The sequence below is a fragment of the Apilactobacillus micheneri genome (genome assembly GCF_002993975.1).
Classification (GTDB): Bacteria; Bacillota; Bacilli; order Lactobacillales; family Lactobacillaceae; genus Apilactobacillus; species Apilactobacillus micheneri.
Genome location: NZ_POSO01000004.1, coordinates 57672 through 173014, shown reverse-complemented (window position 1 = coordinate 173014; position 115343 = coordinate 57672). Strand labels below are relative to the sequence as shown.

Sequence of the window (115343 nt, the reverse complement as noted above, 5' to 3'; positions counted from 1 at the left end):
CCACTTTGCTTGTAAGGTGAAAATGAAAATTTAGCGGCTTTTTCTTCATTTTCAGGGGCATCAATACGCTCCATTTTTTCTAATTGTTTACGACGAGCTTGTGCTCGTTTGGTTGTAGATGCTCTTACAATATTTTTCTTAACAAAATCTTCCATTTTATGAATTTTCTTTTGTTGTTTTTCAAAATTTTTAAGTTGAATTTGATAATTTTCCTGTTTTTGTTTGACGAAAGAAGAATAATCACCTTTATATGCATCTAAATGTCCATGATTTAAATCATAAACTTCGTTTACAATTTTATCCATAAAGTAGCGATCATGTGAAATGATTAATAATGCTCCTGGATATCCCTTAATGTAATTTTCTAACCAAGATATAGTTTTAACGTCAATATGATTAGTAGGTTCATCAAGAATTAATAAGTCTCTTTTTTCCAATAATAATTTAGCCATAGCTAATTGAGTTTGTTGACCACCAGATAATTCATTAATCTTTTTATTATATGAGTCTTTTTTAAAACCAAATCCCGCAAGTACTGACCTAATCTCTGCTTCATATCCAAAGCCATTTTTGGCTAAAAAAGTTGCCTGTAATTTATCATATACTTTACTAATCTCTGCTAGCTTTTCAGGGTTATCAATGACTTTAGGATCAGCCATTTTTTGTTCATATTCGTGTATTTTTGTTTCTAATTCACGTAGCTCTTTAAAAACAGATTCCATTTCTTCTATAATAGTTCTTTTTGACCTTAAGCCAGTATTTTGGGCCAAATACCCAATTGTTAAGCCATTTTTAGTTGTAACGTTTCCTTCATCAATCGATTCTTTACCTAAAATCATCTTTACTAATGTTGATTTACCAGCACCGTTACGACCAACTAAGCCAACTTTACCATTTTCTGGAATGCTCATATTTACATTTGTGAAAAGATCTTCTCCACCAAAACGTTTTGTTAACTTATTAGCTTGTAAAATAATCAAACTATTCACCTCCTGTAAGTGATTATAAATATAACAATACTAGTCATTTTAGCACATAACGTATATATTATTAAAATTATACAACTATAAAAGATTGAAAAGTATTTCACAATCAATATTTTTGTGTTAAAATTATAGTTCGTTATGTGTAAAACTCAAGAGGAGGCAATGGACATGAAAATTCCTAGGGCAACAGCAAAAAGATTGCCTATGTATTATCGATATCTTAGTGGATTGCATGGTGCGAAAGTTAAGCGTATTTCTTCAAGTACTTTTGCCGATGCAGTTCAAGTTGATTCAGCAACAATTAGAAGAGATCTTTCTTATTTCGGTGCCCTTGGTAAACGTGGCTATGGATACGATGTTGATGACTTATTAGATTTCTTTAAAAAGATTTTAAATCAAGATCATTTAACAAATGCAGCATTGGTAGGATTAGGTAACTTAGGCCAAGCATTATTGCATTTTAATTTTCACAAAGATAGTAATGTGAGAATTTCTGCAGCATTTGATATTCATGATAATATGATTAATACTGTTCAAAGTGGTGTACCAGTATATGATGTTAATGATCTTGAAAAACAATTAAGTGAACAACAAATTGAAGTTGTTATTTTAACAGTTCCAACAGGAGTAGCTCAAAAAATTTGTGATCAAGCGATTGCTGGTGGAGCTAAGGGAATTATGAATTTCACTTCTAAAAGATTGTCAGCTCCTAAAAATGTCAGAGTACAAAACGTAGATTTAACAAATGAATTACAGACACTTATTTACTTTATTGAACATTATGATAATTAAAAATAAATACTAATTTCTAAGTACTTTCATAAATTATGAAGGTACTTTTTTATTAAGCATCTTTCTTGCATTTAATCATAAAAAATAATATATTAATAATTGTAATTAGCACTCTTTTATATTAAGTGCTAACGGTTATTAAATGTTAATTGGAGGGATAGTAACAATGTTAAAACCATTAGGTGATCGTGTTGTTATTGAAACACAAAATGAAGAAGAAAAGACGGTTGGTGGCATTGTTTTAGCTAATAATGCTAAAGAAAAACCACAAACTGGAAAAGTTATTGCTGTTGGATCTGGACGTATTCTAGATAATGGCAAAACATTAGAACCATCTGTTAAAGCTGGAGATAAAGTACTATTTGATAAATATTCTGGAACTTCAGTTGACTATAATGGTGAATCTTACTTAATTTTGCATGATAAGGACATTGTTGCGATTATTGATTAATAAAAATGAATTATTAAAAATTTAATGAGGTGAAGTATTTATGGCTAAAGAAGTAAAATTTTCTGAAGATGCTAGAAATTCAATGCTAAGAGGTGTTGATAAATTAGCCAATACTGTAAAAACAACTTTAGGACCAAAGGGTCGTAATGTTGTTTTGGAAGAATCAGCTGGTAATCCTAACATTACTAATGATGGTGTAACCATTGCTAAATCAATTGATTTACAAAATCATTTTGAAAACATGGGAGCTAAATTAGTTTCTGAAGTTGCTTCAAAGACTGATGATATTGCTGGTGATGGTACTACTACTGCTACTGTTTTAACTCAAGCAATTGTTAATGAAGGGATGAAGAACGTTACTGCTGGTGCTAATCCAGTTGGCATTCGTCGTGGAATTGAAAAAGCTACTAAGGTTGCTGTAGATAAGTTACATAGCATGTCACATGAAGTTAAAAATAAGAATGATATTGCTCAAATTGCTTCAATTTCTGCAGATAACCCTGAAGTTGGTAATCTAATTGCTGATGCTATGGAAAAAGTAGGTAATGATGGAGTTATTACTGTTGAAGATTCTCGTGGTGTTAACACTACTATGGATGTTGTTGAAGGAATGCAATTTGATCGCGGATACATGTCTCAATATATGGTTACTGATAACGAAAAAATGGAAGCTGATTTAGATAATCCATATATTTTAGTAACTGATAAAAAGATTAATAACATTCAAGAAATCTTACCGGTATTACAAGCAGTTGTTGAACAAGGTCGTTCATTATTGATTATTGCTGATGATATTGGTGGTGAAGCTTTGCCAACACTTGTATTAAACAAGATGCGTGGAACATTTAACGTTGTTGCCGTTAAAGCTCCTGGTTTTGGTGATCGTAGAAAAGATCAACTACAAGATATTGCTACTTTAACTGGTGCAACACTTCTAACTGATGACTTAGGGATTAATTTAAAAGATGTGAAAATTGATCAATTAGGTCAATCAAATAAGGTGAACGTCACTAAGGACAATACAACCATTGTCCAAGGTTCTGGTGACAAAGACCAAATTGCTAAACGTGTAACTGAAATTAAAAACCAAATGGATGCTACTACATCTGATTTTGATCGTGATAAATTAAGAGAACGTCTAGCTAAGTTGGCTGGTGGAGTTGCAGTAATCCGTGTAGGAGCTGCTACTGAAACTGAACTAAAAGAACGTAAATACAGAATTGAAGATGCTCTAAATTCCACTAGAGCTGCTGTTGAAGAAGGTTTTGTCCCTGGTGGTGGAACTGCATTTATCAATGTTTTAAGAGATATCAGTTCTATTGAAGCTGACGGTGATGAACAAACTGGTGTTAATATTGTTTTGAGTGCATTGGAAGCTCCAGTAAGACAAATTGCTCATAATGCTGGTGTTGATGGTTCAGTTGTTGTTGAACACCTAAAAGATAAAGATAAGGGTGTAGGATATAACGCAGCAACTGGTAAATATGAGGATATGATTAAGGCTGGGGTTGTTGATCCAACCAAAGTATCTAGATCAGCATTACAAAATGCAGCCTCGGTTTCTGCATTGTTGTTAACTACAGAAGCAGTAGTTGCTGATATGCCTAGCGAAAATGATGGTGGTAATAATACACCACAACCAGGTATGGGCGGCATGATGTAGTCATTTAATATAATATAAACAAAAAAGGATTCCTTTTGGAATCCTTTTTTGTTTATCAAACTTGTTTTTGATTGTGCATATTTGTATAATTTAGTTAATATAAATTTAATTGAAAGGAAAACGATTAATGTTAAAACTTGAAATAATCGTTTGCTTATTTGCGACTTTAATAATTTCAGCTGTTCTAACTCCATTTATTAGGAAATTAGCTTTTAGATGGGGAGCTCTTGATGATCCAAATAAACGAAGGATGAATAAAATTCCTATGCCCACTTTGGGTGGTTTAGCAATCTTTGCATCGTATACATTTTCGACAACTATTTTGTTAAGAAAACAGATGCCCACACATCAGCTATATGGAATGCTTGCTGGTGAAGCGATAATAATATTAACTGGTGTTATCGATGATATATGGGTCCTTAAACCTCGTCAAAAAGTTTTGGGCATAAGTTTAGCATCCATAGTGGTTTTCTTTTTAGGTAGCGTTCAGATGAACACAGTAACATTACCATTTATCGGAACTTTTGGTCTAGGTTGGTTTAGTTTACCAATTACTTGGATTTGGATTTTAGCCATTACGAATGCTGTTAATTTAATTGATGGGCTTGATGGATTAGCCACTGGAGTATCGGCAATTGCACTAACTACCATGGGAATTACAGGGATGTTTTTCTTAAATGTAGGTAATACATATGTATCTATTATGATATTTGCACTAGTTGCATCTTGTTTAGGCTTTTTACCATATAACTTTTTTCCTGCAAGAATTTATTTGGGAGATACGGGATCATTATTTATTGGCTTTATGATTTCTATATTCTCTTTAAATGGTTTGAAAAATGCTACCTTTATTACCGTAATCATCCCAGTTATTATTTTAGGGGTGCCAATTACTGATACCATTTATGCTATTTTAAGAAGGTTATTAAATAAACAAGCTATTTCACATGCTGATAAAAAGCATTTACACCATCGTTTAATGCAAATTGGTTTAACTCATCGTCAAACGGTTTTAGTTATTTATGGAATTGCTTTAATCTTTTCATTTATTTCATTACTATATCCAATTTCAACAATGTGGGGTTCTATTCTACTTACAATTGCTACACTATTAGGACTTGAATTATTTGTGGAATCTATTGATTTAGCTGGTAAAGGTAGGCAACCATTGTTAAACGCAATTAAGAAAATTGTAAAAGAAAATACTAGTAAAAGTAATCACTAAAAAAGATTGATTCTGTTTAAGAATCAATCTTTTTTATTATCTTTATATGGATCAAAATCTACTTCAAAATATTTTTCATCACCGTCAACCATACTAACGCGATTATTTAATAAATTAACGATATCTTGTTTAAAAGCTTCAATATAATGATTATCGATAGCTACAATGACTGAAACTTTATCAGTATATTGAGTATCAATAATATTAATATCATTTTCATTTAAATGATATTGCAATTGATCAAATAATTTATAATCTACATTAATTGTAATTTCAGTTTGTAAAACTTTTTCAATTACTCCGACGCTTTCAATTGCCTTAGTGGTTGCATTACTATAAGCGCGAATCAATCCACCCGCACCTAGTTTAATTCCACCAAAATATCTTGTAACAACGGCAACTGTATTATGAATACCAATCATTTTAATTGCATCTAAAATAGGGACTCCAGCTGTACCAGATGGTTCTCCATTATCACTAGCACGTTGAATATGATCATCCTGCCCAATTACGTATGCATAGCAATTATGGGTGGCTTTTTTATTTTCTAACTTGATGCTTTCAATAAAATTATTTGCTTCTTCTTCATTTTGAACTCTTGCAATATTGCAAATAAATCTTGATTTTTTATATCAATTTCATTTGATCCTTTTGTTTTTATTGTTAAATAATTTTTTTGCATTTTTAAAGAACCTCTTATATTAATTTTTTTATTTTTGCGTATTTATTAAGTATGATTAAAAATTTAGTGGAATTATATGGAAGACAAATTGATGAAACAGTGATTGATTCTAAATTATTGAAATCTAGTTTAATAAAAAGATATTTTCCAATTGAAGTACATAATAACCATATTCATTGTAAACGATGTGGACAAGATAGCAATAAAATAAATGCTGAATTACCCAATGATAATTATTATTGTCCAATTTGTATAAATCTAGGTAGAGTAACTTTCAAAAAACGATTATGTTATCTAGATGAACCTAATAATTTTAAAAAATCAAATCCGATATTAACATGGGAAGGTCAATTAACCAATTTACAAAAAGACTGTTCTAGAGATATTATTGAAGTTTTTAACCAAAACAAGAAACACTTATTATGGGCAGTCACTGGTGCTGGAAAAACTGAAATGTTATTTAAAGGGATTGAAGAAGCGATTAAACAAAATAAACGTATTTGTATCGCTTCACCAAGAGTTGATGTTTGTAACGAGTTATTTCCGAGAATTAAGGCTGCTTTTAAAAATACTGATATGATTTTATTACATGGACGTCAAGATGAAGAATACCGATATACTCAAATTACGGTATGTACAACCCATCAATTATTGAGATTCTATCGTGCTTTTGATGTGCTAATTATTGATGAAGTGGATTCATTTCCATATGTATCAGATGCAGGGTTACATTTTGCAGCTCAAAATGCATGTAAAATTAATTCTAGTTTATTATATCTAACTGCGACTCCATCCGAAGATTTAATCAAATTAGTTAAATATAATGAACTAAATATTAGTTATTTACCATTACGTTTTCACCAACATCTATTACCCGAAATTAATAATAAATTAATAGGAAATTGGCGTTTAAGGATTAATAAACAAAAACTACCGTTTAAACTTTTAAGTTTAATTAATAATAAAATAAACAGTAACCAGAGATTTTTATTATTTGTGCCACGAGTTAAGGATTTAAAGCCTTTGTCTGATTTGCTAAAAATGAAATTTAATCCTCAACTATGGGAAACTGTCCATTCAACTGATGATAAACGAATAGAAAAAGTGCAAAAGATGCGTGATGAAAAAGTATTATTTTTGATTACTACCACGATTTTAGAGCGAGGGGTTACCTTTCCTGGAATTGATGTAATTGTTTTGGGTGCTGAAGATAATATTTTTTCAACTTCTGCTTTAGTTCAAATTGCAGGAAGAGTAGGGAGAAAAAAGGATCGTCCTTTTGGTGAAGTTACATTTTTAATAAACTATTATACAAAAACTATAAAAAAGGCAGTTAAACAAATCAAATATATGAATAAACTAGGACAGAAGTTATTATGAAAAATAAGTGCTTGTGGTGTAACAAATCTATAAACAATGAATTAACATTATCTTTCATTCTTAGTTTTAAAAGCTATCAAGAACAATCTTTATGTAATGAATGTTTGCATTTATTTAAAGCCATTAATAATGATTTATGTTGTCATATGTGTGGAAGAAGTGGAACGTTTAATTCCAATAAATGTTCTGATTGTTTAAGATGGCAAAAAATAGGAGATTCTTTAATTAACCATTCTTTTTTTCAATACAATGATGTAATGAAAGATTATATGCAAAAATATAAATTTAATGGTGATTATCGATTAAGAAAAATGTTTTGTAAATATTTTGAACAATATTTAAATTCTGATATGATAATTATCCCAGTTCCTGTTAGTGATAAAACATTTAATCAAAGAGGTTTTAATCAAGTAGAAGGATTCTTAGAAAATGTTGAATATTTAAATGCTTTATTGGTTAATGAAGATAAGCAAACACAATCGCATTTAAATCGTAAAGACAGAATTAGTACAAAGCAACCTTTTAAGTTAAAGCATTCAATGAAAAATAATATTTTTAATAGAAATATTATTATAGTTGATGATATTTATACTACAGGAACTACAATGCGACATGCAGGTAAATTATTGATTGATAACGGGGCTAAAAACGTTCAAGGATTAACCTTAGCAAGATGATTTATTTGTTATGTTACTTTTAGGTTATAAAACATAAAACTATTTTTAAAAGTGGTAATAAAATGTTAAGATAATATAGTATATATTAATTAAAATCGGATTAAATTAAACAAAATTAAAAACGAAAGGGAATTTATTAATGCCTAATATTTTAAAAAAATGGGTTGAAAGCGATAAGCATGATATCAAACGTTTAAGTAAGTTAGCGGATAAAGTTGATAATTATGCTGATGAATATCGTAAATTAAGCGATGAAGATTTAAAAGCTAAAACTCCAGAATTTAAAAAACGTTATCAAGATGGTGAAACGCTAGATGATCTTCTTCCTGAAGCATTCGCTGTTGCAAGAGAAGGAGCTACTCGTGTTTTAGGTCTAACTCCATTCCATGTTCAAGTTATGGGTGGAATTGTGCTTCATGAAGGAAGCATTTCTGAAATGAAAACTGGTGAAGGTAAAACATTAACTGCTACTATGCCTGTATATTTAAATGCATTGGCTGGTAAGGGTGTTCATGTTATTACAGTTAACGAATACTTATCCAAGCGTGATGCTGAACAAATGGGTGAACTATATAACTGGTTAGGCTTAACAGTTGGTGTTAACTTAACTGAAATGAGTGCTGAAGAAAAACGTGAAGCATACAATGACGATATTACTTATTCTACTAATAGTGAAATCGGATTTGATTATTTACGTGATAATATGGTTGTTTACAAAGAAGATATGGTACAACGTCCATTGAACTTTGCTATTGTCGATGAAGTAGACTCTATTTTAATTGATGAAGCTAGAACCCCATTAATCATTTCTGGTCAAGCTAAAGGTTCACAAGAATTGTATATTCAAGCTGATCGTTTTGCTAAAACTTTAAAAGACAAAGATGATTTTAAGATTGATTTGGAATCAAAAACTGTTGCTTTAAAAGATCAAGGTATTGAAAAGGCTGAAAAGTACTTTAACCTAAAGAACTTATATGATACTGATAATACAGCTCTAACTCATCATTTGGATGAAGCATTACGTGCTAACTACATTATGCTTAAAGATAAGGATTATGTGGTTTCTAATGGTGAAGTATTAATCGTTGATTCATTTACTGGTCGTATTATGGAAGGTCGTCGCTTTTCTGATGGGTTACATCAAGCAATTGAAGCCAAAGAAGGCGTTGACATTCAAGAAGAAAGTAAAACTATGGCTAATATCACATACCAAAACTTATTCAGAATGTACCATAAGTTAGCTGGTATGACTGGTACTGCTAAAACAGAAGCTGATGAATTTAGAGAAATCTATAATATGGATGTTATTTCAATCCCTACCAATAAACCTGTAGCCAGAGTTGATGAACCTGATTTACTATATCCAACGCTTCAATCTAAATTCGATGCAGTTATCAGTAAAATCAAGGAATTACACAGTAAGGGACAACCAATGTTGATTGGTACCGTTGCTGTTGAAACATCAGAATATCTAGATAATAGATTAACTCAAGAAGGAATTCCACATAACGTCTTAAATGCTAAGAATCATGCTAAAGAAGCTGACATTATTTCCAACGCTGGACAAAAGAATGCAGTTACTATTGCTACCAACATGGCTGGTCGTGGTACTGATATTAAACTTGGACCGGGTGTTGTTGAACTAGGTGGATTAGCAGTTATTGGAACTGAACGTCATGAATCAAGACGTATTGATAATCAATTACGTGGTCGTTCAGGTCGTCAAGGAGACCCAGGTCTTTCACAATTCTATCTTTCATTAGAAGATGATTTAATGCGTCGTTTTGGTTCTGACCGTATTAAGAGCTTCTTAGAAAATATGAAAGTTGATGGCGAATCTGCTGTTATTAAGAGTAGATTAATTACTAAACAAGTTGAATCAGCTCAAAAGCGTGTTGAAGGTAATAATTATGACTCTAGAAAACAGGTTCTTCAATATGATGATGTTATGAGACAACAACGTAATGTTATCTATGGTGAAAGATATCAAATTATCGAAGAAAATAAATCTCTTAAATGGGTATTAATGCCAATGATTCAAAGAACCGTTAATAGAATTGTTAACTTGCATACTCAAGGAGATAAGAAAGATTGGGATTTAGATACTATTTTAGATTTTGCTATTAGTGCTTTAGTAAGTCCTGATCGCATCAGTTTAGATGATTTAGAAAATAAATCTGCTGATGAAATTAAAGACACTCTAATGAATCTTGCTAAACAAGTATATAAAGAAAAACAAGATCAATTATATGATCCTAATCAAATGCTTGAATTTGAAAAGGTTGTTATTTTAAGAGTTGTTGATTCACACTGGACTGATCATATTGATGAAATGGATCAATTGAGACAATCAGTTGGTTTAAGAGGTTATGGTCAATTGAATCCATTGGTTGAATATCAACGTGAAGGTTATCAAATGTTTGAAGAAATGATTTCAGATATCAACTATGATACAACTAGACTATTTATGAAGGCTGAAATTAGACAAAACATTGAAAGATAATTTTAAAAACGGGGATGGACTTGTATAGTTCCATTGCCGTTTTTTACATAAGGAGTAAATAATTTATGGAATTAAAAGATGCAAAAGATGAAATTAACAAAATAAAAAAAGCCATTGCTGGTTTTAGGGGGTCGCTTTGACTTAGATTCATTATCTGAAAATATTGAGATTAATGAGTCTAAAATGGCAGATCCTAATTTTTGGGATGATCCTAATAAAGCTAAAAGCTTTATTGAAGAAAACAATAAACTTAAGAAAAAGTATGACAATTTTAAGGTAATTGCTGAAGAAAGTGATGACTTAGAAATAAACTTGGAATTACTTGAAGAAGATAATGACCCTTCAATAATGGAAGAATTTGAAAATAATTTAACTAAGACTAAAAAGCATTTAGAAAATTATCGCTTAGGCATGCTGTTAAATGGTAAATATGATGGCAATAATGCTATCTTAGAAATTCATCCAGGTGCTGGTGGAACTGAATCTCACGATTGGGGAATGATGTTACTTCGCATGTACACCAGATGGGCTGAACAACATGAATTCAAATTAGAGACTTTGAATTATCAGGTTGGTGAAGTAGCTGGAATTGATAGTGCGACGTTATTAATTTCTGGTGAAAATGCATATGGATATTTGAAATCAGAAAAAGGTGTGCATCGATTGGTTAGAATTTCTCCATTTGACTCAGCAGGTCGTCGTCACACATCATTTGCCTCAGTTGATGTAATGCCAGAATTAGATGATTCAGTAAACATTGATATTAATCCTGCTGATTTAAGGGTAGACGTTTTTAGAGCCAGTGGAGCTGGTGGTCAACATGTTAACAAAACTTCATCTGCGGTTCGAATTACCCATGAACCTACTGGGATTGTAGTTGCTAGTCAAGCTCAACGTTCACAGCTACAAAATAGGGAAACTGCAATGAATATGTTAAAGTCCAAGTTATATGAATTAGAAGAAGAAAAGAAGGCTGAGCAAAAAGCTCAACTAGAAGGTGAACAAAAAGAAATTGGATGGGGTTCACAAATTCGTTCTTATGTTTTTCATCCATATTCGATGGTAAAAGACCATCGTACAGGCTATGAAACTGCTAAAGTACAAGATGTTATGGATGGAAAATTAGACAAATTTATTAATTCGTATTTACAATGGAAATTAAGCAAGCAGAACCCAGATTAACTTAGGAGACAAGCAAATGGATTATTTATTAACATTATCTATAATTTTTATTCAACCAGTTCTTTGGCTGGGCATAATTAAAGTTCTTTTAAACAATAAAAAAAGACTTTCACGTGAAAGAAATTCTTTTAATACTGCTATTTATCAAAATAATTTTGAATTAAAACATTTTTTACTAGGATTTTTACTTTTCGGTATTTTTGGATCTATTTTATCAATTTTAGTTGGTACATTTATTTCTGTTCCATGGATTATTTTGTATGAAGTACTACTATTATTAAATATTGTGTTGATTCCTTATAGATTATTTCCGATTATAATAGCTGGAATAACAACTTTAATTACAATGATTCCTAGTATATTTGATTATATTAATGACAACTTTGATTCTTCAATTGATTTATCAATGACTGCCAATCAAAACATATTATTTCTAATTAGTTTAATCATTTTAATATCCGGTTTATTTTGGAGACACTTTGTTGGCCGTTATAATACCCCTGAAATATCGAAAAATAAACGTGGAAACCGTGTAGCTGGATATCTTTTAAATGAAATGACAGTTTTTCCATTACTCGTTTTAATTCCTGGTGACCAATTGCAAAAAGCAATTTCATTTTGGCCTACTTTCATGGTAGGACATCAATCGTTTAGTTTATTTTTATTACCAGTACTTTTAAGTGCAAAAATGAAAATATTCAAGAATGTTCCTTTAAAGATTACAAAAAAGATTGGTAATTCAATCATTAAATTAGGTATTTTTGGATTTATATTAACAATTGTCAGCTATTTCTTCCCAATTATTACTTTATGTTCAATCGGAATCCTTATTATTGTTTATTTGTTGATTTTAATTAGAATCAAATTACAAGACCTTAAATCCAAAAAATGGTTTTCTGATGCAGTTGAAGGCGTTAGTGTAATTGGTGTTAGGCCATCTACTCCAGCTGATAAAATGGGGGTTGAAATTGGGGATCGTATTGTTGAAGTTAATAACAAAACGGTTCATAATGAAAATGAATTTTATGAGGCAATTTTATCTTCACCTACATTTTGTCGATTAAAATTAATAAATAGAAATGACCGAATTAAAATTACTGAATCAGCTATTTATAACGATTCACCAAATGAATTAGGGGTTGTTTTGTTTAAATAAATTATTTTTATTAAAAGGATTGTATTTAAGCATAAAAAGTGTTTAAATGTTTAACTCAAAGGAGTTGTTAATAAAATGAAAAAATTAACTAGATCAAAAACAGACAGAATGCTAACTGGAGTTGCCGGTGGAGTTTCAGAATATCTAGGAATTGATTCTAGAATTATAAGAATAATTTTTATTATTCTTGCTTTCTTTCATGGCATTGGATTACTTGCATACTTGATTTTGCTTGTTTTAATGACCAATACTCAACAAACAACTGGTCCTTTTGATGGGATGTTTAATCAATACAAGTCTAAAGAACAATCAACGACTAAGAATAACGATAAAAGAAAAAATTTAAAAGATGTTCAAGAATTTGATCATAAATAAAGGAGACTTACAATGGGATTTTGGGGTCGTTTATTAGTTAATACCTTATTATTTATAGCTATTGCAGGTTTCTTTCAAGGAAGTTTTTATGTCGCTAGTTTAACAACGGCAATTATTGCTGCTTTTGTATTGGCGATTTTGAATACTTTGGTAAAACCGGTATTGTTTATTCTTTCATTACCAATTAATATTTTGACATTGGGATTGTTTAGTATTGTCTTAAATGCATTTATGTTAGAAGCAACCTCATATATTGTTGGCAGTGATTTCCAATTTACTTCTTTTGGGATGGCAATGCTAGTATCTATAATAATGTCAATTTGTAATGCGGTGTTATCTAATAATCAATCAACTGAATAATGTTAAAATAAGTAGGTATTTAATAATATCTACTTATTTTTTATTTTTAATGTGCTTTTAAGATTAAAAGATAATAATTAAAATGGTAAAATAATAATAACATAGGAGGTAAACGTATGACTTATAATGTTAGTGTTGCTGACTTAGTTGAAAACACACATCTAGATATTTTTTATGGTAAAGAGTATTTAGATAGACCTATTACTACTAGTGACATTTCAAGACCTGGTTTAGAGTTAACTGGATATTTTAATTATTATCCGGCTAAAAGAATTCAATTACTTGGAATTACTGAGACCTCATATGCAAAAGGCATGAATAGTGCTGATCTTTATGAAGTTATGAAAGAAATGTGTCACCCAGAAACCCCAGCTTTTGTGATCTCGACTCAATTAGATCCGCCAGATGAATTAATTAGAGCTGCTAAAAATAAACATATTCCTATTTTAGGATCAAAATTAACAACTTCTAGAGTTTTAAGTAATATGACTAATTATTTAGAAAGTAATTTAGCCGAAAGAAAATCTATGCATGGAGTTTTAGTTGATGTTTATGGATTAGGTGTTCTGATGACTGGTGATTCAGGAGTCGGTAAAAGTGAAACCGCTTTGGAATTAGTAAAACGTGGCCATCGATTAATAGCTGATGATCGAGTGGAAGTATACCAACAGGATGAACAAACATTAGTTGGACAAGCTCCACGTATTTTACGTCATTTATTGGAAATCCGTGGAATTGGGATTATTGACGTAATGAATTTATTTGGTGCAGGAGCTGTACGTTCAAAAACCAAAGTTGATTTAATTGTCCATTTAGAAAACTGGTCTGATAATAAAGATTATGATCGATTAGGGAATTCTAATGAAACTAGACGGATCTTTGATGTTGATGTTGAAAGAATTAACATTCCAGTTAAAACTGGACGTAATTTAGCAATTATTGTTGAAGCAGCTGCAATGAACTTTAGAGCTAGAACAATGGGATACGATGCAACTAAAGTATTCAATGATAATCTAAATAGCTTAATTAAAGAAAATTCAAAATCTAATGGTTAATTAAATATTGAATGGAGGAGATCTTATTTCGTTAGCTTTAAATCCGATTGCATTTAATTTGGGATCGATTCAAGTTCATTGGTATGGAATTTTTATTGCCAGTGCAGTGATGATTGCGGTTTATCTTTCTGTTAAAGAAGGTTCAAAACGTGGAATTATTGCAGATAATATTTATGACATGATTTTATGGGCATTGCCTGTTTCAATTATTTGCGCTCGTATCTATTATGTAGCATTTCAGTGGCCATACTACAGTCAACATCTAGATGAAATAATTAAAGTTTGGGATGGCGGAATTGCCATTTATGGAGCTTTAATTGGTGCTGGCTTAGTTGTATTTTATTATTGCCGTAGTAAATTTATACCGGTTTGGTTGATGCTAGATGTTATTGCTCCAACTGTAATAATGGGACAAGGAATTGGTAGATGGGGTAACTTTATGAACCAAGAAGCTTTTGGTAAAATTACAAGTTTATCTTTCTTACAACACTTACATTTACCATCATTTATAATTAATCAAATGTTTATTCAAGGTTCATATCGTCAACCAACTTTTTTGTATGAGTCTATTTGGGATATATTTGGTTTTATATTACTAATGAATTTAAGGCATATTAATAAATTCTTTAAACGTGGTGAAGTCTTTTTAGGTTATGTAATTTGGTATTCATTTGGAAGATTTTTTGTTGAGGGAATGCGTACTGATAGCTTAATGGCCTTTGGTGATATAAGAGTTTCACAATTATTATCAATTGTTTTATTTTTCGGTTCTATTGGTATTATTATTTATCGTAGAAAGAAAAATCCAGATTTACCATATTATCTTGATGGTAGGTCAATAATTAATAAGTAATATAATTACAAGGAGATTTTATAATGGTAGAAAAAGTAGCAGTTTTAGGTGCAGGATCATGGGGTAGCATGTTAGCCAATATCTTATCTGAAAATGGTAACGAAGTTCGCTTATGGTCTTACAAACCAGCTCAAGTTGAAGAATTAAATAACAAACACACTAATACTAAATACATTGAGAATTTTACATATTCTAAGGATTTGGTAGCTTATTCTGATATGAAGGAAGCTATTAATGGGGTTGACGACATCTTATTTGTGGTACCAGCTCAAGTTACTAGATCAATCGCTCAAAAAGTAAATAATATTTTGGCAGAATTGAATATGAAAGTAAATATTATTCATGGTAGTAAAGGAATTGAGCAAAAGACCTACAAACGTATGTCTGAAGTCCTTGCTGAAGAAATTGATCCTAAATATCGTAAATCGATTGCTGTAATATCCGGTCCTAGTCAAGCTGAATCGGTAGCAAAACATGATATTACTTTGGTTACTACTGCTTCAGAAAACATTAAAGATGCTGAACATGTTCAGTCTTTGTTTATTAATGAATATTTTAGAGTTTATACTAATGATGATATTATAGGTGTTGAAATCGGTGCAGCTTTGAAAAATATTATTGCATTAGGAGCGGGAGCACTTTATAGTTTAGGATATGGTGATAATACTAAAGCAGCTTTAATGACTCGTGGCTTAGCAGAAATTTCTCGATTAGGAACTTCATTTGGTGCCAATCCATTAACATTTACTGGGTTGTCTGGGGTTGGTGATCTAATAGTTACAGCAACAAGTAGTGATTCTAGAAACTGGCGTGCTGGATATCAATTAGGACAAGGTAAATCATTAGACGAAGTTATTGAACATATGGGAATGGTAATTGAAGGAATTGCTACCACTAAAGCTGCCTATGAATTAGCAAAACAACGTGGTATTGATATGCCAATTACATCAGCTATTTATCATGTAATAAACGATGAATTAACTGTTAAAGATGCAATTAATAATCTAATGCATCGTGAAGGTCGAGCAGAATTGGACTAAATATGGTTTAAGGAGAATTTTTTATGAAAAAAATTAGAAAAGCAATCATCCCAGCTGCAGGTTTGGGAACAAGATTCTTACCAGAGACTAAAGCAATGCCTAAGGAAATGCTTCCAGTAGTTGATAAACCTGCCATTCAATTAATTGTTGAAGAAGCAGTTGCTTCTGGAATTACTGATATTTTAATTATTATTGGAAAAGGTAAACGTGCAATTGAAGACCATTTTGATTCTAATACTGAATTAGAATTAAATCTTGAAAAGAAAAATAAGATGAAAATGTTGGAAGCTGTTAAGAAAACTAATGGTTTAAACATCTATTTTAAACGTCAAGAACACCCTAATGGTTTAGGGGATGCGGTTCATACTGCCAAGAGTTTTGTTGGGGATGATCCATTCGTTATTATGCTAGGTGACGATTTGATGCAAGACAAGACCCCATTAACTAAGCAATTAATTGATAGTTATGAAAAAACTAATTCTTCCACCTTAGCTGTTATGAAGGTTCCACATGAAGATACTTCTAAATATGGGGTTATTAATCCCGCTAAGGAAGTACAAGATGGATTATATGATGTTACTAGCTTCGTTGAAAAACCTAATCCAGAAGATGCTCCTAGTGATTTAGCAATCATCGGTCGTTATTTATTAACTCCAGAAATATTTGAAATATTGGAAAATACTAAACCAGGTAAGGGTAATGAAATTCAATTAACTGATGCTATTGATACTTTGAACAAAAATGGTAAAGTCTATGCTCATGAATTTAAAGGTTCTCGTTATGATACCGGGAATAAATTCGGCTGGTTAGAAACTAATATTGAATTTGGTTTGCAACATCCAGAAGTATCAGATCAATTGAAACAATATATTAAGGATTTAGCTAAGAAATTAGACTAATATTACTTTGTGTGCAAAATAATAGACAAATTTTTCTTTTGCTAGTAAAGTAGTGCTTATTGAAAAAGAGAGGAGCTGAAATTATGGAAAAATATGATGTAATCGTAATTGGTGCAGGTCCTGGTGGAATGACTGCAGCATTATATGCTTCTCGTGCAAATTTATCTGTTTTGATGATTGATCGAGGCATTTACGGTGGCCAAATGAATAATACTGCTGAAATTGAGAATTATCCTGGCTTTAAATCAATTTTAGGTCCAGATTTAGCTAAAAAAATGTATGAAGGTTCAATTAACTTTGGTGCAAAATATGCATATGGGACTGTTGAATCAATTGAACAATCGGGTAAAAATAAGATTGTTAAAACCGATCAAGATAGTTATGAAACAGGCTCTGTTATCATTGGAACTGGTTCTCAATACCGTAAATTAGGCGTTGAAGGTGAAGATGAATACGGTGGCAAAGGTGTTTCTTACTGTGCTGTATGTGATGGAGCTTTCTTTAAAAACAGAGAAGTTGTCGTAATTGGTGGTGGTGATTCAGCAATTTCTGAAGCTTTATACCTTGCTGGTATAACTTCAAAAGTTACTGTTATCCATCGTCGTGATCAATTAAGAGCACAAAAGGTACTTCAAGATCGTGCATTTGCAAACGACAAAATTAATTTTATTTGGAATACTAATGTAACTGAAATTATTGGTGATAATATGAAGGTTACAGGGGTTAAAACATTGAACAATCAGACCAATGAAACTGATGTTGTTGATACTAATGGAGTATTTATTTATGTTGGAAATAATCCAATGACCGAACCATTCAATAATTTAAATATTACTGATGATAAAGGTTGGATTAAGACCAATGAACGTATGGAAACTTCAGTACCTGGAGTTTTTGCAATTGGAGATGTTCGTTCAAAAGAATTAAGACAAGTTGCAACTGCCGTGGGTGACGGTGGAATTGCTGGTCAAAATGCTTTTGAATATGTATCATCATTAGAAAAATAATTAATAAAAAGGAATGCTTAAATAGCATTCCTTTTTATTATCTTGGCGGATACGTATTAATTTTAGAATGTATGTTCGTGTGTTAAAATATATACAAAATTATAGGGATGTTTAAGGGCTTATAATTTAAGCTCTTATTTTAATGAGAAAGTGAGGGCTTTTATTGCAAATTAAACGAGAAAAAAATAACCATTTTGATTTAGTTTCTAAATATAAGCCAACTGGAGATCAACCAGAGGCAATTAAAAAATTAACCGATGGTATTGAAAATGGCCAAAAATCGCAAATATTATTGGGTGCTACTGGTACTGGTAAGACATTTACGATTTCAAATGTTATCAAAAATGTAAATAAACCTACATTAATTTTATCTCATAATAAAACTTTAGCTGGCCAATTATACGGTGAATTCAAAGAATTTTTCCCTAATAATGCAGTTGAATATTTTGTTAGTTATTATGATTATTATCAGCCGGAAGCTTATGTACCTTCAAGTGACACTTATATTGAAAAAGACTCTTCTGTAAATGACGAAATTGATAAGTTACGGCATGCTGCTACTAATGCACTCTTAACTAGAAATGATGTTATTATTGTGGCTTCAGTATCATCTATTTTTGGTTTAGGGAGTCCAGAAGAATACTATAAACATACGGTATCTTTACATGTAGGGCAACAAATAGAACGTGATGATGTTTTACGTCAGCTTGTAGATATTCAATTTGATCGGAATGATATTGATTTTCAACGTGGTCGCTTTAGAGTTCATGGTGATGTGGTAGATATTTTTCCAGCTTCAGGTGATAAACATGCACTTAGAGTTGAATTTTTTGGTGATGAAATTGATTCCATTAGGGAAATTGATACATTAACAGGTGAATTTTTAGGGAAAAAGAATAACGTTATTATTTTCCCTGCGACTCACTTTTTAACCGATGATCAAAATTTGGATCGTGCTTTAGCCAATATTAGAAAAGAAATGGATGAACAAGTTGCTAAATTCAAAAGTGAAGGTAAACTTGTTGAAGCCCAACGCCTAAAACAACGAACTACTTATGATGTTGAAATGATGGCAGAAATGGGATATACCAATGGGATTGAAAATTATTCTAGGCATATGGATCATCGTAAACCAGGTGAACCACCATATACATTACTTGATTTCTTTCCAGATGATTATTTATTAGTTGTTGATGAATCTCATCAAACTTTGCCTCAAATTGGTGGTATGTATAAGGGTGATAAAGCTAGAAAAGAACAACTTATTAAGTATGGATTTAGATTACCTAGTGCTTTAGATAATCGTCCTTTGAAGATGCCTGAGTTTAAGAAACATATTAATCAAGCTGTTTACATGTCAGCTACGCCTGGTCCTCGTGAACTAGAAATGACTGATGAAAAGAATATTGTGCAACAAATTATTCGTCCAACTGGTCTTTTAGATCCTACAGTTGAAGTTCGTCCAATCATGGGACAAATGGATAACTTAGTTGGTGAAATTAATAAAAGAATTGATCGAGACGAAAGAACATTTGTTACTACCTTAACTAAAAAAATGGCTGAAGATTTAACAGATTATTTAAAAGATTTAGGAATCAAAGTAGCATATTTGCACTCAGATGTTAAAACTCTGGAACGGACTAAAATTATACGTGACTTAAGATTAGGTAAATATGATGTTTTAGTGGGAATTAATCTTTTAAGAGAAGGTATTGATGTTCCGGAAGTTTCTTTAGTTGCAATTTTGGATGCTGACAAAGAAGGTTTTCTAAGAAATGAACGTTCATTAATTCAAACGATTGGTCGTGCAGCCAGGAACGAAAATGGGGCTGTTATTATGTATGCCGATACAGTAACTGATTCAATGCAAAAAGCAATGGATGAGACTGCTAGAAGAAGAAAAATTCAAAAAGCATATAATAAAGAACATGGGATTACCCCACATACTATTAAGAAACCAGTTCGTGATCTTATTAAATATGATAATAACGATGATGATGAACCAAAAGAAAGTCATTCATTTGTTGAATCTGATTTCCAAAAGATGACTAAAAAAGAACAACAATCAATGCTTGAAACTCTAAATAAAGAAATGCGACATGCTGCAACGAAATTAGATTTTGAACAAGCTGCTTCTATTCGTGATACAGTTATGGAACTTAAGAGTCAAATGAAATAAGTAAGGAGTGATTTCTTGCCAAACGATAAAATTATTATTAAGGGTGCTCGTGCCCATAATTTAAAAAATATTAATGTTTCAATTCCTAAAAATAAATTAACGGTAATGACAGGACTATCTGGATCTGGTAAAAGTTCTTTAGCTTTTGATACTTTGTATGCTGAAGGACAACGTCGTTACGTTGAAAGTTTATCATCGTATGCTAGACAATTTTTAGGCCAAATGGATAAGCCAGATGTGGATTCTATTGAGGGATTAAGTCCAGCAATTGCGATTGATCAAAAAACAACTTCTCATAATCCTCGTTCTACGGTAGGAACCGTTACTGAAATTAATGATTATTTTAGACTTCTATGGGCTCGTGTTGGAACCCCTATTTGTCCTAACGACGGAACTAAGATTACTCGTCAATCCATTGATCAAATGATCGATGAAATTATGGCATTACCAGAACGTACTAAATTACAAATTCTTTCACCAGTCGTGCGTGAAGAACGTGGTCAACACAAAAAGACTTTTGAAAAGATTCAAAGAGAAGGCTTTGTTCGTTATCGTGTTGACGGTGAAGTCCATGAGTTAGGCGATGGAGTAGAGTTAGAGAAAAATAAGCGTCATAATATTGATATTGTTATTGATCGAATTATTGTAAAAGATGGCATTAAGTCAAGACTATCTGATTCTCTAGAAACTGCGCTAAGATTAAGTGGTGGGTATGCAGTCGCTGATTTAATGGGACATGGAGATAATCTTATTTTTTCAGAACATTATGCATGTCCTTTATGCGGTTTTACCATTAGCGAATTAGAACCCCGTTTATTTTCATTTAATTCTCCAATTGGTGCCTGTCCTGATTGTGATGGATTAGGAATGAAATTAGAAGTAGACGAAAGTCTAGTTATTCCTGATCAGAATAAAACTCTAAATGAAGGCGCAATTGAACCATGGAACCCAATTAGTTCTAAGTTTTATCCAAGCTTGTTGGATCAAGCTTGCCATGCTTTTAAAATTGATATGGATACGCCTTTCAAAAAATTACCTAAGAAGCAACGTGATATTATTTTAAATGGCTCTAAAGGAAAAGAATTTCATTTTCACTTTGATAGTAATTTCGGTGGTGTACGTGATACTGATGCACAATTTGAGGGGGTCTTAAATAATATCGATCGTCGCTATCATAGTACTAATAGTGATTTCACCCGTGAACAAATGCGTAAATATATGACAGAATTAACATGTCAAACTTGTCATGGCCTACGTTTAAATCGTGAAGCTTTAAGCGTTAAAATTAATGGCAAAAATATTAGTGAAGTTACTAATCTAGACATCAATAAAGAATTAGAATTCTTTAAATCTTTGACATTTGGCGAAAAAGATACCGTAATTGCAAAACCAATTTTAAAAGAAATTATTGATCGTTTGTCTTTCTTAAAAAATGTTGGTTTAGATTATCTAACATTGTCTAGAAATGCAGGAACTTTGTCTGGTGGTGAATCACAAAGAATTCGCTTAGCTACTCAGATTGGTTCTAACTTATCGGGTGTTTTATATGTATTAGATGAACCATCCATTGGATTGCATCAACGTGACAATGATCGTTTAATTAGTTCATTGAAATCAATGCGTGATTTAGGTAATACTTTAGTGGTAGTTGAACATGGTGAAGACACGATGGAAGCTGCTGATTATATTGTAGATATTGGGCCAGGTGCTGGTGCTAATGGTGGTAAAGTAATGGCTGTTGGAACCCCAAAAGGAATTGCCAACAATGATAATTCTTTGACTGGTCAATATTTATCTGGAAAGAAATTTATTCCAGTACCATTGAAACGTAGAAAAGGGAATAAAAAGCACATTAAAGTAAAGGGTGCTGCAGAGAATAATTTAAAGAATGTTGATGTTGATATTCCATTAGGTGAGTTTAATGTTGTTACTGGAGTTTCTGGTTCTGGTAAATCAACTTTAATTAATCGTGTTTTGAAACGAGCCTTAGCGCAAAAACTAAACAATAATTCAGAAAAACCTGGTAAATATAAATCTATTTCAGGTTATAAGAATATTGATAAGTTAATTAACATTGATCAAAGCCCAATTGGTAGAACACCACGTAGTAATCCTGCTACTTATACGGGTGTTTTTGATGATATCCGTGAATTATTTGCGGAAACTAACGAAGCTAAATTAAGGGGATATCAAAAGGGCCGTTTTAGTTTTAATGTTAAAGGTGGTCGTTGTGAAACTTGTCATGGTGATGGAATTTTAAAAATTGAAATGAATTTCTTACCTGACGTTTATGTACCTTGTGAAGTTTGTCATGGTAAACGTTATAATAATGAAACGCTTGAAGTGGAATATAAAGGTAAAAATATTGCTGATGTTTTGGATATGACAGTTAAAGAAGCTTTATCATTCTTTGAAGCAATGCCTAAAATTACAAGAAAACTTAAAACCATTGATGAAGTTGGTTTAGGTTATGTTAAATTAGGTCAATCAGCCACAACTTTATCTGGTGGTGAGGCACAACGAATGAAATTAGCTGCTGAATTATACAAAAAATCAGCTGGTAATAACTTATATATTTTAGATGAACCAACTATTGGATTACACACCGATGATATTAAGCGTTTATTAGTGGTTCTACATGAATTAGTCGATCAAGGTAATACAGTTTTAATTATTGAACATAATTTGGATGTTATTAAGACTGCTGATAATATAATTGATTTAGGACCAGAAGGTGGTGAAGGTGGCGGTAATATTATTGCTACTGGAACTCCTGAAGAAATTATTAAACAAAAGGATAGTTATACTGGACAATATTTAGCTCCTGTTTTAAAACGTGATACCAAAAGAACTAAAATGAATAAAAAATAAAAAGGAGTCTCGGACTCTTTTTTATTTTATTTATAAATGACACACCCGGGTATGTGTGTTAAAATATCATGAGTTATTATATTGAACGAATAAATTATTAAAGAAAGGCGGGAATATTTAATGAGTAATGATTTAAATAACCGTCCTAAAATTGTAGTTATCGGTGGTGGAACCGGACTACCAGTTATACTAAAAAGTTTAAAAGAAAAAAATGTTGATATTACAGCTATTGTGACAGTTGCCGATGATGGAGGTTCTTCTGGTAAAATTCGCAATTATATGGATGTGGTACCTCCAGGTGATATTCGTAATGTATTAGTTTCTTTGTCAGACTTACCTAAGTTAGACTTAGATTTATTTCAATACCGTTTTAATAACGGTGATGAATTTTTATCCGGCCATTCAATTGGTAATTTAATTATTGCAGCTCTAACAGAAATGAAAAATGGAGTTGATAATGCAGTTGAAATTATTAGTAAGATGATGAAAGTTAATGGACATGTTTATCCGGCCTCTAGTCAAGATTTACAATTATGTGCTGAGTTTGATGATGGTACTAAAATGGCTGGTGAATATGAGATTACTTATGCTGATAAAAATATTAAACATGTGTGGGTAGAAAATATTAGTAGTGATGAGCAGCCTAAAACTAATCAAAAAGTAATTGATGCGATTATGAATGCTGATCAAATTGTGTTAGGACCTGGCAGTTTATTTACTAGTATTTTACCGAATTTAATGATTGAAAATTTGGGACATGCAGTTATTAATTCACCATCTAAGGTAGTTTATATATGTAATATCATGACACAAAAGGGTGAAACTGATCACTTTACCGATGCTGATCATGTAAAAGTTTTAAATCGTCATTTGGGATGTAATTTTATTGATGTTGTTTTAGTAAACAATGCATCAATTCCTAATAACTATATTGATAAAATAAAATGGAATGAAATATCTAAACAAGTTACCCACGATAAAGTTGGCCTTGAAAAACAGCATTGCAAAGTCATTCAAGATAACTTTTTAAAGTTATCTGATGATTGTGCTTTTCATAATGGCAAATTAGTATCTGATACGTTAATTAAACTAATAAACAATAAAGATTGGAGTGATTAATAATGTCATATGCAAGTGAAGTAAAAAAAGAGCTAACCACTTTAGAAGTTCATAAGAAAAATGCTAAGGCCGAATTAATGGCCTTAATTCGAATGAATGGTTCAATTTCTCTATCTTCAAATAGAGTGTTATTAAATATTCAAACTGAAAATCCTGCAATTGCGCGTAGAATTTATAGTTTGATTTTGAAATTCTACGATGTGGAAAGTAAACTAGTTGTTCGTAAGAAGATGAAGTTAAATAAAAATAACATTTATATAGTAAGAATTATGTATCAAGTTAAGGAGATTCTTGATGATTTAAAAATATTCGATAATTATCAAATTGTTGAAACAGTTCCAACTGAACTTTTAAAAAGTGATTCTCAAGTAAGATCATATTTAAGAGGAGCTTTTTTAGCTAGTGGATCTGTTAACAATCCTGAAACTTCTCGTTACCATTTAGAAATATATTCATTATATGAAGAACACAATGATATGATTTCTGAAATGATGAATAATTATGGTCTTAATTCTAGAACTACTGAACGTAGAAGTGGCTATATAACTTATTTAAAGGAAGCCGAAAAAATTGCTAATTTCTTACAATTAATTGGTGCCACTAACGCAATGTTAAAATTTGAAGATGTAAGAATTATGCGTGATATGCGTAATTCGGTTAATCGTTTAGTTAATTGTGAAAATGCTAATATGAATAAGGTTGCCAATGCATCCACAAGACAATTAACAAGCATTCAATATATAGCTAATACAGTTGGTTTGAAACAATTACCCAAAAAACTTTATGATGTGGCAGTTACTAGGATTCAAAAACCAGAAGTTAGTTTAAAAGAATTAAGTGATTCTTTACCTGATGGCAGTATTTCTAAATCAGGGATTAATCATCGTTTAAGAAAAATAAATGAGTTCGCTGATAGAATTAAGAAAGAGGCTGAAGAGGAAGCAGCTGAAACATAAAAAAGCATCTGGAATAATTCCAGATGCTTTTTTATTAACAATAATTATATTATTTATTTCTTTTCTGAACTATTTTTCATAATTGCATCAATTAAACCATAATCAACTGATTCTTGAGCACTTAAGTAATGATCACGTTCAGTGTCATGATTAATTTTTTCAATTGATTGACCAGAATTTTCAGCCAAAATTTCATTAATCATATGACGAGTCTTTAGAATTGATTCAGCAGCAATTTCAATTTCGGTTTGTTGACCTTGAGCACCACCAGATGGTTGGTGAATTAATACTTCTGAATGTGGTAAAGCAAAACGTTTACCCTTAGTACCAGAAGAAGCTAAAACACTGGCCATTGATGCAGCCATACCCATTACAATGGTTTGAACATCTGCTTTAATAAATTTCATAGTATCATAAATTGCCATTCCGGCAGTTACAACACCACCAGGAGAATTTATATATAAGTAGATATCTTTATCAGAGTCTTGGGCATCAAGGAATAATAATTGGGCAATTACTGTATTTGCCATATTATCTTCGATAGGACCTGATAACATAATAATACGATCTTTTAATAATCTTGAGTAAATGTCATATGCACGTTCACCATTAGATGATTGTTCAATGACTGTTGGGACTAAATTCATATTGTTTCCTCCCCATAATTAATTTCATTTTAAAAAGCTGTAACCAATTTTATATTATTGGTCAATCAAGGTCAAACGATTTGTTTAATATAATGCACTTGAAGGGAATCGAACCCTTAACTTAAGAACCGGAATCTTACGTGCTATCCATTACACTACAAGTGCATAAAATTACTATAAATGAATAAGCTATAAAATTCAAGATAACTATTTTAACTATTGATTTGCAAAGTAAAAACACGATTGATATACTGAATTTGTAGAGATTAATGCTATTTTATTTACAAATAATTATTATAAATTAATAATGAAAATTATTTTAAATTAGTTAGCCGGTTTTATAGACTATCACTTGAAAAAGTAGTAACATTAGCTCTGTACGTAGTACTTAAATTTATTTCTCTAGGAGGAAAACAGTTATGACTGTAAAAATTGGTATTAACGGTTTTGGTCGTATTGGTCGTTTGGCTTTCAAACGTATCAACGAACTAAACTCAGATGAAATTGAAGTTGCTGCTATCAATGATTTAACAACTCCTTCAATGTTAGCTTACTTATTAAAATATGATTCAACACATGGTAAATTCCCTGGTGAAGTTTCATCAACTGATAAAGGAATTGTTGTTGACGGTAAGGAAATTCCAGTTTACGCTGAAAAGAATGCCGCTGACCTTCCATGGGTTAAAAATGATGGTGTTGACTTTGTACTAGAATGTACAGGTTTCTACACTTCAGAAGAAAAATCACAAGCTCACTTAGACGCTGGTGCAAAACGTGTCTTGATTTCAGCTCCTGCTGGTCAAATTAAGACTGTTGTTCCTGGTGTTAACTTAGATACATTGAACTCAGATGACAAGATTGTTTCAGCTGGTTCATGTACTACAAGTTGTTTAGCACCTATGGCTTACTTCTTAAACAAAGACTTTGGTCTTAAAGCCGGTACTATGACAACTATTCATGCCTTTACTTCTACTCAAGCTATCCTAGATGGCCCTCGTGGTAAGAAGTTCAGAAACAACCGTACTGCTTCAGTAAACACTATTCCTCATTCAAGTGGTGCTGCTAAAGCTATTGGTTTAGTAATTCCTGAATTAAATGGTCATTTACAAGGTCACGCACAACGTGTTGGTGTTGTTGATGGTTCATTAACAGAATTAGTTTCTGTATTAGACAAGAATGTTACTGCTGATGAAATCAATGAATCAATGAAGAAATATGCTAAAGACAATGATGCCTTCGGTTACACTGAAGACCCAATTGTTTCAACTGATATTATTGATGATTCACATGGTTCAGTATTTGATCCAGGTCAAACTGAAATCACAGCAAATGGTGACACTCAATTAGTTAAGACTGTTGCTTGGTACGATAACGAATGGGGCTTTACTTGCAACATGGTTCGTACTTTACTACACTTTGCTGAACTTTAATATTAAATTAATGCTTTTATAGCAAAAAAGGTGGAGGAGGCATTTGCCTCCTCCATTTTTTATAAAATATTTTTCATTATTCTTTAAAAAAGAAGCTAAATGAATTATATTTAATATGTGATTTATAATAACAATTTTTTTGAGGGGGTAGTCTAAATTGGCTAAGACAGTTGTTTCTGATTTAGATTTAAATGGCAAAAAAGTTTTAATGCGTGTCGACTTCAACGTTCCTGTTAAAGATGGCGTTGTTGGTGATACTAGTCGTATTGTTGGTGCTATTCCAACAATCAAATATGTAATTGAACATGGTGGTAAAGCTGTGTTATTTTCTCACTTAGGTCGTATTAAGAGTGAAGATGACAAAGAAGCATTATCATTACGTCCAGTTGCTGAAAAGTTATCTGAATTAATTAATAAACCTGTAACTTTTGTTCCTGAAACAGAAGGTAAAAAGTTAGAAGATACTGTTAACAACATGAATGATGGCGATATTGTTTTAGTTCAAAACACTCGTTATGAAGATGTTGTTGATGGTGAAAACGTAAAACGTGAATCCAAAAATGATCCTAAGCTAGGCCAATACTGGGCTTCATTAGGTGATTGCTTCGTAAATGATGCATTTGGTACTGCTCATCGTGAACATGCTTCAAATGTTGGTATTGCACGTGCAATGGAAGCTAATAATAAACCAGTAGCTGCTGGATTCTTAATTGAAAAAGAAATTAAGTTTATTGGTGGTGCTGTTAACGATCCTAAACGTCCATTTGTTGCTATTCTTGGTGGTGCAAAGGTTTCTGATAAGATCGGTGTTATTGATAACTTACTAGGTAAAGCTGATAAGATTATTATCGGTGGTGGAATGACTTATACATTCTATGCTGCCAAAGGTTACTCAATTGGTAACTCACTTGTTGAAAAAGACAAGATTGATACTGCTAAAGAAATCTTACAAAAGGGTGGTGACAAAATTGTCCTACCTATCGATTCAGTAGTTGCTCCTGAATTCAAGAATGATGCACCTACTGAAGTTGTTACTGATAATATTCCTGATGGCCAAATGGCTTTAGATATTGGTCCTAAGAGTATCAAACTATTCGAAGATGTATTAAGAGATGCTAAAACAGTAGTTTGGAATGGACCTATGGGTGTATTTGAAATGAGTAACTTTGCTAAAGGTACTCTAGCTGTTGGTAAATTCTTAGGTGAATTAAAAGATGCTACTACTGTTGTTGGTGGTGGTGATTCAACTGCTGCTGTTAACCAATTAGGCGTTGCTGATAAATTATCACACGTTTCAACTGGTGGTGGAGCTTCACTAGAATACATGGAAGGTAAAACTTTACCAGGTATTGCTGCAATTACTGATAAATAAAGAATTTTTTCTAAAAGAGCTCGATATTTTATATCGAACTCTTTTTTTTATTTATGATAAAATTGAATTACTTAATTTATTTTACCTGAGTGGTATTATTGATTATAAAGATTAATATTTAATTTTATTAAATATTGAGGGGGAAATAATAATGAGGACTCCTTTCATAGTGGGTAATTGGAAAATGAATTTAACTCTTGAAGAAGTTGATAGCTTTTTAGATCAAATTACTAACAAATTACCTGATAGTAACCAAGTTGAGTGTGCAATTGCAGCATCACCAATATTTTTAGAGACTTTAACTAAATATTGTAAAAATAGTCCTTTAAAATCATCTGCTGAAAATTGTTTCTATAAAGATAAAGGAGCTTATACTGGTGAAGTTAGTCCTTATGCTTTATCTGAGATGGGGGTTAATTATGTTATGCTTGGCCACTCAGAAAGGCGTAAATATTTTAATGAGACCAATAAAACCGTAAATAAAAAATTAAAAGCTGTACTACAAAACCATATGATTCCAATTATTTGTTGTGATGAAACAATGACCAAACAAAAAACTGATGATCATATGGACTGGGTAGTTAATCCGGTTGCAGAATCATTGAATGGGGTTTCATCTAAGGATGCACAAAATGTAGTAATTGGATATGAACCTAGCTGGGCAATTGGAACTGGTAAATCTGCTAGTGTTTCAGAAACACAAGAAGCTTGTTGCTTAATTAGAAAAACGATTGCCGAACTGTATGACGAAAAAGTGGCTAGTAAAGTTAGAATATTGTATGGTGGTAGCGTTAATGACAAAAACGTACAAGAATTGATGCAACAAAAAGATGTTGATGGTGTTTTAGCAGGAACTGCTAGTTTAAAGCCAAAAGAATTTCTAAAAATTGTTAATTATTCAAAATAATTCGCTTTTTATAAGGAGTTTGTGTTGAAAGTTTGTCTTTAAAATAATAAAATGAAAGTAGCCTTGATTCTGAGGTAACAACTTTCATTAAGGAGAGAATAAAATGTCAATTATTTCAGATATTTATGCTCGAGAAGTATTAGATTCTCGTGGAAATCCTACAGTTGAAGTAGAACTATATACTGAAGCAGGTGCAATGGGTCGTGGAATCGTACCTTCAGGTGCATCTACTGGTGAACACGAAGCCGTTGAATTACGTGATGGTGATAAGAACCGTTACATGGGTAAGGGTGTTACTAAGGCTGTTAACAACGTTAATAACATTATTGCTAAAGAAATTGTTGGTTATGACGTAACTGATCAATTAGCTATTGACCAAGCTATGATCAAATTGGATGGTACACCTACTAAAGGTAAGTTAGGTGCTAACGCTATTTTAGGTGTTTCATTAGCTGCTGCACGTGCTGCTGCTGATGAATTAGGTGTTCCATTATATAACTATCTTGGTGGTTTTAATGCTCACGTATTACCTACTCCAATGATGAACGTTATCAATGGTGGTGAACATGCTAATAACAAGGTTGACTTCCAAGAATTTATGATTATGCCTGTTGGTGCTGAAACTGTTAAAGAAGCTATCCGTATGGGTTCTGAAACATTCCACAACTTAAAGGCTATCTTAAACGAAAAGGGTTACTCAACTGCTGTAGGTGACGAAGGTGGTTTTGCTCCTGATTTGAAGAACAATGAAGAACCATTTGAAATCTTAGTAGAAGCAATCCAACGTGCTGGTTACAAGCCAGGTAAAGATGTATCAATTGCATTTGACTGTGCTGCATCAGAATTTTATGATGCTGATACTAAGAAGTACAACTTAGTAGGTGATGGTAAATCATACTCTGCTGATGAATTTGTTACATTACTAGAACAATTAGTAGACAAATATCCAATTATTTCCATCGAAGATCCATTGGATGAAAACGAATGGGAAGATTGGCAAATGGCTACTAAGCGCTTAGGTAAGAAAGTTCAAATCGTTGGTGATGACTTATTCGTAACTAACACTAACTACTTACGTAAGGGTATTAAGATGGGCGTTTCAAACTCAATCTTAATTAAACTTAACCAAATCGGTACCTTAACTGAAACTGTTAATGCTGTACAAATGGCTAAGGAAGCTGGATACACAGCTATCATTTCACACCGTTCTGGTGAAACTGAAGATACTACAATTTCTGACTTAGTTGTTGCTATGAATGCTGGTCAAATTAAGACTGGTTCAATGAGTCGTGGCGAACGTATCGCTAAGTACAACCAATTAATGAGAATTGAAGACCAATTAGGTTCAGTTGCTCAATACAAAGGTGTACACTCATTCTACAACCTAAGTGAAGAAGCACGTAACAATATTATTAACAAATAATTTTGTTATTCATAATAATAAAAAGCATTAGGCATGTTTATGTTTAATGCTTTTTTTATTTTAATTATGGTATGATTAAATTATTATACTTTAAGGGGTAATTGACTTGAAAAATGATAATATTAAACGCTTCAAATCAGTTTTATACGGAGCTTTAATTGGAACTTTAGTAGGATTCTTTATTAGCATTTTTAGAATATTAATTGAATCCTTATCTGGAATATTATTAAAAATAGCTATGTATGCTAATCATAATTTTTTATCTTTAATATTATTAATAGCTATTAATTTACTGTTTGCAATTATTACTTATCAACTAATATTATCTAATTCTGACATTAAAGGATCAGGGATTCCACAAGTCGAGGGTCAACTCGCCGGAGAAATTGATTATAAATGGCTACCTGTATTTATAAAAAAATTTATTGGTGGTGTTTTATCTATTTCCAGTGGTTTATTTCTTGGAAGGGAAGGGCCATCAATTCAGTTAGGTGCTACCTTAGCTCAAGGAATAGCTAAAATCACTCACAAAATTGGTGTTGATAGAAAGATAATGATTTCTGGTGGTGCAGCAGCTGGATTATCTGCAGCGTTTAATGCACCTATTGCTAGTACTTTATTTGTTTTAGAAGAAATTTATCATAATTTTTCTACTTTAGTTTGGACTGTTGCATTGTCAGCAGCAGTTGCATCTAATTTTGTTTCAACAGCTATTTTTGGAAAAACACCGGTTTTACATATGCAATATTTTCATGTTATTCCATTACACATATATCCTTATTTGATTGGTTTAGGAATATTTTTAGGCCTTTTTGGTAAAATGTATGAATTTTTTACTATTAACATTAGTAAATGGTATGCTAAAATTAAATTTCTGCCACAATGGATCTTTTCGATAATTCCTTTCCTATTAGTAATACCAATTGAAATGTTTGTTCCTAAAGTTTCTGGTGGTGGAAGTACATTAGTTTTAATGATTGCTAAGCAATCACCATTAATATCAATTTTGCTATTTTATTTTGTATTACGCTTTATTTTTTCAACCATTTCGTATGGTACTGGCACCCCTGGGGGGATATTTTTACCAATGCTTTCTTTAGGTGCTATTTTAGGTGCTTTATATGCAAAAGCATTAATTAATTTTAATTTAATGCCATCATATTTATTTGTTAATTTTATTATTGTTTCAATGAGTGCTTATTTTGCTTGTATTAGTAAATCACCTTTTACTGCCATATTATTGATTACTGAAATGGTTGGTTCTTTGCAGAACTTAATGGCTTTATCGTTTGTTACATTAGTTGCATACGTGGTTTCTGATTTAATGAATAGCAAGCCAATTTATGATGAGATGCTAAATAATTTATTAAGTCCACAAAAGCAAAGTAATCTTGGTGGATTATTTACAATTAATTATTCGGTATTTGTAGGATGTAAAATTGATGGTAAAATGGTTAAAGAAATTACTTGGCCTAAAGACACGATTTTAAGTTCAATTGGTCGTAATGATGAAAAAATTATTCCTAATGGATCTACAGTCATTAAAGCAGGGGATAATTTGAAAATATCGACCAATTATAATAATCGCGGTTACGTACATTATTTTATGGATAAACTGGTAACTAATAGTTAACAAAATTTATTACTAATTGGAAAGATTTGTTTTATATGATAAACTAAAATATAAAGCTATCAATTATTGATTTAAAACCTATTTTAGGTAGGAGGCAACGAATTGTATAATTTATTAATGGATATAATTTGGATTGACAGTGTTTTAATAATCATTGCCGTATTAATGCAACCAGCTAAAACCAATAATGATGCAATGTCATCATTGAGTGGTGGAGCTGATGACTTATTTGCTGGCTCAAAGCCTCGTGGATTTGAAGCCTTTATGCAAAAGGTTACTGTTGTTTTATTAATTATCTTTTTTGCGTCTGCATTAGCCTTAGTATGGCTATCATCGCATTAAAAAGAATGACTCCTGTAAAATTTACAGGGTCTTTTTTTATATTTATTTAATAAAAGATAGTATAAAAATGTTAAAATGACTTATAGAAGTATGACGGAATTTGATTAAGTTCAAAAATAATAAATTAATGAGGAATCGATATTGGAAGATAATAATTTAAAAAATGAAGTCCAAGCGGTTTTAAACAAGTTTCCTAGTCAAACATTTGCGGTTGAAGAAATTGCTGATGAACTAGGCTATCACGGTGCTAATGCATTTACTCTCATCGTGCAAACACTTGCTGTCTTGGAAAGAGAAAAAACTGTAATTGTTACCGAAGAAGGTAACTTCAAATTTAATGAAGAAAATGAAAAATTAGAAGGTATTTTTCATTCAAACCCCAAAGGTTTTGGTTTTGTTAATTATGATGATGATTTAGACGACGCCTTTATTGCTCCTGGAAATACTATGAATGCAATGAATGGTGATACTGTTGAAATCAAAATTGTAAGAAAAGGTGACCAAAATTCAGGTAAGGGTCCTGAAGGTAAAATTGTAGACATTATTGAAAGAAATTATGAACAAGTAGTTGGTGAATTTACTCGTACTGATGATGATCAAGGATATATTGGTCAAGTTAAGTTAAAAGAAAAGAAATTAATTAACTATAAATTCTATGTTGTTGGTGTAGGTTTGAAACCAACACCAGGAGAAGTTGTTACCGCTGAAATCACTGAATACCCAAATGAAGATCATCCTGATTACATGGTAGGAATTGCAAAAGAAGTAATCGGAAGTGTTGATGATCCAGGTATTGATATTTTACAAATTGTGTATGCTCATAATATTCCATCACAATTTCCAGAAGATGTTTTACAAGAAGCGGATGCGATTCCAGAGGAAATTAGTGAAGAAGAAATGAAGGGTCGCGAAGATATCACTGATCAAGATTTAGTTACTATTGATGGTGAATCTTCTAAAGACTTGGATGATGCTGTTACTGCATGGAAATTACCAAATGGTAACTATCATTTAGGTGTTCACATTGCCGATGTATCACACTATGTTAAACCAGGTAGTTTATTAGATGAAGAAGCATATAAACGTGGAACTTCAGTTTATTTAACTGACCGAGTTATCCCAATGTTACCTCGTCGCTTATCTAATGGTATTTGTTCATTGAATGAAGGACAATTAAGACTATGTATGAGTTGTGACATGGAAATTAATCCTGAAGGACATGTTGTTAAACATCGCATTCATCCTAGTGTTATGAAATCAACTGCTAGAATGACATATAAAGCTGTTAATGACATTTTGGAATCAGACGACGAAAAAACTAAAGAAAAGTACTCCCGTTTAGTTCCGATGTTTAAAACTATGGGTGAACTACACAAAATATTATATAAACAACGTCGCCGTCGTGGTGCTATTGATTTTGATGACAATGAAGCAGAAATTATCGTTGATGATAATGGACACCCAATTGATATTCAAGTTCGTGTCCGTGGTTTAGCAGAAAAAATGATTGAATCATTTATGTTAGCTGCCAATGAAACTGTTGCAAAAAACTATTGTCAAAAGCATGTACCATTTATCTATCGTGTCCACGAAACTCCTGATGGTGAAAGAGTTAAAAACTTCTTTGAATTCTTGAGTGCATTTGGTATTGATATTAAGGGTGATCCAGATCACTTAAAACCTAAGATGTTACAAAATGTTCTAAAGAAAGTTGCTGGTAAGCCTGAAGAAGCTGCAGTATCAGTTATGATGTTGCGTAGTTTAAAACAGGCTAGATATACTGACCAACCATTAGGTCATTTTGGATTAGGTGCTGAATACTATACTCACTTTACATCACCAATTAGAAGATATCCTGATACTATGGTTCACCGTTTGATTCATCATTATGAAGATAATGGAATGGGTAAGGCAGCTAAAGAAAAATATGGTAACTTACTAGAAGAAATTTCAGTACATTCATCTAAATGTGAACGTCGTGAAGTAGATGCTGAACGTGATACTGATGCAATGAAGAAAGCTGAATACATGGCTGATCATGTTGGTGAAGAATTTGATGCAACGGTTAGTTCAGTCTTGAAATTTGGAATGTTTATTGAATTGCCAAATACGGTAGAAGGATTAGTTCATATTAGTCGTATGAAAGATGATTACTATGAATATATTGAAAAATTCTTAGCGTTAGTTGGACGTAATACACATCGTACTTACCGTATTGGACAACCAGTTCGTGTTAAAGTTGTTAATGTTGATGTCGACCAAAGTGCAGTAGATTTTGATATTGTAAATCCACAGGATACACCAATGTCTAAATTAAGACCTGAACATAAGAATAATGGTTCTCGCGGTGGCAATAGACGTAATCGTCGTAACGGCGATAAAAAGGGTCACGGCAAATTCAACGGTAAACGTTCTAACAGAAACGATAATCATAAAAACAATCATAGAAGATCTAACCATAAACGTTAATTATCCTAGATCTTAGAGGTGATTTTAAATGGCTAAGAAGAAACAAAATGCAAAAAATGCTAATCTAATGGCTCAAAATAGAAAGGCCAGACATGATTACCGTGTTTTGCAAACTTACGAAGCAGGAATTGCTTTAACAGGAACTGAAATTAAGTCAGTTAGAGCACATCGAGTAAATTTAAAAGATGGGTTTGCTCAAATTCGTAATGGACAAGCTACTTTGATGAATGTTCACATTAGTGAATATACACAAGGTAATCAATTTAATCATGATCCATTACGTAATCGTAAGCTACTTTTGCATAAACAAGAAATTAAACGATTAGCACGTGAAACTGATAAAAAAGGAATCACTCTAATTCCTCTAAAAATGTATATTAAGCGTGGCTTTGCTAAAGTTTTAATTGGTGTTGCTGAAGGAAAACATGAGTATGATAAGCGAAATACAATTAAAAAACGTGATCAACAACGTGAAATTTCTCGTGTAATGAAACATTATTAACTATAAATAAAAGCACTTCCTATTTTGGAAGTGCTTTTTTGTAAATGTAATTTGGATATTAATTGTGATAAAATTAATGCGAGGTGTTTAGACATGAAACCTTTTATTCATAATGATTGGTGGGAAGTTTTACAACCAGAATTTGAAAAAAGTTATTACCAAGATTTAAGAAAATTTTTAGTTAATGAATACAATCACTATGATATTCATCCAGCAGCTGGTAAAATTTATGAAGCTTTTGAATGGACACCATTTAGTAAAGTGAAAGTGGTTATTTTAGGTCAAGATCCTTATCACGAACCTAATCAAGCTCATGGATTAAGCTTTTCAGTTATGCCAGGTGTTAAGTTACCGCCATCATTACGTAATATTTATAAAGAATTACAAGATGACTTAGGAATCAAGCCAGTTAATCATGGCTATTTAGAAAAATGGGCTAAACAAGGAGTTTTGTTATTAAACTCTGTTTTGACAGTTAGAAATGGCCAAGCTTTTTCCCATAAAGGTAAAGGCTGGGAACAGTTGACAGATGCTGCAATTAAAAAGTTATCAGCACGTCCAGAACCCGTCATCTTTATATTGTGGGGTGGAGCAGCTCGTTCTAAAATTAAACTAATTAATACTGATACTAATATTGTCATTCAATCTGCTCATCCTAGTCCATTGTCTGCATATCGTGGATTTTTTGGATCTAAGCCGTTTTCTAAGACTAATGATGCTTTAAAAGCATTGGGAGAACAGCCAATTGATTGGCAATTACCAGAACATGTATCAATGAAATAATTTATTAGGAGGCTTTTATATGAGCAATTTATTTGATGGATTAAGAAATGATATTAAGGGCAAAAATAAAAAAATTGTTTTTCCCGAAGGATCTGATGAAAGAATTATTGAAGCAGCTTCACGTTTAGCTTCTGAAGATTTAATTACACCTATTTTATTAGGAAATAACACTGATATTTCAAAGCATGCTAATGGTGCTGATTTAAGTAAAGTACAAATCATTGATATCAATGATTATCCTAAAGATGAATATGAAGCAATGTTAGATGCTTTAGAAGAACGTCGCAATGGTAAAAACACTCGTGAACAATTATCAGAATGGTTAAATAATGAAAATTATTTTGGAACAATGCTAGTTTATATGGGTAAGGCTGATGGTATGGTTTCTGGAGCAGCACATGCTACTGGAGATACAGTTAGACCAGCATTACAAATTATTAAAACCAAAAAAGGAATGCGTAGAATTTCTGGTTCTTTCTTAATGCAAAAAGGAGATACTCGTTATGTATTTGCTGACTGTGCGATTAACTTGGAATTAGATGCAGCTGGCATGGTTGAAGTAGCTAAACAAAGTGCGGAGACTGCTAAAATGTTTGGAATCGATCCTAAAGTTGCATTTTTAAGCTTTTCTACAAAGGGTTCAGCTAAGGGTGAAATGGTTACTAAAGTGCAAGAAGCTGCTAAGATGGCTCAAGATGAATTAGATTGCCCATCTGATGGTGAACTACAATTTGATGCTGCACTTGTTCCAGAAGTGGCAAAAAAGAAAGCACCTACATCTGGAGTTGCAGGAAACGCCAATGTATTTGTATTTCCTGAATTGCAATCAGGAAATATTGGCTACAAAATTGCTCAACGCTTAGGTGGATTTGAAGCATTTGGTCCAATTTTACAAGGAATGGCTAAACCAGTTTCAGATTTATCAAGAGGTTGTAATGCTGAAGACGTTTACAATGTTTCAATTATTACTGCTGCACAATCTTTAAAATAAGGAGGTTAATATATGAAGTTTAACGTTAATACTCCAGAAGAGACCATGAGTTATGGTAAAAAAATCGCTGATTATTTAAAACCTAAAGATGTCATTTTATTAGACGGTGATTTAGGTGCTGGTAAGACTACTTTTACTAAGGGGCTTGCTGAAGGACTAGGTATTAAAAGGAACATTAAAAGTCCGACATTTACAATTATTAGAGAATATCAAGATGGACGCTTACCTTTGTATCACATGGATGCATATCGTTTAGACGATGGCAGTGGGGATGAATTAGGTTTAGAAGAATATTTTAATGGTGATGGTATTAACGTCATCGAATGGTCTAATTTTATTGAAAATGAATTACCTAGTGATTATCTTAAAATCATTTTTAAACGTGATGATTCTAAGGGTGATAATTATCGTACAATTGATTTTCAGCCTAAAGGTGAACACTTTAATAATATTATTAAAGAAAGTTATCTTGAAAAATAATGGAAAATAAAATTGATGTAAATATTACTTTGGCAATGCCTGAAGATGCTGAAAATTTAATTAATTTATTGGAACAATTAAAAACTGAATCTGATACTTTCACGATTGATCCAGAACTTGGTGAAATGAGTGTTCAACAGCAAGCACAACAAATCATGTTAGTTAATCAAACTCGTGGAAATGTCATCTTATTAGCTAAGCATTTAGATAAAATTATAGGTTTAGTAACTGTCCAAAATCTAGATGATTCAGATTTAGGCGAATTGGGCATAGCAATCATTAAAAAATATTGGAACTATGGATTAGGTACTGATTTAGTTAAAGAAGCTATTCATTGGGGATCTAACTATAGTAATTTGTCTACAATTGCATTAATTGTAGAGAAAAGGAATCATGCAGCTGTGCATCTATATCAGAAATGTGGCTTTATGTTTTCTAAAAAACGTTTAATTAATATTCATGAAAATTACCATTCTACTTATGAAATGAATATAAAACTAAAAAAATAATCTGCTTAAATTAATAAGCAGATTATTTTTTTACTTTTATGAATTGTTTTATTTCGTCATCGCCAAATTCTTTTTGTTGTTTAATCAATATATTGGCACATGCTAAACTATCATCTAACGCATTATGATGATGATGCAAATCAATATTCATGTTTTCACATACAGTATTTAATTTATGATTTTCAAATTCTGGGAAGAAGTATTTTGAAGTTTTTACAGTATCTAAAGTCAGATATTTAGGGACAATTAAATCATATCTTAATAGAGTATTCTTTAAAACGCTATTATCAAATGAATTATTATGTGCAATTACCAGTTTGTCATGACTAAAGAAATGATTAATAATTGGCCATATTTCTGGAAAAGTAGGTGCATCAGCAACATCTTCTGCATGTAACCCATGAACTTTGATATTTCGCCAATTAAATTCGACTTCTGGATTTATAAGCGTATAAAATTCATCAACAATTTTATTATTTCTTACTACTGTTATTGCTAATGAACATGCACTTGCACGTTTATTATTAGCTGTTTCAAAATCAATTGCAGTAAAATTCATTTATAAACTCCTTAATATAAAATTTATACTTAAGTATAACATGGTAACAAAGTCTTTTATCGTGTTAAAATTAAAATATAAAATATATTAAGGAAATTGATAGCTATGAAAGAAAAAGTAAAAATATTAAAGAATGAATCATTATCAAAATATACATTTACAAAAACTGGTGGCCCAGCTGATTTATTAGCTTTTCCAAAATCTATTGATGAAGTTCAAGAATTATTGCAATTGGCTAATTCTGAAAATTTGCCAATTACAGTTCTTGGGAACGCAAGTAATTTAATTATCAAAGATGGTGGTATTCGCGGCCTAGTAATTATGTTAACTGATATGAATAGTATTGAAACTACTGATAATTTGGTTATTGCTGATGCTGGTGCAGCATATATTGATGTTACGATAGCTGCACAGAAGAGCAGCTTATCAGGTGCTGAGTTTGCAGCAGGAATTCCCGGTAGTGTAGGTGGGGCAATATTTATGAATGCTGGAGCATACGGTGGTGAAACTGATCAAATTGCTGATAGTATAGTTGCCTTAACACCAAATAATGAAATAAAGATAATCAAACATGATGAATTGGACTTTGGATATCGTCATAGTTCCATTCAAGATAATAATGACATTGTTTTACAAGCAACTTTTAAATTAACGCATGCCGATAAGCATGATATTCAACTTAAAATGGATCACTTTAATTCTTTGAGGGCTTCAAAACAACCACTAGAATTACCTTCTTGTGGGAGTGTTTTTAAAAGACCTAAAGGGTACTTTGCTGGTAAACTAATACATGATTCTGGATTACAAGGTTATCAATCTGGTGGTGCTCAAGTATCTACTAAACATGCAGGCTTTATTGTAAATGTTGGTAACGCAAGTGCTACTGATTATCTTAATGTAATTCATCATGTTCAAAAAATTGTGTATGATAAGCAAGGAGTTAAGTTAGAAACTGAAGTTAGAATTATTGGAGAAGATAAATAAGGAGTTAATTTTATATGGAACTTATTGAAATTATTTTGCTACTAACAATTATTTTGCTATCGTCTAATATAATTCACCATTATGTTCCAGTAATTCCAGATAGCCTTATTCAAGTGACTTTGGGATGTCTATTAGCCGTTATATTTGGCTTTAACATTCATCTAAGTAGTGACTGGTTTTTATTGTTGTTTATTGCCCCCTTACTTTTTAATGATGGTCGGCGTTTCCCAAAAGATGATTTATGGGAATTAAGATGGCCCATTTTTGCTAATTCTATATTGTTAGTGTTTATAACAATGATATTAGGTGGATTAGTTATTTATAAAATGATTCCATCAATGCCATTACCAGTTGCATTTGCTTTAGCTGCTATTTTGTCACCAACTGATCCTATTGCAGTTGAATCAATTGCTAAAAAGGCTAAATTACCGAAAAATATTTTACACTTAGTTAATGGTGAAAGTTTAATTAATGATGCTAGTGGACTAATTGGATTCAAATATGCAGTAGCTGCGACTGTCTATGGTTCTTTTTCTTTAAAAGGTGCAGTTACTGATTTCTTTTACATTAGTATTGTTGGTGGCGTTATTGGAATTATAACAATGCTATTTATTTTATTTATTCGTAAGTTTTTATACGAAAAAGGTTTAACGAATGTTCCATTTAACATTGTTTCTCAAATAGCATCGCCATTTCTAATATATATGTTATCTGAAGAAGTATTTCATGCTTCAGGAGTAATTGCTGTTGTAACTGCAGGAATTATTTATCACTTAAAAGCATCAAAGTCCAATGCTTCTTCTGCTGAATTAGATATAATGAGTGAACATACTTGGGATGTTATCATTTATCTATTGAACGGGATCGTGTTTATAATATTGGGAATTGAAGTTCCGTTTGCAATGGGAACTGTAGTTAAAAGCATGCAATTTAATACTTGGATATCTATTGGATATGCAATTATAACTTGGTTAGTTTTATTAATTATTAGAATTGCTTGGATTATGATATATGAGACCTTTACTACGTTTATTTCTGAACATAGATTTGCTCCAATTGATATTAAAACTGCCGTTATTGCAGGACTATCAGGGGTTAGAGGTGCAATCACAATGGCTGGTGTGTTATCCATACCATTTGTAACTAATCAAGGAATACCATTTCCAGATCGTGCTTTGATTTTATTTATTGCATCAATCGTAATTATTTTAAGTTTACTTGCTGCAGTTATAATATTACCTTTGATTCCCAGTGATAATAATCAAGTTGTTGAGTACAATAACAATAACTATTGGAATGAGGGTAAAACGCGTATTTATATGTTGAATTTTGCCATTGATAGTATTAAAAAACATAGTGCAGAAGATAAGCATATTAGTAATGTAATTATTGATCAGTATCAGATGATTATTAAGCAATTTTCCATGACACATATTAGTAAAATGGAAAAAGATATTCGTCTTGCAGCAATCAAATATGAAAAAGTAGCAATTAAAAAATTAATGGCTCAAGGACAAATTTCTAAAAAAATGATTAATGCAGTTAATTATGAAATTAATCATCGCGAAATTAAAAATTTGAATCAGTCTAATCAATCTAATGCTAAATTAGAATTGGTATCATCATACCAAACTTTAAAGCTATGGCTCTTCAAGCAAAATAATGATGAAGAGATTAATAAACAAATGCGTAAAATACTAATTAAAATAAATAGTTATACAATTGAAAACTTAAAACAACTTTATAATAAATATGATGAAGATGTTGTTGAAACGATAATTGATGAATATTTAAACTATAATGAAGCATTGAAGACAAGCCCAATTAATTATGATGCAATGTATCGTAAAATTAGAGTTAGGGCATTAGGTGCTCAAAGAATAGCTATTCAAGAATTACTTAACGATGAAAAAATCGATTGGAAAACAGCATCTGATTTAAGACAAGAAATTAACTATCTTGAAAATCTTGAATTAGATTCATAAAATATAAAAATCACCCACATATTATGTGGGTGATTTTTATTAAAAGTTATTTTTAGCATCTTTGATTATTAGATTTATTATCCAATATACAAATGTTTGGATGATTGTTAAAATTATTACAAACACAATCATATGAGGAGTCCACATGTTGATTAAAGGATTAATTAATAATTTTGGTGACAATAGTAAATATATTGTATGAAATCTTAAAAATCTTCCTATATAAATACCAATTGAAGCAAGGATATTAAAAATTATGATTAAAGTTATACCAAACAATTTATTTTTAATATGCAATTTATTTTTAATTTCATGAACTATTTTAAATAGTCCATATAATCCGATCAATGAACAACCTAAGGCACTTATTATTAAATATGAATAGCTTAGCCACATATTACTCGACAAACGCAGTAAACCTTCGTTTGTATATGGACTTAGTAATGATAGATGAAATAAATCAGTTAAAAGGTATGGTGCGTTTGGATAAAATATTAACCATAGTATTAAAATAGGCCAGAATATCCAAGATTTTTTAACATGTTTATTCGTAAGTTCCAAACTCAATTCAATTGGAATGTAACCCAAAATAGTATTTAAGATTAAAAAGCCAAAGGGTGGTTTTACCATAAAATATAAGAAAATAATCCATGCAATGAAGACTATTCTGATTTGCCATTTTATATTTTTAAACATTATGCAACCTCTTAAGATAATTTATTATTACTATTTTATATTTTAACGCGAAAGCTAATTTTATTGAACAATTAAAAGCTAAAAATTACAATGTAATTATTAATATTAAAAAGTCACAATGTTGAGTGATATAATATATATGGTTAATTAAATATGGAGGAATATTTATGAGCATAAATTTTAGTAGTATATTTACTCTAAGCAACCTTTTAGATGTATTAGTTGTTTGGTTTATTATATATGAAGTAATTGTCTTACTTAGAGGAACGAAGGCAGTTCAGTTATTTAGAGGAGTACTGGTAATTGCTATTGTAAAAATCATTAGTATTATTTTTGGTTTGACTGCAGTATCCTGGTTAACTGATCAAGTTATAAATTGGGGAGTTATTGCCATTATCGTTATCTTCCAACCAGAAATAAGACGTGGTTTGGAACATATTGGTCGTGGTTCAATTTTGAAACATACGCAAAACCAAAATGTTGAAAATCAAAAGATGATTACCGCTTTAGATAAAGCAATTCAATACATGTCTAAACGTCGTATTGGTGCTTTAATAACAATTCAAATGGATACAGGATTAGAAGACTACATAGAAACTGGTATTAATATCGATGCTGATGTCACCGGTGAACTATTAATAAATACATTTATTCCTAATACTCCATTGCATGATGGTGCTGTTATTATCAGAAACAATAGGTTAGCAGTAGCTGCTGCTTATTTACCATTATCTCAAAGTAATTTAATTCCAAAAGAATTAGGAACGAGGCATCGTGCTGCTGTTGGAATTTCAGAAGTTACTGATGCACTTACGATTGTTATTTCAGAAGAAACTGGTGAAGTTTCTATCACTAAAAATAATGAATTACTAAGAGGGCTTACTCAAGAAGATTATATTAAGTTCCTAAAAGATCAATTGATTACTAAACAGGATTCTGTGAACAAGAATTTCTTTACCACTGTTGGTACATGGATTGATAAAATGAATCTTAAAAAGAAAGATGGAGGTAAAAAATAATGAAAAGATTAGATAATCCTTGGTTTTTCAGACTAATTTCATTAATTTTTGCCATCCTTTTATTTGTTTATGTTAATCAAGGCAAATTTTTTGGGAATAATAATAATTCTACTGATAGTTCAATCACTCAATTAACTGCAACTAAAAATTCAACTTTATCTTTACCATTACAATTGAATTTTGATAATAATAAATATTTTGTGACTGGGTATCCTGAAAAAGTATCAGTTAAAATTAGTGGTCCAGCAGCTTTAGTTACCACTACTGTTAATACACAAAACTTCAAAGTATATGCTGATCTTTCAAGATTAGGAGTTGGCCATCATAGAGTCAGAATTTATCAAGATGGATTGAATGATGAATTGAAATATAAGACTAATCCTTCTTATATTAATGTTAATATTCAGCCTCGTAGGACCACTGAATTTCCAGTAAACGTTAAATATGATGATTCAAACATTGCTGATGGATATCATGCGGGGAAAGCTGTTCTAGGTAATGATAAAGTTAAAGTTACGGGTGCCGAAAACGAAATTAATAAGATTAATAAGGTAGTTGCCGAGTTAAGCATTCCTCAAGGAACTAACAAAACTGTTAATTCTTCCGTTATTCTTGAGGCCTTAGATGCAAAAGGTAAAATTGTTAATGTAATTTTGACGCCTTCTACAACTTCTGTTAATTTACCAATAAGCAGTGGAAACAATAAAAAAGTGCCAGTCAGTTTGCATACAGAAAACGCATCTTCTGCAAAAAAATATACTTTAACGCCTGAAAGCAAAAGTGTTAAGGTATTTGGGACATCCAAAGAATTGGATAACATTAAGGAAGTAAAGGCATATGTTGATGTTTCTGGTATAAATAAAGAAAAGAATGTTAATGTTCAATTAGATAAAAATTTAAATCATGTATCTGGATTTGATCCTGATAATATTAAAGTCAAAGTTAAAACTAATTAGAAATAAATAGTCCTATTAAATGGACTAGAAATGGAGATATTATTATGAAATATTTTGGAACTGATGGGGTTAGAGGAGTTGCTAATGAAGACCTTAGCCCTGAATTAGCATTTAAATGTGGTCGTGCTGGTGGATATATTTTAACTAAGCACAGTGAATCAGAAGGACAACCTCAGGTTTTGGTTGCTCGTGATACTAGAATTTCTGGTCAAATGTTAGAAAATGCATTGGTTGCGGGTTTGTTATCTGTTGGAATTGAAGTATTACAATTAGGCGTTGTTACTACTCCAGGAGTTGCTTATTTAGTTAGAACTCAAGGAGCTGCTGCTGGTGTTATGATTACTGCATCTCATAATCCTGCAGAATATAATGGGATTAAATTCTTTGGTTCAGATGGTTATAAATTATCAGATGATTTAGAAGAAGAAATCGAAAAAATATTAGAAGAGGATAAAGATGATTTACCTCGCCCATCAGCCAAGGGATTAGGTACTGCTGATGATTATTCTGAAGGTAGTCAAAAATATATTCGTTTCTTAGAACAAACAGTTCCAGAAGATTTATCAGGAATGAATATTTGTGTTGATTCCGCTAATGGTGCTACTAGCAGATTAGTATCTAGATTATATGCTGATTTAGGAATTGATTTTGATACTATGGCTACTACTCCTAATGGCATTAACATTAATGATCAAGTTGGTTCTACTCATCCAGAACAATTACAAAAAATGGTTGTTGATAAGGGTGCTCAAATTGGTTTAGCATTTGATGGAGATGGTGACCGTTGTATTGCTGTTGACGAAAATGGTGAATTAGTTGATGGTGATAAGATAATGTACATTTGTGGAAAATATATGTCCGATCATGGTCGTTTGAAGCAAGATACAGTTGTAAGTACTGTTATGAGTAATCTTGGTATGTATAAGGCAATGGAAGCCAATGGTATGAAGAATGTACAAACTAAGGTTGGGGACAGATATGTGGTAGAAGAAATGAATAAATCTGGATACAATCTTGGTGGTGAACAATCTGGACATATTGTTTTCTTAGACTTTAATACTACTGGAGATGGATTGTTAACTAGTTTACAACTACTACATGTAATGAAAGATACTGGTAAGAAATTATCAGAATTAGCTAGTGAAATTAAAAAGTATCCACAAAAATTAATTAATGTTAAAGTATCTGATAAACAACATGCTCTAGAAAACTCAAAAGTTAAGGATGTTATTTCCAAAGTAGAAACAGAAATGAATGGTGATGGACGTGTACTTGTTCGTCCTAGTGGAACTGAACCATTATTACGTGTAATGACTGAAGCACCAACTCAAGAATTAGTGGATGGCTATACCAAACGTATTGCTGATGTAGTTCAACAAGAAGTTGGAATTGAATAAAAAAGATTAAAGGCCTTTAAAAGGTCTTTTTTTATAAATTTACATACAACTATACCAATTTATTCTTACTAATTGACATATATTGTAAATCATTGTAATCTATTACTTGTCTTGAAAAAAATACAATATGAATGTCTATACCAATTATAAAATTGAAAGGAACATAAAATATGTGTGGAATTGTTGGGGTCGCAGGAAATAAAAATGCGGTTAATATTTTAATAAATGGTTTACAAAAGCTTGAATATCGTGGATACGATTCTGCTGGTCTTTACGTAAGTGATAAAGATGGTAAAGATTGTCTAATTAAAAGAACTGGAGCTATTTCTAATTTAAAAAAGGCTATTGGTTCAGACGTAAAAGGAACTTCTGGAATTGGTCATACTCGTTGGGCTACTCATGGTGGAGTAACGGTAGAAAATGCTCATCCTCATTACTCACAAGATGATCGTTTTTATCTTGTTCATAATGGAGTTATTGAAAACTATAAAGAGTTAAAGGAACAATATTTAAGTGATTTTACTTTTACTTCTCAAACTGATACTGAAGTAGTTGTACAATTAGTCGATTATTTTGCAACTAAAGAAAACATGAATGCTAAAGATGCATTTTTAAAAACTTTGTCATTATTAGATAAAGGATCTTCATATGCATTTCAATTAATGGATCGTGAGGAACCAGATACTATTTATGTTGCTAAAGATAAGAGTCCTTTATTAATTGGAATCGGTGATGGTTGTAATGTTGTTTGTTCAGATTCATTAGCAATGTTAAACGTAACTCATGAATTCTTAGAATTAAATGATGGTGATTTTGTTACTGTCAAACCAGATTCTATTGATATTCAAGATAAGGATGGTAATAAGGTTACAGACCGTAAACCATTCCACGTTGATATTGATGCTAGTGATACAGATAAGGGTACTTATCCATACTACATGCTTAAAGAAATTGATGAACAACCTAATGTTATGAGAAAACTATCTTCTGAATACTTAAATGAAGATGGTAATCCTGAAATCGAAGAAGATTTATTAAAATCAATTAAACAAGCAGATCGCTTATACATTGTTGCTGCTGGTACTAGTTATCATGCTGGTTTAGTAGGTAAAAATTTATTTGAAACAATGGCTCAAATTCCTACTGAAGTTCACGTTGCTTCTGAGTTTGCATATAATATGCCACTCTTATCAAAGAATCCATTTTTTATTTTCTTAAGTCAAAGTGGTGAAACTGCTGATAGTCGTGAAGTATTAGTTAATGTTAGCAAAGCCGGTTACAAGAGCTTAACTATTACTAATGTTGCTAAATCAACTTTATCACGTGAATCAGACTATACTTTATTATTACATGCGGGTCCTGAAATTTCCGTTGCATCTACTAAAGCATATACTGCTCAAATTGCTGTTGAAGCTATTTTAGCTAAAGGTTTGGGTGAAGCAGATCAAATTAAAGCGGCTACTGAATTTAACTTAAGACAACAATTAGGATTAGTTGCTACAGGGATGCAAACAATTGTTGACGAAAAAGAAAAAATGAATCAACTATCCCAAGACTATTTTGTAAATGCTAGCAAATCATTCTACATTGGTCGTGGAATTGATTACTTTGTTTCATTGGAAGCTGCCCTTAAACTTAAAGAAATTTCATATATCCATGCTGAAGGATTTGCTTCTGGAGAATTAAAGCACGGTACAATTGCTTTAATTGAGGATAAGACTCCAGTTATTGGAATTATTACTCAAAAGAATACTTCTAATTTAACTAGAAGTAATTTGGAAGAAACAATGGCTCGTGGATCTAAAGCTATTACAATTGTAACCAAAGCATTGGCTAAAGAAGACGATGATATTATCATTCCTGATGTAAATAGTATGTTAACACCATTATTAAGCGTTATTCCTGCTCAACTACTTGCTTACTATACAAGTTTGAATAAAGGATTAGACGTTGATCATCCTAGAAACTTAGCTAAAAGTGTTACTGTTCAATAAAATAATAAAAAAGCATTGGGATTTCATCCTGATGCTTTTTATTATATAAATGTTTTTGTTTTGTAATAACGATTTACGCATAGTGATGTTATAATTTTATTTAAGGGTATATAAATATTTATCTTATTAATGTTATAATACCGAAGATTGGAGTTCGATTTATGAAATTTACTAAAAAAAGATCAAATAATTCTAAGTCACAAGCTAAAAAAGATAAGACTTGGGAAAAATTTAAAAATCAACAAAATAAATTAAGCGCAGATAAGCGTGGCATAAGAAGATAATATACATAAACATGGAGGAAGATTATGCGAAATAAAAATATTGCAAAGGCTTTTCTATCAGTTATGACTGTTAGTGCAGTTATGACTTCTTTTAAAGTGTTAGATGTTAATGCAGATGATAATAATCAGTCCAACAATTCTAGTGTTGATGTTAGTAATACTAATAATGTAAGCGTTATTTCTAGTGAATTAAATAGTCAAAACTTTTTTGATAAACTTGGTCCATTAGCACAAAGAATTGCTAATAAAAATGACTTATATCCTTCATTATTACTTGCACAAGCAGCTATTGAAAGTGCTTATGGGCAAAGTTCTCTAACCCAAAGCAGTAATAACTTATTTGGCATTAAAGCTACAAATGGGCAAGGTATTAACACCTCAACTACTGAATTTAGTAATGGAAATAGTTATACAACAAATTCTACTTTTAGTACTTATCCTGATTTATTAAGTAGTCTACAGGGATATGCTGATTTCTTAAACAATAATATTAGATATTCAAATGTTCATCGATCTATGGCCCCAACAGTTGAGCAAGCTGCTATTAATATTCAAGCTGATGGATATGCTACTGATCCAGCTTATTCCAACAAATTAATTTCATTTATTAATCAAAATAATTTAAAAACTTACGACTCTGGTTCAGTTCCATCTAATAATAAACAAGATAATAACACACAAAACAATATTAATAATCAAAATAATAATTCTAATCAATCACAACCCGAACAACCAACACAACCAGTAACACGACCTGAACAACCTAAAAAAGAAAACATTACTAAGTATGTTGGATCAGATGGTAAAGAAACTTTCAAATTATCCAATAAATATAGAACATATAAATTATATAATCATGTAAAGGGAACTACTCGTAATATCAGGTCTTATGGTTGGAATAAATCTTTAAATTCCAGTAAGAAAGTATTTGTTGATTGTTTGGGCATTCGTAATTATGGTAAAAATGAATCTAAATGGTATCGAATTAGACTATCAGAACATTCAAAGAAAAAATATTGGGTATATTCAAAGGCTTTAGAGATGCCTAAAGTTAATTACATTAAAGAAAATAAAGAAGTTACTGTAAATACTAATACTCATAGCAATGTTTATAATCATGTATTTAATTCACCATATTTGAGTAAAAAGGTTAAGGAAAATAAGGATTTGGTTGATGACAGCTATCATACTAGTGCGAAAGCCATCATTGATAATGATGGAGTAAGAACAGAATGGTATCGAATCTATATTCCAGGGACTGGTAATGCTTGGATTAAGTCAAAAGACTTATCAAATATAACCAGACATAAAGAATTTAAAAATAATTATAATAACAAGTCTGGATATGCTTACCTTAACAATTATGGTAAATATCGTCTTTATAATGATATGCCAGGGTCATCTAAGAGAGCAAAAGTTACTAATTGGGATGACGTAAAAGTACCTAGTGATTATTTAATTACTTATGATAAATCAGGTGTAAAAGGTAAAGATAACACCAATTGGTACCGTATTAACTTAAATAATAAAAACTATTGGATTGCATCAGGGGCTTTAAAGTTTTAGTTTAGCTTTTTAGTTATACTTTGATTTGATATAATACTCTTGTAGTTTTATAATAAACAAACTGAATAAAATTTTAGGAAGTATAAAAATGACAGAAGATTATAAAATTAGGGTTCAAAATGTAACAAAAGAATATGACTTATTTAAAACTCAAGCTGATAAATTAAAATCATTTTTTTCGATTAAAACTAATGTACCTCATTTTTGGTCTTTAATGGGAATTTCTTTTGATGTCAAACCAGGAGAAACTTTAGGATTAATTGGGGTTAATGGTTCAGGTAAATCCACTATATCAAATATAATATCTGGTATTATTCCACAAACTAGTGGTTTTGTTGATGTTAGAGGAGATACATCTATTGTTGCAATTAGTGCTGGTTTAAGAAAAAATTTAACTGGTCGTGAAAATATTAGATTAAAATCATTAATGCAGGGTCTTACTAATAACCAAATTGATAATATGATGGATGATATTATTTCTTTTGCTGATATTGGTGATTTCGTTGATCAACCGGTTAAAAGTTATTCAAGTGGTATGAGATCTAGATTAGGATTCTCAATTGCTGTTCATATTAAGCCTGATATTTTGATCATTGATGAAGCACTATCTGTTGGGGATGATACATTTTATCAAAAATGTGTTGATAAAATTGCTGGTTTTAAAGCTGAAGGTAAAACCATTATTTTTGTTAGTCACTCTTTAAGACAAATTGAGTTACTTTGTGATCGTGTTGCCTGGATTAATTATGGTGAATTAAAAACTATCGGTAAAACTAAGGATGTTACTAAGAAATATCGTGAATTTACTAAATGGTTTAAAGGTCTATCCAAACAACAAAAAGTTGATTTTGAAACTGATAAAAAGCAAATTCAAAAAGACTTTGATATTAATAAATATCAAAATCAGGTAATTGAAACTGAACAAAAAGAACATCCTGATGAAAAAAGGGTAGCTGCAAAAATAAAGAAACGTTTCTATAGTTCTGTTATTAGTGAAAAAATGCCCAAATTAACGGTTGCATTTACTTGGTTGGTTGTTTTTGCAACTATGTTTTTCTGTTTAGTAAATATTTCTGGTCATTCGATTAGTCATATTGTTAAAAATCCTTCTTCAATTGTAAAGCCTTCAAAAACATTGAAGTTGCCTGGTAAATTAGAACAGGCATCAGGTATAAAAAAACATCATAAAACTCAAAAAATGAGTGTAAAATAATAAAAAATCCGTTTATGCGGATTTTTTAGTAAGGAGATATTATGTAATGTCTGAAGAATATAAAAGTGATGAAACATTAGATTTAATTGAACAAATTACTAGGCTAGATGGAAGCAAGTATATGGAAATCAGTAACATGGTGCAGAACGGTCGAGCTGAATTAGCTGCAGAGAAAGGATTTATTAAAGAGGTTAGAATTCTTCAATTAAACATTCCTCATTCTGATCATGTTGCAAATTATGAAGACTATATTAACAAAAATTATACGATGCCAGATGAAAACTTAGATCATTTTGAAGAATGGAAAAAGAACGACGAAATGAAACAAGAAGTTCAAATGATTCTGAAAGAAAATCACGTTGGATAAAAAAAGACTGCTGAAAGAATCAGCAGCCTTTTATATTATGTGTCCACTCATATGTTACAGAAAATAATAGCAAGAAAAAATTAAGTAACATTTAGTGGTGAATTTGAATATGTATTTATAATTATAACGTAAATTATTAAGTAGTTCAATGTAAGATTATAGACAATTAGTTATGTTAATATATTAGATAATTATATGTTTTTAAGGGAGAGTAGTTATTTGAATTATTTAATTGAACTAATTTTAATTTTAGTTTTTACAATAATATTTGGTAAGCTATTCCAAAGGCTTGGCTTACCAGGGGTAGTGGGACAATTAATCAGCGGAGTATTTTTGGGTCCATCAATCTTAAATATTGTTCATACTGGCTCTATAATTAGTACTTTTTCAGACATTGGCGTCATTATATTGATGTTTATTGCTGGATTAGAAAGTAATTTAGATCTATTAAAAAAATATTTAAACCCCAGTTTATTGGTTGCAATTTTAGGAATTCTAGCACCTATCTTGTTCATGTACATTGCCGGTATTATGCATCGTTTTTCTAATGTAGAAAGTTTGTTTATTGGAATTATTTTTGCGGCTACTTCTGTTTCTATATCGGTTGAAGTTTTGAGAGAAATGAAAGAACTAGATAGCGTTGAGGGAATCACTATTTTAGGGGCTGCAGTAGCTGATGATGTTTTATCAATCTTGGCTTTGAGCTTTGCAGTATCTTTCTTTGGAGTTAGTGATGATAATAATGCTAATATTATTATCACTATCTTACTTCAAATTGGTTTCTTTATCCTTGTTTATGTTTTATATAAAGTAATTACCAAATGGTTAAATCTTTTTATAAAAAAATTTAATGTAGGAATCACTGAAATTGCTATGATTACATGCCTAGCATTATCTTATTTGGCTGAAGAAACATCTTTAAGTACCATTACAGGAGCTTTTTTTGCTGGTATTATATTTAGTCGTACTGATTTCAAAAAAGATATATCTAATAAATTTGAAAATATTGGATATTCATTATTTATTCCAGTTTTTTTTGCTAATGTAGGATTAAATATGGAGCTAAGCGGGATTGTAAATAATTTATTAGTTTTTGTTATATTTACTGTATTAGCAGTTATAACTAAATTTTTTGGCGCAATGTTGGGTGCTAAAATAAGTAAATTCAATTCGATATCTTCAATGGAAATTGGTGCTGGAATGATTAGTAGGGGTGAAGTTGGACTCATTATAGCTGGCATTGGATTAAATGCTCATTTGATTAGTGAAGGTTATTATTCAACTATAATTGCTTCAATAGTTGCTACAACCTTAATAGCACCTATCATTTTAAGAAAAATTATTTTAATAAAGAAGAGATGATACAATGAATTCATTCACTAAGGAAATGTTACTTAATTTAGGATTATTGGTATTTCCATTTATATTTATCATAAGTGGAATAAGTGATTCATCACCGGTCTTATATATTGGTATTATGCTGTTAGGAATTATTTGTATATTGATGGCACCAATATACGTTTATTATTGGTTTAACAATTCTAAGGGCCTTTGGTATCGAAAAACACTTGCTATTGTTTATATTGTTGTATTATTAGCATGTATCAATTCATATATTTTTTAGCAATAAAAAAAGATTTACCAACTTAATGGTAAATCTTTTTATTTACTATTTTTTTCTAGAATGAATTGAATGATATATCTTTCTTTGTACTAAATATTGATCATGTTGCATTGTTATAAACAATGGTGAAGACTCTTCAATTACATTACTGAATTCTAATCCATACCATGAAATAGGAGAAGCAGTAATATTTTGTAAGAATATTCTTCCAGAAATTAGTTGACGATCAAAGGCATTAATTTCAGAATTCAATGCTAAATCAGAAGGTCTTTCATTAATAATAACAAATTTAAAATCACCAACATTACCAGGAACATTAGTTGATGAGTAATGTTGCTTTTGTGGATCAATTACGCCTTGTTCTATTAGGTAATGAACGATTTGATGTAGATAAATACTTACACTTTGTTGTTTTCTAAAACCTAAGTAAAGTTGAATATCTACAACATTCTTAGTATCTAATAAATCAACAGTATAATTACTTTCGTAAGGATTATTAGTTTCATTAACCGTTACAAACCAATAAACTTTGGCACGTTTAGGTTCTTTATCTAGAATAGAATACATAGTACTACGTTTGATTTGATAATCATTCTTAATTTTAGTCATATAAACTAAGTTAGATGTATACAAAGGAATTGAATCATCATTACTTAATTCTGATAATTGTTTACGATAATCCAATAATGAAACATATTCACTTTCTTTTTCATAATGATCACGACGTTTGTTACCGAAGTACCAAAGAATCATAACTAATAAAATAGAAAGCATAATAATTAGGGTTACATATCCACCATGCACGAATTTAACAACACTTGCTAAGAAGAATGTAAATTCGATTACTGCAAAGAATAGCGCAATGAAAAATGCAAAGACACGTTTAATCTTTGATGACAAGAATTCAAATAATAATAAAGTAGTCATTAACATCGTAATTGTAATTGCTAATCCGTAAGCTGATTCCATCCGTTCTGAACTTCTGAAGAACCATAATACAATAAATGTAACTATACATAAGAACCAATTGACAGTTGCAATATAGATTTGACTTCTTACATTACTTGGATGCTTAACAATCATTCGAGGTAAGAACTTCAAACCAATTGCTTCATCTACTAATGTAAATGATCCTGTAATTAATGCTTGTGATGCAATAATAGCTGCTAATGCCGCAATTGCAATTGCAAATCCACGTAAACTACTTGGTAACATATCATAAAATGGATTTAAATTTTTTAATCCGGCAAATGCAGGATTATGGGAATTTTTAATAATCCAAGCACCTTGACCTAAATAGTTAAGAATTAATGAAATATATACAAATGGCCAAGTACCATATATGTTCTTTTTACCAACATGTCCCATATCAGAATATAATGCTTCAGCACCAGTGGTTGCAAGAAAAATACTACCTAAAATAAAAATACCCGATTTATTAGTAGGGCTAAATAGAATTCTTACAGCATAGATTGGATTAAAAGCCTTTAGAATCATAGGATAATGTAATAAATTAATAATTCCCATAATTGCTAAAAATGAGAACCAAACTAGCATAACAGGTCCAAAAGAATTTCCAATAATTCCAGTCCCAAACCTTTGAATAATAAATAGAACTAATAATACACAAGATGTAATTATTACAACATCTTGTTGGGAATTACTGAAAGAGATGGCCCCAAATGATTGTCCCTTCAAACCTTCAACAGCAGAAGTTACGGTAACCGCAGGAGTTAGAGTACCATCAGCTAAAAGGGCAGCTCCACCAATTAAAGCTGGCCAAACTAACCACTTTGCTCGACGCCTTACTAATGCATAAAGAGCAAAAATACCACCTTCACCGTTGTTATCGGCTTTCATTGTAATTAGGACATATTTCACGGTAGTAATAATCATAAGGGTCCAAATTATTAGTGAAATAGATCCTACAATGTAATCTGGAGTAATGTCAGACATTTTTCCGGCATCACCGATAATTGCATTCATTACATACAAAGGTGATGTACCAATATCACCATAAACAATACCTAATGCGATCAACATTCCGGCAAAGGATAGCTTATCAAATTTAGCTTTCATAACTAAATCCTCCAAATAAATATAAAATTTTATGTAATTTTTACCTAATAGAATACAACATACCACTAAATAGGCATACTTTAAAGAAAAAGTAGAAAATATTAAAATAAATGTTAAATTATATATAAAGATAAAAAAATTGCAATTAAAAAATGAGATGAATTTATAAATGAATAAAATTAAAAATAATATTTTTTATGACCCAATACTTAAAATTGTTATCGTGATACTTATTATAATGCTGTTTATTGGCACTCCTAGAATGAATGATATTAATTTCACTACCATTATATCCTTATTTACTATGATGATGTTAGTTTCAATTATTAAGTCTCTAAATATTTTAAAATTTTTTAGCGATTATATAATTAACATATCCCATAGTACTCGACAAATAGTTTCTTTGATGACAATATTTTCTTTTCTGGGGTCCATGCTAGTCACAAATGATATCGCAATTATCACTTTAGTACCTTTATATATAGAAATTGCTTATACACAAAAATTATCAATTCCATATCCGGTAACATTGATTACAATTGCTGCTAACTTAGGTAGTTCTGTAACTCCATTCGGTAATCCACAAAATGTATTTTTATTATCATATTATCATTTATCAATTAATCAATTTTTTAATCCAGCTTTTATAATTCTATTATTAGGAATGTTTATTTTAGGGTGTCTGGTATTATTTGTAAAAAATAAAAAAATTAATGCCAACGATTTATCAAAAATTAACTTGGATTACAAAAAATGTTTGCCAGTGATTATATTAATAATCTTTATCTTTCTTGGCATATTTGAGGTAATTAATTTATTGATTCCTTTTGCAATAACCCTAATTTATGGAACTTATATTAATCGTTCAACAATTATTGATGTAGATTATTCATTATTATTATCTTTTGTTGGATTTTTTTTGATTGTTGGTATTTTAAGTCGCAACCAATTGGTTATTAGTGGCTTGAATCATTTACTGAATACATCACATCAAGTATTTTTTTCTGGGGCATTAATTAGTCAAATCATTAGTAATGTTCCAGGAGCAGTCTTGATTGCAAAATTTACTAATGATTTTTATCCATTATATTTAGGTGTTAATATTGGCGGATTAGGTAGCTTAGTTGCATCTTTAGCAAATTTATTAGCTTTTAAGCAAGTTCAAAAATATGCAGATAAGAGTAGTTGGCCATTTTTAAAAATCTTTACATTAACTAACATTGTATTGTTAATACTATCCATAATATTAATTAGTTTTATAATATAGAAACAAATTATTAACGTTTTTTTATAATGTATGTAATAATTTAAATAGTTAATAATTAGAGAGGAATGATTTCAATGTATACAGATCTTAAGGGAAAAGTTGCAGTTGTTACTGGTGCCTCAAAAGGTATTGGTAATGCTGTTGCTACTCGTTTAGCAAATGAAAACATGAAGTTAGTATTTAATTATAATTCTGACGAAGCAGGAGCTCAAAAAGCTGTTGATCAAATTAAGCATGAAGGTGGAGACGCTGTTGCCGTTCAAGCCAATGTTGCTAAAGAAGAAGATATTCAAAAGTTAGTAGATACTGCTGTTGAACATTTTGGGACTTTAGACTTATGGATTAATAATGCTGGTATGGAAAAAGAAGCTCCAACTCATGAATTATCATTAGATGATTGGAACAAGGTTATTAATGTTAACTTAACAGGTACTTTCTTAGGTACTAAAGCTGCTTTAAATTATTTCTTAGATAATAATAAACAAGGTAACATTATTAACATGTCTTCAGTTCATCAACAAATTTCATGGCCACATTTTGCTGACTATGCAGCATCAAAGGGTGGTAGTAAATTACTTACTGAAACAGTTGCTAAGGAATATGCTGAAAAGAATATTCGTGTAAATGCAATTGCTCCAGGTGCAATTAATACACCAATTAATGCTAAAAAGTTTGCTGATCCAAAGACCTATGCAGAAACTGCTGAATTAGTTCCAATGGGTCGTATTGGTAAGCCAAATGAAGTTGCTGCTGCGGCTGCTTGGTTAGCATCTGATGAATCATCATACGTAACTGGTGACACAATCTTTGTTGATGGTGGTATGAAGTTATATCCAGCATTTAATAATGGTCGTGGATAAAATTAAAAATAATCTTATTATATAAAAAAGGTTCACTGATTGGATTCAGTGAACCTTTTTTTATAACGCTTTAAACCCAAAATCTTTGGGTTGCATTAGGACCTCAATAATTGGATATATCATTAAAATTCCTAAAAAGATAAATCCATATTCATATGCGATATTAACACTTACAAAAGTTGATAATGCAGATACAATTACTGAGATAAGTGAAACTCCTAATCCCTGTGCCATAGTCTGTAATACTGAGCTTAGAGTGTTAGCAGAATTTCTTTCGTCCATGGGAATTTCCGAAAAAGTGACTGCATTATAACAAGTTAGTGCCAAAGATCGACCACAACCCGATAACAATGCTAATAATGCAATAATTATACCGCTTGTATTTGGACGGACTAATGCAATTAATGCAGTACTAATAGCGACGGTAATTAATGCTAAAATTAATGACCATTTATATTTAATTGCTTTAATTATCATATTGGTAAATGGTTTGATTCCGATATTACCTATAAATACAAAAATTACATAGTATCCAGCAGTTAATGCGGACCAATGGAATACAGTTTGTAAATAGATAGTTAATAAATATGGTAATGCACCGACAGATAGCCATAAAAAGGTTCCGCCAGTTTGATAAATTCGAAATGAACTGACTTTTAAAGCCTTTATTTCAAATAATGGTTCTTTTGTTTTTGATAAATGGTATCCAACTAATAAAATCATTAACAAGCCAATTATTACTAAAATACCTGATAACTTCCATAAATGTTTACCATAAGTTGCTATTTCTGCACCAATTAAAATTAGTCCAGATGACATAGCAATCTCAATAAAACCTAACAAATCAAATTTACTGCGTATCTTATTATCATCTTTTTCGATTAATTCATTTCCAATGATTACGGCAATCAAACCAATAGGAATATTAAGCAAGAAAATCCACTGCCAACTAAGATATTTAACAATAAATCCTCCTAACATTGGTGCGATTGCAGGTGCAATTAAAGCAGGCCAAACTAAATAATTGGCCATTTTTAGTAATTGATTAGATGGAGTCTTTTCTAACATAATTAATCTAGCAGTGGGGGTCATTAATGACCCAGCAAAACCTTGTACAAAACGACTAATTAGTAGGAAAGAAAATGTTGGAGCAACGGCATCTCCTAATGAACTAAGTACAAATAATGATGTTGCTAACATCCAAGCATTTTTTTTACCAATTCTTTTGGCAATCCATCCACTTAATGGGATGAAAATAGCCATGGTAATGAAATAAATACTAACAGTTAAAGACAATGAGTTAGTTGGGACATCCAAACTTTTACCAATATATGGTAGGGCAGTTGTTAAAATAGTTGCATCTAAAAATTGCATAAATAAGCTTGATGCCATTAAAATAGCTACTTTTTTATAATTATTAATATTAAGCCAAATCCTTTCTTCATAATGATAAAAACATATATAATATATTGTATCAGTACTTAAATTTTACTATCAATTATTTAAGTTAAAATAATTATACAAAAATGAGGGATTATCTTTGAAGAAGGTACATAAATTAATTGATTCAACTTGGATTGAATTGGTTGATGCTAACACTAAAGAGGTAGTTAACACAATTGATGATTATAAATTACCTAACATCCTAAAAGGATACATGCTTGATCGACATGAACATTCTCGTTTTGAATATGATTCTGTGAAAAAATATTCAGTTTTGATTGCACGTGCATTGATAAGCGGACAAGATGAAAATGTTGATACTTCGCCAGTAGTTGCTGCATTCACTGAAGATGTTATTATAACTAAAAGTGATTCTAGATATCGTGTTAAACAACAAAGTAGTTGTAATAAATTTGATGTTATTTTTAGTATCTTAGAAAGAATTAATAAGCCATACATGAATAAATTAGATGAAATCAACGAAGATGTTGAACATTTACAAGGACTACGTAAAACTGTTAATAATAAACAACTTAATGAAATTGCTATTTTAAAAAATGACTTAGTCTACTTAAAATCATCTACAGCTGCTAATATTATGGCTATTAATCAATTACAAAAATCTAGTGATAATTTTGTAGTTCCAATTACCTTTAATAATCATCAAGATCAGCATATTGATGATGTTGTTGTTGAATATAGTGAATGTAAATATATGTTTGATGTTAATGATGAAATTGTTAGTCAGATTGAAGACACTTACAGTAATATCATTAATAATAATTTAAATGAGACTATGAAAATTCTTACTATCTGGTCTTTAATCCTTGCAATCCCACCAATTATTAGTGGATTTTATGGGATGAATGTTGGATTGCCTTTTGCTAATAGTAGTTGGTCATGGTTATTTACAGTATTTATTACATTTGTGATTATTTATCTAATGATGCATTATTTAAGAAAGCATCATGATTTATAATTATTTCCAAACAAACTCAGTTTGATTATCTGGGTTTGTTCTTTTTATTACTTGATTTTGATTTTTAGTATTAATGAATGAAGTAAATAAGATTAATGAGATAGTAGTTATTAAAATCAACTGTTTTATTATCCTTTTTTTCATTTAAATCACTTCCATATATTTTTTAATTTATTGTAAATAGAGATACTTAAAAATAACTTAAATGAAAATTAATGAAAGCGCTTTACTAAAATCGATTCCAAATGTATAATAATAAATATACAAAATGATATATAGCTTTTATTTAACTTTAATTATAAAGAAGTGCATAATTAATTTTGTAATCAAATGAGAAAGAAGTGTTTCTAATATGAGTTTGAATATTTTAATCGGAATACTTCCCGCGTTATTGTGGGGGGTTGGACCTCTAATTGCCACTAAAGTTGGTGGTCGTCCAATTGAACAAGTTATGGGTACTGGATATGGACAAGTTATTGTTGGATTAATAATTTATGCATTTACTAGACCATCAATCTCTTTCCAAGAATTTCTATGGCCTTTCTTAGGTGGAATGGCTTGGTCATTTGCTCAGTTTACTCAATTTAGTTCTTTCCAAAAAATGAATGTTTCTTCAGCAATGCCTATTTCAACAGGATTGCAATTAATTGAAATCCCATTATGTGGTGTTATTTTTTGGGGTGAATGGGGCTCTCTTGATGCTAAAACAATTGGTTTTATCAGTATTGCTCTATTAATTATTGGAGTATTTTCTACTAGTTATGTTGATAAATCAGTTTCTAGAGTGAAGATGAATTATAAAGCTGGTATTCCATTATTACTTATTGGATCTTTAGGTTACACAGCTTGTTCTGTATTCCCTAGAATTCCAAATGCTTCTGGAATTGTTGGATTATTACCTCAAACAATTGGTATGTGTTTAGGTGCTATTGTTATTTCATTTATTATGAATGGTAAGAGTAGTGTTCAATTAATGAAATCTAAGTTTACTATTAAGAATGGAATTATTGGACTACTAGGTGGTTTAGGTACCTTAGCATACTTAACTTCATTAAGTCTAAATGGTGTTGCAACTTCATTCCCATTAACTCAAATGAATGTTGTTGTTTCAACACTAGGTGGTTTATTAATCTTAAAAGAACACAAAAACAGAAAAGAATTATTATTCACAATCGTTGGATTGATTTTAATTGTATTTGCTGCCGTTATGATTGGTAGATTATCATAATTTAAATTATTTATAAAAAAGACTGATTTTTATGATCAGTCTTTTTTATATTGGAATATCATTAAAAATTTATTAATTTATTTTAATTATTATGTTATTATTATTCATAATATAAGAATGAATGGAGTGAAGTATTATGGATTTTAAGTTTTCAAATCGCGTACCCAAACAAAACAATGATGTGGTAGGTGAAATTTTAAAGGTAGCTGGGGATCCTAAAATTATTTCATTTGCGGGAGGTCTACCTGCTCCAGAATTATTTCCAGTAAATGAAATGAAAAAAGCATCTGACAAAGTTTTTGAAAAACATGGCCAAGATGCTTTACAGTATACTGCTTCCATTGGTAATTCGAAATTAAGACAATTAGTAGCTAATCGAATGGATTCTCATAAACATATTAACTGTAAATCATCAAATATTTGTATTACTACTGGATCCGAACAATCTATTGATTTAATTTCTAAGATGATGATTAATCAGGGTGATGTGGTTTTAGTTGAAAAACCTACATATCTATGTGCATTGGATGTATTTAGAAGTTATGGAGCTAAAATTGTTGGTGTAGATATGGACGAAAATGGAATGAAGGCTGATTCTCTAGAAACTGCCTTGCAAAATTATCCAAATGTAAAGCTTATTTATACCATTCCAAATTTTCAAAATCCAACAGGTAGAACGATGCCTACTAATCGTAGAAAAGAAGTTGCCGATTTAGCAAGCAAATATGATGTTATGGTAATGGAAGATGATCCATATGGTGAAATTCGTTATTCGGGAAAATCTATTGATCCAATTAAACATTTTGATAAAGATGGGCATGTCATTTATATGAGTACTTTTTCTAAAATATTGGCACCAGGAATGCGTTTGGGATGGATTATTGCTGATGAAAAATTTGTAAATATGTTTGTTGTAATGAAGCAATCTGCAGATTTGCATTCAGATAATTTGTCCCAATATATTGTTGCTCAGTATATGGAGGACAATAACTTAGATCTTCATATTCAAAAAATTCGCGATGCTTATCATCGTCGTGCATCAATGATGTTAAAAGAAATTGATAAACAATTTCCAAGAGGTGTTAAGCATAGTAATCCAGAAGGCGGGATGTTTATATGGGTTGAAGTACCTGGCAATATTAATACTATGGAATTATTTAAGAATTGTGTTAAACATAATGTTGCTTTTGTTCCAGGAGAACCATTTTATCCAGATGAAATTATTCCAGGAACTTTTAGACTAAATTTTTCTAATATGAAAGATGACCAAATTCATGAAGGAATTCATAGAATGGCTGATGCTATCTCTGAAATGATGGAAAAGTAACTATGTAAAATAAAAAGACCAATTATATTAGGTCTTTTTTATTTGATAAAATTTTTACCAAAAATTTAAAGTAGGGCCAATCATATAAATACCAAATATCATAACTATTAGGCAACAAATAATAACCAGCCATTTATAAAATCCATGCATTTTGTATTTATTGGGAAGGGCTTTGTTTTCTAACATTAATAAAAATCCTAATACAATTGGAGTCATTAAGGCATTTAATACCTCGATAAAAATAGTAATATCAATCATATTTTGCATAAATAAGACCATAATACCGCTAATTAAAAATACAGATACATATATTAAATAAAAATATAAATTTTTACGACTTATTTTGTAATTTAAACTATGAGGAACGTTTAAGACTTCAGTAATTCCCCAGGTACCAGCTAATGCTACAACAATGGCTGCGACAAAGGCACCACCAATAATACTTAGTCCAATTATGATTTTTGCTGTGTTGATACCAGAAAAGTTGCCTAATTCACTAGCTAAATCTGCGACTGAGTTTAATTTTATTATGTTATTTTTGTTTGCTACTATTGCAGCAAATAAAATAATATATCCAATCATAATTGCCTGAGTGATGATGGTACCAATAGCTGTATCATATTTTTCTTCTTTAATCATATTAGGTTTTAATTGTTTATCAATAACAGCACCTTGTTGATAAAATATCATCCACGGCATAATTACTGCACCTACATTCGCAGCAATTAAGTATATGTAATTTGGATCATTTATTGGTAGTTTAATAAATCCGTTTATAATTTGACTTGATGAAGGGTGGACGAAAAACAAACCAATAATAAATACTAATTCAAAAAGGCCAACAGCAATTCCAATATGTTCTACTTTTTTGTAACTGCCATTTAATCCAATTAACGATAATAGAATAATTGCAAATGGAACTGTTATCCATTTAGAAATGCCAAATAATTCACCAACTCCAGCAATCCCTATAAATTCAGTTATTAAAGCGCCAATCACCGATATAAATAAAGTTACGGCTGACAAGTAAGCCCATTTTTTACCAAAATGTTCACGGATTAACTCACCATGCCCCTTTTTAGTAACTATACCTAATCTGACAGTCATTTCTTGTGCCATATATAAAATTGGGATTAAAATAATTTGTGGCAAAATCATGGAATATCCATATTGGGCCCCAGATTGAGCGGCAGTTATTAAGCAACCAGCATCAGTGTCTGCTAACATAACAATTAACCCAGGGCCAAATATTTTAAGCCATCTTTTTATTTTCATATATTTTTTACTATTTTGTGATTTAATTTCTTCGATATATAATCGCTCCTAAAAAAGTCTGGATTTACATTTTAGCATTTAAAAATTAAGTTATTGAGTCTTTATCTGACTATATTTCTGTGGTATAAATCTTATCAATCTAGATTACCAATTATATTTTTATGAAAGGAGAAATGAACTTGTCTAATATAATTAAAATCCTTGAATCAAAACAAAATTTACTTAAAGTAACATATCGTGGTGAGTTTGGTTATTTTTTTCCTTCTACGAATTTAGTACAAAATAATACCAAAATTAAATCCTTTATGGATGCAAAAACAGAATTATTAGAACAATTAAAAATCAATAATATTATGACTGTTCCAATTGAATTTGATATAGACAATGAATTATTTGTTATTCAATTGATTAATTATAATTTTAAAGAATTAGGTGTTTTTAGTATTAATAATTTAGGCAAAATAAAAGAGATAACAGATTATTAAAGTATCTGTTATCTCTTTTATTGTATTAACAAATTAGAATGGTGCGTTTCCTGGTTCACGTGGGTAAGGGATTACATCTCTGATGTTTTCCATACCAGTTACATACATAACTAGTCTTTCAAATCCAATACCAAATCCAGAATGCTTAATTTCACCATATTTTCTTAATTCAGCATACCAAGCATATTCTTCAGGTTTTAAGCCAAATTCATGAATCTTTTGATCAAGGACATCTTCACGTTCTTCACGTTCACTTCCACCAACAATTTCACCAATTCCTGGCACTAAACAATCAGAAGCGGCAACTGTCTTACCATCATCGTTATCACGCATATAGAATGCTTTAATATCACGAGGATAATCAGTTAAGAAAGTAGGGCGTTTATAAATTTCTTCACATAAGTAACGTTCATGTTCAGATTTTAAATCCATACCCCATTTAACCGGAATATCGAACTTTTCACCAGATTCTTGCAATAACTTGATTGCATCAGTGTAAGTTACGCGAGCGAATTCTTTACCGGCAGTACCCTTTAATTTTTCAATTAATCCAGGTTCGACATTTTTGTCTAAGAAGTTTAATTCATCTTTAGCATGTTCTAGAAGGTAATTGATAACATATTTTAATAGACCTTCAGCACAATCCATCATACCTGGTAAGCGAGTATATGCCATATCTGGTTCAATCATCCAGAATTCTGAAGCATGACGAGGGGTATGTGAATTTTCAGCTCTAAAGGTAGGACCAAAAGTATATACATTCTTAAATGCCATGGTAAAAGCTTCTTCTTGTAATTGACCACTAACAGTCAAATTAGTAACAGTTTTGAAAAAGTCTTTTGAATTATCAACATTACCTTTATCGTCTTTAGGTAAATTATTCATGTCTAAAGTGGTGGCACGGAACATTGCTCCAGCACCTTCAGCATCACTACTAGTAATGATAGGGGTATTAACATACACGAAATCATTGTGTTGTAGATATTCATGAACAGCGAATGCTGCTAATGAACGGATACGGAATACAGAGTAAAAGGTATTAGTTCTTGGACGTAGATGAGCAATTGTTCTTAAGTATTCAAAACTTTGTTTCTTCTTTTGTAATGGGTAGTCAGCATTGGAATGACCAACTAGTTCTACCTTTTGTCCATGAATTTCAAATGCTTGTTGAGCATCTGGAGTTTTAACAAATTCACCTTCAACAGTAATTGTTGAGGCAATAGGTAATTTACTAATTTCTTCAAAGTTAGGGTTATCTTTTTTCAAGATAATTTGAGCACTTCTAAAGCATGAACCATCATTTAATTCAATAAAACTAATATTCTTTGATCCACGAATAGTTTTTACTGAACCTTCAAGAGCAACTGTTGATTTGTCTTCGATATCTTTGTCATATAAATCAATAACGCTTAGTTGTTGCATATAAATTACACACCTTTCTAATTTAATTAAATACAATAAAATAAAAAGAGCCTTCATCCATCAAAGGACGAAAGCTCTTTTCCGCGGTACCACCTAAAATGCCTTTTTAAATAAGGCCACTTTTTCATATAACGTATGAAAAACGTTTATTCCTACTTAAGTTTCGAAATAAAAACAAATAGGTGTTATTCCTAAATAACAATATTATTAAGCTCTCACTATCCTTAACTCGCTAAAAATTTGTAGTTTAGTACTCATCCATATTTATAGTATTTAATATATAAACTTATTAACAATTAAATATTAACACTAAATGGTAAATATATACAATACTATTTCTTGCAAATTTATTATGAGTTGACTTGTTAGGAAAATAAGAATTATATGATTATAATTAAATTATTTAAGGGGATGTTTAGAAATGTTAGTTTCTACTACTGAAAACATTGGCACCAACTATGAAGTGCTGGGAGAAGTATTTGGTGTAACTACACAATCAAGAAATCTAGGCAGTAATATTGCCGCTGGTCTAAAAAATCTTGTTGGTGGAGAAATTAAAGGATATACCCAAATGCTACATAATTCTCGAGAAGAAGCTATTCAGAGAATGAAAGATGAAGCAAAAGGTAAGAATGCAGATGCCATTGTTATGATGAGATTTGACTCTGGATCGATTGGTAATGATATGCAATCAGTTGTTGCATATGGAACGGCAGTTAAATTTATTCAGTAATGTAAAGTTAATAATATTTAGCTATAAATTATATGATTGATAAGTTATAATATCTGCGAGGTGATATAAAATTATGAAAATATTTTTGCATAGGTTTATATCTTGTTTACCTTATTATCAATTAAAGTAGTTTTAATAATATTATTTTAACTATATTAAATTTGAAAAGGTAGATATAAATGAATGATAAAGAAAATTACCAATTAACCGTTGATCAAATAATAGAAAAATATAATATTAAAGATATAAAAGCTGGTTTGAATGATGAGCAAGTTCGTAATCAGTTAGATAAAGATGGACTAAATAAAATTGAAGTTGCAAAAGAGCCTAAATGGAAACTATTTGTGCGCCAATTTAATAATATGATTATTTATATTTTAATGGTGGCGGCATTAATTACTTTATTGATGAGTCATTACTCTGATGCTCTGGTTATTGCTTTAGTGGTAATTATTAATGCTTTAATTGGATATTACCAAGAAGCGAATGCCTCTGAAGCTTTGGAAAAGATTAAACAAATGCTATCAACAAAAGCAACTGTTTATCGTAATGGTACTCGTGATGACATTTCTGCAGAGCAGCTAGTAGTTGGTGATGTGGTTTTCTTAGAAGCAGGTGATAATGTACCTGCTGATTTAAGAATCTTTGATGCTGATAATTTAAGAATTCAAGAAGCAGCACTAACCGGAGAACCTGATTCAATTGAAAAAATTGAAGGTGTTATTGATAATGATAAAACACCTTTAGCTGAAAGAAAGAATATGGCATATGCATCAACCTCAGTCACATCTGGTAGTGGTAAGGGAATTGTTGTTGATACCGGTGCTAGCACAGAAATCGGTAAAATTTCTTCTGAAGTAAGTAATACCAAATCTAGAAAATCACCATTAATGATTGAACTAGATAAGTTAGGTACCCAAATTACTTATGTAATTATAGCGGTTTCAATTTTGCTATTTATACTAGGTCTGTTTATGGAAACTTATTCATTATCAGTTTTAGCTTTAGCAGTTGTATCAATGCTAGTTGGAGCTATTCCTGAAGGATTACCTGCAACAACATCTGTTGTTCTTGCAATGGGTGTTATTGATATGGCTAAGAAGAAACATACTATTATTAAATCACTTCCTGCGATTGAAACATTAGGATCAGTTGATGTCATCGCAACCGATAAAACAGGAACGCTTACTAAAAATGAAATGACTGTTAAAAACATTATCATTAATGATAAAAATTATACAGTTACTGGTGATGGATATGATCCTAAAGGACATATTCAACTTAACGGTGAAAATATTAAAATGGATTCTAAAATGAAATTGTTTTTAGAATCAGGTTATGAAGCAAATGATACTGTTTTAACACATGAAAATAACAATTGGGAAATTAATGGTGAGCCAACTGATGGGGCATTCTTAACTTTGTACCATAAGGAATTTAATTATCCTAATCATGCTAATTACCAAGAAGTTGATACATTACCATTTGATTCTGATTATCGTTACATTGCTAAGCTAGTTCGTGATGAAAACGGTCAAAAGAAGATTTTTATTAAAGGTTCTCCTGATAAATTATTTAATATGACAGATAAAAATGATAGTTCATTTAATGAAACATATTTAAATAATCAAATTAATGAATTATCCAAGCAAGGAAAACGTGTAATTGCTGTTGGATATAAAGATGTTGCTGATGATGTAAATGAAATCACTCATGAGATATTGAATGAGTGCATTACATTCTTAGGCTTAGCAGCTATTATTGATCCACCAAGAGAAGAAGTGATTCAGGCACTTAAAGAAATGAATTCAGCCGGAGTTCGTTTAAAGATGATAACTGGTGATAATCCAATTACTGCTAAAGCTATTGGTGAACAATTAGGCTTAGCTGACCAGATCAGTGCAGTAACCGGTGCACAATTAGATGAAATGTCTAATGAACAATTTAAAGATGCAGTATTAAATAACCAAGTATTTGCTAGAACAACACCTAAAAATAAAATGGATATTATTCAAGCCCTTGAAGATGCTGGCAAAGTAACTGCTATGACCGGGGATGGAGTTAACGATGCACCAGCTTTAAAAAAGGCAGATATTGGTGTAGCGATGGGAATAGAAGGTACCGACGTTGCTAAAGATTCTGCTGATATGATTCTGACTGATGATAATTTCAGTACAATGGCGGTAGCTATTAAAGAAGGTCGTCGAATTTATGACAACATTAAGAAGAGTATTCTATTCTTATTACCAACTTCATTCGCTGAAGGTTTGATTATCGCATTTACGATTTTGATGAATAAAGAAATGCCATTACAACCAACGCAATTACTTTGGATTAATATGGTTTCAGCAATTACCATTCAATTTGCTTTCATTTTTGAACCAGCAGAAAATGGAATTATGAAACGTAAGCCTCGTAATAATCAAGATAGCCTATTAAATAAACATGATGTTTTTCAAATGATTTATATTTCATGTTTGATTGCGATTATGGGGATTGTAGTATTTGAATGGTTAACTGGTCATGGATATGCTGAGTCAGTTGCAAGCACAATGGTCGTTAATGTGGTAGTATTTGGTAAAATATTCTACTTGTTTAATATTCGTACTAGTAAACCAGCAATATCTAAAGAAATATTTACTAATATAAAAGCTTTCTGGATTATTGGTTTAATGATTGTATTACAATTAATCTTGACTTATGTTCCATTTATGCAATCATATTTCTATACTTCTAACATTAGTTTATTAGACTGGTTAATAATTATTGCTTCTGGAGCTGTAACATTGATTGTTGCAGAAATTGGAAAAATGATTCGAATGCGTTTAAAATAATTAAATGATTTATTATTAAGTAACTGCTATTAATTAGTGGTTACTTTTTATATTTTGGGCAGTTTTTGGTTGTACAAAAATATTTTTATAAAAAAGTCCATTAAATAACTTTACTGAACTTTTATTATTTATTTTGATATAATTATTAAACAAACAGGGAGGTATTTATAATGAAAGAGTTTGACTTATATGTAGTTCGTCATGGACAAACTTATTATAATATATATCGTAAAATGCAAGGTTGGAGCAATACTCCCTTAACTAAACAAGGAATTGATGATGCACAAAAAATTGCGGATAAATTATCTGGTGAAAAATTTGATGCAATTTATTGTAGTGATATGGAAAGAGCTAGATATACAGCAAAAACTATTTGTGATAATAATCTTTATCATTCAAATACTGACACTATAGTAGATACTCCATTATTGAGAGGGGTATTTTATGGTTCTTTTGAAGGTAGTAATATCGATACAACTAATTATACTTTAGCCGCTTCTAATAAATTTGACTCTTATTCTAATATGGTTAAACAATTAGGATCAGATGGGATAAAGGATGCTTTTCATGAAATGGATCCTTTCCATCAGGCAGAAAATAGCAAAGATTATTGGAAACGTTGGGATAAAGGACTCCAGGAAATTATAGATGATCCTAATATTCAAAATAACGGTAAAGTATTATTAGTTAGTCATGGACCAGCAGTACTTAGTTTAGTTGATCGTTTTGCTAATGGTAAGTTCGATGTTAGCAAAAGACCAGAAAACGGCAGCTTAACTAAATTACATTTTACTTCGGACGGAAATTTTGAAGTGACTGGATATAATATTAAATAAATATATATAAAAGATGTTATCTGATAATTTTGGATAACATCTTTTTTTGTATATTTATAATTAAGTATTGACTATTACGTTAAGTCATAGAAGATAATGAACTTGTTGGAGGAAATAGTACTATGAAATATTCAACAAAAGAAATAGCTGAAATGTCCGGACTAACAGTTAGAACTTTACATTATTATGATGAGATAAATTTATTAAGCCCTAAAAGATCATCAAATAATTATCGTGTATATGATTCAAGTAATGTTGTAATTTTGCAAAGAATACTTTTTTATAAAAATCTAGGATTTAGTCTTAATAGAATAAAGACTATTTTGTCTTCAAGTAATTTATCTTTTTATGATGAATTACAAACGCATCTTAATCATCTATTAAATAAAAGGGAAAGTATTGATAACAAAATTAAAATGATTAAAAGGGTCCAGAAGGAGAATACAAGTATGAGTGATAATGAAAAATTATCAATTTTTAAGCAAAATCATATTAATAGTAATGAAAAAAATTATGGTAAAGAACTAAGACAAAAGTATGGATATGATTTTATGGATTCATGTAATCAAGACTTTTCCAACTTGTCAGAAGAAAATATAAAATATTACCAAAATATTGGTAATAAAATAATTAATTTATTAAGCAATAGTGTGAAAAATAATGATAGTAGCAACGACAAAGAGATATTTGATCTACACCAAAACTGGTTAAAGTTAATAAATAAGAATTATAGTAAGGATTACCATAAATATATGGCTAAACTTTATTTAAATGATAAAAGATTTACTGATTATTATGATTCTAAAGCAGGTATAGGTGCTGCTAAAAAACTAAGTTCTATTATTTATAATTATTTATCATAGATTCTTTATAATGTTAGGTGTCTTCAATTTTGAGGGCACCTTTTTTAGTGATTTTATTTTAAATAAAAATGATATACTTTAATTATTCATTACTTGGAAGTGATTTTATATGATTATTAGGTTATTTAAGTATGAGGATGCCAAAGAAGTATCAAATCTTGTTTCAAAAACAATGATGACTAATAATATTAAAGATTATGATATTGATTATCTAAGAAAAGATATAGGTGAAAGAACTCCTAAATTTTTTATTGATAGATCCAAATATTTACATTGTTATATTTGTTTAATTAATAATAAAATAGTTGGTACTGGTTCAATTGGACCTTATTGGGGTAAGAGTGATGAAAGTAGTCTTTTTAATATTTTTGTTGATCCTGAATTTCAAGGAAAAGGAATTGGAAAAACTATTATTAATACACTAGAAAATGATATTTATTTTAAAAGAGCTAAAAGAGTTGAGATTCCTTCATCTATTACTGCATTGAATTTTTATAGGACAATGGGATATGACTTTAAAAATAATAATAACAAATTAGATGATGAAAGGTTGTTTAGATTAGAAAAATTCAATTATAAATAATAAGCAAAAATATTAAATTTTATAAAAAATAATATTTTAAAATAAACCACCTTATAAAAGTCATTTTTAGTTTCTAACCCTTTTAAAGCATTCAAAAACTATGGGTGCTTTCATTTCTCTTTGTTTTAAATCTAATCCTGATCTATTATATATTTTATGTGCAATATCTTCTATTAAGTATTTAATATCTGGGTCAACTTTTAATATTTTATTCATTATTGATTCAGCTGAACTTCCTACAACATCATTAATTCCTTTATTTTTATTCATAATAAATGCCTCCAATATCTTTAATTGATTAAATAATAAATTCTGGAGTGAACTCTAGGTCAAGGAGAAAAACATGAAAATTGGTGAATTTTCTAAAAAGGTTTCATTATCTATTGATACATTAAGGTATTATGAAAAAATAGGGCTTATTTATCCTAAAAGGGATGAAAATAATATAAGAGAATATAACTATGATGATTTTAAATGGGTAGAGTCTATTAAAAATTGAAAAGAACAGGGATGCCTATAAAACAAATTAATACTTATGCTATTCTTAGAAGAGCTGGAATAAGAACTATAGATACTAGAATCGATATGTTAAATAAACAAAAAAATACTCTTTATAAAAAAATGTCAGAAATTGAACATTGTATTTATTTTTTGGATTCTAAATTAGATCATTATTATAATATAAAGAATATCAAGGGCTTTAAAAACTAACTGTATTGATTTTCATATGTTAGGTGTTTTCAATTTTGAGGACACCTTTTTTTATTTATGATGATTAACAATTTAAATTGTTTTATTTCCAAATTAGAAAACGCAAAAATTCGTTATCAGAATATATCTTGCTACTGGTTGTCAGTTGGTTACCCTAGGGTAGCTGAAAATTAAGCCAACCTGTTTTGTATAATCCAAAGTAGGGGTAGCCGAATTTTCGTCCACCGTTATTGGATATTCGAGAAACGGTCAGAAATCTATTAAATTAATGTTTATGTGGGTATGCCCAAAATTGAGCATACCTATTTTATCCATATATCGTTAATTATGTTAAAATAATTATTGTTTTCATATTAGATATAACAGTAGTCCTTATTGGGGCTACTGTTTTTTGTTCTTTTATATTATAATATCATTATCTAATATGAAAATAAGGAGTATATTTATGGATTCATCTAATATGAAAAAAAATTCTAGATCTAGGAAAGTTTTTTTTAAAAAATGTTTTTAGGAGCTAAAAATAAAATAAATATTAATCAAAAACTAAACAATATATTTGTTAATTATAAAAATCGTAATTATAATAATGTAAATGTTTTGAATATAAACGATATGCAAATATATTTAGCTGGTATTAAATATGAAGATTTACCAAATTACAACGTTCCATTATATTTATTAAATATAGAATGTATAGATAGAGATTCAAAAATTGTGTATGGCGATATCAGTAAAGATTTTGCTCACAGAAGAGTAGAACCAAGTAATATTAACAAAAATAATAATACTGGTAGCATGATTTCTTCTCAAATAGCTATTGATCCATTAAGGCAAATAGTAGCTATAACTAGAGGTAATAATTCTATAAGTCAACAAAATATAAAAAGATTTTTAAAAAATTTACTTGAAACAAATGCTATGTCTTTTAATCTAATATTAAATAGAAAAGCAATGAAAGATATAGCTAATTATGATTTAGTTACGAAATTAGATTATTCTATAGCTAGTCCAAGCAATTTTGAAAATATTGATGAACAAGATGAAGATTTAATCAATCAATTTAAGTATGCTAATAATTTACAGAGTGATTTTGTAACAACAACTTTTAGAACTCATTTATCTAATAAAGATAGTATATTAGAGAAAGTAAGTGGTTTGTTGGGCATTCATAGTAAAAAAGCAAAAGTCAGAAAATTAAATGTATCTGGAATGAAAGATGGCAAAGAAGATTCAATCGACTTAATAAAGAATTCTTTATATTATAATGGTAGTATTCATTATGATGATTCTATTGAAATAGAAGATATATTTAATTTGTTAATTTATTCATTTCAACAGAATTACGATTTTATACAAAAAAGTTATTTAATTGAAAATAATTTAGATTAATATTTTTACAATGGTAGGTGATTTATTTATGAACCTAACTAAAAATAAACCAACAAAGTTCTTGTTCAGAAAAACGTTTATAATAAAAGTCAGTATATTTTTGATATTTGTTTTTCTTATATTTATTAAATTTTCTCCTTCTAATATTGCCAATTTTAATTCTGTTATGAGCGGGTGCTTATCTTTTTCATCAATATCTTCATCACTTATATTTGGTAGCTTTTCTTTTATTAATTATTCTGATGGAAAAGCATCTGAAATTGTTAAAAGTATGAATGGTAATATTAAAATAATGAGTAGATTGTTGTCATCATCTGCTATTTTATTTTTGGTTTCAATTATTTCTTTATTGGAACTTATGTTATTTAAATTTAACAGTGTTAGTTTTTTATCAACTTTATTAACATCTCTATGGTTATCTTTACTTTTATATGGCGCACTTTGTGTTTTTTACATTTTTGATGTTATATTCTACTATTTAAAATTAAAGAAAAATGTAAAGTGATTTTATTAAAAATCTATAAATCTTGTACTCTAGACTAATAAATATAATAATATCATTAGATTAACATCTATTTGGGTGTGCCCAATTTTGGACATGCCCTTTTTGTATATCGCGACTGACATTTTTACCCTTAATATTTTTAGTTATAATTCTAAATTGGTTTCTGATAATTTATTTCATTCATTGCAATGTGGTGCTAAATTGGTACTTCATTGCATACATAAAAAGTGTGAAAAATATGGTTGGAAATTTTGTTTCAACCCTTAACACATTGACTCTGATTGCCTTTATAGAGGCTTTTATTGGTGCATATATTAAACATATGAGTGCATACATGAATGCAACTTTTACTACAGATAATTACAGTTTGATTTTATGTAATAATGTCGTGTTTTGCGATTGTATTAAGGGGTCGCTAAAATGGTGACCCCTTTGTATTTTATTAAGGTTTATTTAATTTACATACTCCTTACCAACTTCCCAAAATTGGCAACTGGTAGAACGAATCGTTATGCTAGATCATACTTTGCTACCCAGTTTTATGGATATTAAATGGGGTGTTTACCTTAAACACTCCTTATTTTGATTATTCCAAAATAGAACAAGCCGATAGCGGTAATCCTTAAAAATGTGGAATACGGTAGTAGGTGCCAAAACACCACCCCCTACGCTTAAATATTTTAGTTGCGGAGTTAAATTGGCTTGTCAGATACTAAAAAAAGCTACCGATAATTAAACCAGTAGCTGATTGATAGAAATGTATGAATTATGTTGGATAAGTCCATAGTACATTGTTATTTAGTTTATTGCTATTATCGTGTTTAACAAATTAGTTAATTACGAATAGCCCAACGCAAAATTGCGTCCGTTAGCCCAAACCAAAAGTGGTTTCGCTTATCCATATAAATGGTAAGTAGACAACAACGGACTTTGTAGCATGTATTTAAGGTCGAGAATCCTATTTTAGGACTTTCGAGGATATGAACCAACGATAAGGTCAATATGACCTCATGAGAGCTAAATATTGAGCTTTGATTGTTGATTTAATGCTATTTTTCCAAAATGGGAAACCTAAATAACTAATATCATGGGCTTTCCCTAAATTAGGGCAAGCCAATTATAAATATAAATTGCTTACGGTAATAGAATTACATCATTTATTCATTAGTATCGATACAAAGTAAAATGTGTTTACAAAACCATAGATTATAAGTAAAGCCATTAATGAATAAAACACTTTTGAACTTTGTAACAATTTTTTTGAATATCCACTAACAAAAACAACTAGTATTATTAATATCATTAAAACATTAAAAATCTCCATTTGAATATACACAACCTTTTTAACTATATTATTACAACTATATTATTACACTTTGATAGTAAATAAAAAAGCCACTCAATAGAGTAGTAGCTTAGTAATCCCGTCCCACACGTACATATTTAATTTTAAATTATGTTTTTTTGAATGCTAAAATGAATGCCATTGAATGCCAAAGTGAATGCTATAAAATTATACTTAATTTATTCATTTTATCCTTGAAAACTAATAAAAAGGTTGCTATATCAATGCTTTTAATCACTGATTATAACAACCTTTAATCATCTAATGGAGTCGGCGGGATTTGAACCCGCGTCCGAGCATATCGCCATTCGAATTTCTACGCTCATAGGAGTATTATTTGAATTTCACTAATCAAAACGCCATACACCAAGGCTATCATGATTAGCTAACCTGATTAATCTCTTCTACCAACTTCAAGTGTGAGTTGAATAGCGTAACCTATTTCATATAAAACCCAATGTTAACCCATAGGTAAAGCTAAATCGGATTGCTACAAGGCGCCTATTAAGCAGCCATAAAAGTAGCGTTGTTTGAATTTTCGTTTGCAGTTAAAATTTAAAACTGGACGGTTTTGCGTAGACGCCGCTACGTAACGCCATTCGAATTCGAACTATACCCGTCGAATCCATAACGACCCCAAAACTTACATAATTAATTTTACCATATTATAAGATTGTGTAAAACATTTATAATTCTCAGCATAAAATATTAATAAAATTAACTGATTATTGTTATAATTAATGTATTGAGGGTGAATTAATGAAAGCAAATGCAATCGCAAGTGAAAGAATAAATCCTTTCTACGTGAGGTTGAAACATCTCAAAATGGAAAAATGGTACGTTAATGAAATGCAAGAAGCTAAAAGTAAGCGTTGTCCATTTTCCAAGGAAAATAATTATAATAAGTTAGAAATAGATAAAATAGGATTTTATAAAAAGCAATTATGGTTTCACTTCTGTGGAGTGGTCAATGAAGGTTGGGTATCTCATAAGTTTGTTAGGAAAAATTATCGTTTACTGAAATTACATTTTAAAGTTGATCATCAATATGATAATGCTGTTGTAGCTGCACAGAATCTTTTATCATATTCTGGTTATCATTTATCAATTGATGAGGTTATTAAGTTTTTAGATAATAAAAATTCATATAAGCCTAATGACTTTTTTAGATTATTTATTAATAATAAAGGGTCTTTTAAACTGCTTAATAATAAGTCATATCGTCGAATTAGGGGACAATTATTAAGAAATCGTCCAGTTATAATGTGGTTAGATGATAATCAACATTGTGTGATGTTAATTGGATTCAACCGAAAAGTATTTTTCTATAAAGATGCTTATGATGGATTAAATAAGACTATTAGTGTTAGTCAGCTTACTCATAGATGGAAAAAAAGTGGATATTTAGCATTTAGCTACTAATAATAACAAAAAAGACAAGTCATTTAATGACTTGTCTTTTTCTAATAATCACCCGCATGGGTCTCGAACCCATAACTCCGCCTTGAGAGGGCGACGTCTTAAACCAGTTTGACCAGCGGGCAATAAATATTAACAATAATTATGTTACTTGAAACTATTAAGATTGTCAATCGTTCAATAGTGTTGACAGTTTTATTGCATAAGTTTAACATTAATAAATGTAATATATTTTTGGGTATTCGCCAAATTGGTAAGGCAGCGGACTCTGAATCCGCAATCTACTGGTTCGAGCCCAGTATACCCAATTATTAAACGTCGCATTGTGCGACGTTTTTTTATTTTCTATATAGAAGATTATTTAATTTAAATTTTAATCAATAAATATTAGAATAATACTAATTGTATTTTTTAAAATTTATAAATATATATAAAGAAGGAGTGAAGATTAACCTTGATAAAATTAGCTAAAAAATATTTAGTTTGGAGTGCAGTGCTAGCAGCTGTGCTATTTTTAGTGGTTCAAGTATCTTGTGATTTATACCTACCAACTGTTACTTCAAATCTAATTAATAATGGGGTAGCTAAAAATAACGTTCCTTACATTTGGAGTGAAGGATTTAAAATGTTATTTGTTACCTTTATCGGTGTAGTAGCTGCTGGTGGAAATATTTATTTTGCGGCAACTCAATCCCAAAAAATGGGGAAGAAGATTCGTTCAGCAATGTATCGTAAAATAATGTATTTATCTGATCAAGATTTGGATAAATTTGGTGACGCATCACTAATTACTAGAAATACTAATGATGTTGTTCAAATTCAAAATGTAATGATTCAGGTTTTAAGAATGATGATTATGTCACCAATTATGCTAATTGGTGCTATGTCATTGGCTTTCTTTAAGAGTCCGCGATTAACAATTGTTTTCTTTGCTGCTTTAGTTGTGCTAGCAATTGTAGTTGCTATTATTATGTCATTTGCTGGTCCTATGTTTAAGAAATTGCAAGGTCAAACTGATAAACTAAACTTAGTATTCAGAGAAGGTTTAACTGGCGTTAGAGTAATTAGAGCATTCAATCGCGATGATTATGAACAAAATCGTTTTGATAAATATAATACCAAATATGCTAGTACTGGAATTCGTGTATTTATGCTAGTTTCTCTAATGTTTCCATTGATGACTTTTATTTTAAGTGGAACTAATGTTGGAATCGTATGGTTTGGTGCCAAAATGATTGCCAATAGTGGATTAGATGTTGGTAACTTAGTTGCATTCATGACTTATGCTACTCAAATCTTAATTAGTTTTATGATGTTATCATTCCTATTTGTCTTTATTCCTAGAGCACAAGCCTCTGCTTCACGTATTAATGAAGTATTCGATGTTAAAAATTCAATCAATGATCCTAAGCATCCTGATAAGATTGAAAAGGATAATAATACTTTAAGTTTTGACCATGTTGATTTTAAATATCAAGATTCCAAAAATCTATCACTAAAGGACATTAACTTTTCAGCTAAAGCCGGTCAAACAGTTGCTGTAATTGGTGAAACTGGTTCTGGTAAATCTAGTTTAATTGATTTAATTCCAAGATTATATGATGTTACTTCTGGTGCTATTAAAATCAATGGTACTAATATTCAAGATATATCGCAAAAAAATCTCCATGCTTTAATCTCTTTAACTCAACAAAAGGCAGTCTTATTTACGGGTACAGTTAAAGAAAATATGCAATATGGAAATGAAAATGCAAGTGATGAAGAAATATGGCATGCATTAGATTTAGCCAAAGCTTCCGACTTTATTAAAGAAGAAGGGGGCTTAAATGCTAAAGTTGAACAAAATGGTGAAAACTTTTCTGGTGGGCAAAAGCAACGTTTAGCTATTGCTAGAACCATTCTAAAAGATGCTGCAATTTATATTTTTGACGATTCATTCTCAGCGCTTGATTTCAAAACTGATGCTGAATTAAGACAAGGTCTAAATAAAGACGAAAAAATTAAGCATGCAATTACTGTAATTGTTGCACAAAGAATTTCTACAGTTGCAGATGCTGATTTAATTTTAGTATTAAATAATGGAGAATTAGTTGGTGCTGGAACACACAAAGAATTATCCAAAGATAATCCATATTATAAAGTTATTTTAGACTCTCAAATCAAGAAGGGAGGATCCAAATAATGGAAAATAACAATAAAAAACGTGCTGACAACTTTTGGGGTTCTACTTGGCGATTAATAACATATGTTAAGCCTTGGTTAATTGGAATTATCTTTACTTTAATCATGGCAGTTGTTGCAACAGTTTTGCAGATTGTTACTCCTAAAATTTTAGGTGAAGCCACTACTGAAATTTATAAAGGAATTATGAAGGCCTTTGAAATGAAAAAGGCTGGGCTACATGTTGGAAGTATTCCAATTGATTTTGGTGCAGTTGGTCACATTTTACTAGTAGTGGGATTTTTATATGTTGCTGCTGCTTTATTTAACATGGGACAACAATTTATTATGACTTACATTTCTCAAAAGGTTGTTTATCAATTGAGAAAAGATATGAAGTCTAAGTTAAAACGTTTACCAATTTCATATTATGATACCCATGCTAATGGGGATGTTATGTCTACAATGATTAACGATATGGATAATATTTCCACAATGTTGCAAACTAATTTAACTCAATTAATTACCAGTGTCTTGTTATTCTTTGGAGTACTTTATATGATGACAACTATTAGTTGGTCTTTAACATTAGTGGCTTTATGCACATTCCCATTAATTGCAGTTATTGTAGGAGTAATTACTCCTCGTTCTCAAAGATTCTTTAGTAAACAACAAAAACATTTAGGTCAAGTTAATAGTCAAGTTGAAGAAAACTTTGCGGGTCGTAATATCATTAAAACTTTTAACCGTGAAGAAGAAACTATTCAACAATTTGAAAAAGAAAATGACAAATATTATCAATCTGCTTGGAAAGCTCAATTTGTTTCAAGTTTCATGTTCCCATTGATGAATTTTGTTAAGAACTTAAATTATGTATTTGTTGCAGTTTTTGGTGGAATCAAGGTTGCTGCTGGAACCATTGCTTTAGGTAATGTTCAAGCATTTCTACAATATGTAAATATGTTTAATCAACCTATAACTAATTTGGCTAATTTAACTAATACTATTCAGTCAACCATTGCTTCTGCTGAACGTATTTTTAAAATTCTTGATGAACCTGAAATGCAGGATCAAACTGTTAATAACAAAATTGAAGATACTAATGATGAAATCACTTTTGAAAATGTTGACTTTAGATATTTACCTGATACACCATTAATTCAAGATTTTAATTTACATGTTAAACAGGGCACTACGGTTGCGATTGTTGGACCAACTGGTGCTGGTAAAACCACTATTATTAATTTACTTGAGAGATTTTATGATATTGATTCTGGTTCTATTAAATTTAAGGGTAAGGATACAAGAGACTTTAGTAAATCGGAATTACGTTCACATATTTCAATGGTCCTTCAAGATAGTTGGCTCTTTACTGGAACGGTTCTTGATAATATTAAGTATGGAAATGCGAATGCAACTGATGAAGATGCCTATAATGCAGCCAAAGAAGCACAAGCAGATGGCTTTATTCAAAAACTTCCAGATGGTTATAACACTATTCTGAATGAAAATGCTACTAACATTTCACAAGGTCAACGTCAGTTAATTACTATAGCTCGTGCCTTTGTTGCTGATCCGGAAGTTCTTATTTTGGATGAAGCAACTAGTTCAGTCGATACTAAGACAGAATCAATGATTCAACAAGCTATGGATAATTTAATACAAGGACGTACTAGTTTCGTAGTTGCTCACCGTTTGTCTACAATTCAAAATGCTGAAAAAATCATTGTAATGAATCATGGACAAATCATTGAAACTGGTGATCATAATTCATTGATGAAACAAAATGGTTTTTACGCTGACTTGTATAATTCTCAATTTATAGGTAATAATTTATAAATTAAGCATTTAAAATAAAATCAAGTTATAATGTAATTAAATAAAACACTTTCGATAAATCATTAGTTTATGATGTAAATTCGAAAGTGTTTTTTATATGAAATAATAAATCAGGTGAAAATTATGGATTATCCAAAAACAATTGAAATGGTAAATAGACTAGTTGATGATGGGGTTGTTCCTGGAGTTAATTATGCCTTTATTGATGGCAACAAGGTAGCAAGACATTTGATTGGTAACAGTGAATTAGTACCTAAAAAAATAAAATTAAAAGATAATTTAATATATGATATGGCATCAATCACTAAAGTTGTTGGTACCACAATGGTAATTTTAAAATTAGTTGATGATAACCAACTTAATATGGAAGATTCTATTAGTAAGTATTTACCTCAATGGAAATATCCAAAGGTAACTGTGCGAAATTTAATTACCCATACTTCTGGAATTGAAGGGTATATTAATAATCGCAATAACTTAAATCATGATGAACTGATTAAGGCATTACTTGAGTTAAAAGCAGGAAAAGGTTTGAACCATGAAATGCACTATGCTGACGTTAATTTTATTTTCTTAGGCTTAATTGCTAAACAAATTACCGGAAAATCAATTCACGACTTAATTACTGAATGGGTATTAAAACCATTACACATGAATAATAGTTCTTTTGCTCCAAAAGATAAGCACAAATGTATTCCTACAGTTTATGATGATAAAAAAGGCTTATTACAAGGTTCAGTTCACGATCCTAAAGCACAAATATTAGGATCAGATTGTGGATCAGCAGGATTATTTAGTAATATGGATGATTTAATTAAATTTGTGCATGCTATTTTATATCCTGATGACAATCCAATTATTTCATCAGCATTAGTAAAACAATTTTATGATGATCAAACTTATTCTCATGCTTTAGGACGTAGTTATGGATTCGAATTGCTTCACTATCATGGAATGAAATTTATATGGCAGTCTGGATATACAGGAACATTCATGGTTATAATCCCCAAATTAAAACGAGCAATGATCTTCTTATCCAATCGGGTTCATCCTAAAGCACCAAATGAATATTATATTGAAAGAAGAAAGCCTCTAATCGAAACCTATTTAGATGAAAATAAAAAAGCTTGGAAATAAATTCCAAGCTTTTTTGATTAATAAGATTTTTCAACATCCATTTGTTCTAGTCTTGAAAAGTCATCATTAGGATAACGTCTTTTTAGTGCTTTAATTAAAATATGTTTAGCAATGATGTTATTTCTAGCTAAAATTGGTCCATGAAAGTAGGTACAATAAACATTTTTGTAAATAGCACCTTCAGCTTTATCTTGACCATTGTTACCATAACCTTTTTCAACATCACCTAAAGGACGTTCTCCTTTGCCTGTGTAAGTGACACCTTGGTGATTTTCGAATCCATGGTATTGTTCACCAGTTTCTTCATTTTTAATTAAAATGTTACCAATGAAACGATTATCATGTTGTTGTTCTGTATAATGATCTAATACGCCAATACCAGGAATTTTATCGCCATTAGCATCAATATAATATTTACCTAGTAGTTGAAAACCACCACAGATTGCTAATAGACAACCATCTGATTCAATAAATTTTTTGATTTCATCTTTTTTAGTTTGAATATCTTTTGAAACAATAGTTTGTTCAAAATCTTGGCCACCACCAAATACAGCAATATCATAATCATCTGCTTTAAAGCCTTCATCTAAGCTGACCACGTTAGATTGCACATCAATCCCCATTTTTTTGCCATAATATTTTAAAACTAAAATATTACCTAAATCACCATAGGTGTTCATTAAATCGCCATATAGATGAGCAATATTTAGTGTATATTTATTTGCCATTATTCAATGCCTCCCTTGATGTATCCTTTTTCTGCAAAATCTTTTCTAAGTTTCATCATTGCAGTATAAGTAGCTAAAATATATACCTTATTTGTTGGTAAGTCTGGGATGTCATTTACTACTTTTTCTAGATCTGGCTCAACATCATGAATGTTTTCATCAACACCAGCTACTTTTAATCTAAAGGTAATATCACGATATCTTTCGCCACCTGTGATATATTTTTTAATTGGCATATCCTTTAAGCGTTCAAATTCGCCATCCCAGATCCAACTAGTATCAATTCCATCAGCATAGTTAGCATTTAATAGACCAATAAATGAAAACTCTTCTTTTTCTTTTGAAATCATATCAATAACTTGATTCAATCCAACGGGATTCTTAACTAAAATTAAAGTAACATCTTTGCCTTCAACATTAATTTGTTCTTGGCGACCAAAGACTCTTTCATTAGAATGAAAAGCTTCAGCAGCTTTTTCAGGTTCAATCCCTAAAAAGCGGCCGACTGAATATGCAGCTAGTGCATTATAAATGTTATAAACGCCACCAATACCGATTGATAATTCTTGTCCATCCACAGTAAATGATGATGAATTAGGAGTTAATTGACCCAATTGGGTTAATTCATGACTTAAAATGGGACGCTTAAAACCGCAATGAGGACAGAAATAATTACCTAAGTTAGCATAACTAATATAGTGATAGTGCAAAATGTTTTCACAAACTGGACATAAAATACCATCAGTATTAGGTTCTGCCTTCATATCCTTTTCATCATTATGATTTTTAAATCCATAATATATTTTAGGATTAGGTAAGTCTACAGAATTAAAGATAGGTGCATCACCATTAGCGATAATAGTAGCTTTGGGTGCTAATTTCACACCATCAATAATCTTTTTGTAAGTAGTATAGATTTCACCATAGCGATCCATTTGATCACGAAAAATATTGGTAAAGACAAATGCAACCGGTTTAATATACTTAGTTAATTTAACTACATTTGCTTCATCCACTTCTAAAACTGCAAGTGGACGTTTATTCTTATTATTTTTGGCTTTTAAAAAGGTAGTAACTAATCCTTGTTCCATGTTAGATCCAGAAGGATTGGTTAATACATTATCGTATTTTGTTTTTAAAACTTGGACAGTAAGGGCAGTTGTTAAAGTCTTACCATTAGTACCAGTAATAACAACTACATCATAGTTTTTTCCTAAATGTTTTAAGATAGCAGGATCAATCTTAGTAGTTATTTTACCTGGTAATGAACTTCCACCATTCATGAAAGTATGTAAGAACCAGTATGATGATTTTCCAGCAATAGTTGCTAGTTCGCTTCTAAGTGACATTGTGAATGCGCTCCTTATTGATATAATATTCAAAATTTTATCACACTTTACTATTATAGACCGTAAAAGTGCATATAATTATGTCAATTTTATTAACTTTATTTCATACTATCGAAATTAGTCTGTAAATCAGCTATAATAATAATGAAAATAAAAAGAGAAAGCGAGTTGTACCATGGCTCAACTATATTATCGTTATGGGGCAATGAATAGTGGTAAAACTATTGAAATTATTAAAGTTGCTCATAATTATGAGGAACAAGGTAAATCAGTAATTATTATGACTAGTGCTCTAGATACCAGAGAAGAAAGAGGAACCGTTTCTTCAAGAGTAGGTTTAAGTAGAAGTGCGCATGTAATTGATACTCAATCTGACTGTTTTGAAATGGTAAAACAAATTAATCCAGATGCCAGTTGTATTTTAGTTGATGAAGCACAGTTTCTAAGTAGAGCAAATGTACTACAATTTGCTAAAATTGTTGATGAACTGAATATCCCAGTAATTGCTTTCGGATTAAAAAATGATTTTCAAAATAAATTATTTGAAGGTTCTGAAAACTTGCTCCTTTATGCAGATAAAATCGAAGAAATGAAAACAATTTGTTGGTTCTGTGGTAGAAAAGCCATTATGAATTTACGCTTTCATGATGCTAAACCAGTTTATGAAGGTGAGCAAATTCAAGTTGGCGGTAATGAATCATACTACCCAGTTTGTCGCAAACATTACTTCAACCCACCATTAGATTTAATCGGAAAGTGAGGACTTTAATTTATGGATGAAATATTTGAAAAGTTACAAGCGGTTGTTGACCGTTATGATGAATTAAATGAATTAATTAGTGATCCAGAAGTGATTGCTGATACAAAACGTTTTATGGCTTTATCTAAAGAAGAAGGTAGTCTTCGTGATATTGTTAGTGAATTTAATAAATATAAAAAGATTACTGCTCAGTTAGATGAAGATAAAGAAATGCTAGCTGAAAAGTTAGACGATGATATGAACGAAATGGTTAAAGGCGAAATTAGTGAACTTGAACCACAAAAAGCAGAATTAGAAGAAAAAATGAAAATCATGTTATTACCTAAAGATCCTAATGATGATAAAAATATTATTATGGAAATTCATGGTGCTGCTGGTGGTGACGAAGGTAGTCTATTTGCTGCTGATTTATACGATATGTATATTCGTTACGCTGAAAAGCAAGGTTGGAAAACTTCTATTATTGATCAAAGTGATACTGAAGTAGGTGGTTTTAAAGAAATTGCCATTATGATTCAGGGTGAAAAAGTTTACTCTAAACTTAAATTTGAAAATGGAGCTCATCGTGTACAACGTGTGCCTGCAACCGAATCAGCAGGCCGTATTCATACTTCCACTGCGACTGTTGGGGTTATGCCTGAAGCTGAAGATGTTGATATTGATATTGATCCTAAAGATATCAAAACTGATGTTTATCGTGCTTCTGGTGCTGGTGGACAACATGTTAACAAGACTTCATCTGCGGTTAGAATGACTCATTTGCCTACTGGAATTGTAGTTGCTATGCAAGATGAACGTTCACAACAACAAAACCGTGCAAAAGCAATGCAAGTTTTAAAAGCTCGTGTTTATGACTATTACCAACAACAAGAAGAAGATAAATATGATTCCGAAAGAAAGGCTGCCATTGGTACTGGTGATCGTTCCGAAAGAATTAGAACTTATAATTATCCACAAAATCGTGTAACTGATCATCGTATTGGTTTAACTTTAAATAAGTTAGATAAAGTGATGAATGGAGATTTGGACGAAATTATTGATGCCTTAATTGTTTCTGACCAAGCTAAGAAGTTGGAGCAGTTAAAGAATGAATAAGATGACATATTTTGAAGCCCAAAAAAGGGCTTCTTTGTGTATAGAGGATAAAAATTTGGATAAAGAAATTGCCAAATTTTTGATGATGGAAAGATTTAATTTAGATACTACTCACTTATTACTTCATTATCGTGATGAAATGAACGAAAATGATTTAAAACAATATTTTAATGACGTTAATAAATATATTGAGGGATACCCTCCACAATATATTATTGGTAAAGCTAATTTCTTTGGACATGAATTTTATGTTGATAGGAATGTCTTAATTCCACGCCCAGAAACAGAAGAATTAGTTGAATGGGTACTATCTGACTATGGTTCCAAAGATAAATTAAGCATTTTAGATATGGGAACAGGTAGTGGAGCAATCGCCGTTTCATTAAAAATGGAAAAGAATAATTGGAATGTTGATGCTGCTGATATATCAGATGGTGCTTTATCAGTTGCTAAAAAAAATGCTAAAGCTAACCAAGTTGATGTAAAATTTATTAGTAGTGACTTATTTGAAAATATTAATCAAGATTATGATGTAATAATAAGTAATCCTCCATATGTAGCAGATGATGAACTTAAGTATATGGATGCTAGTGTTATTCAATATGAACCGCATGAAGCATTGTTTGCTAAAAATCATGGCCTATTTATATATGAAAGAATTGCTAGTTATATTCAGTCTATCTCATTTCATCATCATGGTGATTTATATCTAGAAATAGGTTTTAAACAAAAATCAGCAGTTGTCGATATTTTTAATAAAAAACTGCCTAATGCTTTGATTACTACCAGGGATGATTTTTATGGTAATCCTAGAATGGTAAGAGTCAGATATTAAAAGGAAAGTGATAAATTATGGATACAAATATTTATACTAAAAAAGATTTAAAGCTTGCTGCTAAGGACATTAATGATGGTCAATTAGTATCATTTCCAACAGAAACTGTTTATGGTTTAGGTGCAGATGCCACCAATGAAAAAGCAGTTAAAGCAGTATATGCTGCAAAAGGCCGTCCAAGTGATAATCCTTTAATTGTGCATGTTGACGGACCAGATATGGTTAAACAATACGCCCAACCATTATCGAAAGAAGCACAAAGTTTATTAGATACTTTTTGGCCAGGACCATTAACAATTATTTTTAAATTAAAACCTGATGTTTTATCTAAAGCAGTTACTGGTGGCCTAGATACAGCTGCTTTTAGAAATCCTAACAATGATGTGACATTATCATTAATTAGAGAGGCTGGAGTGCCCATTGTAGGTCCTTCAGCTAATACTTCTGGTAAACCTAGTCCAACTAAAGCAGAACATGTTTATCATGACTTAAAGGGAAAAATTGCAGGAATCTTAGATGATGGTGAATCTAAATATGGTGTTGAGTCTACAGTTTTAGATATGTCTACTGATAAGCCAGCTATTCTTAGACCAGGTGCAATTACTGCAGAACAAATTTCTAAAGTCATTCATAAGCCAGTTTTGGATCAAAGAACTAAAGTGGCAGATGATCAAGTTCCCAAAGCTCCAGGTATGAAATATAAGCATTACGCACCTAATGCTCAAGTTTATATTGTTGATGACGAAGATGAATGGCAAGAAGCAGTTGATTGGGCTGCTAAACAAGACCATCCAGTTGGTATTATGGCGGACAATCATAATATTAATGGTTATGATTGGTCAGATAATGTTGAAACTTTTAGTTTAGGCGATAACGTTAATTCTGCTAGTCATTTATTATTTGCCGGATTAAGACATTTTGATAATGAACCAGAAGTTAAATCGATTTTAACTCAGGCATTTTCATCTGATGGAATTGGTGAAGCTTATATGAATAGACTAAATAAATCAGCTGGCCAAGTTCATTTTCATTTAAGATAAAGATGCATTTTTATTATTTATAATTTATACTTTAGATGTAACTTATATTTAGTAACCTATATTTGGAGGAGAGAACGCCATGAATTATGATTATGTAAATGTAGATAAAGAATTGTGGAATGCAATCCATGATGAAAAAGATAGACAGGAACATACTATTGAACTGATTGCCTCTGAAAACATTGCTTCAAATGCTGTGATGGCAGCTCAAGGTTCGGTATTAACTAATAAATATGCTGAGGGTTATCCAGGTAAGCGATACTACGGAGGTTGTGACTTCGTTGATGTTTCTGAAAGCCTAGCAATTGATCGTGCCAAAAAATTATTTGGTGCTGAATATGTCAATGTGCAACCACATTCAGGTTCACAGGCTAATCAAGCTGCGTATGCTGCATTTTTAAAACCTGGTGATAAAATCTTAGGAATGGATTTAAATGCTGGGGGTCATTTAACTCATGGTGCTAAAGTTAACTTTTCTGGGAAAATTTACAAATCATATTCTTATGGATTAGATCCTAAAACAGAGGAACTAAATTATGATGCTATCTTAGAAGAGGCTAAAGAAATTAAGCCACAACTAATCGTTGCCGGAGCTTCTGCATATAGTAGAACTATTGACTGGAATAAATTTAGAGCAATTGCTGATGCAGTGGGCGCATATTTAATGGTAGATATGGCTCATATTGCAGGTCTAGTTGCAACTGGATTACATCCTAGTCCAATTGGCATTGCTGATGTTGTTACAACGACTACCCATAAAACTTTAAGAGGCCCTCGTGGTGGGATGATCTTATCACAAGCAAAGTATGCTAAAAAATTAAATTCCTCATTGTTTCCTGGTACCCAGGGTGGTCCTTTAGAACATGTCATTGCTGGTAAAGCAGCTTGCTTTTTTGAAGATTTGCAACCATCTTTTAAAACTTATTGTGAACAAGTAATTAAAAATGCTAAAGCAATGGCTGATGAATTTAAAAACTCTCCAAATATTAAAGTAGTTTCAGGTGGAACCGATAATCATTTAATGGTCTTAGATTTAACTAATACGCAATTGAATGGTAAGGAAACTCAAGCATTATTAGATACATTAAAAATTACAACTAACAAGGAAGCCATTCCTGATGAACAATTAAGTCCATTTGTTACTAGTGGATTAAGATTAGGGACTCCAGCAATTACTTCTCGTGGTTTTAATGAAGATGATTCAAGAGAAGTTGCCAGATTAATATCTAAAGCAATTGAAAATCATGATGATTCTTCTGTATTAGATAAAGTTAAAGAACAGGTACATTTATTAACAAGTAAACATCCAATTTTCAAATAGAAAAAGAGGTATTATATTAGATGGGTAATTTTGAAGTTATGAATCATCCTTTGATTCAACATAAATTAACAATTATTAGAAATAAAGATTGTGGAACTCGTGAATTTCGTGAAGTTGTCAATGAAATCGCTACTTTATTAGCATTTGAAGTTTCTCGTGATATGCCATTAGAAGATGTTGATGTAAAAACTCCAGAAGGGGTTGCACATGCAAAACGCTTAGCAGGCAAAAAAGTGGCCGTTGTTCCAATTTTAAGAGCAGGTATTGGAATGGTTGATGGAATCTTAAACTTGATTCCTGCAGCCAAAGTTGGCCATATTGGAATGTATCGTGATGAAAAAACACTTGAGCCCCATGAGTATTTTGTGAAGTTACCTAGTGATATTGATAAAAGACAAATTTTTGTCGTTGATCCAATGTTAGCTACTGGTGGTTCTGCAATTATGGCAGTAGACGCCTTAGTTAAAAGAGGCGTACCTGAATCTAATATTAAGTTTGTTTGTTTAGTAGCTGCTCCAGAAGGAGTTAAAGCTTTACAAAAAGCTCATCCTAATATTGATATTTATTCAGCTGCACTAGATGATCATTTAGAAAATGGTTATATTGTTCCTGGTTTAGGGGATGCTGGTGATAGGTTATTTGGAACTAAATAATTATAAAAAGAAGTTACTGTTTTTTTGCAGTAACTTCTTTTTTTGTATATAATAATCAACAATTAATATTCATATTTTATTTTAGCTATGTTTATTGATTTTTATTTTGAAATAACCATCGAATGGTGGTAAGATTTTAATGTATTTTACAATAAAATACATCATCTTAGAATTCATACTTACATCGTTTTTATTAATGATGTATAGTAAGCTAAGAAAAGGGGTGATATTCTGTGAATGAACCTGTTTCCACTTTTAAGCTTTTTGGTTTAACCTTTGATATTGGTAACATGGTTTCTTTAGTTGTAGTTGCTGCAATCGTATTTTTCTTTATATTTGCTTTATCTAGAAAACTACAAATTAAGCCTACTAAGAAACAAAATGTTCTAGAAATGATTGTCGAATATACAAACGGATTATCTACAAATTCGCTTTCTGCAAAGAATGCTAAGCCTTATGGATTATATGCATTTGTTTTATTCGTATTCTTATTTATTTCTAATCAATTAGGATTATTCCTAGAAGTTGCTTATAATGGAGTTACTTATGTAAAAAGTCCCACTTCCAATCCAGTTGTCACAATGACATTAGCTGTAATGGCTTTGGGTCTGGCTCATTTTGCAGGAGTTTCAAAATTAGGTTTTAAAGGGTACTTCTCAAGTACATATTTAAAACCATTTAAGTTATGGTTACCATTGAATATCTTCGAAGAGTTTGCGAACTTTCTAACTCTTGGCTTGCGTCTATTTGGTAATATATTCGCGGGTGAATTGCTACTTGGAATGGTTAGTAACTTAGCCTTTTCTCACGGAGTAATTATGGTGATTCCTAGTTTCATTTTAGGATTACTTTGGGTTGGTTTTTCAATCTTTATCGGAACTATTCAATCATTAGTTTTCGTAATCTTAACTTTCGTTTACATTTCTCAAAAGATTCAACCTGAGGAATAATTTTTTCTATTTTTAAGGAGGATTTTATCATGGGAGCAATTGCTGCTGGTATTGCCGTAGCCGGTTCTGCTATTGGTGCAGGTATTGGTAATGGTGTTGTTATTTCTAAATATCTAGAAGGAATGGTTAGACAACCAGAAATGACTGGTCAATTAAGAACTAACATGTTTATTGGTGTTGGTTTGGTCGAAGGTTTACCAATCATTACATTAGTTATGGCATTTATCTTAATGAACAAGTAATTTTTATATAAATATAACTTTTTTAAGTAAGGAGGTGTCAATAGATGCTTTCACAAACATTATTTTCTTCTGTTGCTGCAACAGAAGAAGGTGGACTAGCTATTGGTAATATTATCTTTACTGCTATTGTATTTATTGTATTAATGGCATTAATTAAGCACTATGCTTGGAAACCATTATCTGATGTAATGACTAAGCGTGCTGATAAGATTTCTAATGATATTAGTTCAGCTGAAAAGTCTCGTAAAGATGCTGAAAAATTAGCTAAAAAACGTGAAGTTGCTTTATCAAAATCACGTGATGATGCTAACGACATTATTAGTAATGCTAAAGATTCAGCACAAAAACAAAGTGAACAAATTGTTTCTGAGGCTAGAAATGATGCACAAAGTGTTAAAGCTTCTGCTCAAAAAGATATCGAGCAAGAAAGAAAAGATGCTTTGGCTAACACTAAAGATGATGTAGCAAACTTATCTGTTGAGATTGCTTCAAAAATCATTCAAAAAGAATTAAAGTCTGATGATCAAAAAGCATTGATTGATTCTTATATTGAAGGGTTGGGGAAGCAAAATGCTAGATAAGATTACATTTGCAAAACGTTATTCAAAAGTAATTTTTGAACTATTAGATTCTAATGATCAAGTTGAAGATGGCTATAATGAATTATTGCAAATCAAGCAAGTATTTGAAAATAATTCAGATTTAGGCAATTCTTTAACCGATGTTAGTTTCCCAGAAGAATATAAAAATAATTTAGCTAAACCTTTGATTGAAAATGTTGATATTGATGTTATTAAAAATCTATTGAATGTTTTGTTATCAACTAATAATATGGATGAAATTAATATGATTGTTGATGAATTTGAACAATTATATGATGAAAAGAACAAGATTGTTCGTGCAGTAGCTATTACTGCGGTTCCATTATCAGATGAACAAACAGCAAAATTATCCGATACTTTTAAAGCACGTATGAACGCAAAAAAAGTTATTTTAAATAACAAAATTGATCAAAGTATAATCGGTGGTGTAGTTATTAAATCATCGAACGTTATTTTTGATGGAAGTGTAAGTACAAAGATTAATAGTATCAAGAAACTTCTATTAAATTAATAACAATATCTATCGAAGAGGTGAAACTTTTATGAGCATTAAAGCTGAGGAAATCAGTGCTCTAATCAAGCAACAATTAGCTGGCTACAAAGATGAGCTATCTGTTGATGAAACAGGTATCGTTACTTATGTAGGTGACGGTGTTGCTCGTGCTCATGGCTTAGATAATGCGTTGTCTGGTGAGTTGCTTGAGTTTGAAAACGGGATTTTCGGTATGGCTCAAAACCTTGAAAGCAATGATGTAGGTATTGTTGTTTTAGGTGATTGTACTGGAATTCGTGAAGGCGCTACTGTAAAACGTACCGGCCAAATCATGGAAGTTCCTGTTAGTAAAGATATGATTGGTAGAACTATTAATTCATTAGGTCAACCAATCGATGGTAAAGGTGATATTAAAGCAGAATCATCTCGTCCAATTGAAAAGAAAGCACCAGGAATTATGGACAGACAAAGTGTGTCTGAACCATTACAAACTGGTATTAAAGCAATTGATTCATTAGTTCCTATTGGTCGTGGTCAACGTGAATTGATCATTGGTGATAGAAAAACTGGTAAAACTTCAGTTGCTATTGATACAATCTTAAACCAAAAAGATCAAGACATGATTTGTATTTATGTTGCAATTGGTCAAAAAGATTCAACTGTTCGTTCACAAGTTTCAACACTTGAAAAATATGGTGCAATGGATTACACAATCGTATTATCTGCTGGTCCATCAGAACCAGCTCCATTGTTATACATTGCTCCTTATGCAGGTGCTGCAATTGGTGAATACTTTATGAATCAAGGTAAGCATATTTTAGTTGTATATGATGATTTAACAAAACAAGCTAATGCTTACCGTGAATTATCACTTATTCTTCGTAGACCACCAGGTCGTGAAGCTTATCCAGGTGATATTTTCTACACTCATTCACGTTTATTAGAACGTGCTGCTAAGTTATCAGACAAATTAGGTGGCGGTTCAATGACTGCTTTACCAATTGTTGAAACTCAAGCAGGAGATGTTTCTGCATATATTCCAACCAACGTAATTTCTATTACTGATGGACAAATCTTCTTAAATTCAGATATGTTCTATTCAGGTACTCGTCCAGCTATTGATGCCGGTACTTCAGTATCTCGTGTTGGTGGAGATGCACAAATTAAAGCTATGAAGAAAGTTGCTGGTACTTTAAGACTTGATTTAGCATCATATCACGAACTACAAGCCTTTGCTCAATTTGGTTCTGATTTAGATGATGCAACTCAAGCTAAATTGAATCGTGGAGCTCGTACTGAAGAAGTTCTAAAACAACCTCTTCATGCGCCACTACCAGTTGAAAAACAAGTAATTATCTTATATTGCTTAACTCATGGTCATTTAGATAACATTGAAGTTGACGATATTGCTCGTTATCAAAATGAATTATTCGAATATTTTGATGCTTCACACCGTGACTTATTAGATTCAATTGTTGAAACTGGTCAACTACCAGATACTGATAAGTTAGATGAAGCAGTTAATGCTTTTGATAATTCATTTCAACCAACTGAAACTAAAAAAGATACACAAAATAACTAGCTTGAAGGATGGTGATAACTAATGGCTGAATCTATTAATGAAGTTAAACATCGTATTGCATCAACAAAAAGTACACATCAAATTACAACTGCAATGCAAATGGTTTCGACTGCCAAGCTAAATCGTATTCAAAAGCATTCAGTTTCATATGAACAATATGTTTCTCGTGTTAAGTCTGTTGTAATGCATTTGGCTCAGTCACATTTGTTAGACAACATTAATTCCTCAAGTAATGCAGACTCAGGTAAAGCTAAAAAGACTGCATATCTAGTTATTACTTCAGATCGTGGAATGGTTGGAAGTTACAATAGTAATGTAATTCGTGAAGCCAATGCGTTTATTGAAAAAAATACTCCTAATCCTGATGACTATATGATTTTATCTGTCGGTGGTAATGGAGCTGATTTTTACAAGAATCGCAATGTTAATGTTGCTTACGAATATCGTGGTGTTTCTGATATTCCTACATTTGCTGAAGTCAGAGAAATTGTTAAAACTGCTAATTCTATGTATGAAGATGGTGTATTTGACGAATTATATGTTTGTTATACTCATTTCATCAATAGAATCTCTTCAGAATTCAGAGCTGAAAAAATGCTACCAATGGATAGTGAAGCTATGAATGAAGGAGCAAGTAAAGATGTTAAAACATCAAAAATTAGTGCAGAATATGAAGTTGAACCTGATAAACAGGCAGTATTGAAGTCTATTTTGCCTCAATATGCTCAAAGCTTAGTTTTCGGTGCTATTCTTGATGCTAAAACTTCTGAACATTCAGCAAGTTCATCAGCAATGCAATCTGCATCTGATAATGCTGAAGATTTAATTTCAAAATTAGAATTACAATATAATCGTGCAAGACAAGCTGCTATTACTACTGAAATTACTGAAATTGTTGGTGGTCAAGAAGCACTTAAGCACTAATAACAAAAGACATGATGGGAGGAATTAACGAAAATGAGTACTGGTAAGGTTATTCAAGTTATTGGACCAGTCGTTGACGTTGAATTCCCAACGGACGCTGAATTACCTAACATTAATACTGCACTTAAAATTAACAAGGGCGAAAACGAAAGTTTAATTACTGAAGTTACTCTTGAATTAGGTGACGGAGTGTTAAGAACCATTGCTATGGACGGAACTGATGGTTTACGTCGAGGCATGGAAGCTGAAAATACAGGTGCACCTATTTCTGTACCTGTTGGTGAAAACACTTTAGGTCGTGTATTTAACGTTCTTGGTGAAACAATTGATGGCGGTCAAGAATTTGATAAAGATGCAGAACGTTGGCCAATCCATAGACAAGCACCATCTTATGATCAATTAAATCCATCTGCTGAAATTCTTGAAACAGGAATTAAAGTTATTGATTTATTAGCACCATATATTCGTGGTGGTAAAGTTGGATTGTTCGGTGGTGCCGGTGTTGGTAAAACTGTTTTAATTCAAGAATTAATTCATAATATTGCTCAAGGTCATAATGGTATCTCAGTGTTTACCGGTGTTGGTGAACGTACTCGTGAAGGTAACGATATGTACTTTGAAATGAAAGAGTCAGGTGTTCTAGACAAAACTGCCATGGTTTATGGTCAAATGAATGAACCACCTGGTGCACGTATGCGTGTTGCTTTAACTGGTTTGACTATTGCTGAATACTTCCGTGATGAAGTAGGTACCGATGTTCTATTATTCATCGATAACATTTTCAGATTTACTCAAGCTGGTATGGAAGTTTCCGCATTACTTGGTCGTATTCCATCTGCCGTTGGTTATCAACCAACATTAGCTACTGAAATGGGTCAATTGCAAGAACGTATTACATCAACTAAGAAGGGTGCTATTACATCTATTCAAGCTGTTTATGTTCCTGCCGATGATTATACCGACCCTGCTCCAGCTACAACATTTGCCCACTTGGATGCAACTACTAACTTGGAACGTTCATTAACTCAACAAGGTATTTATCCTGCTGTTGATCCATTAGCATCAACATCATCTGCTTTGGATCCATCAATTGTTGGAGATGAACATTATAAGGTAGCTACTGAAGTTCAACAAGTATTGCAAAGATACCATGAACTTCAAGATATCATTTCTATCTTAGGTATTGATGAATTGTCAGACGAAGAAAAGACTATTGTTGGTCGTGCTCGTCGTATTCAATTCTTCTTATCACAAAGTTTCAGTGTTGCTGAACAATTTACTGGTTTACCTGGTAAATATGTTCCAGTTGATCAAACTGTTGCTGGATTTAAAGCTATCTTAGATGGTAAGTATGATGATCTTCCTGAAGATGCATTTAGAAACTGTGGTCCTATTGAAGACGTAGTTGAAAATGCTAAAAAGATGAAGCAAAATAACTAAGGAGGGTTCTAATTGGCTGATAACTCAGTATTGACCGTTAGTATCGTAACTCCTGATGGTAAAGTATACGAATGTGAAACTGCTACATTAGTCGTTGTTAGAACTATGAGTGGTCAATTAGGAATTATGCCTAATCATATTCCTGTAATTGCTTCATTGGAAGTTGACGAAGCAAAAGTTACACATGACGGAAAAGAAGATGAAATTGCCGTAAACGGAGGTTTCGTAGAATTTTCTGATAACAATTTAACTATTATTGCTGATAGCGCTGAAAGACAAGGAGACATTGATGTTGATCGTGCTTCTAAAGCTCAACATCGTGCGGAAGAAAAGATTCGAGAAGCTCGTGAAAAACACGATGATCAAGAAGTCTTACGCAGTCAAGTTGCCTTAAGAAGAGCTGTTAACAGAATTAATGTTGCAAAACATTAATACAAAGACCTACAAAAATTTTGTGGGTCTTTTTTACATATTTTGTAAAAAGACAAAGTCATATTTTTATGGTATAGTTTTGATAAGAAAATGGTGAAATTATGCAAATAATAAACATTAATAACATAATAGATATAGTAATTCAGCTATTTTTTATTAGTATATCCTTTTGGTGTATAAAAGATATTCACTTAGAAAAATATGTTCGTATGCATGAGAATCAATTTAAGGTTTTACTAACATTATTGTCAATAATGCTGGGCTTTTCATGTGGTTCATTTTTTATATGGATAATTAATATATTCTATAGTTTTAGCTGATTAGTTTAATTAGGAGGTCTACCATTGGATAAAATAATTGTAAATGGTGGTAATAAATTAGCTGGAGAAGTTAATATTGAAGGCGCCAAAAATGCAGTATTGCCCATTATGGCATCGGCTATTTTAGCGGATGAAGGAGAAACGGTTTTAAATAATGTTCCACTATTATCTGATGTTTTTATAATGAGTAAAGTATTGAAATACTTAAATTTAGATATTAACTTAGATACTGATAATAATTCGATGCATTTAAGTGCTTCAAATGATATTTTACCTGAAGCACCATTAAAATATGTTTCTAAGATGCGTGCATCTATAGTTGTAATGGGACCCTTATTGGCAAGATTAGGACACGCTAAAGTTGCTTTGCCTGGTGGATGTGCAATTGGATCTAGACCAATAGATATTCATTTAAAAGGTTTTGAAGCTTTAGGCGCTAAGATTAGTCAGCATGATGGTTATGTTGAGGCTTTTTCAGATGAAGGTCTTAAGGGTGCTAATATTTATTTAGACTTTCCTAGTGTTGGTGCAACCCAAAATCTTATGATGGCTGCGACCTTAGCTGAAGGAGAAACGGTTATTGAAAATGTTGCTAGAGAACCTGAAATTGTTGATTTAGCCAATATTTTAAATAAAATGGGTGCCAAAATAACCGGGGCTGGTACCAGTAAGTTAAAAATTAAAGGTGTTAAGCATCTACATGGTACAACCCATAATGTATTACAAGATCGTATTGAAGCTGGAACTTTTATGGTGGCAGCTGCATTGACTCATGGCAATATTTTAATTAAAAATGCTGAAAGTCAATATAATGAACCATTAATTTCTAAAATGAAAGAAATGGGTGTAACTATTAAAGAAGAAGATAATGGTATTAGAGTTATTGGCCCTGATAAATTAAAACCTGTAGATATCCAAACATTGCCTTATCCAGGTTTTCCAACTGATATGCAACCACAAATGATGGTGCTTCAATTGGCTTCTAATGGTAATAGTATGTTAACCGAAACCGTTTTTGAAAATCGTTTTATGCATTTAGGTGAACTTAGTCGAATGAATGCTAAATTTCATATTAATGGTCAAACAGTTATTTTAAAAGGACCTACAGAATTTAGTGGTGCTGAAGTTTCAGCAACTGATTTAAGAGCTGCTGCAGCGTTAGTTTTAGCTGGATTAATAGCTAATGGTCAAACTCAAGTTACTAACCTAAAATATTTAGACCGCGGATATTATGATTTTCACGATAAATTAAAGAGCTTAGGTGCTGATATTAAAAGGATTTCTTTGGATACAGAAGATGAAATTACTGAGTAGTTTTTTGGAAAAATAATCTAATATCTTAAATAGTATATTCTATAAATATGATATAATATATTAATACAAGTTGATTCAGGAGGAAAATGAAAGATGGTAAAAGATATCGGCATTGATTTAGGAACTGCCAATGTTTTAATATATGTAACTGGTAAGGGAATTGTTTTAAATGAACCTTCAGTCGTTGCAGTTGATATTCAGACTAATAAGGTATTAGCTGTTGGTTCTGAAGCTTATAGAATGGTTGGTAGAACTCCAAGTAACATTAGGGCTATTCGTCCATTAAAAGATGGAGTTATTTCAGACTTTGATGTAACTGAACAAATGCTTACTTATTTTATTAATAAATTGAGCGTTAAAGGTTTTATGTCAAAGCCTAAGACTATGATTTGTGCACCTACTAATATCACAAACATTGAAAGAAAAGCTATCATCCAAGCTGCTGAAAAAGCTGGTGGTGGAAAAGTATATATTGAAGAAGAACCTAAAGTTGCAGCTATTGGTGCTGGTATGGATATCTTCCAACCTAAGGGTAATATGGTTATCGACATGGGTGGAGGAACATCTGATATTGCTGTGATTTCACTGGGTGACATTGTTGCAAGTAAATCTATTCGAGTTGCCGGTGATTCTATGAATAGCGAAATTGCTGCTTATGTTAGAGATAAGTACAAGATGGTTATCGGTGAACATACAGCTGAAAAGATCAAAATCCAAATTGGTACTGCTACTGTTGATGAAGACGATGTTAAAGAAATGGAAGTTAGAGGAAGAGACGCAATTGGTGGAATGCCAAAATCTATTACTTTAACTAGTCCAGAAGTACAATCTGCTATTTCTGATATCGTTAAACAAATTATTGAAGCTGCTAAAGATGTATTAGAAGTAGTACCACCTGAATTGGCTTCTGATATTGTTGATCGTGGAATCATGTTAACTGGTGGAGGAGCTTTATTAAGAGGCTTAGACCATGCAATCTCTAAGGAATTAACTGTACCAGTTATCATTTCAGAAAATCCTTTGGATAATGTTGCTAAAGGTGCAGGTGCTTTATTAGAACATATGAACAAAACAGAAAAGCGTAAAGATTAATATAAGAAGTAATATAATGACAAAAATTTTATTATTTTTAGTTGGTGTTTATAAAAAGTGGATTTCGCCTTTATTTCCACCCGCATGTCGTTATTACCCTACATGTTCAACTTATATGATTGATGCTATTAAAAAACATGGTCCTTTCTTAGGCTTGATTATGGGAATTTCTAGAATTCTTCGATGTCAGCCATTTGTTAAGGGTGGATATGATCCAGTTTCTGATCATTTTACTATTTTTAGAAACAAAAGAGCGAGTGATGAATATCGTCGCTCTATGAATTTGAAGTAGCCGATCTTTATTTATCGACTACTTTTATTTTTGGAGGAAAATATGTCAAAATCAAATAAAAATGTTAATGTTAAATTAGATACCAAAAAAATAGATGGAACTGATTGTGAAGTTTTATCTATTGGTAAAAAAGAAGTAGGTTATATCAAACCAAATGATGAATCAAAATTTGATGTCATTTTTGGTGAAGATGTATTTCACACAAAGAGTATCGATGAAGGTGTTGAAACATTAATTAGTCAATATCATTTACATCGAGGTTAATTATAAAATTTAATAAGGTGATGATTTAGATTGTTGAATAATTCTAATGAAAATGACAATGTTGATTCTAGAATTGACTGGCAAATAATCATTTGTGTATTATTATTAGCACTAATTGGAATTGGTTCTATTTTTATTGCCGTTTCTCATGACTCTTATTCAGGAGCTATTGTAAAGCAAATAATAACTCAATTTTTATGGTATACAATTGGAACAATTGCAATAGTAATTATTATGCAATTTGATTCTGAACAACTTTGGAAAATTGCCCCAGTTATTTATTGGGGTGCATTGCTGATGTTGGCTTCTTTATTGGTTTTATACAGTCGATCCTTTTATATTCAAACAGGAGCTAAAAGTTGGTTTCAGTTAGGATCTTTGACTTTTCAACCTGCAGAAGTTATGAAACCTGCATTTGTTGTTATGCTAGCAAGAGTAATTGTCGAACACAATCGTAATTATGGAGAACATTTAGTTAAAACAGATTTTTGGTTATTATTAAAGATGATTCTTTGGACATTACCAATTTGTGTTTTATTAAAAGTTGAAAATGATTTTGGTACAATGTTGGTTTTCTTTGCAATGCTCGGAGGATTAGCTATCGTTTCTGGAATTACCTGGAAAATTCTTGTACCAGGAATTATTTCTTTTATAACAATTGGTGGAACGGCTTTGATTTTAGTTATAACTAGTGGTGGTCGTAAAATATTAGAAGCAGTTGGTTTTCAATCTTATCAATTTGACCGTGTTAATGATTGGTTGGATCCATCTAATCCATCTAATTTAAGTGGTTCTGGTTATCAGTTATGGCAAAGTATTAAAGCAGTTGGTTCTGGTGGATTTGGTGGAACAGGATTTAATGTTTCGCATGTTTATGTACCAGTTCGTGAATCAGATATGATTTTTTCAGTCATCGGTGAAAACTTTGGATTTATCGGTGGGTTAGTATTGATTGGATTATATTTCTTCTTGATTTACCGTATGATTAGAGTAACTTTTGAAACCAAGAATATATATTATGCTTATATTGCTACTGGAATTATCATGATGATACTATTCCATGTGTTTGAAAATATTGGTATGAGTATTGGATTATTACCATTAACTGGAATTCCTTTACCATTTGTTAGTCAAGGTGGTTCAGCATTGATTGGTAATATGATTGGAATCGGCTTAATTATGTCCATGCAATACCATAATTATGGATCGATGTTTAGTTCTAGCAAAGATTTTTCATAGTATTTTATTGACTTTGTAAAATATTATTTGTATACTTATTAAAATTTGATGAAAAGATGAGTAAATAATTAATGAATGAATAAGAGAGCTTTTTAATGCTGAGATAGAGCCTTTCATTATTATTGAATATGGTCTTTGTTTTATCTTTATTAACGAGTTTTAAACAAATTAATAATGTTTAGCAAGCATTATTTTGCCAAGTATAATATACTTATTGAGATTATTGTTGTGAGACAATAATGAACAAAGGTGGTAACACGAAGCTCTTCGTCCTTTACTATTAACTTAGTAGAGTGCGAAGGGCTTTTTTATTTATGAGGGGGTAAGTTTATTGATAAAATTTAAAAATGTTTATAAAAAATATAAATTAGATAAAAGTATTTTAACGGCTGTAAATGATGTTAATTTTGAAGTAGATGATGGGGAAATTTATGGTATTATTGGCTATTCTGGAGCTGGTAAAAGTACATTAGTAAGAATTCTTGATGGTTTAGAAGCACCTACTTCAGGTTCAATTGAAATTAATGGAAAAGATATATCTAAATTAAGCAATAAGTCATTAAGGGAACAAAGAAAAAAGATTGGAATGATTTTCCAACACTTTAATCTTCTTTGGTCTAGAACTATTATCGAAAATGTTGAATTACCATTAGAAATATCCGGGATTAGCAAAGCAGAAAGAAGGAAACAGGCAGAGGAATTTATTAAATTAGTTGGCTAGAAGGCCGTGAAAATGATTATCCTTCTGAATTATCTGGTGGTCAAAAGCAAAGAGTAGGTATTGCAAGAGCATTAGCTAATAAACCAGAAATACTAATATCTGATGAAGCTACTAGTGCCTTAGATCCTCAAACTACTGATGAAATTTTAGACTTACTTTTAAAAATTAATAAAGAATTAAATTTAACTGTCTTATTAATAACTCACGAAATGCACGCAATTAGAAAAGTTGCTAAGAAAGTTGCAGTTATGGAGGAAGGTAAGATTGTTGAACATGGGGATGTTTATGATATCTTTCAAAATCCTAAACAAAATATTACTAAACGTTTCGTAAATGAAGATAATCCAGCTTCTTCAGGTGAACTTAACATGACGGTTGATGATATCTTGGATAAATATCCAAATGGAACTGTGCTTAAATTATCTTTTAAGGGCAACCAATCACAACAACCAGTTGTTTCTAATATGATGCGTGAATTTGATACTTTAGAAATGAGTATTATTGAAGCTACTATTCATCAAACCCAAAGTGGTTCAATTGGATCACTAATAATTCAACTATTGGGTAGTCCGAAAGATCAAGATAAAGCTATTGAATATTTAAATTCATTAAACATTGAAACTGAGGTGATCAACCGTGGATAATCAAGGAATTCAATCATATTTTCAATTAAAAAATGTTAATTGGTCAGCTATGAGACAAGCAACCTGGGAAACAATTTGGATGACAGCATTATCAATGATTATTGTCGCAATTGTGGGTATTATTTTAGGTTTACTTTTATTTGAAAGTCATAATAAAAAAGGCATTGGATGGAAAATATTAAACTGGATCATTTCCTTTTTTGTAAATGTATTTCGTTCAATTCCATTTATTATCTTAATTGTATTATTACTCCCATTTACAAGAGATTTAGTGGGGACAATTATTGGTCCTAAAGCTGCGATTCCTTCATTAGTAATTTCTGCAGCACCATTTTATGCAAGAATGGTAGAAGCCGATTTTAGAGAAGTTGATAGTGGAGTTATTGAAGCTGTGAAATCAATGGGAGGAACTAATTGGGATGTCATCTTTAAAGTTTTACTTCCTGAAAGTACACCTGCATTAATTGCTGGTGGAACTGTAACTGCTATTTCATTAATTTCTTATACTGCAATGGCTGGAGCTATTGGATCAGGTGGTTTAGGATATTTAGCATACCTAGATGGTTTCCAATCCAACAATAATACGGTCACTTTAGTTTCAACTGTGATTATTTTGATCATTGTTTTAATCGTACAGACTATTGGTGATTTAATAGTTAAGAAAACTGACAAACGTTCATTATAAGGAGGATTAATTATGAAAAAAATTGTATCCTTCGGTTCAGTAATAATTTTATTTATTATTTTATTATTTTTAGGACCTGGTAATTACAAAGCTAAAAATACTTTAAGAGTAGGAGCTTCTAACATTCCGCATGCTGAAATATTAAGGCATGTAGAACCTATCTTGAAAAAAGAAGGTATAAAACTGGATATTGTTACATTTCAAGACTATGTATTGCCTAATCGTGCTTTAATTGGTAAGCAATTAGATGCTAATTATTTCCAAACACCAGCATTTTTAGATCAATGGAATAAGCAAAATGATGCAGATCTAGTAAATATGGGCGCTGTTCATTTGGAACCAATTGGAATTTATTCTAAGAAGGCAAAAAGTTTATCTCAACTAAAAGATGGATCTAAAATTTTGGTAAGTAGTAATGCTCCTGATTACGGACGAATTATTCAATTATTCCAGCAACAAGGTTTAATTAAAATCAAAAAAGGTGTTAATATTTCTCAAGCTACTTTTAGTGATATTACTTATAATCCTAAACATTTAAAATTTCAAACAGGCTATGAGCCTAAAATTATGCCATTAATTTATAATAACGGTGAAGGTGATGCAGTAGCTATCAATTCTAATTATGCTGTACAAGGTGGTTTACAACCTGATAAGCAATCTATTGCGCTACAAAAGGCAACTAAAGACTCTCCTTACAACAATATTGTAGCTGCTAGACATAATGATCGTAATAATCGAGAAATTAAATTATTAGTTAAGGCTTTACAGTCTAAGTCAACTCAAAACTGGATTAAAGATAAATATAAGGGTGCAGTTTTACCTGCCGAAAAATAAATAATCTTTTATGAAGTACTCATTTTTTGAGTGCTTTTTTTATTGACAAAGTTATTTAGCATATATATAGTTAGTTATATAAGCAACTAACTAAAATTGCATTGGAGGTGCTTACATGCAATTTGACTTTCAAAGTCCGGAACCCATATTTTTACAAGTTTCAAATCAAATTGAAGATGCTATTTTTACAGGGGCTTTTAAAGAAGGAACTCAGATTCCATCAACTACAGAAATATCGAAAACATTTCAAATCAACCCAGCAACTGTACTAAAAGGGATGAACCTTCTAGTTAACAATAATTTATTAGAAAAACAAAGAGGACGTGGAACATTTGTTACTTATGGAGCTCAACAAAGAGTAATTAATGAACGTCGAGAACATTTCTATCACGATTATATATTGAATTTAATCAATGAATCTAAAAAATTGCATTTATCTAAAGATGACATATTGGAATTAATAAAGAGGGGTTATGACAATGGATAAACTAGAAATTAAAAACTTAAATAGGAATTTTAAATTTGGTAAACAAAAGGTTTTAAAAAATATTAATGTATCTTTTTTATCTAATAAGATTTATGGATTATTTGGTGAAAATGGAGCTGGTAAATCCACTTTGATGAGCATCATTGCTGATTATAATTTTCCAACTAGTGGAGAAGTCTTATTAGACGGTGAAAATGTTCACGATAATGATAATGCACTATCAAAAATTTATTATATGAATCAAAATAATATGTATCCTAAAAATGAAAAAATTAAGAAAATATTTAAATTAACTAAAGCAATTTATAAAGATTATGATTCTCAATTACAAGAAAAATTGGTAAACGAATTTAAATTAAACATTAAATTACGTTTTGATAAGTTATCAACTGGATATAAATCAATTGTTAAAATTATTATTGCTTTATGTGTACCATGTAAATTTGTTATTTTAGATGAACCTACTTTAGGCTTAGATGCCAGGAATCGTGATATATTTTATCGTGAATTAATTGAAAGTTACAGTGCAAATCCTAGAACTTTTATTATTTCTACACATATTATTGAAGAAATTGACAAGTTAGTTAGTGATGTTGTTATGATTGATAATGGTAAAATCGTTTTAAATGATACGGCAGATAATATTCGTTCAAAAGCATACTCAGTTAATGGCCCTATTGACTTAGTTAGTGATTATACTAAAGATCTGTCAGTTATTGGGAAAGAAGAATTAGGCCAATATGTAACAATCGATGTTATGGGATCATTACCTAATAAAGAAGTTCCTAGTGGTGTTAAAATAACAAAAATTGAATTACAAAAGTTAATTGTTAATTTAATGAATAAGGATGGTGCTAATGATAATTAAAGAAACAGCACTTTATAAAAATATTATGAAAAGATATTTTTTATATACACTTATTTACATGGCCATATTATTCTCGATTAATATCTTACTGAATCGTATGAGATTATTAGAAAACTTGAGTCAAATAAAAACTACCTATTTATCATTTATAGTTGTTATGATTTGTTTTAATTATTATTTATTTAAACTTTCAATTAACTTTGGGATAAGCAGACAATCTTTATATAAAGTTAAATTATCATTATTATGTTCAATTGCTTTTATTGTTAATATTATTACATTTTCAACTAATCTATTAGTATATTTTTTTGATAAGAAAGATTTAAATTCATTTTATATTGGTCTGTATTACGGATTCTTTCAAAATAATATATTTGATTTTACTTTTATGTTTGTTTTTGGAATCATTTTTACATTTTTTATATTTATTATTTTTAATACATTAGGAACTTTATTATCACTTTTGGGGGTCGTTGGTAAAATTATTTGTTTAGTTTCTATTTATGCAATGTTTACTTTGCCACTTATGTTAATAGGTATTTACCATGATTTTATCAGTACAGATTTTAGTGTTATAAACACAATTTTTTCGATTGTTACCGGAATCCATACTTCTAATAATAAATGTGGAAATCCAATTAATATGTTAGTAACTTTAATAATAATAATTATTATTATGTTATTTATTAATTATAAATTAACTAAAAGATATCAAATTAGAAGATAGTTTAAGGAGGTTATTAGTTATGAAAGAAAAAGCGTTGTTTAATTCCATTAGCAAAAGAAATTATTTTTGGGCGACTTTAATTGTATTATTTTTTTTATTATTAGATATAATTTTTAGTGGTAGTTTATCTGATGGATTTTTAAATAACATAAAGTCTTTTCCAACTATTTTAAATTTTTGTTTATTAATTTTGTTATCTAGAAATTATGATACTTTTAAGATTGCAATCCAAAGTGGAATTAATCGTAAAAAAATTTGGAAAATGAAGATTTGGCTTATTTTATCATCAGCAATTATTGTAAATATATTTAATTTTATAATTCAAATGATTAGATTTAATATAAACGATATTTCATCTAGCGATTGGTTTTTTAATAATTATTATAATTTCTTTAGTAATAATATTTTGAATATTATTTTTATGTTTATTACTGAATTTACTTTGGCAATGTTTTTAATGATGTTAGTTAATACTTGGGGCAGTTTTATGTCACTATTTAATCGAATGTGGAAGACAATTATTTATGTTTCCATTATTGGGTTATTCATTGCATTTGGGATTAGTTTAGATCAAACGGTTATTTATAATATTTTTGATTACTTAATATTTAGTCATAGTAATAGCATTAATAATTTCTTTCACTTAATTCTAGGTATTAGCAATGACGGCAGTAATAACAATCCTATCATTTTAATCATTACATTAATAGTTTTCACAATTATACTTTCGTTTGTTAATTATAGTTTAACCAAACTACAACAAGTAAATAGATAAATAATTGAATACAAAATTTTTTAAAATATGATATACTATAGTTTCAAAGATTAATTATAGGACGGTTATAAAAATGGCAAATAAAACACATTTAGCACTATTATTTGGTGGAGATTCATCAGAACATGATGTTTCAAAACGTTCAGCACATAATATTTATGATGCAATGGATAAAGAAAAATATGATATTAGTTTATTTTTACTTACTAAGAAGGGTATTATCTTAAGTAATGAGGCTTCTCATCGTGTTTTCAATGGTGAACCAGAAGATGATGTTGTAAAAGAAGAAATGTCTAAATTAGATTTTTCAGATCCTTTGGCACCAATCAAAAATCTATCAGAAGTTAAAGATATTGATGTATTTTTCCCTATTATTCATGGTAATTTAGGTGAAGATGGTACTATTCAAGGTTTATTAAGACTATTGCATAAACCATATGTTGGTAGTGGTATCTTAGAATCAGCTATGGGCTTTGATAAAGACATTACTAAAAAAATGTTAAATCTTGCAAACGTTAGGAATACTAATTATCAATTAATTACTCCTGATAATAAAGATGAATGGTCATATGCTAAGTTGCAAGCAAAATTTGGCGATGTAATTTTCTTAAAGCCAGCTAACCAAGGATCATCAGTTGGTATTCATAAGATTACCAATGAACAAGAATTTGAAGATGGCTTAAAAGATGCATTTAGATATGATTACAAAATTCTTGCTGAACAATCAATTGATGGTCCAGAAGAATTAGAAATCTCTATTTTAGGTAATGAAAAACCTATTGCTTCTAAATTAGGTGCAATTAGAGTTCCTAAACAAGATAAATTCTATACTTATGACAATAAGTTTGTTGATGCTAGTCAAGTTATTTTTGATATTCCAGTAGATGTTTCAACAGAATTATCTGATGAAATTACTGATATGGCATTAAGAGCTTATAAAGCATTAGGCCTTAAAGGTATGGCTCGTATTGACTTCTTAGTATCTAAGGACGATGTACCATATCTTGGAGAGGTTAATACTCTTCCTGGATTCACTAATATTAGTTTATATCCACAATTATGGGAATCATCTGGTATTAGCTATACTGAATTGATTGATCGATTAATTGATTTAGCATATGCTGAGTTTGATCGTCAATCTAATATTATTCATGATTTTAAACCATTATCATAATATTTTTAAAAGTACTCATTTGAGTACTTTTTTATTTTGAATCATTTGTTAAATAATATTCGTATATTATGAATAATGGGAGGGGACAATTTTTGGTTGAAAGATGTGATTGGGCAAAAGATAATTCAAAATTATTAATATATCATGACAAAGAATGGGGAGTTAAAGAAACCAATAATCGAAAATTATTTGAAAAACTATCCCTTGAAATTATGCAAGCGGGGTTGAAATGGACATTAATCCTAGATAAAAGGAACGAAATTATAAAAGCCTTCGATGATTTTGATATTGAAAAAATTTCTGAATATAGTATTAATGATATTAATCGTCTAATGAGTAATAAAAATATAATTAGAAATCAAAAAAAGATAGAAGCAATTATCTATAATGCAAGAATATGTAGATCCATCGATTTAAAGAAATTTATATGGGAGCCATTTAATTATAGTAGGTTGGATCATTTACTACACACGGGTGATTATAAATATATAGATTCTTTTATATCTAAATATGTTTTGCAATTTAAAAGGAATGGGTTTAAAAGAATTGGAAATAAAACGTTATATTCCTTTTATCAAGTAATTGGTGTGATTAATGATCATGAATTAAAATGTTTTTATCATAATCGATAAAAAAGTGTTGATTAAAAATAACAAAGGGGTATTATAAGTAAGTAAACATACTTACGAAAGGGTATACAACAAGGTGTATACATAATTTAATCACCATGCAGAAAAGTGGCGCATTAATAAAAAAGTCCAGGATTATTATGGGCATTACGCAAGTCGAATTAGCTAAAAGAACCAATTGTACTCAAACTACTATTAGTAATATTGAAAATGGTAATCATAAGACTGATATGCATACCATTTCATTAATATCTGATATATTAAATATTCCAATCGAAAGTTTTTCTAATGATACCTTTCAACTTACACATCGTAAATTGGATAAAATTTATGAATATATTTTAGACGGTAAATTAGATTCTGCTAAGCATTGTTTGGATGGAATTATTGCTTTTAATATTGATGATACTATTACAAAAGGTAAATATTATTTTTATAGTGGCTATATTACTTTTTATCAGCAAAAAGATTATGTTAAAGTAATTCCTTTAATGTTAAATGCATATTACTGTTTTTATAAGGATAAAAAAAATCTATCATATTATGTTTGGACATGTAGCTATCTTGCTAAATCATATTATTTAATAAATAGTTATGATGAGTCTAATTATTATATTAATAATGCATTAACAATTATTCATGCAGATGATAGTATTGACCATTCTCTGGAACATATAAAAGATGCTTACAATATGTTGCATTATGTTTTATGCAAAATTAAGAGATTTAAAGATGCAAAATGTATATCTAATTTAATCGAATACCGAGAATTAGCCTTTATTTCAAACTTTGAAATTATTTTAAGAGATCATAAAAGAAATAGACCTGATGATGTTCAATTTAATAACTTATGTAATTATATATGTAGTTTAGGAATAAAGTTACCAAATAATTTTCAAAAACTTGTTGAAAAACATAATTTAGAATAAATAAAAAAGCTCAAATAAATGAGCTTTTTTATTTATTCTTTATTTTGTAAATCTGTTTTTACCATTAGAACATCACAACTTGCTGATCTTGTTACATATGAAGCTACGGAACCAATTAAAATTCTTTCAGTCATATTCTTACCGTTAGCACCAATCATGATTAAATCCGTATTAAATTTTTTGACTAAATCTTTTGCAATAATTGATTTTGGCATTCCATATTCAATAACATAATCAACATTTTTAACTCCGGAATCAATTGCTGTTTGTTTATATTTATCTAATGTCTTTTTTGCATCAGAGGTTAATTCATCTAACATTGATGTATCGAAAGTGGCTAAATCGTTAAAAACTCTTGTATCAATAACATGTGCAATGTGTAAGCTAGCATTGTTTCTTTTGGCTACTTCTACTGCTTTATTGAAAGCTAATTTAGAATATTTTGATCCATCAATTGGAACTAAAATTTGTTCGTAGTTTTTTAACATATTATGCACCCCAATATTTATTTTTGTGGTAGAAATTTAATTAATGTTAATTCCATCACTAAGGACATTATACAACTAATGATTAATATTATGATAATAAATGGAATGCTATTTATTATTATTGATATTAAAGATAATATTGCTAAACCAATAAATATTAGACCGTAGTTTTTAACCATTGAGCTTAATAAATTGTTATTTTCAGGATGAAGTAACATGAATGGTTTATTACGATGCTTATATAGATATATCCCCATTATTGATAGGATAATTGTAAATATTATCATCAAAATTATAATAATCATTTTGATCCTCCATTATTTTGTCTTTGTGCATTGATTAATTTTTCATATTGTATTTTATATGCAGTTTCAATTTTTCCATTACTCTTTGGTTCATAATATTCATCATTCTTTATTTTATCGGGTAAGTATTGTTGCTTAACCCAATCATTTGGATAATCATGAGCATATTTATAATCAATGCCATGGCCTAATTTTTTGGCTCCAGAATAGTGTGAATCTTTTAGATAATTAGGTATTTCTCCATAGTTACCACTTTTAATACGTTCAATAGCACTATCGATAGCTTTAATACCAGAATTAGATTTAGGTGACAATGATAGTTCAATAATTGTATCTGCTATTGGGATTCTCGCTTCTGGTAACCCAACTTTATTTGCTGCATTAATAGCTTCAACAGCTCTAGCACAAGCAGGAGGATTAGCCAATCCAATATCTTCATAAGCAATAACCATTAATCGACGGCTAACAGAATTTATATCTCCAGCTTCCAATAGCCTAGCTGCATAATGTAAGGCTGCATTTACATCGGATCCACGGATAGATTTTTGAAATGCTGATACTACATTATAATGAGCATCACCATTTTTATCTTGAGTTAGAGCTTTCTTTTGTAAACATGCCTCTATATCTGATAATGTTATTTCTACTATACCTTCATTATTGATTTTGGTAGATTTAGCAGCTAATTCTAAAGCATTTAATGCACTTCTTAAATCACCATTTGTACTATTAGTTAGAAAACTCATGGCATCGTCATTAATTTTTATATCCATATTACCTAGTCCATCATTTTTATCCTCTAATGATCTTTTTATTGCATTGTGAATATCATTAGAAGTTAGGGGATAGACTTCAAAAATTTGAGTTCTACTTCTTATAGCAGGATTAATATTTATATATGGATTTTCAGTAGTTGCACCAATTAAAATAATATTTCCGCTTTCTAATAGTGGTAACAAAAAATCTTGTTTGGTTTTATCAAGTCGATGTATTTCATCTAAAAGTAATACTACAGTACCTGACATTTTTGCTTCTTCAGCAACTATTTGCAAATCTTTTTTAGTATCAGTGGCAGCATTTAGTTGTCGAAAGGCATATTTTGTAGAACCAGCAATTGCGCTTGCGATACTTGTTTTTCCGGTTCCAGGAGGTCCATATAAAATCATTGATGATAAGATTTTGGCTTTAACCATTCGATTAATAATTTTTCCCTTACCAACTAAATGTTGTTGACCAACCACATCCTCAATCTTTTTGGGTCTCATTCGATAAGCTAAAGGATGCAAATAATCACCACCTTAATTATTTAAAAATATTTTTAATTTTATCCATAAATGAAGACTTTGAATCCTTTTTAATTGAATCATTTTTTTGTGAATCATTATTATGATTATATTTATTTTCAAAATCTATTTTATTAATATTAATGGATTGTTTATTAGCGTAAACAACACCATAATTTTCAGGTTCAGTTTTATAAAATGAATCAGTTTTTATAACAAATTTTATATTATTTTGTGAAGCTAATTTAATAAAAGGGGAAATTAAATCGTGTGATAAATTTCCATTTAATATTAGTTGATAACTAGAATTATTTTCAAATTCTTTATTTAAATCTTGAATGGCATTAGAATTACCTAAATCTTTTATTTTAATTGCAAATGAAACTCGTTCTCTAAAAGTTCCTAAATACTTTCTTTGTTCGTCTGGGTTTACTTTAGGAGTGCCTCCCATTGAAGACTGTTCTAATCTATCATTTACATTATTTTCGCTCATAATAAAACTCCTTTTTATTTGCACTTAATAAATGCCATTCTATCATTTATTAAATAATGGTAACAAAAAAGTGTTTTGCATAAGCAAAACACTTTCGATAAAAATGAAATATTGAATTATAGTTTGTTGTAGTATTCAACAATAAGTGAAGCATCAATATCAGCATTCATTTCATCACGTTGAGGTAATCTAGTGATTGAACCTTCAAGTTTGTCAGCATCAAATGATACGTATTGTGGACGACCAACAACGGCGTCAACAGCATCTTTGATGATTTGTAGATCTTTTGATTTTTCACGAACTGAAACAACTTGACCTACTTTTACTTCGTATGAAGGAATGTCAATACGTTTACCATCTACAGTAATGTGACCATGGTTTACTAATTGACGAGCTTGACGACGAGTGGTTGCTAAACCTAAACGGTAAACAACGTTATCTAATCTACGTTCTAGTAAAATCATGAAGTTATCACCGTGACGACCTTCTCTAATTTTACCTGCACGAGTAAATAATTTTGAGAATTGACGTTCAGTTAAACCATACATGTAACGTAATTTTTGTTTTTCCTTTAATTGAGTACCATATTCAGATAATTTACCACGACGACCTTGACCGTGATCACCTGGTGCGTAAGGGCGACGAGCTAATTCTTTACCAGTACCTGATAATGAAATACCAAGACGACGTGAAATTCTCCAACTAGGACCTGTATATCTAGACATAAAAATATCCTCCAATAAATTTGTTTTGGAGTAAAATAATCATTTATATACTTAGTATTCGTGCATATTGTTTTGCGATTTTCGCTTCAGCAGCCGTGAAGTTACTAGTAGGACCAATGTTGCGGCATCAATATGTTGACGAGCTTACCGTATATTGCTGCATTATTTTACACAAAAAGTATTCTACGTTCATTTTTATACTTTGTCAATATTCAAATGATTAATGAACACTTTTACAAATTCTCTTAATATATTTTCATCTTCTATTGAAAAACGATTTAAAATAGGGGCATCAATGTCTAACACACCATAATTCTTGCCATCTTTCATAATAGGTATAACAATTTCAGATTTGCTATCTGAATCACAAGCAATGTGTCCGGGAAATTCATTAACATTTTTAACTCGTTTTGTTTTTTGTTCTTTTAAAGCAGTACCACAGACTCCACGGCCATTTTTAATATGAACACATGCTACTTTTCCCTGAAATGGACCAAGAATTAGTTCATCATTTTGTTTATCATATAAATAAAATCCAGCCCAGCTGATATCTTTCATGCTTTGCATTAACAGTGCGGATGCATTCGCCATATTAGCAATATTATTATTTTCGTTACTTAAAAGTGCATCTAATTGTTTAGCAATCATTGATTTAATTTCGCTCATATTTACTACCTACCTTATAAATTGTTTATTAGGTGTTTTAATAATCTTTACATACTGATATAATTTAAATATATATGGAGTTATTCTATTATTATTAAAAATAAATTACAAATAAAAAATATTATTAAATAAAAATTAAGGGGACATACGATAAAATGATTGTAATAGTATCTGCTATATTAGTAGTTGCCATAATAATTATGCTAATATTAGTTGTTTATCAAAAAAGTGTTTTGAAAAAGATTCAAGATGCTATTAATAAAAAGGACACTTTAAGTAAAGCACCAATTGGTGACAATATTGAAGCTACTTCTAAATTAAATTTAACTGGTGATTCTTTTGATCAATTTAATGATTACAAAGAAAAATATGAAAAGATCATCAATGATGATTTACCAAGCATTAATGTTGCATTAAATGATGCCAACAGTAATGCTAAGACATTTAGCTTATTACAGGCTAATTCATTATTGTCCGAATCTGTTAATTCACTTAATGAAATTGAAGATTCTATGGGTAAAATTGATGATGGCTTAAATCAACTTAAAGATTTGGATGAGCAGCATACAAGAGCTATTGATGAATTAGATAAACAAATAAAAGACTTAAATAAAAACATTTTATCTAAGAATTATTCTTATGGTCCTAGTAGTGACAAAATAGAAGATGAGTTAAGCAACATCAAATCTGAATATCAAGAATTTATTAAGACTGTTGAATCAGGTGATCAATATACAGCTGATGATATCTTAAATAGTTTAGTTAAAAAAATTGAAATAATTGAATCGTTAATGAAAGAAACGCCTAAGCTTTATTTATCTTTATCTAAAGACTTTCCAAAACAAATTGATGAAATTGATCGTGGCCATAGAACTATGATTGAGACAGATTATAATTTCTCAGATGATAATATTGATGAAAATATTGAAATAATAAAATCATCAATTAATAAAGCTATTTCTTTGCTTTCTGACTTAAAGATTGATGATGTTAAGCAAGAAAATTATAAAATTGAAAAAACTATTGATTCTATGTACGAAATGATGGAAAAAGAAGTTATTGCTAAACGTAAAGTTCGTAAAAACATTAAATTAGTTTATGATTATATTTATCATGCACGTCGTCAGAATCATATGTTACTTTCAGAACTAGATCAATTAAGTAAAAATTATACTTTAGAACATGATGAAATAAAAAAGGCTAAGTCATTTTCACAACAAATTCATCAAATTGAAAATATTTATAATAATGATTATCAACTTATTATGGACAAAAAAGCCGTTTATTCTGAAGTTCAATCTCATCAACAAGATTCTAAAAAACAATTAAGTGCTATTGAAAAAGAGCAAAAAGATATTAATGATTCTGTTGCTGATTTAAATGAGGAAGAAAATACAGCACGTGAATTAATTCAAAAATTTGATTTTCAACTTTTAAACATTCGTCGTAAAATTGATAACTTAAATTTACCTGGTTTACAAGATGATTTTATGGAAAAATATAAGTATTCTTACAAAAAAGTTTCTGAATTAGGTTCTACTATTAATCAAGTTAAAATTAGTATGGATGAAATTAATAAAAAATTAACTACTATGGATAAAGCTATGGAAGAATTAATTTCTGACACAGAAGAAATAGTAGACAATGCAATTTTGGCTGAACGATTGATGCAATATGCTAA

111 protein-coding genes, 3 tRNA genes, 1 other RNA gene, 2 pseudogenes and 1 other annotated feature (2 of these 118 cut by a window edge) are annotated in these 115343 nt (G+C 30.6%); of the genes and pseudogenes, 95 read left to right on the top strand and 22 right to left on the bottom strand.

Annotated features, from left to right (window positions below; all coding sequences use genetic code 11):
* On the bottom strand, nucleotides 1-980 hold the 5' portion of the coding sequence (locus C7N41_RS06845; protein ID WP_225362886.1) for an ABC transporter ATP-binding protein. Its footprint begins 958 nt before the window's first position; the window shows 980 of its 1938 coding nt (coding positions 1-980); the start codon lies at nucleotides 978-980; its stop codon lies beyond the left edge, outside the window.
* A 168-nt stretch (nucleotides 981-1148) separates the two neighbouring features.
* Here C7N41_RS06845 and C7N41_RS06840 point away from each other — a divergent pair, with 168 nt between their 5' ends.
* The 4 genes from C7N41_RS06840 (at nucleotide 1149) to C7N41_RS06825 (ending at nucleotide 5117) form a co-directional block, all read left to right on the top strand.
* Nucleotides 1149-1778 (top strand): redox-sensing transcriptional repressor Rex, encoded by a 630-nt coding sequence (locus tag C7N41_RS06840; protein ID WP_105964943.1) that lies wholly within the window; start codon nucleotides 1149-1151, stop codon nucleotides 1776-1778.
* A gap of 166 nt (nucleotides 1779-1944) precedes the next feature.
* Nucleotides 1945-2229, top strand: a complete 285-nt coding sequence (gene groES, locus C7N41_RS06835; RefSeq protein ID WP_105964942.1) for a co-chaperone GroES — start codon at nucleotides 1945-1947, stop codon at nucleotides 2227-2229.
* Nucleotides 2230-2269: 40 nt separating this feature from the next.
* Nucleotides 2270-3892, top strand: coding sequence for a chaperonin GroEL (gene groL, locus C7N41_RS06830; protein WP_105964941.1), 1623 nt, complete (start codon nucleotides 2270-2272; stop codon nucleotides 3890-3892).
* Nucleotides 3893-4019: 127 nt separating this feature from the next.
* Complete coding sequence (locus C7N41_RS06825) at nucleotides 4020-5117, top strand: glycosyltransferase family 4 protein (protein ID WP_105964940.1); 1098 nt, start codon at nucleotides 4020-4022, stop codon at nucleotides 5115-5117.
* A gap of 23 nt (nucleotides 5118-5140) precedes the next feature.
* On the opposite strand, the pseudogene C7N41_RS06820 reads toward C7N41_RS06825, so the two are convergent.
* A pseudogene (locus tag C7N41_RS06820) lies at nucleotides 5141-5799 on the bottom strand (YigZ family protein).
* 51 nt (nucleotides 5800-5850) lie between these two features.
* Between C7N41_RS06820 and C7N41_RS06815 the strand changes: the two are divergent.
* From C7N41_RS06815 to whiA, 16 genes are all read left to right on the top strand, one after another.
* A complete protein-coding gene (locus C7N41_RS06815; protein WP_105964939.1) occupies nucleotides 5851-7179 on the top strand; it encodes a DEAD/DEAH box helicase in 1329 nt (442 codons plus the stop codon).
* Nucleotides 7176-7856, top strand: coding sequence for a ComF family protein (locus C7N41_RS06810; protein ID WP_105964938.1), 681 nt, complete (start codon nucleotides 7176-7178; stop codon nucleotides 7854-7856). The genes C7N41_RS06815 and C7N41_RS06810 overlap by 4 nt, the downstream gene beginning before the upstream one ends.
* A 139-nt stretch (nucleotides 7857-7995) precedes the next feature.
* Nucleotides 7996-10359 (top strand): preprotein translocase subunit SecA, encoded by a 2364-nt coding sequence (secA, locus tag C7N41_RS06805; protein ID WP_105964937.1) that lies wholly within the window; start codon nucleotides 7996-7998, stop codon nucleotides 10357-10359.
* Between the two features lie 65 nt (nucleotides 10360-10424).
* Nucleotides 10425-11541, top strand: a protein-coding gene (gene prfB, locus C7N41_RS06800; protein ID WP_105964936.1) for a peptide chain release factor 2 whose coding sequence is annotated in 2 segments (ribosomal slippage) — nucleotides 10425-10496 and nucleotides 10498-11541 — 1116 coding nt in all. Because the reading frame shifts where the segments join, the coding sequence is not laid out codon by codon here.
* Nucleotides 11542-11557: 16 nt separating this feature from the next.
* Complete coding sequence (locus C7N41_RS06795; protein WP_105964935.1) at nucleotides 11558-12697, top strand: PDZ domain-containing protein; 1140 nt, start codon at nucleotides 11558-11560, stop codon at nucleotides 12695-12697.
* 75 nt (nucleotides 12698-12772) lie between these two features.
* Nucleotides 12773-13072 (top strand): PspC domain-containing protein, encoded by a 300-nt coding sequence (locus tag C7N41_RS06790; protein ID WP_105964934.1) that lies wholly within the window; start codon nucleotides 12773-12775, stop codon nucleotides 13070-13072.
* Between the two features lie 12 nt (nucleotides 13073-13084).
* A complete protein-coding gene (locus C7N41_RS06785; RefSeq protein WP_105964933.1) occupies nucleotides 13085-13432 on the top strand; it encodes a phage holin family protein in 348 nt (115 codons plus the stop codon).
* Nucleotides 13433-13548: 116 nt separating this feature from the next.
* The gene (gene hprK / locus C7N41_RS06780; RefSeq protein WP_105964932.1) at nucleotides 13549-14487 is read left to right on the top strand and encodes an HPr(Ser) kinase/phosphatase; all 939 of its coding nucleotides are present in this window, start codon (nucleotides 13549-13551) and stop codon (nucleotides 14485-14487) included.
* A gap of 7 nt (nucleotides 14488-14494) precedes the next feature.
* Nucleotides 14495-15340: a prolipoprotein diacylglyceryl transferase gene (gene lgt, locus C7N41_RS06775; RefSeq protein WP_105964931.1), complete on the top strand. Its 846-nt coding sequence runs from the start codon at nucleotides 14495-14497 to the stop codon at nucleotides 15338-15340.
* Nucleotides 15341-15363: 23 nt separating this feature from the next.
* The gene (locus tag C7N41_RS06770; RefSeq protein WP_105964930.1) at nucleotides 15364-16380 is read left to right on the top strand and encodes an NAD(P)H-dependent glycerol-3-phosphate dehydrogenase; all 1017 of its coding nucleotides are present in this window, start codon (nucleotides 15364-15366) and stop codon (nucleotides 16378-16380) included.
* 23 nt (nucleotides 16381-16403) lie between these two features.
* Nucleotides 16404-17279: a UTP--glucose-1-phosphate uridylyltransferase GalU gene (galU, locus tag C7N41_RS06765; protein ID WP_105964929.1), complete on the top strand. Its 876-nt coding sequence runs from the start codon at nucleotides 16404-16406 to the stop codon at nucleotides 17277-17279.
* An 80-nt stretch (nucleotides 17280-17359) separates the two neighbouring features.
* Nucleotides 17360-18286 carry a thioredoxin-disulfide reductase gene (gene trxB, locus C7N41_RS06760; protein ID WP_167390238.1) on the top strand — a complete coding sequence of 309 codons (927 nt, stop codon included), beginning with the start codon at nucleotides 17360-17362 and terminating at the stop codon, nucleotides 18284-18286.
* 169 nt (nucleotides 18287-18455) lie between these two features.
* On the top strand, nucleotides 18456-20465 hold the full coding sequence (gene uvrB, locus C7N41_RS06755; RefSeq protein WP_105964996.1) for an excinuclease ABC subunit UvrB: 2010 nt from the start codon (nucleotides 18456-18458) through the stop codon (nucleotides 20463-20465).
* Between the two features lie 15 nt (nucleotides 20466-20480).
* On the top strand, nucleotides 20481-23336 hold the full coding sequence (gene uvrA, locus C7N41_RS06750; protein WP_105964927.1) for an excinuclease ABC subunit UvrA: 2856 nt from the start codon (nucleotides 20481-20483) through the stop codon (nucleotides 23334-23336).
* Nucleotides 23337-23456: 120 nt separating this feature from the next.
* Entirely contained in the window at nucleotides 23457-24455 is a 999-nt protein-coding gene (locus C7N41_RS06745; protein WP_105964926.1) for a gluconeogenesis factor YvcK family protein, read from the top strand.
* 2 nt (nucleotides 24456-24457) lie between these two features.
* A complete protein-coding gene (gene whiA, locus C7N41_RS06740) occupies nucleotides 24458-25411 on the top strand; it encodes a DNA-binding protein WhiA (protein WP_105964925.1) in 954 nt (317 codons plus the stop codon).
* A gap of 53 nt (nucleotides 25412-25464) precedes the next feature.
* On the opposite strand, the gene clpP is transcribed toward whiA, so the two are convergent.
* Nucleotides 25465-26058: an ATP-dependent Clp endopeptidase proteolytic subunit ClpP gene (clpP, locus tag C7N41_RS06735; protein ID WP_105964924.1), complete on the bottom strand. Its 594-nt coding sequence runs from the start codon at nucleotides 26056-26058 to the stop codon at nucleotides 25465-25467.
* Nucleotides 26059-26151: 93 nt separating this feature from the next.
* A tRNA-Arg gene (locus C7N41_RS06730) sits at nucleotides 26152-26223 on the bottom strand.
* Nucleotides 26224-26477: 254 nt separating this feature from the next.
* On the opposite strand from C7N41_RS06730, the gene gap reads away from it, so the two are divergent.
* The 12 genes from gap (at nucleotide 26478) to C7N41_RS06670 (ending at nucleotide 38899) form a co-directional block, all read left to right on the top strand.
* Nucleotides 26478-27488 (top strand): type I glyceraldehyde-3-phosphate dehydrogenase, encoded by a 1011-nt coding sequence (gene gap / locus C7N41_RS06725; RefSeq protein WP_105964923.1) that lies wholly within the window; start codon nucleotides 26478-26480, stop codon nucleotides 27486-27488.
* A gap of 157 nt (nucleotides 27489-27645) precedes the next feature.
* On the top strand, nucleotides 27646-28860 hold the full coding sequence (locus tag C7N41_RS06720; protein ID WP_105964922.1) for a phosphoglycerate kinase: 1215 nt from the start codon (nucleotides 27646-27648) through the stop codon (nucleotides 28858-28860).
* A 151-nt stretch (nucleotides 28861-29011) separates the two neighbouring features.
* On the top strand, nucleotides 29012-29767 hold the full coding sequence (gene tpiA, locus C7N41_RS06715) for a triose-phosphate isomerase (RefSeq protein WP_105964921.1): 756 nt from the start codon (nucleotides 29012-29014) through the stop codon (nucleotides 29765-29767).
* A gap of 103 nt (nucleotides 29768-29870) precedes the next feature.
* Nucleotides 29871-31190, top strand: coding sequence for a phosphopyruvate hydratase (gene eno, locus C7N41_RS06710; RefSeq protein ID WP_105964920.1), 1320 nt, complete (start codon nucleotides 29871-29873; stop codon nucleotides 31188-31190).
* A 106-nt stretch (nucleotides 31191-31296) separates the two neighbouring features.
* Nucleotides 31297-32823 carry a ClC family H(+)/Cl(-) exchange transporter gene (locus C7N41_RS06705; RefSeq protein ID WP_225362885.1) on the top strand — a complete coding sequence of 509 codons (1527 nt, stop codon included), beginning with the start codon at nucleotides 31297-31299 and terminating at the stop codon, nucleotides 32821-32823.
* Nucleotides 32824-32925: 102 nt separating this feature from the next.
* Nucleotides 32926-33165 carry a preprotein translocase subunit SecG gene (gene secG / locus C7N41_RS06700; protein WP_105957082.1) on the top strand — a complete coding sequence of 80 codons (240 nt, stop codon included), beginning with the start codon at nucleotides 32926-32928 and terminating at the stop codon, nucleotides 33163-33165.
* A 141-nt stretch (nucleotides 33166-33306) separates the two neighbouring features.
* Nucleotides 33307-35634: a ribonuclease R gene (gene rnr, locus C7N41_RS06695; RefSeq protein ID WP_105964919.1), complete on the top strand. Its 2328-nt coding sequence runs from the start codon at nucleotides 33307-33309 to the stop codon at nucleotides 35632-35634.
* 28 nt (nucleotides 35635-35662) lie between these two features.
* On the top strand, nucleotides 35663-36136 hold the full coding sequence (gene smpB / locus C7N41_RS06690) for an SsrA-binding protein SmpB (protein ID WP_105964918.1): 474 nt from the start codon (nucleotides 35663-35665) through the stop codon (nucleotides 36134-36136).
* Between the two features lie 93 nt (nucleotides 36137-36229).
* A complete protein-coding gene (locus C7N41_RS06685; RefSeq protein WP_105964917.1) occupies nucleotides 36230-36919 on the top strand; it encodes a uracil-DNA glycosylase in 690 nt (229 codons plus the stop codon).
* A gap of 19 nt (nucleotides 36920-36938) precedes the next feature.
* On the top strand, nucleotides 36939-37910 hold the full coding sequence (gene pta, locus C7N41_RS06680) for a phosphate acetyltransferase (RefSeq protein WP_105964916.1): 972 nt from the start codon (nucleotides 36939-36941) through the stop codon (nucleotides 37908-37910).
* A gap of 12 nt (nucleotides 37911-37922) precedes the next feature.
* Complete coding sequence (gene tsaE, locus C7N41_RS06675; RefSeq protein WP_105964915.1) at nucleotides 37923-38390, top strand: tRNA (adenosine(37)-N6)-threonylcarbamoyltransferase complex ATPase subunit type 1 TsaE; 468 nt, start codon at nucleotides 37923-37925, stop codon at nucleotides 38388-38390.
* Nucleotides 38390-38899: a GNAT family N-acetyltransferase gene (locus C7N41_RS06670; protein WP_105964914.1), complete on the top strand. Its 510-nt coding sequence runs from the start codon at nucleotides 38390-38392 to the stop codon at nucleotides 38897-38899. The genes tsaE and C7N41_RS06670 overlap by 1 nt, the downstream gene beginning before the upstream one ends.
* A gap of 22 nt (nucleotides 38900-38921) precedes the next feature.
* Here the strand turns inward: C7N41_RS06670 and C7N41_RS06665 are convergent, their stop codons facing one another.
* Nucleotides 38922-39458 carry a 3'-5' exonuclease gene (locus tag C7N41_RS06665; protein ID WP_105964913.1) on the bottom strand — a complete coding sequence of 179 codons (537 nt, stop codon included), beginning with the start codon at nucleotides 39456-39458 and terminating at the stop codon, nucleotides 38922-38924.
* Between the two features lie 84 nt (nucleotides 39459-39542).
* On the opposite strand from C7N41_RS06665, the gene murB reads away from it, so the two are divergent.
* Together murB and C7N41_RS06655 are read left to right on the top strand one after the other, a co-directional pair.
* On the top strand, nucleotides 39543-40442 hold the full coding sequence (gene murB / locus C7N41_RS06660) for a UDP-N-acetylmuramate dehydrogenase (RefSeq protein ID WP_105964912.1): 900 nt from the start codon (nucleotides 39543-39545) through the stop codon (nucleotides 40440-40442).
* A gap of 14 nt (nucleotides 40443-40456) precedes the next feature.
* Nucleotides 40457-42427 (top strand): cation:proton antiporter, encoded by a 1971-nt coding sequence (locus tag C7N41_RS06655; protein WP_105964911.1) that lies wholly within the window; start codon nucleotides 40457-40459, stop codon nucleotides 42425-42427.
* Between the two features lie 39 nt (nucleotides 42428-42466).
* Here the strand turns inward: C7N41_RS06655 and C7N41_RS06650 are convergent, their stop codons facing one another.
* Nucleotides 42467-43123, bottom strand: coding sequence for a DUF1361 domain-containing protein (locus C7N41_RS06650; RefSeq protein WP_174674031.1), 657 nt, complete (start codon nucleotides 43121-43123; stop codon nucleotides 42467-42469).
* Between the two features lie 167 nt (nucleotides 43124-43290).
* Between C7N41_RS06650 and cdaA the strand changes: the two genes are divergently transcribed.
* The 10 genes from cdaA (at nucleotide 43291) to C7N41_RS06605 (ending at nucleotide 53543) form a co-directional block, all read left to right on the top strand.
* Nucleotides 43291-44142, top strand: coding sequence for a diadenylate cyclase CdaA (gene cdaA / locus C7N41_RS06645; protein WP_105964909.1), 852 nt, complete (start codon nucleotides 43291-43293; stop codon nucleotides 44140-44142).
* Nucleotides 44142-45098, top strand: a complete 957-nt coding sequence (locus C7N41_RS06640; RefSeq protein WP_105964908.1) for a CdaR family protein — start codon at nucleotides 44142-44144, stop codon at nucleotides 45096-45098. Before cdaA ends, C7N41_RS06640 begins: the two co-directional genes overlap by 1 nt.
* Nucleotides 45099-45142: 44 nt before the next feature.
* Nucleotides 45143-46495, top strand: coding sequence for a phosphoglucosamine mutase (gene glmM / locus C7N41_RS06635; RefSeq protein ID WP_105964907.1), 1353 nt, complete (start codon nucleotides 45143-45145; stop codon nucleotides 46493-46495).
* Nucleotides 46496-46665: 170 nt separating this feature from the next.
* A complete protein-coding gene (gene glmS / locus C7N41_RS06630; protein WP_105964906.1) occupies nucleotides 46666-48489 on the top strand; it encodes a glutamine--fructose-6-phosphate transaminase (isomerizing) in 1824 nt (607 codons plus the stop codon).
* A 161-nt stretch (nucleotides 48490-48650) separates the two neighbouring features.
* Entirely contained in the window at nucleotides 48651-48773 is a 123-nt protein-coding gene (locus C7N41_RS07870; RefSeq protein WP_263850929.1) for a hypothetical protein, read from the top strand.
* A gap of 24 nt (nucleotides 48774-48797) precedes the next feature.
* Nucleotides 48798-50339, top strand: coding sequence for a glycoside hydrolase family 73 protein (locus C7N41_RS06625; RefSeq protein WP_105964905.1), 1542 nt, complete (start codon nucleotides 48798-48800; stop codon nucleotides 50337-50339).
* An 88-nt stretch (nucleotides 50340-50427) separates the two neighbouring features.
* On the top strand, nucleotides 50428-51552 hold the full coding sequence (locus C7N41_RS06620) for an ABC transporter ATP-binding protein (RefSeq protein WP_105964904.1): 1125 nt from the start codon (nucleotides 50428-50430) through the stop codon (nucleotides 51550-51552).
* A 46-nt stretch (nucleotides 51553-51598) separates the two neighbouring features.
* The gene (locus tag C7N41_RS06615) at nucleotides 51599-51919 is read left to right on the top strand and encodes a hypothetical protein (RefSeq protein WP_105964903.1); all 321 of its coding nucleotides are present in this window, start codon (nucleotides 51599-51601) and stop codon (nucleotides 51917-51919) included.
* Between the two features lie 219 nt (nucleotides 51920-52138).
* Entirely contained in the window at nucleotides 52139-53281 is a 1143-nt protein-coding gene (locus C7N41_RS06610) for a cation:proton antiporter (protein ID WP_105964902.1), read from the top strand.
* A 4-nt stretch (nucleotides 53282-53285) separates the two neighbouring features.
* Entirely contained in the window at nucleotides 53286-53543 is a 258-nt protein-coding gene (locus tag C7N41_RS06605) for a hypothetical protein (RefSeq protein ID WP_105964901.1), read from the top strand.
* Nucleotides 53544-53588: 45 nt separating this feature from the next.
* Here the strand turns inward: C7N41_RS06605 and C7N41_RS06600 are convergent, their stop codons facing one another.
* Nucleotides 53589-55622, bottom strand: coding sequence for a KUP/HAK/KT family potassium transporter (locus C7N41_RS06600; protein WP_105964900.1), 2034 nt, complete (start codon nucleotides 55620-55622; stop codon nucleotides 53589-53591).
* 169 nt (nucleotides 55623-55791) lie between these two features.
* Here C7N41_RS06600 and C7N41_RS06595 point away from each other — a divergent pair, with 169 nt between their 5' ends.
* Nucleotides 55792-56889, top strand: coding sequence for an SLC13 family permease (locus C7N41_RS06595; protein ID WP_105964899.1), 1098 nt, complete (start codon nucleotides 55792-55794; stop codon nucleotides 56887-56889).
* 74 nt (nucleotides 56890-56963) lie between these two features.
* Nucleotides 56964-57749: a glucose-1-dehydrogenase gene (locus tag C7N41_RS06590; RefSeq protein WP_105964898.1), complete on the top strand. Its 786-nt coding sequence runs from the start codon at nucleotides 56964-56966 to the stop codon at nucleotides 57747-57749.
* A gap of 60 nt (nucleotides 57750-57809) precedes the next feature.
* Here C7N41_RS06590 and C7N41_RS06585 read toward each other — a convergent pair whose 3' ends face one another.
* The gene (locus C7N41_RS06585) at nucleotides 57810-59141 is read right to left on the bottom strand and encodes an MFS transporter (RefSeq protein WP_105964897.1); all 1332 of its coding nucleotides are present in this window, start codon (nucleotides 59139-59141) and stop codon (nucleotides 57810-57812) included.
* A 148-nt stretch (nucleotides 59142-59289) separates the two neighbouring features.
* On the opposite strand from C7N41_RS06585, the gene C7N41_RS06580 reads away from it, so the two are divergent.
* Nucleotides 59290-60171 (top strand): magnesium transporter CorA family protein, encoded by an 882-nt coding sequence (locus tag C7N41_RS06580; protein ID WP_105964896.1) that lies wholly within the window; start codon nucleotides 59290-59292, stop codon nucleotides 60169-60171.
* On the opposite strand, the gene C7N41_RS07705 is transcribed toward C7N41_RS06580, so the two are convergent.
* Nucleotides 60172-60315, bottom strand: a complete 144-nt coding sequence (locus C7N41_RS07705; protein ID WP_157944986.1) for a hypothetical protein — start codon at nucleotides 60313-60315, stop codon at nucleotides 60172-60174.
* A 208-nt stretch (nucleotides 60316-60523) separates the two neighbouring features.
* Here C7N41_RS07705 and C7N41_RS06575 point away from each other — a divergent pair, with 208 nt between their 5' ends.
* Together C7N41_RS06575 and C7N41_RS06570 are read left to right on the top strand one after the other, a co-directional pair.
* Entirely contained in the window at nucleotides 60524-61399 is an 876-nt protein-coding gene (locus tag C7N41_RS06575; protein WP_105964895.1) for a GRP family sugar transporter, read from the top strand.
* A 136-nt stretch (nucleotides 61400-61535) separates the two neighbouring features.
* A complete protein-coding gene (locus C7N41_RS06570) occupies nucleotides 61536-62726 on the top strand; it encodes an aminotransferase-like domain-containing protein (protein ID WP_105964894.1) in 1191 nt (396 codons plus the stop codon).
* A 54-nt stretch (nucleotides 62727-62780) separates the two neighbouring features.
* Here the strand turns inward: C7N41_RS06570 and C7N41_RS06565 are convergent, their stop codons facing one another.
* Nucleotides 62781-63953 (bottom strand): NRAMP family divalent metal transporter, encoded by a 1173-nt coding sequence (locus C7N41_RS06565; RefSeq protein ID WP_225362884.1) that lies wholly within the window; start codon nucleotides 63951-63953, stop codon nucleotides 62781-62783.
* Nucleotides 63954-64180: 227 nt separating this feature from the next.
* Here C7N41_RS06565 and C7N41_RS06560 point away from each other — a divergent pair, with 227 nt between their 5' ends.
* Nucleotides 64181-64486 carry a hypothetical protein gene (locus tag C7N41_RS06560; protein WP_105964892.1) on the top strand — a complete coding sequence of 102 codons (306 nt, stop codon included), beginning with the start codon at nucleotides 64181-64183 and terminating at the stop codon, nucleotides 64484-64486.
* 33 nt (nucleotides 64487-64519) lie between these two features.
* Here the strand turns inward: C7N41_RS06560 and asnS are convergent, their stop codons facing one another.
* Entirely contained in the window at nucleotides 64520-65908 is a 1389-nt protein-coding gene (gene asnS / locus C7N41_RS06555; protein ID WP_105964891.1) for an asparagine--tRNA ligase, read from the bottom strand.
* Nucleotides 65909-65968: 60 nt separating this feature from the next.
* Nucleotides 65969-66185 (bottom strand) — a binding site (T-box leader).
* A 144-nt stretch (nucleotides 66186-66329) separates the two neighbouring features.
* Between asnS and C7N41_RS06550 the strand changes: the two genes are divergently transcribed.
* The 5 genes from C7N41_RS06550 (at nucleotide 66330) to C7N41_RS06530 (ending at nucleotide 71757) form a co-directional block, all read left to right on the top strand.
* Nucleotides 66330-66641 (top strand): heavy metal-binding domain-containing protein, encoded by a 312-nt coding sequence (locus tag C7N41_RS06550; protein ID WP_105964890.1) that lies wholly within the window; start codon nucleotides 66330-66332, stop codon nucleotides 66639-66641.
* Between the two features lie 179 nt (nucleotides 66642-66820).
* Nucleotides 66821-69475 carry an HAD-IC family P-type ATPase gene (locus C7N41_RS06545; protein ID WP_105964889.1) on the top strand — a complete coding sequence of 885 codons (2655 nt, stop codon included), beginning with the start codon at nucleotides 66821-66823 and terminating at the stop codon, nucleotides 69473-69475.
* Nucleotides 69476-69645: 170 nt separating this feature from the next.
* Nucleotides 69646-70311 (top strand): histidine phosphatase family protein, encoded by a 666-nt coding sequence (locus C7N41_RS06540; protein WP_105964888.1) that lies wholly within the window; start codon nucleotides 69646-69648, stop codon nucleotides 70309-70311.
* 122 nt (nucleotides 70312-70433) lie between these two features.
* Nucleotides 70434-71174 (top strand): MerR family transcriptional regulator, encoded by a 741-nt coding sequence (locus C7N41_RS06535; RefSeq protein WP_105964887.1) that lies wholly within the window; start codon nucleotides 70434-70436, stop codon nucleotides 71172-71174.
* A gap of 109 nt (nucleotides 71175-71283) precedes the next feature.
* A complete protein-coding gene (locus C7N41_RS06530; protein WP_105964886.1) occupies nucleotides 71284-71757 on the top strand; it encodes a GNAT family N-acetyltransferase in 474 nt (157 codons plus the stop codon).
* Nucleotides 71758-71823: 66 nt separating this feature from the next.
* Here the strand turns inward: C7N41_RS06530 and C7N41_RS06525 are convergent, their stop codons facing one another.
* Nucleotides 71824-72027: a hypothetical protein gene (locus tag C7N41_RS06525; RefSeq protein ID WP_105964885.1), complete on the bottom strand. Its 204-nt coding sequence runs from the start codon at nucleotides 72025-72027 to the stop codon at nucleotides 71824-71826.
* Nucleotides 72028-72100: 73 nt separating this feature from the next.
* Between C7N41_RS06525 and C7N41_RS07815 the strand changes: the two genes are divergently transcribed.
* From C7N41_RS07815 to C7N41_RS06510, 4 genes are all read left to right on the top strand, one after another.
* Nucleotides 72101-72256: a MerR family DNA-binding transcriptional regulator gene (locus tag C7N41_RS07815; protein ID WP_225362883.1), complete on the top strand. Its 156-nt coding sequence runs from the start codon at nucleotides 72101-72103 to the stop codon at nucleotides 72254-72256.
* Nucleotides 72253-72468, top strand: a complete 216-nt coding sequence (locus C7N41_RS07810; RefSeq protein WP_225362882.1) for a MerR family transcriptional regulator — start codon at nucleotides 72253-72255, stop codon at nucleotides 72466-72468. Before C7N41_RS07815 ends, C7N41_RS07810 begins: the two co-directional genes overlap by 4 nt.
* Nucleotides 72469-72969: 501 nt before the next feature.
* Nucleotides 72970-73857: a hypothetical protein gene (locus C7N41_RS06515; protein WP_105964884.1), complete on the top strand. Its 888-nt coding sequence runs from the start codon at nucleotides 72970-72972 to the stop codon at nucleotides 73855-73857.
* Nucleotides 73858-73885: 28 nt separating this feature from the next.
* Entirely contained in the window at nucleotides 73886-74362 is a 477-nt protein-coding gene (locus tag C7N41_RS06510; RefSeq protein WP_105964883.1) for a hypothetical protein, read from the top strand.
* 1607 nt (nucleotides 74363-75969) lie between these two features.
* Here the strand turns inward: C7N41_RS06510 and ssrA are convergent.
* Nucleotides 75970-76345: a transfer-messenger RNA gene (gene ssrA, locus C7N41_RS06505) on the bottom strand.
* A gap of 121 nt (nucleotides 76346-76466) precedes the next feature.
* Here ssrA and C7N41_RS06500 point away from each other — a divergent pair.
* Entirely contained in the window at nucleotides 76467-77129 is a 663-nt protein-coding gene (locus tag C7N41_RS06500) for a hypothetical protein (RefSeq protein WP_105964882.1), read from the top strand.
* Nucleotides 77130-77177: 48 nt separating this feature from the next.
* Here the strand turns inward: C7N41_RS06500 and C7N41_RS06495 are convergent.
* A tRNA-Glu gene (locus tag C7N41_RS06495) sits at nucleotides 77178-77251 on the bottom strand.
* Nucleotides 77252-77361: 110 nt separating this feature from the next.
* On the opposite strand from C7N41_RS06495, the gene C7N41_RS06490 reads away from it, so the two are divergent.
* The 4 genes from C7N41_RS06490 to C7N41_RS06475 all read left to right on the top strand — a co-directional run bounded on the left by C7N41_RS06490 (nucleotide 77362) and on the right by C7N41_RS06475 (nucleotide 82262).
* Nucleotides 77362-77434: transfer RNA gene (locus tag C7N41_RS06490), tRNA-Gln, on the top strand.
* A 146-nt stretch (nucleotides 77435-77580) separates the two neighbouring features.
* Complete coding sequence (locus tag C7N41_RS06485) at nucleotides 77581-79308, top strand: ABC transporter ATP-binding protein (protein WP_105964881.1); 1728 nt, start codon at nucleotides 77581-77583, stop codon at nucleotides 79306-79308.
* Nucleotides 79308-81125 (top strand): ABC transporter ATP-binding protein, encoded by a 1818-nt coding sequence (locus C7N41_RS06480; RefSeq protein ID WP_105964880.1) that lies wholly within the window; start codon nucleotides 79308-79310, stop codon nucleotides 81123-81125. Before C7N41_RS06485 ends, C7N41_RS06480 begins: the two co-directional genes overlap by 1 nt.
* Before the next feature lie 123 nt (nucleotides 81126-81248).
* Nucleotides 81249-82262 (top strand): serine hydrolase domain-containing protein, encoded by a 1014-nt coding sequence (locus C7N41_RS06475; protein ID WP_105964879.1) that lies wholly within the window; start codon nucleotides 81249-81251, stop codon nucleotides 82260-82262.
* Between the two features lie 17 nt (nucleotides 82263-82279).
* On the opposite strand, the gene C7N41_RS06470 is transcribed toward C7N41_RS06475, so the two are convergent.
* Complete coding sequence (locus C7N41_RS06470) at nucleotides 82280-82990, bottom strand: type 1 glutamine amidotransferase (protein ID WP_105964878.1); 711 nt, start codon at nucleotides 82988-82990, stop codon at nucleotides 82280-82282.
* On the bottom strand, nucleotides 82990-84339 hold the full coding sequence (locus C7N41_RS06465) for a Mur ligase family protein (RefSeq protein WP_105964877.1): 1350 nt from the start codon (nucleotides 84337-84339) through the stop codon (nucleotides 82990-82992). The genes C7N41_RS06470 and C7N41_RS06465 overlap by 1 nt, the downstream gene beginning before the upstream one ends.
* A 175-nt stretch (nucleotides 84340-84514) precedes the next feature.
* Here C7N41_RS06465 and C7N41_RS06460 point away from each other — a divergent pair, with 175 nt between their 5' ends.
* The 30 genes and pseudogenes from C7N41_RS06460 to C7N41_RS06315 all read left to right on the top strand — a co-directional run bounded on the left by C7N41_RS06460 (nucleotide 84515) and on the right by C7N41_RS06315 (nucleotide 109702).
* A complete protein-coding gene (locus C7N41_RS06460; RefSeq protein ID WP_105964876.1) occupies nucleotides 84515-85099 on the top strand; it encodes a thymidine kinase in 585 nt (194 codons plus the stop codon).
* Between the two features lie 12 nt (nucleotides 85100-85111).
* Entirely contained in the window at nucleotides 85112-86194 is a 1083-nt protein-coding gene (prfA, locus tag C7N41_RS06455) for a peptide chain release factor 1 (protein WP_105964875.1), read from the top strand.
* On the top strand, nucleotides 86187-87029 hold the full coding sequence (gene prmC / locus C7N41_RS06450; RefSeq protein WP_105964874.1) for a peptide chain release factor N(5)-glutamine methyltransferase: 843 nt from the start codon (nucleotides 86187-86189) through the stop codon (nucleotides 87027-87029). The genes prfA and prmC overlap by 8 nt, the downstream gene beginning before the upstream one ends.
* A 17-nt stretch (nucleotides 87030-87046) precedes the next feature.
* A complete protein-coding gene (locus C7N41_RS06445; RefSeq protein WP_105964873.1) occupies nucleotides 87047-88069 on the top strand; it encodes an L-threonylcarbamoyladenylate synthase in 1023 nt (340 codons plus the stop codon).
* A gap of 79 nt (nucleotides 88070-88148) precedes the next feature.
* Nucleotides 88149-89390: a serine hydroxymethyltransferase gene (gene glyA, locus C7N41_RS06440; RefSeq protein WP_105964872.1), complete on the top strand. Its 1242-nt coding sequence runs from the start codon at nucleotides 88149-88151 to the stop codon at nucleotides 89388-89390.
* Nucleotides 89391-89410: 20 nt separating this feature from the next.
* Nucleotides 89411-90043 carry a uracil phosphoribosyltransferase gene (gene upp, locus C7N41_RS06435; RefSeq protein ID WP_105964871.1) on the top strand — a complete coding sequence of 211 codons (633 nt, stop codon included), beginning with the start codon at nucleotides 89411-89413 and terminating at the stop codon, nucleotides 90041-90043.
* A gap of 233 nt (nucleotides 90044-90276) precedes the next feature.
* Nucleotides 90277-90993 carry a F0F1 ATP synthase subunit A gene (gene atpB, locus C7N41_RS06430; protein ID WP_105964870.1) on the top strand — a complete coding sequence of 239 codons (717 nt, stop codon included), beginning with the start codon at nucleotides 90277-90279 and terminating at the stop codon, nucleotides 90991-90993.
* A 29-nt stretch (nucleotides 90994-91022) separates the two neighbouring features.
* Nucleotides 91023-91235: a F0F1 ATP synthase subunit C gene (atpE, locus tag C7N41_RS06425; protein WP_105957131.1), complete on the top strand. Its 213-nt coding sequence runs from the start codon at nucleotides 91023-91025 to the stop codon at nucleotides 91233-91235.
* A 44-nt stretch (nucleotides 91236-91279) separates the two neighbouring features.
* Entirely contained in the window at nucleotides 91280-91816 is a 537-nt protein-coding gene (gene atpF / locus C7N41_RS06420; protein WP_105964869.1) for a F0F1 ATP synthase subunit B, read from the top strand.
* A complete protein-coding gene (gene atpH, locus C7N41_RS06415; protein WP_105964868.1) occupies nucleotides 91806-92348 on the top strand; it encodes an ATP synthase F1 subunit delta in 543 nt (180 codons plus the stop codon). The genes atpF and atpH overlap by 11 nt, the downstream gene beginning before the upstream one ends.
* 31 nt (nucleotides 92349-92379) lie before the next feature.
* Nucleotides 92380-93912: a F0F1 ATP synthase subunit alpha gene (atpA, locus tag C7N41_RS06410; RefSeq protein WP_105964867.1), complete on the top strand. Its 1533-nt coding sequence runs from the start codon at nucleotides 92380-92382 to the stop codon at nucleotides 93910-93912.
* Nucleotides 93913-93933: 21 nt separating this feature from the next.
* Nucleotides 93934-94836 carry a F0F1 ATP synthase subunit gamma gene (locus C7N41_RS06405; RefSeq protein WP_105964866.1) on the top strand — a complete coding sequence of 301 codons (903 nt, stop codon included), beginning with the start codon at nucleotides 93934-93936 and terminating at the stop codon, nucleotides 94834-94836.
* Between the two features lie 33 nt (nucleotides 94837-94869).
* Nucleotides 94870-96276 carry a F0F1 ATP synthase subunit beta gene (gene atpD / locus C7N41_RS06400; protein ID WP_105964865.1) on the top strand — a complete coding sequence of 469 codons (1407 nt, stop codon included), beginning with the start codon at nucleotides 94870-94872 and terminating at the stop codon, nucleotides 96274-96276.
* Nucleotides 96277-96288: 12 nt separating this feature from the next.
* Nucleotides 96289-96708 carry a F0F1 ATP synthase subunit epsilon gene (locus C7N41_RS06395; RefSeq protein ID WP_105964864.1) on the top strand — a complete coding sequence of 140 codons (420 nt, stop codon included), beginning with the start codon at nucleotides 96289-96291 and terminating at the stop codon, nucleotides 96706-96708.
* Nucleotides 96709-96809: 101 nt separating this feature from the next.
* Nucleotides 96810-97028, top strand: coding sequence for a DUF1146 domain-containing protein (locus C7N41_RS07985; RefSeq protein ID WP_105964863.1), 219 nt, complete (start codon nucleotides 96810-96812; stop codon nucleotides 97026-97028).
* Between the two features lie 24 nt (nucleotides 97029-97052).
* Complete coding sequence (gene murA, locus C7N41_RS06385) at nucleotides 97053-98342, top strand: UDP-N-acetylglucosamine 1-carboxyvinyltransferase (RefSeq protein ID WP_105964862.1); 1290 nt, start codon at nucleotides 97053-97055, stop codon at nucleotides 98340-98342.
* A gap of 93 nt (nucleotides 98343-98435) precedes the next feature.
* On the top strand, nucleotides 98436-99434 hold the full coding sequence (gene mreB / locus C7N41_RS06380) for a rod shape-determining protein (RefSeq protein WP_105964861.1): 999 nt from the start codon (nucleotides 98436-98438) through the stop codon (nucleotides 99432-99434).
* Nucleotides 99435-99450: 16 nt separating this feature from the next.
* Entirely contained in the window at nucleotides 99451-99726 is a 276-nt protein-coding gene (yidD, locus tag C7N41_RS06375; protein WP_211097628.1) for a membrane protein insertion efficiency factor YidD, read from the top strand.
* Between the two features lie 42 nt (nucleotides 99727-99768).
* A complete protein-coding gene (locus C7N41_RS06370; protein WP_105964859.1) occupies nucleotides 99769-99990 on the top strand; it encodes a DUF2969 family protein in 222 nt (73 codons plus the stop codon).
* A gap of 33 nt (nucleotides 99991-100023) precedes the next feature.
* Nucleotides 100024-101229 (top strand): FtsW/RodA/SpoVE family cell cycle protein, encoded by a 1206-nt coding sequence (locus C7N41_RS06365; protein ID WP_105964994.1) that lies wholly within the window; start codon nucleotides 100024-100026, stop codon nucleotides 101227-101229.
* Nucleotides 101230-101560: 331 nt separating this feature from the next.
* A pseudogene (locus tag C7N41_RS06360) lies at nucleotides 101561-102594 on the top strand (methionine ABC transporter ATP-binding protein).
* Nucleotides 102587-103279 (top strand): methionine ABC transporter permease, encoded by a 693-nt coding sequence (locus tag C7N41_RS06355; protein WP_318530576.1) that lies wholly within the window; start codon nucleotides 102587-102589, stop codon nucleotides 103277-103279. Before C7N41_RS06360 ends, C7N41_RS06355 begins: the two are co-directional and overlap by 8 nt.
* Before the next feature lie 12 nt (nucleotides 103280-103291).
* A complete protein-coding gene (locus C7N41_RS06350) occupies nucleotides 103292-104113 on the top strand; it encodes a MetQ/NlpA family ABC transporter substrate-binding protein (RefSeq protein ID WP_105964858.1) in 822 nt (273 codons plus the stop codon).
* 115 nt (nucleotides 104114-104228) lie between these two features.
* Nucleotides 104229-104600 carry a GntR family transcriptional regulator gene (locus C7N41_RS06345; protein ID WP_105964857.1) on the top strand — a complete coding sequence of 124 codons (372 nt, stop codon included), beginning with the start codon at nucleotides 104229-104231 and terminating at the stop codon, nucleotides 104598-104600.
* Nucleotides 104593-105468: an ATP-binding cassette domain-containing protein gene (locus C7N41_RS06340; RefSeq protein ID WP_157944985.1), complete on the top strand. Its 876-nt coding sequence runs from the start codon at nucleotides 104593-104595 to the stop codon at nucleotides 105466-105468. The genes C7N41_RS06345 and C7N41_RS06340 overlap by 8 nt, the downstream gene beginning before the upstream one ends.
* The gene (locus tag C7N41_RS06335) at nucleotides 105458-106195 is read left to right on the top strand and encodes a hypothetical protein (protein WP_105964855.1); all 738 of its coding nucleotides are present in this window, start codon (nucleotides 105458-105460) and stop codon (nucleotides 106193-106195) included. The genes C7N41_RS06340 and C7N41_RS06335 overlap by 11 nt, the downstream gene beginning before the upstream one ends.
* Nucleotides 106196-106214: 19 nt before the next feature.
* Nucleotides 106215-106970 carry a hypothetical protein gene (locus tag C7N41_RS06330; RefSeq protein WP_105964854.1) on the top strand — a complete coding sequence of 252 codons (756 nt, stop codon included), beginning with the start codon at nucleotides 106215-106217 and terminating at the stop codon, nucleotides 106968-106970.
* A 73-nt stretch (nucleotides 106971-107043) separates the two neighbouring features.
* Entirely contained in the window at nucleotides 107044-108144 is a 1101-nt protein-coding gene (locus tag C7N41_RS06325) for a D-alanine--D-alanine ligase family protein (RefSeq protein WP_105964853.1), read from the top strand.
* Between the two features lie 92 nt (nucleotides 108145-108236).
* Nucleotides 108237-108776 (top strand): DNA-3-methyladenine glycosylase I, encoded by a 540-nt coding sequence (locus C7N41_RS06320; RefSeq protein ID WP_157944984.1) that lies wholly within the window; start codon nucleotides 108237-108239, stop codon nucleotides 108774-108776.
* Between the two features lie 95 nt (nucleotides 108777-108871).
* Entirely contained in the window at nucleotides 108872-109702 is an 831-nt protein-coding gene (locus C7N41_RS06315; RefSeq protein WP_105964851.1) for a helix-turn-helix transcriptional regulator, read from the top strand.
* A 32-nt stretch (nucleotides 109703-109734) separates the two neighbouring features.
* On the opposite strand, the gene C7N41_RS06310 is transcribed toward C7N41_RS06315, so the two are convergent.
* The 6 genes from C7N41_RS06310 to C7N41_RS06285 form a co-directional block, all read right to left on the bottom strand.
* Complete coding sequence (locus C7N41_RS06310; RefSeq protein WP_105964850.1) at nucleotides 109735-110190, bottom strand: universal stress protein; 456 nt, start codon at nucleotides 110188-110190, stop codon at nucleotides 109735-109737.
* 17 nt (nucleotides 110191-110207) lie between these two features.
* Nucleotides 110208-110495 carry a hypothetical protein gene (locus C7N41_RS06305; protein WP_105964849.1) on the bottom strand — a complete coding sequence of 96 codons (288 nt, stop codon included), beginning with the start codon at nucleotides 110493-110495 and terminating at the stop codon, nucleotides 110208-110210.
* Nucleotides 110492-111760 carry a replication-associated recombination protein A gene (locus tag C7N41_RS06300; RefSeq protein ID WP_105964992.1) on the bottom strand — a complete coding sequence of 423 codons (1269 nt, stop codon included), beginning with the start codon at nucleotides 111758-111760 and terminating at the stop codon, nucleotides 110492-110494. Before C7N41_RS06300 ends, C7N41_RS06305 begins: the two co-directional genes overlap by 4 nt.
* A 37-nt stretch (nucleotides 111761-111797) precedes the next feature.
* On the bottom strand, nucleotides 111798-112271 hold the full coding sequence (locus tag C7N41_RS06295; protein WP_105964848.1) for a YueI family protein: 474 nt from the start codon (nucleotides 112269-112271) through the stop codon (nucleotides 111798-111800).
* Nucleotides 112272-112387: 116 nt separating this feature from the next.
* On the bottom strand, nucleotides 112388-112996 hold the full coding sequence (rpsD, locus tag C7N41_RS06290) for a 30S ribosomal protein S4 (RefSeq protein ID WP_105964847.1): 609 nt from the start codon (nucleotides 112994-112996) through the stop codon (nucleotides 112388-112390).
* A gap of 195 nt (nucleotides 112997-113191) precedes the next feature.
* A complete protein-coding gene (locus C7N41_RS06285) occupies nucleotides 113192-113662 on the bottom strand; it encodes a GAF domain-containing protein (protein ID WP_105964846.1) in 471 nt (156 codons plus the stop codon).
* 155 nt (nucleotides 113663-113817) lie between these two features.
* Here C7N41_RS06285 and C7N41_RS06280 point away from each other — a divergent pair, with 155 nt between their 5' ends.
* A protein-coding gene (locus tag C7N41_RS06280) for a septation ring formation regulator EzrA (protein ID WP_105964845.1) crosses the window boundary here: on the top strand, nucleotides 113818-115343 show its 5' portion. The gene runs 193 nt beyond the window's last position; 1526 of the gene's 1719 nt are visible here — the first part of the coding sequence; it begins with the start codon at nucleotides 113818-113820; its stop codon lies beyond the right edge, outside the window.

Coding starts and splice junctions, on each gene's coding strand:
- C7N41_RS06840 (WP_105964943.1), top strand. CDS start 1,149: ATGGACATGAAAATTCCTAGGGCAACAGCAAAAAGATTGCCTATGTAT.
- groES (WP_105964942.1), top strand. CDS start 1,945: ATGTTAAAACCATTAGGTGATCGTGTTGTTATTGAAACACAAAATGAA.
- groL (WP_105964941.1), top strand. CDS start 2,270: ATGGCTAAAGAAGTAAAATTTTCTGAAGATGCTAGAAATTCAATGCTA.
- C7N41_RS06825 (WP_105964940.1), top strand. CDS start 4,020: ATGTTAAAACTTGAAATAATCGTTTGCTTATTTGCGACTTTAATAATT.
- C7N41_RS06815 (WP_105964939.1), top strand. CDS start 5,851: ATGATTAAAAATTTAGTGGAATTATATGGAAGACAAATTGATGAAACA.
- C7N41_RS06810 (WP_105964938.1), top strand. CDS start 7,176: ATGAAAAATAAGTGCTTGTGGTGTAACAAATCTATAAACAATGAATTA.
- secA (WP_105964937.1), top strand. CDS start 7,996: ATGCCTAATATTTTAAAAAAATGGGTTGAAAGCGATAAGCATGATATC.
- C7N41_RS06795 (WP_105964935.1), top strand. CDS start 11,558: ATGGATTATTTATTAACATTATCTATAATTTTTATTCAACCAGTTCTT.
- C7N41_RS06790 (WP_105964934.1), top strand. CDS start 12,773: ATGAAAAAATTAACTAGATCAAAAACAGACAGAATGCTAACTGGAGTT.
- C7N41_RS06785 (WP_105964933.1), top strand. CDS start 13,085: ATGGGATTTTGGGGTCGTTTATTAGTTAATACCTTATTATTTATAGCT.
- hprK (WP_105964932.1), top strand. CDS start 13,549: ATGACTTATAATGTTAGTGTTGCTGACTTAGTTGAAAACACACATCTA.
- C7N41_RS06770 (WP_105964930.1), top strand. CDS start 15,364: ATGGTAGAAAAAGTAGCAGTTTTAGGTGCAGGATCATGGGGTAGCATG.
- galU (WP_105964929.1), top strand. CDS start 16,404: ATGAAAAAAATTAGAAAAGCAATCATCCCAGCTGCAGGTTTGGGAACA.
- C7N41_RS06745 (WP_105964926.1), top strand. CDS start 23,457: ATGAGTAATGATTTAAATAACCGTCCTAAAATTGTAGTTATCGGTGGT.
- whiA (WP_105964925.1), top strand. CDS start 24,458: ATGTCATATGCAAGTGAAGTAAAAAAAGAGCTAACCACTTTAGAAGTT.
- clpP (WP_105964924.1), bottom strand. CDS start 26,058: ATGAATTTAGTCCCAACAGTCATTGAACAATCATCTAATGGTGAACGT.
- gap (WP_105964923.1), top strand. CDS start 26,478: ATGACTGTAAAAATTGGTATTAACGGTTTTGGTCGTATTGGTCGTTTG.
- tpiA (WP_105964921.1), top strand. CDS start 29,012: ATGAGGACTCCTTTCATAGTGGGTAATTGGAAAATGAATTTAACTCTT.
- eno (WP_105964920.1), top strand. CDS start 29,871: ATGTCAATTATTTCAGATATTTATGCTCGAGAAGTATTAGATTCTCGT.
- smpB (WP_105964918.1), top strand. CDS start 35,663: ATGGCTAAGAAGAAACAAAATGCAAAAAATGCTAATCTAATGGCTCAA.
- C7N41_RS06685 (WP_105964917.1), top strand. CDS start 36,230: ATGAAACCTTTTATTCATAATGATTGGTGGGAAGTTTTACAACCAGAA.
- pta (WP_105964916.1), top strand. CDS start 36,939: ATGAGCAATTTATTTGATGGATTAAGAAATGATATTAAGGGCAAAAAT.
- tsaE (WP_105964915.1), top strand. CDS start 37,923: ATGAAGTTTAACGTTAATACTCCAGAAGAGACCATGAGTTATGGTAAA.
- C7N41_RS06670 (WP_105964914.1), top strand. CDS start 38,390: ATGGAAAATAAAATTGATGTAAATATTACTTTGGCAATGCCTGAAGAT.
- C7N41_RS06665 (WP_105964913.1), bottom strand. CDS start 39,458: ATGAATTTTACTGCAATTGATTTTGAAACAGCTAATAATAAACGTGCA.
- C7N41_RS06655 (WP_105964911.1), top strand. CDS start 40,457: ATGGAACTTATTGAAATTATTTTGCTACTAACAATTATTTTGCTATCG.
- C7N41_RS06650 (WP_174674031.1), bottom strand. CDS start 43,123: ATGTTTAAAAATATAAAATGGCAAATCAGAATAGTCTTCATTGCATGG.
- cdaA (WP_105964909.1), top strand. CDS start 43,291: ATGAGCATAAATTTTAGTAGTATATTTACTCTAAGCAACCTTTTAGAT.
- C7N41_RS06640 (WP_105964908.1), top strand. CDS start 44,142: ATGAAAAGATTAGATAATCCTTGGTTTTTCAGACTAATTTCATTAATT.
- glmM (WP_105964907.1), top strand. CDS start 45,143: ATGAAATATTTTGGAACTGATGGGGTTAGAGGAGTTGCTAATGAAGAC.
- glmS (WP_105964906.1), top strand. CDS start 46,666: ATGTGTGGAATTGTTGGGGTCGCAGGAAATAAAAATGCGGTTAATATT.
- C7N41_RS07870 (WP_263850929.1), top strand. CDS start 48,651: ATGAAATTTACTAAAAAAAGATCAAATAATTCTAAGTCACAAGCTAAA.
- C7N41_RS06625 (WP_105964905.1), top strand. CDS start 48,798: ATGCGAAATAAAAATATTGCAAAGGCTTTTCTATCAGTTATGACTGTT.
- C7N41_RS06620 (WP_105964904.1), top strand. CDS start 50,428: ATGACAGAAGATTATAAAATTAGGGTTCAAAATGTAACAAAAGAATAT.
- C7N41_RS06615 (WP_105964903.1), top strand. CDS start 51,599: ATGTCTGAAGAATATAAAAGTGATGAAACATTAGATTTAATTGAACAA.
- C7N41_RS06605 (WP_105964901.1), top strand. CDS start 53,286: ATGAATTCATTCACTAAGGAAATGTTACTTAATTTAGGATTATTGGTA.
- C7N41_RS06600 (WP_105964900.1), bottom strand. CDS start 55,622: ATGAAAGCTAAATTTGATAAGCTATCCTTTGCCGGAATGTTGATCGCA.
- C7N41_RS06595 (WP_105964899.1), top strand. CDS start 55,792: ATGAATAAAATTAAAAATAATATTTTTTATGACCCAATACTTAAAATT.
- C7N41_RS06590 (WP_105964898.1), top strand. CDS start 56,964: ATGTATACAGATCTTAAGGGAAAAGTTGCAGTTGTTACTGGTGCCTCA.
- C7N41_RS06585 (WP_105964897.1), bottom strand. CDS start 59,141: ATGGCATCAAGCTTATTTATGCAATTTTTAGATGCAACTATTTTAACA.
- C7N41_RS07705 (WP_157944986.1), bottom strand. CDS start 60,315: ATGAAAAAAAGGATAATAAAACAGTTGATTTTAATAACTACTATCTCA.
- C7N41_RS06575 (WP_105964895.1), top strand. CDS start 60,524: ATGAGTTTGAATATTTTAATCGGAATACTTCCCGCGTTATTGTGGGGG.
- C7N41_RS06570 (WP_105964894.1), top strand. CDS start 61,536: ATGGATTTTAAGTTTTCAAATCGCGTACCCAAACAAAACAATGATGTG.
- C7N41_RS06565 (WP_225362884.1), bottom strand. CDS start 63,953: ATGTTAGCAGACACTGATGCTGGTTGCTTAATAACTGCCGCTCAATCT.
- asnS (WP_105964891.1), bottom strand. CDS start 65,908: ATGCAACAACTAAGCGTTATTGATTTATATGACAAAGATATCGAAGAC.
- C7N41_RS06550 (WP_105964890.1), top strand. CDS start 66,330: ATGTTAGTTTCTACTACTGAAAACATTGGCACCAACTATGAAGTGCTG.
- C7N41_RS06545 (WP_105964889.1), top strand. CDS start 66,821: ATGAATGATAAAGAAAATTACCAATTAACCGTTGATCAAATAATAGAA.
- C7N41_RS06540 (WP_105964888.1), top strand. CDS start 69,646: ATGAAAGAGTTTGACTTATATGTAGTTCGTCATGGACAAACTTATTAT.
- C7N41_RS06535 (WP_105964887.1), top strand. CDS start 70,434: ATGAAATATTCAACAAAAGAAATAGCTGAAATGTCCGGACTAACAGTT.
- C7N41_RS06530 (WP_105964886.1), top strand. CDS start 71,284: ATGATTATTAGGTTATTTAAGTATGAGGATGCCAAAGAAGTATCAAAT.
- C7N41_RS06525 (WP_105964885.1), bottom strand. CDS start 72,027: ATGAATAAAAATAAAGGAATTAATGATGTTGTAGGAAGTTCAGCTGAA.
- C7N41_RS07815 (WP_225362883.1), top strand. CDS start 72,101: ATGAAAATTGGTGAATTTTCTAAAAAGGTTTCATTATCTATTGATACA.
- C7N41_RS06515 (WP_105964884.1), top strand. CDS start 72,970: ATGTTTTTAGGAGCTAAAAATAAAATAAATATTAATCAAAAACTAAAC.
- C7N41_RS06510 (WP_105964883.1), top strand. CDS start 73,886: ATGAACCTAACTAAAAATAAACCAACAAAGTTCTTGTTCAGAAAAACG.
- C7N41_RS06500 (WP_105964882.1), top strand. CDS start 76,467: ATGAAAGCAAATGCAATCGCAAGTGAAAGAATAAATCCTTTCTACGTG.
- C7N41_RS06480 (WP_105964880.1), top strand. CDS start 79,308: ATGGAAAATAACAATAAAAAACGTGCTGACAACTTTTGGGGTTCTACT.
- C7N41_RS06475 (WP_105964879.1), top strand. CDS start 81,249: ATGGATTATCCAAAAACAATTGAAATGGTAAATAGACTAGTTGATGAT.
- C7N41_RS06470 (WP_105964878.1), bottom strand. CDS start 82,990: ATGGCAAATAAATATACACTAAATATTGCTCATCTATATGGCGATTTA.
- C7N41_RS06465 (WP_105964877.1), bottom strand. CDS start 84,339: ATGTCACTTAGAAGCGAACTAGCAACTATTGCTGGAAAATCATCATAC.
- C7N41_RS06460 (WP_105964876.1), top strand. CDS start 84,515: ATGGCTCAACTATATTATCGTTATGGGGCAATGAATAGTGGTAAAACT.
- prfA (WP_105964875.1), top strand. CDS start 85,112: ATGGATGAAATATTTGAAAAGTTACAAGCGGTTGTTGACCGTTATGAT.
- prmC (WP_105964874.1), top strand. CDS start 86,187: ATGAATAAGATGACATATTTTGAAGCCCAAAAAAGGGCTTCTTTGTGT.
- C7N41_RS06445 (WP_105964873.1), top strand. CDS start 87,047: ATGGATACAAATATTTATACTAAAAAAGATTTAAAGCTTGCTGCTAAG.
- glyA (WP_105964872.1), top strand. CDS start 88,149: ATGAATTATGATTATGTAAATGTAGATAAAGAATTGTGGAATGCAATC.
- upp (WP_105964871.1), top strand. CDS start 89,411: ATGGGTAATTTTGAAGTTATGAATCATCCTTTGATTCAACATAAATTA.
- atpE (WP_105957131.1), top strand. CDS start 91,023: ATGGGAGCAATTGCTGCTGGTATTGCCGTAGCCGGTTCTGCTATTGGT.
- atpF (WP_105964869.1), top strand. CDS start 91,280: ATGCTTTCACAAACATTATTTTCTTCTGTTGCTGCAACAGAAGAAGGT.
- atpH (WP_105964868.1), top strand. CDS start 91,806: ATGCTAGATAAGATTACATTTGCAAAACGTTATTCAAAAGTAATTTTT.
- atpA (WP_105964867.1), top strand. CDS start 92,380: ATGAGCATTAAAGCTGAGGAAATCAGTGCTCTAATCAAGCAACAATTA.
- C7N41_RS06405 (WP_105964866.1), top strand. CDS start 93,934: ATGGCTGAATCTATTAATGAAGTTAAACATCGTATTGCATCAACAAAA.
- atpD (WP_105964865.1), top strand. CDS start 94,870: ATGAGTACTGGTAAGGTTATTCAAGTTATTGGACCAGTCGTTGACGTT.
- C7N41_RS07985 (WP_105964863.1), top strand. CDS start 96,810: ATGCAAATAATAAACATTAATAACATAATAGATATAGTAATTCAGCTA.
- mreB (WP_105964861.1), top strand. CDS start 98,436: ATGGTAAAAGATATCGGCATTGATTTAGGAACTGCCAATGTTTTAATA.
- yidD (WP_211097628.1), top strand. CDS start 99,451: ATGACAAAAATTTTATTATTTTTAGTTGGTGTTTATAAAAAGTGGATT.
- C7N41_RS06370 (WP_105964859.1), top strand. CDS start 99,769: ATGTCAAAATCAAATAAAAATGTTAATGTTAAATTAGATACCAAAAAA.
- C7N41_RS06350 (WP_105964858.1), top strand. CDS start 103,292: ATGAAAAAAATTGTATCCTTCGGTTCAGTAATAATTTTATTTATTATT.
- C7N41_RS06345 (WP_105964857.1), top strand. CDS start 104,229: ATGCAATTTGACTTTCAAAGTCCGGAACCCATATTTTTACAAGTTTCA.
- C7N41_RS06340 (WP_157944985.1), top strand. CDS start 104,593: ATGGATAAACTAGAAATTAAAAACTTAAATAGGAATTTTAAATTTGGT.
- C7N41_RS06335 (WP_105964855.1), top strand. CDS start 105,458: ATGATAATTAAAGAAACAGCACTTTATAAAAATATTATGAAAAGATAT.
- C7N41_RS06330 (WP_105964854.1), top strand. CDS start 106,215: ATGAAAGAAAAAGCGTTGTTTAATTCCATTAGCAAAAGAAATTATTTT.
- C7N41_RS06325 (WP_105964853.1), top strand. CDS start 107,044: ATGGCAAATAAAACACATTTAGCACTATTATTTGGTGGAGATTCATCA.
- C7N41_RS06315 (WP_105964851.1), top strand. CDS start 108,872: ATGCAGAAAAGTGGCGCATTAATAAAAAAGTCCAGGATTATTATGGGC.
- C7N41_RS06310 (WP_105964850.1), bottom strand. CDS start 110,190: ATGTTAAAAAACTACGAACAAATTTTAGTTCCAATTGATGGATCAAAA.
- C7N41_RS06305 (WP_105964849.1), bottom strand. CDS start 110,495: ATGATTATTATAATTTTGATGATAATATTTACAATTATCCTATCAATA.
- C7N41_RS06300 (WP_105964992.1), bottom strand. CDS start 111,760: ATGAGACCCAAAAAGATTGAGGATGTGGTTGGTCAACAACATTTAGTT.
- C7N41_RS06295 (WP_105964848.1), bottom strand. CDS start 112,271: ATGAGCGAAAATAATGTAAATGATAGATTAGAACAGTCTTCAATGGGA.
- rpsD (WP_105964847.1), bottom strand. CDS start 112,996: ATGTCTAGATATACAGGTCCTAGTTGGAGAATTTCACGTCGTCTTGGT.
- C7N41_RS06285 (WP_105964846.1), bottom strand. CDS start 113,662: ATGAGCGAAATTAAATCAATGATTGCTAAACAATTAGATGCACTTTTA.